General features: G+C 63.6%; 105 protein-coding genes, 1 tRNA gene, 1 other RNA gene and 1 riboswitch (1 of these 108 running past the window's edge). Of the genes, 71 read left to right on the top strand and 36 right to left on the bottom strand.

All coding sequences use genetic code 11. The annotated features are described in order from the left end of the window. The first annotated feature begins 398 nt into the window (after positions 1-398). Complete coding sequence (locus ACFPQ5_RS20325) at positions 399-1,121, top strand: hypothetical protein (RefSeq protein ID WP_379760197.1); 723 nt, start codon at positions 399-401, stop codon at positions 1,119-1,121. A 56-nt stretch (positions 1,122-1,177) separates the two neighbouring features. Here ACFPQ5_RS20325 and ACFPQ5_RS20330 read toward each other — a convergent pair whose 3' ends face one another. From ACFPQ5_RS20330 to ACFPQ5_RS20350, 5 genes are read right to left on the bottom strand one after another with little or no spacing between them, the layout of a single operon-like run. Continuing rightward, a complete protein-coding gene (locus ACFPQ5_RS20330) occupies positions 1,178-2,233 on the bottom strand; it encodes a hypothetical protein (protein WP_379760199.1) in 1,056 nt (351 codons plus the stop codon). 48 nt (positions 2,234-2,281) lie between these two features. Next, positions 2,282-2,650, bottom strand: coding sequence for an FmdB family zinc ribbon protein (locus ACFPQ5_RS20335; RefSeq protein ID WP_379760201.1), 369 nt, complete (start codon positions 2,648-2,650; stop codon positions 2,282-2,284). A gap of 1 nt (position 2,651) precedes the next feature. Then, positions 2,652-4,763 (bottom strand): hypothetical protein, encoded by a 2,112-nt coding sequence (locus ACFPQ5_RS20340; protein WP_379760203.1) that lies wholly within the window; start codon positions 4,761-4,763, stop codon positions 2,652-2,654. Positions 4,764-4,807: 44 nt separating this feature from the next. After that, complete coding sequence (locus ACFPQ5_RS20345; RefSeq protein WP_379760205.1) at positions 4,808-6,259, bottom strand: terminase large subunit domain-containing protein; 1,452 nt, start codon at positions 6,257-6,259, stop codon at positions 4,808-4,810. Beyond that, positions 6,240-6,644, bottom strand: a complete 405-nt coding sequence (locus ACFPQ5_RS20350) for a hypothetical protein (protein WP_379760207.1) — start codon at positions 6,642-6,644, stop codon at positions 6,240-6,242. Before ACFPQ5_RS20350 ends, ACFPQ5_RS20345 begins: the two co-directional genes overlap by 20 nt. A 59-nt stretch (positions 6,645-6,703) precedes the next feature. On the opposite strand from ACFPQ5_RS20350, the gene ACFPQ5_RS20355 reads away from it, so the two are divergent. The 5 genes from ACFPQ5_RS20355 (at position 6,704) to ACFPQ5_RS20375 (ending at position 9,940) form a co-directional block, all read left to right on the top strand. Beyond that, positions 6,704-7,129, top strand: a complete 426-nt coding sequence (locus tag ACFPQ5_RS20355; RefSeq protein ID WP_379760209.1) for a hypothetical protein — start codon at positions 6,704-6,706, stop codon at positions 7,127-7,129. A gap of 63 nt (positions 7,130-7,192) precedes the next feature. Beyond that, positions 7,193-8,065 (top strand): hypothetical protein, encoded by an 873-nt coding sequence (locus ACFPQ5_RS20360; protein ID WP_379760211.1) that lies wholly within the window; start codon positions 7,193-7,195, stop codon positions 8,063-8,065. 11 nt (positions 8,066-8,076) lie between these two features. Continuing rightward, the gene (locus tag ACFPQ5_RS20365) at positions 8,077-8,688 is read left to right on the top strand and encodes a hypothetical protein (RefSeq protein ID WP_379760213.1); all 612 of its coding nucleotides are present in this window, start codon (positions 8,077-8,079) and stop codon (positions 8,686-8,688) included. A gap of 67 nt (positions 8,689-8,755) precedes the next feature. Beyond that, entirely contained in the window at positions 8,756-9,250 is a 495-nt protein-coding gene (locus ACFPQ5_RS20370) for a hypothetical protein (protein ID WP_379760215.1), read from the top strand. Positions 9,251-9,466: 216 nt separating this feature from the next. Next, complete coding sequence (locus ACFPQ5_RS20375) at positions 9,467-9,940, top strand: hypothetical protein (RefSeq protein ID WP_379760217.1); 474 nt, start codon at positions 9,467-9,469, stop codon at positions 9,938-9,940. Positions 9,941-10,460: 520 nt separating this feature from the next. Here the strand turns inward: ACFPQ5_RS20375 and ACFPQ5_RS20380 are convergent. Further along, positions 10,461-11,246: a hypothetical protein gene (locus ACFPQ5_RS20380; RefSeq protein ID WP_379760219.1), complete on the bottom strand. Its 786-nt coding sequence runs from the start codon at positions 11,244-11,246 to the stop codon at positions 10,461-10,463. Positions 11,247-11,287: 41 nt separating this feature from the next. Further along, on the bottom strand, positions 11,288-11,554 hold the full coding sequence (locus ACFPQ5_RS20385; RefSeq protein WP_379760221.1) for a hypothetical protein: 267 nt from the start codon (positions 11,552-11,554) through the stop codon (positions 11,288-11,290). Positions 11,555-11,718: 164 nt separating this feature from the next. Here ACFPQ5_RS20385 and ACFPQ5_RS20390 point away from each other — a divergent pair, with 164 nt between their 5' ends. Continuing rightward, positions 11,719-12,780, top strand: coding sequence for an HNH endonuclease (locus ACFPQ5_RS20390; protein ID WP_379760223.1), 1,062 nt, complete (start codon positions 11,719-11,721; stop codon positions 12,778-12,780). Positions 12,781-12,794: 14 nt separating this feature from the next. Here ACFPQ5_RS20390 and ACFPQ5_RS20395 read toward each other — a convergent pair whose 3' ends face one another. The 7 genes from ACFPQ5_RS20395 to ACFPQ5_RS20425 form a co-directional block, all read right to left on the bottom strand. After that, entirely contained in the window at positions 12,795-12,965 is a 171-nt protein-coding gene (locus ACFPQ5_RS20395; protein ID WP_379760225.1) for a hypothetical protein, read from the bottom strand. 67 nt (positions 12,966-13,032) lie between these two features. After that, positions 13,033-13,704 (bottom strand): hypothetical protein, encoded by a 672-nt coding sequence (locus ACFPQ5_RS20400; RefSeq protein ID WP_379760227.1) that lies wholly within the window; start codon positions 13,702-13,704, stop codon positions 13,033-13,035. A 121-nt stretch (positions 13,705-13,825) separates the two neighbouring features. Continuing rightward, positions 13,826-14,263 (bottom strand): hypothetical protein, encoded by a 438-nt coding sequence (locus ACFPQ5_RS20405; RefSeq protein ID WP_379760229.1) that lies wholly within the window; start codon positions 14,261-14,263, stop codon positions 13,826-13,828. Between the two features lie 145 nt (positions 14,264-14,408). Further along, positions 14,409-14,741 (bottom strand): HNH endonuclease, encoded by a 333-nt coding sequence (locus ACFPQ5_RS20410; RefSeq protein ID WP_379760231.1) that lies wholly within the window; start codon positions 14,739-14,741, stop codon positions 14,409-14,411. Between the two features lie 1,086 nt (positions 14,742-15,827). Next, the gene (locus ACFPQ5_RS20415) at positions 15,828-16,136 is read right to left on the bottom strand and encodes a hypothetical protein (protein ID WP_379760233.1); all 309 of its coding nucleotides are present in this window, start codon (positions 16,134-16,136) and stop codon (positions 15,828-15,830) included. Positions 16,137-16,237: 101 nt separating this feature from the next. After that, entirely contained in the window at positions 16,238-17,146 is a 909-nt protein-coding gene (locus tag ACFPQ5_RS20420) for a hypothetical protein (protein ID WP_379760235.1), read from the bottom strand. A gap of 225 nt (positions 17,147-17,371) precedes the next feature. After that, positions 17,372-18,406: a tyrosine-type recombinase/integrase gene (locus ACFPQ5_RS20425; protein WP_379760237.1), complete on the bottom strand. Its 1,035-nt coding sequence runs from the start codon at positions 18,404-18,406 to the stop codon at positions 17,372-17,374. A 336-nt stretch (positions 18,407-18,742) separates the two neighbouring features. Between ACFPQ5_RS20425 and ACFPQ5_RS20430 the strand changes: the two genes are divergently transcribed. The 3 genes from ACFPQ5_RS20430 (at position 18,743) to ACFPQ5_RS20440 (ending at position 20,681) form a co-directional block, all read left to right on the top strand. Further along, positions 18,743-19,651, top strand: a complete 909-nt coding sequence (locus ACFPQ5_RS20430; protein ID WP_379760239.1) for a DnaJ C-terminal domain-containing protein — start codon at positions 18,743-18,745, stop codon at positions 19,649-19,651. A gap of 13 nt (positions 19,652-19,664) precedes the next feature. Beyond that, the gene (locus tag ACFPQ5_RS20435; protein ID WP_379760241.1) at positions 19,665-19,979 is read left to right on the top strand and encodes a MerR family transcriptional regulator; all 315 of its coding nucleotides are present in this window, start codon (positions 19,665-19,667) and stop codon (positions 19,977-19,979) included. A gap of 87 nt (positions 19,980-20,066) precedes the next feature. Beyond that, positions 20,067-20,681, top strand: a complete 615-nt coding sequence (locus tag ACFPQ5_RS20440) for a type 1 glutamine amidotransferase domain-containing protein (protein ID WP_379760243.1) — start codon at positions 20,067-20,069, stop codon at positions 20,679-20,681. A gap of 122 nt (positions 20,682-20,803) precedes the next feature. Here ACFPQ5_RS20440 and ACFPQ5_RS20445 read toward each other — a convergent pair whose 3' ends face one another. After that, entirely contained in the window at positions 20,804-21,151 is a 348-nt protein-coding gene (locus ACFPQ5_RS20445) for an MmcQ/YjbR family DNA-binding protein (RefSeq protein ID WP_379760245.1), read from the bottom strand. Between the two features lie 256 nt (positions 21,152-21,407). On the opposite strand from ACFPQ5_RS20445, the gene ACFPQ5_RS20450 reads away from it, so the two are divergent. The 3 genes from ACFPQ5_RS20450 to ACFPQ5_RS20460 are packed head-to-tail and all read left to right on the top strand — an operon-like array spanning position 21,408 to position 23,371. Then, positions 21,408-22,526, top strand: coding sequence for a C1 family peptidase (locus tag ACFPQ5_RS20450; RefSeq protein WP_379760247.1), 1,119 nt, complete (start codon positions 21,408-21,410; stop codon positions 22,524-22,526). Positions 22,527-22,571: 45 nt separating this feature from the next. After that, entirely contained in the window at positions 22,572-23,021 is a 450-nt protein-coding gene (locus tag ACFPQ5_RS20455) for a hypothetical protein (protein WP_379760249.1), read from the top strand. Positions 23,022-23,068: 47 nt separating this feature from the next. Beyond that, on the top strand, positions 23,069-23,371 hold the full coding sequence (locus ACFPQ5_RS20460) for a protease inhibitor I42 family protein (RefSeq protein ID WP_379760251.1): 303 nt from the start codon (positions 23,069-23,071) through the stop codon (positions 23,369-23,371). Positions 23,372-23,664: 293 nt separating this feature from the next. On the opposite strand, the gene ssrA is transcribed toward ACFPQ5_RS20460, so the two are convergent. From ssrA to ompA, 5 genes are all read right to left on the bottom strand, one after another. Then, positions 23,665-24,023, bottom strand: a transfer-messenger RNA (tmRNA) gene (gene ssrA, locus ACFPQ5_RS20465). 170 nt (positions 24,024-24,193) lie between these two features. Then, a complete protein-coding gene (locus ACFPQ5_RS20470) occupies positions 24,194-24,838 on the bottom strand; it encodes a hypothetical protein (RefSeq protein WP_379760253.1) in 645 nt (214 codons plus the stop codon). A 115-nt stretch (positions 24,839-24,953) separates the two neighbouring features. After that, complete coding sequence (locus tag ACFPQ5_RS20475) at positions 24,954-25,649, bottom strand: HAD family hydrolase (RefSeq protein WP_379760255.1); 696 nt, start codon at positions 25,647-25,649, stop codon at positions 24,954-24,956. A gap of 25 nt (positions 25,650-25,674) precedes the next feature. Further along, entirely contained in the window at positions 25,675-26,376 is a 702-nt protein-coding gene (gene ubiG / locus ACFPQ5_RS20480; protein WP_379760257.1) for a bifunctional 2-polyprenyl-6-hydroxyphenol methylase/3-demethylubiquinol 3-O-methyltransferase UbiG, read from the bottom strand. Between the two features lie 129 nt (positions 26,377-26,505). After that, positions 26,506-27,219 (bottom strand): outer membrane protein OmpA, encoded by a 714-nt coding sequence (gene ompA / locus ACFPQ5_RS20485; protein ID WP_136219527.1) that lies wholly within the window; start codon positions 27,217-27,219, stop codon positions 26,506-26,508. A gap of 400 nt (positions 27,220-27,619) precedes the next feature. On the opposite strand from ompA, the gene gyrA reads away from it, so the two are divergent. The 15 genes from gyrA (at position 27,620) to cysM (ending at position 44,767) form a co-directional block, all read left to right on the top strand. Next, on the top strand, positions 27,620-30,235 hold the full coding sequence (gene gyrA, locus ACFPQ5_RS20490; RefSeq protein WP_379760259.1) for a DNA gyrase subunit A: 2,616 nt from the start codon (positions 27,620-27,622) through the stop codon (positions 30,233-30,235). Positions 30,236-30,310: 75 nt separating this feature from the next. Next, entirely contained in the window at positions 30,311-31,411 is a 1,101-nt protein-coding gene (gene serC / locus ACFPQ5_RS20495) for a 3-phosphoserine/phosphohydroxythreonine transaminase (protein WP_379760261.1), read from the top strand. A gap of 206 nt (positions 31,412-31,617) precedes the next feature. Further along, positions 31,618-32,688 carry a prephenate dehydratase gene (pheA, locus tag ACFPQ5_RS20500; RefSeq protein WP_379760263.1) on the top strand — a complete coding sequence of 357 codons (1,071 nt, stop codon included), beginning with the start codon at positions 31,618-31,620 and terminating at the stop codon, positions 32,686-32,688. A gap of 24 nt (positions 32,689-32,712) precedes the next feature. Next, entirely contained in the window at positions 32,713-33,816 is a 1,104-nt protein-coding gene (hisC, locus tag ACFPQ5_RS20505) for a histidinol-phosphate transaminase (RefSeq protein WP_379760265.1), read from the top strand. Further along, complete coding sequence (locus tag ACFPQ5_RS20510; protein ID WP_379760267.1) at positions 33,817-34,722, top strand: prephenate dehydrogenase; 906 nt, start codon at positions 33,817-33,819, stop codon at positions 34,720-34,722. Beyond that, positions 34,719-36,050 (top strand): 3-phosphoshikimate 1-carboxyvinyltransferase, encoded by a 1,332-nt coding sequence (aroA, locus tag ACFPQ5_RS20515; protein WP_379760269.1) that lies wholly within the window; start codon positions 34,719-34,721, stop codon positions 36,048-36,050. Before ACFPQ5_RS20510 ends, aroA begins: the two co-directional genes overlap by 4 nt. 43 nt (positions 36,051-36,093) lie before the next feature. Beyond that, positions 36,094-36,756: a (d)CMP kinase gene (cmk, locus tag ACFPQ5_RS20520; protein ID WP_379760271.1), complete on the top strand. Its 663-nt coding sequence runs from the start codon at positions 36,094-36,096 to the stop codon at positions 36,754-36,756. Positions 36,757-36,868: 112 nt separating this feature from the next. Next, positions 36,869-38,575 (top strand): 30S ribosomal protein S1, encoded by a 1,707-nt coding sequence (gene rpsA, locus ACFPQ5_RS20525; RefSeq protein ID WP_136219519.1) that lies wholly within the window; start codon positions 36,869-36,871, stop codon positions 38,573-38,575. Positions 38,576-38,598: 23 nt separating this feature from the next. Continuing rightward, positions 38,599-38,904, top strand: coding sequence for an integration host factor subunit beta (locus tag ACFPQ5_RS20530; protein ID WP_056344442.1), 306 nt, complete (start codon positions 38,599-38,601; stop codon positions 38,902-38,904). 263 nt (positions 38,905-39,167) lie between these two features. Beyond that, a complete protein-coding gene (locus ACFPQ5_RS20535) occupies positions 39,168-39,470 on the top strand; it encodes a LapA family protein (protein WP_379760273.1) in 303 nt (100 codons plus the stop codon). Positions 39,471-39,508: 38 nt separating this feature from the next. After that, entirely contained in the window at positions 39,509-40,684 is a 1,176-nt protein-coding gene (gene lapB / locus ACFPQ5_RS20540; protein ID WP_379760275.1) for a lipopolysaccharide assembly protein LapB, read from the top strand. A 65-nt stretch (positions 40,685-40,749) separates the two neighbouring features. Continuing rightward, positions 40,750-41,727, top strand: coding sequence for a D-glycero-beta-D-manno-heptose-7-phosphate kinase (gene rfaE1, locus ACFPQ5_RS20545; protein ID WP_379760277.1), 978 nt, complete (start codon positions 40,750-40,752; stop codon positions 41,725-41,727). Positions 41,728-41,859: 132 nt separating this feature from the next. Next, positions 41,860-42,207, top strand: a complete 348-nt coding sequence (locus ACFPQ5_RS20550) for a ComEA family DNA-binding protein (protein ID WP_379760279.1) — start codon at positions 41,860-41,862, stop codon at positions 42,205-42,207. Between the two features lie 86 nt (positions 42,208-42,293). Beyond that, a complete protein-coding gene (locus ACFPQ5_RS20555; RefSeq protein WP_379760281.1) occupies positions 42,294-43,667 on the top strand; it encodes a M20/M25/M40 family metallo-hydrolase in 1,374 nt (457 codons plus the stop codon). 197 nt (positions 43,668-43,864) lie between these two features. Then, a complete protein-coding gene (gene cysM / locus ACFPQ5_RS20560) occupies positions 43,865-44,767 on the top strand; it encodes a cysteine synthase CysM (protein ID WP_379760283.1) in 903 nt (300 codons plus the stop codon). A 97-nt stretch (positions 44,768-44,864) separates the two neighbouring features. On the opposite strand, the gene ACFPQ5_RS20565 is transcribed toward cysM, so the two are convergent. From ACFPQ5_RS20565 to ACFPQ5_RS20585, 5 genes are all read right to left on the bottom strand, one after another. Beyond that, on the bottom strand, positions 44,865-45,209 hold the full coding sequence (locus ACFPQ5_RS20565; protein ID WP_136219512.1) for a hypothetical protein: 345 nt from the start codon (positions 45,207-45,209) through the stop codon (positions 44,865-44,867). Positions 45,210-45,645: 436 nt separating this feature from the next. Next, positions 45,646-46,836 carry a lytic murein transglycosylase B gene (gene mltB, locus ACFPQ5_RS20570; protein ID WP_379760285.1) on the bottom strand — a complete coding sequence of 397 codons (1,191 nt, stop codon included), beginning with the start codon at positions 46,834-46,836 and terminating at the stop codon, positions 45,646-45,648. Further along, the gene (locus ACFPQ5_RS20575; RefSeq protein WP_379760287.1) at positions 46,833-48,860 is read right to left on the bottom strand and encodes a transglutaminase TgpA family protein; all 2,028 of its coding nucleotides are present in this window, start codon (positions 48,858-48,860) and stop codon (positions 46,833-46,835) included. Before ACFPQ5_RS20575 ends, mltB begins: the two co-directional genes overlap by 4 nt. Then, on the bottom strand, positions 48,857-49,861 hold the full coding sequence (locus ACFPQ5_RS20580) for a DUF58 domain-containing protein (protein WP_379760289.1): 1,005 nt from the start codon (positions 49,859-49,861) through the stop codon (positions 48,857-48,859). The genes ACFPQ5_RS20575 and ACFPQ5_RS20580 overlap by 4 nt, the downstream gene beginning before the upstream one ends. A 4-nt stretch (positions 49,862-49,865) precedes the next feature. Continuing rightward, positions 49,866-50,786, bottom strand: a complete 921-nt coding sequence (locus tag ACFPQ5_RS20585) for an AAA family ATPase (protein ID WP_379760291.1) — start codon at positions 50,784-50,786, stop codon at positions 49,866-49,868. Between the two features lie 151 nt (positions 50,787-50,937). Here ACFPQ5_RS20585 and ACFPQ5_RS20590 point away from each other — a divergent pair, with 151 nt between their 5' ends. The 4 genes from ACFPQ5_RS20590 to ACFPQ5_RS20605 all read left to right on the top strand — a co-directional run bounded on the left by ACFPQ5_RS20590 (position 50,938) and on the right by ACFPQ5_RS20605 (position 55,195). Continuing rightward, complete coding sequence (locus ACFPQ5_RS20590; protein ID WP_379760293.1) at positions 50,938-51,870, top strand: histone deacetylase family protein; 933 nt, start codon at positions 50,938-50,940, stop codon at positions 51,868-51,870. Between the two features lie 181 nt (positions 51,871-52,051). Next, positions 52,052-52,930, top strand: coding sequence for a hypothetical protein (locus ACFPQ5_RS20595; RefSeq protein WP_379760295.1), 879 nt, complete (start codon positions 52,052-52,054; stop codon positions 52,928-52,930). 7 nt (positions 52,931-52,937) lie between these two features. After that, the gene (locus ACFPQ5_RS20600; RefSeq protein WP_379760297.1) at positions 52,938-54,134 is read left to right on the top strand and encodes a hypothetical protein; all 1,197 of its coding nucleotides are present in this window, start codon (positions 52,938-52,940) and stop codon (positions 54,132-54,134) included. A gap of 167 nt (positions 54,135-54,301) precedes the next feature. Then, positions 54,302-55,195: a hypothetical protein gene (locus ACFPQ5_RS20605; RefSeq protein ID WP_379760299.1), complete on the top strand. Its 894-nt coding sequence runs from the start codon at positions 54,302-54,304 to the stop codon at positions 55,193-55,195. Positions 55,196-55,253: 58 nt separating this feature from the next. On the opposite strand, the gene ACFPQ5_RS20610 is transcribed toward ACFPQ5_RS20605, so the two are convergent. Next, positions 55,254-55,511: a hypothetical protein gene (locus tag ACFPQ5_RS20610; RefSeq protein ID WP_379760301.1), complete on the bottom strand. Its 258-nt coding sequence runs from the start codon at positions 55,509-55,511 to the stop codon at positions 55,254-55,256. Between the two features lie 194 nt (positions 55,512-55,705). On the opposite strand from ACFPQ5_RS20610, the gene ylqF reads away from it, so the two are divergent. From ylqF to ACFPQ5_RS20645, 7 genes are all read left to right on the top strand, one after another. Continuing rightward, entirely contained in the window at positions 55,706-56,653 is a 948-nt protein-coding gene (gene ylqF, locus ACFPQ5_RS20615; RefSeq protein WP_379760303.1) for a ribosome biogenesis GTPase YlqF, read from the top strand. Positions 56,654-56,801: 148 nt separating this feature from the next. Continuing rightward, a riboswitch (cobalamin riboswitch) is annotated at positions 56,802-57,030 on the top strand. A gap of 47 nt (positions 57,031-57,077) precedes the next feature. Beyond that, positions 57,078-59,096 (top strand): TonB-dependent receptor, encoded by a 2,019-nt coding sequence (locus ACFPQ5_RS20620; RefSeq protein WP_379760305.1) that lies wholly within the window; start codon positions 57,078-57,080, stop codon positions 59,094-59,096. A 4-nt stretch (positions 59,097-59,100) separates the two neighbouring features. After that, positions 59,101-60,138 carry a FecCD family ABC transporter permease gene (locus tag ACFPQ5_RS20625; protein ID WP_379760307.1) on the top strand — a complete coding sequence of 346 codons (1,038 nt, stop codon included), beginning with the start codon at positions 59,101-59,103 and terminating at the stop codon, positions 60,136-60,138. After that, the gene (locus tag ACFPQ5_RS20630; RefSeq protein WP_379760309.1) at positions 60,135-60,932 is read left to right on the top strand and encodes an ABC transporter ATP-binding protein; all 798 of its coding nucleotides are present in this window, start codon (positions 60,135-60,137) and stop codon (positions 60,930-60,932) included. The genes ACFPQ5_RS20625 and ACFPQ5_RS20630 overlap by 4 nt, the downstream gene beginning before the upstream one ends. Further along, positions 60,929-61,801: a cobalamin-binding protein gene (locus ACFPQ5_RS20635; protein WP_379760311.1), complete on the top strand. Its 873-nt coding sequence runs from the start codon at positions 60,929-60,931 to the stop codon at positions 61,799-61,801. Before ACFPQ5_RS20630 ends, ACFPQ5_RS20635 begins: the two co-directional genes overlap by 4 nt. A 116-nt stretch (positions 61,802-61,917) precedes the next feature. Next, complete coding sequence (locus tag ACFPQ5_RS20640; protein ID WP_379760313.1) at positions 61,918-62,583, top strand: thiol:disulfide interchange protein DsbA/DsbL; 666 nt, start codon at positions 61,918-61,920, stop codon at positions 62,581-62,583. Between the two features lie 59 nt (positions 62,584-62,642). Further along, positions 62,643-62,894 (top strand): hypothetical protein, encoded by a 252-nt coding sequence (locus tag ACFPQ5_RS20645; protein ID WP_379760315.1) that lies wholly within the window; start codon positions 62,643-62,645, stop codon positions 62,892-62,894. Between the two features lie 138 nt (positions 62,895-63,032). Here the strand turns inward: ACFPQ5_RS20645 and ACFPQ5_RS20650 are convergent, their stop codons facing one another. Next, positions 63,033-64,328: an ATP-binding protein gene (locus ACFPQ5_RS20650; RefSeq protein WP_379760317.1), complete on the bottom strand. Its 1,296-nt coding sequence runs from the start codon at positions 64,326-64,328 to the stop codon at positions 63,033-63,035. A gap of 464 nt (positions 64,329-64,792) precedes the next feature. Between ACFPQ5_RS20650 and ACFPQ5_RS20655 the strand changes: the two genes are divergently transcribed. Together ACFPQ5_RS20655 and ACFPQ5_RS20660 are read left to right on the top strand one after the other, a co-directional pair. Continuing rightward, complete coding sequence (locus tag ACFPQ5_RS20655) at positions 64,793-65,605, top strand: MipA/OmpV family protein (RefSeq protein ID WP_379760319.1); 813 nt, start codon at positions 64,793-64,795, stop codon at positions 65,603-65,605. A 2-nt stretch (positions 65,606-65,607) separates the two neighbouring features. Continuing rightward, the gene (locus ACFPQ5_RS20660; RefSeq protein ID WP_379760321.1) at positions 65,608-66,300 is read left to right on the top strand and encodes a hypothetical protein; all 693 of its coding nucleotides are present in this window, start codon (positions 65,608-65,610) and stop codon (positions 66,298-66,300) included. Positions 66,301-66,420: 120 nt separating this feature from the next. Here ACFPQ5_RS20660 and ACFPQ5_RS20665 read toward each other — a convergent pair whose 3' ends face one another. The 5 genes from ACFPQ5_RS20665 to xseA form a co-directional block, all read right to left on the bottom strand. Beyond that, positions 66,421-67,107, bottom strand: coding sequence for a response regulator (locus ACFPQ5_RS20665; RefSeq protein ID WP_379760323.1), 687 nt, complete (start codon positions 67,105-67,107; stop codon positions 66,421-66,423). Between the two features lie 156 nt (positions 67,108-67,263). After that, entirely contained in the window at positions 67,264-68,718 is a 1,455-nt protein-coding gene (locus tag ACFPQ5_RS20670) for an aminotransferase class V-fold PLP-dependent enzyme (protein ID WP_379760325.1), read from the bottom strand. A 25-nt stretch (positions 68,719-68,743) separates the two neighbouring features. Continuing rightward, positions 68,744-69,211: a Rid family detoxifying hydrolase gene (locus ACFPQ5_RS20675; RefSeq protein WP_379760327.1), complete on the bottom strand. Its 468-nt coding sequence runs from the start codon at positions 69,209-69,211 to the stop codon at positions 68,744-68,746. A 249-nt stretch (positions 69,212-69,460) separates the two neighbouring features. Beyond that, positions 69,461-70,039, bottom strand: a complete 579-nt coding sequence (locus ACFPQ5_RS20680) for a superoxide dismutase (RefSeq protein ID WP_379760329.1) — start codon at positions 70,037-70,039, stop codon at positions 69,461-69,463. A gap of 122 nt (positions 70,040-70,161) precedes the next feature. After that, the gene (gene xseA, locus ACFPQ5_RS20685) at positions 70,162-71,523 is read right to left on the bottom strand and encodes an exodeoxyribonuclease VII large subunit (protein WP_379760331.1); all 1,362 of its coding nucleotides are present in this window, start codon (positions 71,521-71,523) and stop codon (positions 70,162-70,164) included. Positions 71,524-72,721: 1,198 nt separating this feature from the next. Here xseA and ACFPQ5_RS20690 point away from each other — a divergent pair. The 7 genes from ACFPQ5_RS20690 to ACFPQ5_RS20720 all read left to right on the top strand — a co-directional run bounded on the left by ACFPQ5_RS20690 (position 72,722) and on the right by ACFPQ5_RS20720 (position 78,952). Next, a complete protein-coding gene (locus ACFPQ5_RS20690) occupies positions 72,722-73,327 on the top strand; it encodes a MotA/TolQ/ExbB proton channel family protein (protein WP_379760333.1) in 606 nt (201 codons plus the stop codon). Beyond that, the gene (locus tag ACFPQ5_RS20695; RefSeq protein WP_136219646.1) at positions 73,327-73,767 is read left to right on the top strand and encodes an ExbD/TolR family protein; all 441 of its coding nucleotides are present in this window, start codon (positions 73,327-73,329) and stop codon (positions 73,765-73,767) included. Before ACFPQ5_RS20690 ends, ACFPQ5_RS20695 begins: the two co-directional genes overlap by 1 nt. 52 nt (positions 73,768-73,819) lie before the next feature. Continuing rightward, positions 73,820-74,854 (top strand): tetraacyldisaccharide 4'-kinase, encoded by a 1,035-nt coding sequence (gene lpxK, locus ACFPQ5_RS20700; protein WP_379760335.1) that lies wholly within the window; start codon positions 73,820-73,822, stop codon positions 74,852-74,854. Then, positions 74,835-75,005 (top strand): Trm112 family protein, encoded by a 171-nt coding sequence (locus tag ACFPQ5_RS20705; RefSeq protein ID WP_020652555.1) that lies wholly within the window; start codon positions 74,835-74,837, stop codon positions 75,003-75,005. Before lpxK ends, ACFPQ5_RS20705 begins: the two co-directional genes overlap by 20 nt. Then, positions 75,002-75,754 (top strand): 3-deoxy-manno-octulosonate cytidylyltransferase, encoded by a 753-nt coding sequence (gene kdsB / locus ACFPQ5_RS20710; RefSeq protein ID WP_379760337.1) that lies wholly within the window; start codon positions 75,002-75,004, stop codon positions 75,752-75,754. Before ACFPQ5_RS20705 ends, kdsB begins: the two co-directional genes overlap by 4 nt. A gap of 196 nt (positions 75,755-75,950) precedes the next feature. Beyond that, positions 75,951-76,607, top strand: a complete 657-nt coding sequence (adk, locus tag ACFPQ5_RS20715) for an adenylate kinase (RefSeq protein ID WP_379760339.1) — start codon at positions 75,951-75,953, stop codon at positions 76,605-76,607. A gap of 176 nt (positions 76,608-76,783) precedes the next feature. Continuing rightward, positions 76,784-78,952 (top strand): sodium-translocating pyrophosphatase, encoded by a 2,169-nt coding sequence (locus ACFPQ5_RS20720; RefSeq protein WP_379760341.1) that lies wholly within the window; start codon positions 76,784-76,786, stop codon positions 78,950-78,952. Between the two features lie 27 nt (positions 78,953-78,979). Here ACFPQ5_RS20720 and ACFPQ5_RS20725 read toward each other — a convergent pair whose 3' ends face one another. Continuing rightward, entirely contained in the window at positions 78,980-79,507 is a 528-nt protein-coding gene (locus tag ACFPQ5_RS20725; protein ID WP_379760343.1) for a DsbA family protein, read from the bottom strand. Positions 79,508-79,590: 83 nt separating this feature from the next. Between ACFPQ5_RS20725 and ACFPQ5_RS20730 the strand changes: the two genes are divergently transcribed. Next, positions 79,591-79,785 (top strand): DUF1059 domain-containing protein, encoded by a 195-nt coding sequence (locus ACFPQ5_RS20730; RefSeq protein ID WP_379760345.1) that lies wholly within the window; start codon positions 79,591-79,593, stop codon positions 79,783-79,785. A 10-nt stretch (positions 79,786-79,795) separates the two neighbouring features. Here ACFPQ5_RS20730 and ACFPQ5_RS20735 read toward each other — a convergent pair whose 3' ends face one another. Next, on the bottom strand, positions 79,796-81,094 hold the full coding sequence (locus ACFPQ5_RS20735; RefSeq protein ID WP_379760347.1) for an acetyl-CoA hydrolase/transferase family protein: 1,299 nt from the start codon (positions 81,092-81,094) through the stop codon (positions 79,796-79,798). Positions 81,095-81,265: 171 nt separating this feature from the next. Here ACFPQ5_RS20735 and ACFPQ5_RS20740 point away from each other — a divergent pair, with 171 nt between their 5' ends. The 5 genes from ACFPQ5_RS20740 to ACFPQ5_RS20760 all read left to right on the top strand — a co-directional run bounded on the left by ACFPQ5_RS20740 (position 81,266) and on the right by ACFPQ5_RS20760 (position 89,807). Then, positions 81,266-81,892 carry a hypothetical protein gene (locus ACFPQ5_RS20740; RefSeq protein WP_379760349.1) on the top strand — a complete coding sequence of 209 codons (627 nt, stop codon included), beginning with the start codon at positions 81,266-81,268 and terminating at the stop codon, positions 81,890-81,892. A gap of 110 nt (positions 81,893-82,002) precedes the next feature. Next, positions 82,003-82,761, top strand: a complete 759-nt coding sequence (locus ACFPQ5_RS20745; protein ID WP_379760351.1) for a 3-hydroxyacyl-CoA dehydrogenase — start codon at positions 82,003-82,005, stop codon at positions 82,759-82,761. A gap of 100 nt (positions 82,762-82,861) precedes the next feature. Then, entirely contained in the window at positions 82,862-84,640 is a 1,779-nt protein-coding gene (ggt, locus tag ACFPQ5_RS20750) for a gamma-glutamyltransferase (RefSeq protein WP_379760353.1), read from the top strand. A 175-nt stretch (positions 84,641-84,815) separates the two neighbouring features. Further along, positions 84,816-89,060 carry a hybrid sensor histidine kinase/response regulator gene (locus tag ACFPQ5_RS20755; RefSeq protein WP_379760355.1) on the top strand — a complete coding sequence of 1,415 codons (4,245 nt, stop codon included), beginning with the start codon at positions 84,816-84,818 and terminating at the stop codon, positions 89,058-89,060. A 60-nt stretch (positions 89,061-89,120) separates the two neighbouring features. Then, positions 89,121-89,807 (top strand): response regulator, encoded by a 687-nt coding sequence (locus tag ACFPQ5_RS20760; protein WP_379760357.1) that lies wholly within the window; start codon positions 89,121-89,123, stop codon positions 89,805-89,807. 6 nt (positions 89,808-89,813) lie between these two features. Here the strand turns inward: ACFPQ5_RS20760 and ACFPQ5_RS20765 are convergent, their stop codons facing one another. Further along, positions 89,814-90,449, bottom strand: a complete 636-nt coding sequence (locus ACFPQ5_RS20765) for a DedA family protein (RefSeq protein ID WP_379760359.1) — start codon at positions 90,447-90,449, stop codon at positions 89,814-89,816. A gap of 94 nt (positions 90,450-90,543) precedes the next feature. Further along, positions 90,544-90,618 (bottom strand) — tRNA-Arg (locus ACFPQ5_RS20770). A 219-nt stretch (positions 90,619-90,837) separates the two neighbouring features. On the opposite strand from ACFPQ5_RS20770, the gene ACFPQ5_RS20775 reads away from it, so the two are divergent. The 17 genes from ACFPQ5_RS20775 to ACFPQ5_RS20855 all read left to right on the top strand — a co-directional run. Further along, the gene (locus tag ACFPQ5_RS20775; protein WP_379760361.1) at positions 90,838-92,757 is read left to right on the top strand and encodes an ATP-binding cassette domain-containing protein; all 1,920 of its coding nucleotides are present in this window, start codon (positions 90,838-90,840) and stop codon (positions 92,755-92,757) included. Between the two features lie 307 nt (positions 92,758-93,064). Further along, positions 93,065-94,273: an XrtB/PEP-CTERM-associated polysaccharide biosynthesis outer membrane protein EpsL gene (gene epsL / locus ACFPQ5_RS20780; protein WP_379760364.1), complete on the top strand. Its 1,209-nt coding sequence runs from the start codon at positions 93,065-93,067 to the stop codon at positions 94,271-94,273. Between the two features lie 10 nt (positions 94,274-94,283). After that, on the top strand, positions 94,284-95,666 hold the full coding sequence (locus tag ACFPQ5_RS20785; RefSeq protein WP_379760366.1) for an undecaprenyl-phosphate glucose phosphotransferase: 1,383 nt from the start codon (positions 94,284-94,286) through the stop codon (positions 95,664-95,666). A 245-nt stretch (positions 95,667-95,911) separates the two neighbouring features. Continuing rightward, positions 95,912-96,886, top strand: a complete 975-nt coding sequence (gene fcl, locus ACFPQ5_RS20790) for a GDP-L-fucose synthase (RefSeq protein ID WP_379760368.1) — start codon at positions 95,912-95,914, stop codon at positions 96,884-96,886. 120 nt (positions 96,887-97,006) lie between these two features. Beyond that, positions 97,007-97,951, top strand: coding sequence for an EpsD family peptidyl-prolyl cis-trans isomerase (locus ACFPQ5_RS20795; RefSeq protein WP_379760370.1), 945 nt, complete (start codon positions 97,007-97,009; stop codon positions 97,949-97,951). 35 nt (positions 97,952-97,986) lie between these two features. Continuing rightward, a complete protein-coding gene (epsE, locus tag ACFPQ5_RS20800) occupies positions 97,987-98,787 on the top strand; it encodes a polysaccharide export protein EpsE (RefSeq protein ID WP_379760372.1) in 801 nt (266 codons plus the stop codon). Positions 98,788-98,805: 18 nt separating this feature from the next. Beyond that, positions 98,806-100,212, top strand: a complete 1,407-nt coding sequence (gene epsF / locus ACFPQ5_RS20805) for a chain length determinant protein EpsF (protein WP_379760374.1) — start codon at positions 98,806-98,808, stop codon at positions 100,210-100,212. 12 nt (positions 100,213-100,224) lie between these two features. Then, the gene (epsG, locus tag ACFPQ5_RS20810) at positions 100,225-101,091 is read left to right on the top strand and encodes a chain length determinant protein tyrosine kinase EpsG (RefSeq protein ID WP_379760376.1); all 867 of its coding nucleotides are present in this window, start codon (positions 100,225-100,227) and stop codon (positions 101,089-101,091) included. Then, positions 101,092-102,138, top strand: a complete 1,047-nt coding sequence (gene xrtB / locus ACFPQ5_RS20815; protein WP_379760378.1) for an exosortase B — start codon at positions 101,092-101,094, stop codon at positions 102,136-102,138. After that, the gene (gene epsI, locus ACFPQ5_RS20820; protein ID WP_379760380.1) at positions 102,138-102,833 is read left to right on the top strand and encodes an exosortase-associated protein EpsI, B-type; all 696 of its coding nucleotides are present in this window, start codon (positions 102,138-102,140) and stop codon (positions 102,831-102,833) included. Before xrtB ends, epsI begins: the two co-directional genes overlap by 1 nt. A gap of 7 nt (positions 102,834-102,840) precedes the next feature. After that, on the top strand, positions 102,841-104,346 hold the full coding sequence (locus ACFPQ5_RS20825) for an O-antigen ligase family protein (protein WP_379760382.1): 1,506 nt from the start codon (positions 102,841-102,843) through the stop codon (positions 104,344-104,346). A gap of 82 nt (positions 104,347-104,428) precedes the next feature. Continuing rightward, complete coding sequence (locus ACFPQ5_RS20830; RefSeq protein ID WP_379760384.1) at positions 104,429-105,934, top strand: oligosaccharide flippase family protein; 1,506 nt, start codon at positions 104,429-104,431, stop codon at positions 105,932-105,934. Beyond that, positions 105,935-107,146, top strand: coding sequence for a glycosyltransferase family 4 protein (locus tag ACFPQ5_RS20835; protein WP_379760386.1), 1,212 nt, complete (start codon positions 105,935-105,937; stop codon positions 107,144-107,146). Continuing rightward, positions 107,136-107,924: a glycosyltransferase family 2 protein gene (locus ACFPQ5_RS20840; RefSeq protein ID WP_379760388.1), complete on the top strand. Its 789-nt coding sequence runs from the start codon at positions 107,136-107,138 to the stop codon at positions 107,922-107,924. The genes ACFPQ5_RS20835 and ACFPQ5_RS20840 overlap by 11 nt, the downstream gene beginning before the upstream one ends. A 275-nt stretch (positions 107,925-108,199) precedes the next feature. Beyond that, the gene (locus ACFPQ5_RS20845) at positions 108,200-110,437 is read left to right on the top strand and encodes a DUF4962 domain-containing protein (protein ID WP_379760390.1); all 2,238 of its coding nucleotides are present in this window, start codon (positions 108,200-108,202) and stop codon (positions 110,435-110,437) included. A 117-nt stretch (positions 110,438-110,554) separates the two neighbouring features. Continuing rightward, a complete protein-coding gene (locus ACFPQ5_RS20850; RefSeq protein WP_379760392.1) occupies positions 110,555-111,418 on the top strand; it encodes a beta-1,6-N-acetylglucosaminyltransferase in 864 nt (287 codons plus the stop codon). 126 nt (positions 111,419-111,544) lie between these two features. Beyond that, positions 111,545-112,700 carry the 5' portion of a glycosyltransferase gene (locus ACFPQ5_RS20855; protein WP_379760394.1) on the top strand. Its footprint extends 152 nt past the window's final position, so only the first 1,156 of its 1,308 coding nucleotides appear in the window; its start codon is at positions 111,545-111,547; the stop codon falls past the right edge of the window.

A 112,700-nucleotide genomic window follows, 5' to 3' on the forward strand; every position in this document is an offset into this window, starting at 1 on the left:
TGGGTTGTTTCTTCATGACTCCATTCTCTCAAACAATGGAGCCTCTACAAAACCCGGGGCGGTTCACTGCCGGGTGCTACCGCATCTGTTGTTCCGCTGCCGCTCGTGTCTGCCGGTTGCGCTGCCGGAGTACTTGCATCAGTAGTTGAATCAGCTTGCGTTGCTGGTCCTTGGCCTTGTGTATCGACACCCGTTGCAAACTCGATGTGTGAAGTCAATCTGGGATCGACAACTGGCACTTCGGCGCCTCGGGCCACGATCAAGGAGAAAAGCGAAACGGTCATTTGGTCAAGTCTCCTGTCGTGGATTTGTATTGTTTCTATTTAGCTAACCCGACAACACATTTGGGCGTGCGGTAAACTTGATCACCCCAGTTATTCATTTCGGTAGGAGCTTCAATGACGCCGCTAAACATTGCCAATCGAGACATGCTTTATTCGTTGTCTTGGTACATGTCCGCAAGGAAGACAGCACTTCGCGCTGCGCTCTCATTCCGGTTGCCCCTTTCCGGCACCGGTCTTACGGATTTGAGGGTTCACTATTCCAGCTACTTTTTGAATCTTCTGGCGGCAGTCGACCTCTTTCCTGACACGAAAACGCTACAGCCAAACGACTTTGAAGACCGGTTACGTTCGCATCTGGTTTTTGATGGATTTCAGGACGGGGCAGCGAATTACTCTTACATTCGTGAACTGCGTAATGCGGTCGTTCACCGTGGTTTAGACATCACGACTTCTATGCACTTCGATGGTCAATTCCCGATGCTTCTTGCTCCGCCACAGATTCAAAACACGCCAGCGGCAAGAAACTCGAAAACGTACCCCGCCTTCGACAAGTACCTGCTAGACATCATTGCGAAGTGTGAAGCGGTTGTTGGCCCACAAATGCTCGAATGTTTAAAGGACAAAGGCGTGTGGGATGCCCCTATAGATTCAGCCGCTGCGGCTGCTGAGTACCGTAAGAATGTTGAGCAATCGTATGCAATGCCTGAGAACGTGAAAGCGATGGCGCTAGCGATGGACTTCAAATCTGAATGGGCGTTGGCCGTTCACAGCTCTGCAATGACAGAGCTGCTTGAAGCCTTAACTCCGTGTGATACCAGTATGCTGACCAGCCAGTAAATCCGTGTTTTTGCCGATGGCCGAAAGCGGGCCGGCCCGCTTTCGACATGCGTGGTTCAGTCTTTGGTGTGCTTGTCGTAGGCCATGTTCACTGCATCGCGCAGGCTTTTAGGCCTCGCTTGCGATTGCGTGCTACGGCCACCGCTTGCTAGCGATGGCTTCACGCTTTGGATTGGCTTCGCGGTCTGCGTTGCTGCTTGAACTGGTGCGGTAGCTGCTGCGCGGCCCGCCAGAATCTGTTTTATTTCCTGGTGCTGGTCGGCAGCGAAGTCATACGCTTTGCGGAACACTTCGTTAAGCGGACCATCTGGGATGAAACCAGCCTGGATCGCTTGCAGCATGATTGGCTTTAGGTCATCGAAGAATTCGTTCTTTGGATCAGCCTGGAACGCCGCCATTTCGCGTTGAGCAGCGGCGACTTGCTCCGCTTCTTCGCGAGCTGCGAATTCTTGACGCACTACTTCTTGAACGTTCGGCGCTTGTTGGGCCGGTTGTGCTGCTTGCATTGGCGCACCCTTAGCGAGCGCGACTAGCGTTTGCACATCAGGGTTGAAATGTGTGATCAGGCTGTGGATGATCTGCGCTTTTTCTGCTGGTGTACCTGAACGCAGTTGGTGGTCGAGGTTCAGCAGTTCCTTCGTGTGTGCGACAGCGTTCGTGTTGTGCTGCTTGAACATCGCTTCGTATGGCGCAACGGCTTGCTGGAATTCCTTCGCCAGCTTGCGTTCTTCGGCTGTGTCTTGCATCTTGATCTGCATGTTGCGCTCGCGATCAACCCAGAACTTTTGCATTTCGCGTGGCACGTTGCCCCATTTCTCGCGAAGCAGCGGAGTCATTGTGCTGGGTGCGCGGATCGGCTCCAGTTCGCGGCCAGTGATAGGGTCAACCTCTTTGGCAGGTTCAGTCGTTGGTGCGACTACCGGCGCAGCTTCCGCTTCGGTGCCTGATGTCTTTTCAAACGCCTTCAAAACTGCGTCGCGCAGCGTCGATTTTGTTTCGGTTGCAGTTGACTCAACGGCTTCGGTTGCAGGGGCTTCTTGTTCTGCTACTTCGGCAACGTTGGTCGTGGTTCCATTTTCCAGCTCTTCGCTGTGGTTAATGGTGTCGTCCATGGTGTCTACCTCGTGTTAAGGCTCACACTGTGTGAGCCAGTGGTTCATCTACTTAGCTAACTTCTCAACCGCTTTGATCACGGCTTCGCGTCGTTTCTTGTTGTCTGCGACTTCGGCGTTCTTTCTCTGGAGCGCTGCTTCCGATGCGGCTTCGCTACTCGGAATCTTGTTGTTGTCGCGCAGGTACTTCTTGTAGTCCTGGCCAGATTCGATCCAGCTTCCGCGACCGCCGTTTTTACCGTCCGGCATGTAGAAGCCTTTGTGGCCCGTGAAGGCCATCGCGCTAATCGCGGGTGTGGTCAGCCCTTTGATAGTTGGGGCGCCACAGCACTCAGGTGTCTGGTCGCGGTCTGCGATCCTGCGAATGTAGTCGTAGCTCGTATCGCAAGAGGGGCAGTGTGAGACGTAGGTCGGCATGTTATTGGCCTCCTGCTGGACGGTTGCCGTTCATCAGATCGACTGACGCGTTGTGAATCTGTATGGCCTTCTGGTGCGCGGCGTTCGTTACCAGTTCGCCTTGACGAAGCTGCACTTCCATTGCGTTCAAGCGGTTGTCGAACTCCTGCTGTTGCTGGCGTTGTGCCATTTCAGCTTGCTTGACCTGGGCTTGCATCTGCGCGATTTGAAGCTTCGTGCTTTCTTGCATCTGCACGGCTTGGTAGTCGAGCTGCGCCTTCTGTGCGGTTGCCTGGGCCTTGAATTGGTCAGGCGATGGCAATTTCGGCGTGCCTTGGCTGTGCTGCTTGGCTTCCATGATCTGTTGAAGGCCGTTGTCGATGACGCCTTCGATTGCTTGCGCGCCCTTGAATCCGCTGACGCCCAACTTAATCAGTTCCAGACCCAACGGCGCGAGTTCTGGCGTCTGCTGCAAGCCAGGCAGGATCACGCTCATCATTTTTGTGATCGCTTGAATGGCTTCGCTCCGCTCCGCTTTTTCGGTGTTCCAGTTCGGCAGTTGCAGGCTGTCTACGCTTACGCTCAAGCGGAAGCTGCTCATCTGCTCGTCTTTCAGCAGTTGCAGGGCAGGGCCGATGAACTGCTGATCGTGCGTAGCCAGTGGCATCGCACGCTGAACGATCAAGTCGGGCTGGTAGAACTTGCAGATAACGTGGGCTTTAAGTCGCAGCAGTTTTTCGACGTACTTGGCAACGTCATGCTGGCGTGACGCGAAGCGGCCACCGGACTGCTGGCTTTTTGCTGCGGTTGCTGTCGCGGTCTCGTACGGCATAGACTCGCCACGCATGATGTCGCTGATACCCTCGACTTCGTAAATCTGGGCCTTGATGCGTTCAAGCTGTGCGGCCGCGATGTTGAATGTGTTCGCAACCTGGTCAAGGGGCGCAAACTGAATGCTGCCCTGCAGTCCGCCGCGTTCGCCCATGAAACTCGCCCAGTTCTTCACACCCACGCCCTGATTTTCCGAAACGGTCGTGTACAGTTCTTTGATCTCTGGGCTTTGTGCGTCGTAGACGTAACGAACACCGAGCGCATCGATCAATGACGAACAGCGCTGGTTCAGCTTGTCCAGTTCTTCATACTTGCCCTTCACGAGCTGGTAATCGCTGATCGGCTGCGTGTTCGACGTATCGAAGCGACCCAGTGGTGGCATTGGGGTGGGGAAGAAGCCTTCAAAGTCCATCGTGTCTTCTTGAACGTCGAGCGGGATCGAGGCCGTTTCAGTCACCCAGAGGACAAGCTGGCGTTCCTTGTCCCAGATTTCGTAAATGTCGGCGGTTGGTTCCGTCTGGTTTTGCGGCGCAAGCTTGGCTTTGCCCGCGCTCTGCGAATCCGGCTTTGTGCTGTATGAGAGTTCGGCCAGGACGTCCGCGGGAGCAGTGTTGCTGAAGCGTGCCTTGATGGCGTCCTTGGTCATCGGAATGCGGCGCGCAACCCAACTGCACAGGGTCCATACCTTGCACGGCGACCAGTAGAAGTCGTCCCAAGCCACGTAGTCAGTACAAGCTTCCTGCTCGGTGATTACAGTCAGCGGTTCTTGCGGCATCAGTTCGCCGGTAAGCGGGTGTAGTACGTCTGGCTGCGGTTGCTGCAGTTCGTCCTGATCCAGTCGAACCCAGCTAATACCCATTCCAGGCACAGCGTTGTCGAACAGGACTTGCTTGAACTCGCCTTCAAAATTGCCGTTGTCCATTTCGTAGTCGAGATTGCGTTGCAGGAGCAGACTCGCGACACGGCTAACGTCGTCTTGAATGTCATCGAAGCGGCGCTTGATGTCGGCCTTTGGCGTGCGCGCATACAGAGCGGCCAGCTTCTGTTCGGTGTTCAGGAAGTAAATGTTGTAGAAGCGCGAGTCCTTGTATGCATCGCTGCGCTCGTCGCGGTATCGCTTCAAGGCCTTGACCGCGACATCCGTCCAGTTCTTGCGCTCCTTGCGGCTGGCTTCAAGTTCTCGTTGCCACTTGTCCTGTTCGGCTTCCGTCTGGAATTGATGGAGTGCCGGGGTGTTCTCAAACGCGTCGTCACTTACGCCTCTTTCGACTCCTTCGTTCTGCTCGTTGTTATCGGTAATCATGTATGCTCCGTGCGCTCTTAGTGGCGCACTTAAAATTGAACGGGTCAGTCGTAAGCTCGACCCGGGTTCCTCGCACGCGCTATCAGCTCGCGATCACGCGCTGCAAACAGTTCGTCCAATGTGTTTCGGCTGGTATTTATCTGTCCCCTTGCCTGCGTCTGGGAGCGATGCTTGGTGCGTGCTCGTTCAACAGAACGCCCAAGGTCTTCGTCCTTGATCGACAGGACGGCGTAGCGGAACGCGTCAGCGCCGTGCGACCATTCGTTGTGGTCGGCTTCGCTGGTGAAGCTGCTCGATGCGCGGTTGAACTTGCGGCTGTAGTTCTTCAACGCCTCGATACCTCGATGGCATCGGTCGCTGTCGATCGCGAAAGGCCACAGGCGCAGGAACTTACGAACGGCGTCAATACCATGCATGACGCGATTGCCGGCGTCCGGGTTAGGAGCTTTGCGTGCTGGCAGTTCGTGCTCGATAAACGTGTCCATAACCGACTTCTTAGACGCGAACGTTTGGTGCATCGCATCGTGTGGCAACCAGACTGTCTCGTAGCTGTAGGGCTTCAACGCAAGCATTTCGCAGACTTCTTCGGCGTCGTAACCTGATTGCTCCCAGTAGTCGAAGAAGCGAATCTCGCCGTCGATGACCTGCCAGAACCAGATTACGGCCGCATCGCTGCGGCCTAAGTCCATGGCAAGGCTGACTTTCTCAGTTGGGTCGTAATCCAGCGGTCGGAACTTGTACTGGCTTTCCGCGACTGCGATTTGCTTGCCGTAGAAGGAACCACGGAACGCAGCGTCGAACGAACACTCAAGCTCCTGCTGCCATTCCTCGACCTCCATCTCAGACTTCATGTCCTCGATCTCGGCGTCATCCAAGATGCCGCTTTCACTGGCCTTCAACTTGATCGCGAAATACTTGTCGGGCTGTTCGAGTGCCGTTTGCCAGCGCTTGTAAAAGTCGTTCTTGCCTTTCGGCGTACCCATGAACACGACCCAGCCTTTGCGGTCGGCCAGCGCAGGACGGAGAACCAGGCTGTATGCGTCGGGCTTCATGTCACCGTACTCATCGAGCACGACGCCGTCATAGTACGAACCGCGCAAATTGTCAGGGTTGTCCGCACCGCCGAGGGTGATGCGTGCCATGTCGCCCGTAACGGTCGGCACCTCGACCCACAGTTCGGTCTCGTTCTTCTTGACGCCTGGGATGGTCTTCGTGAAGTCGATCAGGTACTGCCACGCCACCAACTTAGCCTGACCCTTGCACGGACACAGGTAAGCAAAACGCGGGCGGCTGTATAGCTTGCCGTTGCGGTCCTTCTTCTGGAAGTTGAGTGCTCGCGCAATCAGGTCTTGAATAACGCTGAACGTCTTGCCTGCGCGGCGATGCGCAACAATGACCGTACGGCGCTTAGTGCGCTGGTGAAACGGTAGGAAGGCTGCGCGGGGTTGGTAATCCAGATGGACGGTCTGAACCCGATTACTCATCGTCCAGATCATCCATGTCCACGATGTCGCCTACATCGAGCGGTGACTGCGGTACGTTGTGGAAGACCTGAACAACTGCTGGCCCGGTTTCCTGCTTTTGCGCTTCTGGAAGCAATCGCGCCCACAGCTTGATGAACTCGGCGTAGTTCTCGTGGCCGTACTTGATCAAGCGAGGAACGCCGCCGGTCAGATCGAACGCGACATTAAGCGCGTCCTCAACGAACTTGCGTTCCTTGGGCTTGAAAACGTAGTCCTTGGGGATTTGGGGAAGGTGCTGTTCAAAGATGTCAATCAATCCGCTTTCGCGAATGTCGGCATCGCGGCTGGCAAGCTTGGTCAACGTGCTTTCGCTGACTTCCGCGACCTGAATAGCCGGTTTATTATTTTCTTCACTCACTGTAAATACCTCTGCTCCGTAGTGGAGCGACGAGCTATTTATTAAGCGGTGAGGGATTTATGAAGGAAGGGAAAGGGAACAGTCCAAAGAGCCTGCAAGCAGAGAACAAGCGTCGTTTGCGTGACCTTGGCTTACCAGTTGACTTGTTCAGCGAAGGATTCTGGGAACGAGAAGCGGAAGCGAAGGCAAGAGAGCTGCGGTTGCTTGCGGTGTTTGAAGCGGCCTGGCTGTCAGGCGAGTGGGACCATTTGTCTTTGCCGTTTGAGCAGATCATCGAACGGTGGAAGGACGAGATTGCAAGTCCACTGCACTTTGCAAGCGTCGGTGACAGACCTCGATGGATTCGTGCGTTGACGTACTCAGCGAGTGAGTGGCGCAGACGCGAAAACGGCAGCTACCGGAAGAGTTGGCGAGAGTCGCGCAGAAAGTGGATTGCCAAGAAGCGTGAAGCGCAAGGTAAGCCACCGTCGAAGTGGAGGGTCTGATGTTGCAAAATCGCAAAGAAGGCGGGAAAATAGTCTTCTTCAAACTCCCGCTATTGGTCAACCATGTTAGTCAACGTCACTTTCGATTGCTCATGCGGCGGCTTTGTCGATGAAAACTTCGGTATTGAGCTTTGGTACGTTGCAGCGAGCACTGCCAATCGTGACGATTACCACCAAGCGCACTGTGATGGGTGCGGCAAGGATTATGAAGTTCACATTTCACGCAGAGACGGTGAGCTAAATGTCGACGTTGACGGCGCTTTTAATCTTGGATGGGATACGGTAGAGGGAGACGACATAGAACAACTTGACTCAGCGATCAGGTATCTAGAGCAACAACTTGACGAATCTGAGCGCGAGTTGGCTTGGGTGATCCGGTCGACGAAGCAACTCGATACTTTTCAGACGGTTATGACTGATGTTGTGGCGCTCTTAAATGCTGAGGTTAGAATCCCCAACATGTCGACACTGTATAACATGATGCACGCGCAGGTCGTAACTGGTGTCGAAGCTTATCTATCCGGTGTCTTCATCCACAAGGTAGTTAATTCCAACGACCTTATGCGAAAACTTGTGGAGACGGACCCAGAACTTGCAAAGCGACAGTTTTCGCTGAAAGAGATTTTCTCTCGATGGGAAGGCTTGCAGTTAGAGGTAGCACGCTACTTACAAGATCTAATTTTCCACGACCTCAAGAAGATCAAGCCAATGTATAAGGATGTGCTGGGCATTGATTTGGGCGACATACCCTGGCTCTTCAAAGCAGTACTCTTGCGTCATGATTGCGTCCACCGTAATGGCGTAGACAAAAACGGTAAGCCCACAGGCATTGACAAATCAAGCATAGACGCGTTGATCAGGAGTTGCGTTGGACTTATCGCGCGCATTGATGAAGAAGTGGCGGCGACCCCCACTCTATTTGACGCACCTGGTTAAAAGGAAAATGGATGATTGAAGCAAATTGGTTGTGGCAAGTGTTATTTTCGTTCGGCTTTGGTGGGCTTATCTCTGGCGGAATCGTCTATCTGATCTGTACTCGATGGCTTAGCAGCTACCTGAACAAGAAAGGTGAGAATCTAGCAACTAAGGAAGACATCCAGGCAATCACTCATCTCGTGAAAGGCGTTGAGCATCAGTACAACGTCATGGTAGAAGAAATGAAGGGTAAGCAACAGTTGCGCATGGCCGCGATGGACAAGCGTCTGCAAGCCCACCAAGCAACGTTGCCACTGTGGCGAAAGGTCATGCTCGCATCAGCTGATAATTCAAAGATTGTACGGGCGTATTACGATTGCAGGACTTGGTACTACGAAAATTGCTTGTATCTGGAACCAGAAGTCAGAGTCGCATTTTGTCTCGCCTTTAGTCACGCGCTCCAAGTGAACGTTCTGAGAGAGGAGGAAGGGGACAATGAGGAAGAAATCGAACGCTTATGGAAAGATGTTATCGACTTCCCTGATGTGTTAGTTAAGGCTGTACAGCTTCCCGCACTAAATCCTGAGGAACGTGAACAGATAACGCGAGAACCGAAGTTACCCGACATGCCAATCCCTTTTTAATGGTTTCCCTTAATGTTACCTACTGCTAGTCAGCGCTCGCTCGCATAGTAACTTAACTGAAAAGTCAATGGAAATTAACGACGCCCTCCACCTTCCAGACCCGCCACCAACGCCCGACTTGGTAGTTGTTATTGATCGTAGCGCGAACATCGAAAAATTGATGACGCGCATCATCTTCTCGTACTGCTCGCCTCGACGCGACGCTCGGCCCTTCATGTGGAACATTGTTCTCGACAGTTCAGTAATGACACTCGGCGCCAAGGCCAAGGTTGTGATGGCTATCGCACAAGAGCTGAATTTTAAGCTTGAAAAAGACGCTCTGCATCGAGTGTTGGACTTGAGAAACGCATACGCGCACCATGCAACCGACGCAAATTTAAACATGGGTATGGGGCCGGCCGGAGAGACGGAATTCTTTTACGAGTTTTGGATTTTAAGAAGCTCTGGGAAGCTTGAGAAAAAGAAGCGGCAGCAAGCATTCGAAGAATTCAACAAGGCTTACGCCAGTGCCCAACAGTCGCTAGTACGGCTAGCAAACCTGACTGGAGACTTCCTGTCCTGACAGTAGTGCTACACTTTTTGATTGATGCCACCTACTAAGAAGCTTCCTGCACAACTTCAGTTTTGCCTTCTCTCTTCACCCCAAAAAAATTACTGACGGTCGCTATTGAAATTAGAATTTTGATCTCAACATGCACGCATTGATGGAACGAAATCTTTCGCGCCATCAATGCACCGAGAGTTGTATCGTCTCTGGTAACCACACATTGGAGCCATCATGTTCGAAGAGTCAAATTACCTGCGCCTTGCCGCACTAGACCGGCAAGCGGCGGCTTTACGGAATCACTTTGCTGCACTTCTCAAGGTTAAGGATTTCATCGCTCAGTTCTACCCGACTGGAACGCTTACAACAATGGAGATTACCAAAGTAGACGACTACAATGTTGAGGCGACTTACATGAACACCACTGTTCGCTTCCAACTCTTGATTACGTACAACAAGCACGATCGTGCGACCGGTCGGGTAGTTTGCTTGAATAAGAATGCCACCTTTGAAAAGGTGCAATACGACTATTTAGGCGAATTTAGCGTCGATACCAATGGCTACACCAATCTACCTGAGCACCCGCAGCGCGGCGCTCGAACCATTAGTCAGAATGGCGATGAGATTGTTATCGCGTATTTGGACAAGGCAGTTAAGCAAGGGCCGAAATGGCTCACTGAAGCTGTAAAGGCCTCTGCTTCGGAGTAATCATTTAACCGGTTTCTGGACGGTCTCGCCTACCAAGCAGCAGCCACGCACAAGTGGATGTCAGTTTCCGGGTCGGGAATTGGGGGGCAATTCACAGCCTGTTCACAGTTTGCGCAAAAATAGCAGCGAAGCCTGTGAATAGGTACAAACCTGTAGAAGAAACAAGAGCTTACGTGAGCATGTGCTGTCGATCAGCGACGTGCGGAGTACACTGTGTATTGCTGAGGTCTGGAAACGCGTAGAAGAAACAAGAGCCTACGTGGCTGTTGGGCAGCATGTACAAACGGTGTACAAACAGAGTGCTTGGAGCTTGTCGGTTCAACGAACAACTGCTGCTCGGTAGAGCTTACTGCAAGCCTGCCCAGGTCTGCAACATGCTCCAAACGTCACTAGAGACGTCATGGCTGCGTCAAACGGCGGCGTTCGACACTGGGTAGCTGAGTGAGCGTTGACAGCGTGGCTCGTCATTGCTCTGCTGTAACTGTGAACAGGTAAGAGTTGTTCACAATCGGCCGTAGCATCATTTGGTGAAGACTGGCAACGGTGATGACCCGTCAGGCGTCTCCTGCTGCGCCCACGCCCTCATCATTGCATCCAGTTCGGACAGCACATCGTGAGCCTCGTTGTACGCCAGTTTTGCCGGCTCGTGACCAGTCATCACATAAGACATCACTGCGATCATGTATCCGCCTGCTGCAATCGTGCTTGCTAAGGTGTCTACTACTGCTTGAGAATCACTCGAATGGATAGTCCGAATCATCGCAAGCCAATGGGTACCTTTGTCCTCTACGCCAAAGTGCGGAAGCATTGCAGACACGTTAGGGTGAGCCCCAAAATCGATTGATGAGTCGTAGTAGGCGCCCAAAGTTTTACTCAGCTCCGGGTCACGCTTCGATAACTCGCTTAGACCAATCTTTCCTGTAAATGCGTCCCGACATTTTTGTTTAGATGACTTGCTGTCGCCTCTCTTTAACCAGACATCGATTTTCTTCGGCTCAGCAACCATCAACAAGGCAAATAGTACCCCCTCTATGCCAGCTCGCAATAACGGAAACACAGGGGGCATTTGTCCACTTACTGCAAGTCTTACCGCTGACATAAAATAACCGTAAGCTGTCATTACGAGGAAGCCTGGAACTTGCGGTCCCAAATACTGTACGGCGAAAATCTTTTCGAAGCTTCGGTTTAGACGCTCCAATAACTCGAAAAGCTCTGAATGTCGTATCAGCACTTGTTTCTCGTTGCGTTGCGCGATGTCGAGGAAATCAATCAGACTGCGAGGCGGCGTCGTTCTATCACGGGACATAAACTAAGTTCCTTCGGCTGTGATCATAGATCGATCATACATCATTTGCAAACATCGACGATTGCTTCCAATCGTTGCTGATACGGTAGACTCTTTGCGAAGTCTCGTGTGATGTGCAGCACAACGGTTCCATCTGGAGTGTTGTCGTTGTCTTTTAGGCTCTCGTAGTCGGGCTTTGCGGGCAACTGTTCAGGCTTGATGCAGCTTACCGCGACAGGTACTTTCACTTCGACGGGTAACGGCTGTAGCTCGATGCTTGATAAGTCATTCAACTCGCCAAGCGATTGGTCGGTTGCCGCTAGATTCATTTACGATCCATAGGAGTTGTTGTCAGAGTATGCCGGTCTCGGCGGCTGCGTGCCAAACAAGAATGACAGATTGTTGGTTGGGGGAAAATCGCTTATTGATAGTTGATCGGCGGTCTTGGAAACAGTTATAGTTTGGCAATCTCCACGCTCTTCCCACGTTCGCCATGGCAAAAAACATCAACGATTTGACTTCACGCGACGCGGTTAAAGCAGCGATCGCGGAATGCGATGAACTCGGGCGGGAGCAGTTCCTCGCCAAGTATGGCTACAGGTACGCGCGGACCTATGCGTTGATGTACAAGGGACGAGAGTACGACTCAAAGGCGATTGCTGGCGTTGCGTACGGGAAGCAATTTGGCGCTGCAATGAGGCCACGTGAACATTCGGGCGGAGTCAACTATTGCGTTCCAGTGCTGCAAAAGCTTGGCTTCAAAGTTCGCGGCGCGCTTGCAACAGACACAGCACCGAAGGCTAAGAGCACGAAGAACCCTATCTGGAACCGCGACGAGCTGATGCTTGCGCTGCATCTGTATCTCCACAATCGGAAGTCTCCACCTGGCAAAACAAGTGCAAAGGTTATCGAACTGTCTGAACTGCTGGGGAGGATGTCAAAACATTCTAAGACCACCGATACCTACAGGAACCCGACGGGCGTCTCCATGAAACTGATGAACTTCAGGAGCCTCGATCCACTGTATACGAGTGCTGGCAAGGTAGGCCTTAGCAAGAGAAACAAAGATGAGTTGGTTGTCTGGAAGCTCTACGCGGACAAACTCGACTACCTGGACAGCTTGGTTGCGCAGATTACGGCCGCGGTTGATCACGATGTAGGAGAGACTGGCATCCATGAGGACGACGAGGTCGAGATCGAGGATTGTGAGGAGGGACGAGTTCTAACTCGCATGCACCGATTCCGTGAACGCAATCGAAAGCTTGCCGCAGACTTCAAGAAGAAGTACCGCAAGCTGCACGGTAAGCTTGACTGCGCTGGTTGCGATGACGACTTCGCTGACAAGTACGGTAGCCTGGCAGACAGCCTCGTTGACGTTCACCATACGAAGCCGATTCACACCCTGAAGCCTGGTGATAAGACGAGCGCTAAAGACCTTGTTTTGCTATGCGCCAGCTGTCATCGTGCCGTCCACGCACAGAAATACTGGTTGAGCATCGCAGAGCTGCGTCAGAAGCTGGGTAAGTCTGCACCGCGTGAGCAACTTCCAAATTGAGTAGAGGTGCTCGTTCAATCAGCACAAGGCGTTGACCTCTTCAGCATCTTTTCGATACCGTTAAGACCAGCAACCATGATGGTGTTATAGCTGTCCTTAACTAAACCTGCATCGCGCAGTTCCTTGATGATCTTGCGCGCTTCAATCGCTAAAGCCACGCACTTGTTAATTTGTTCTTGGGTCACTTTGTTCTCCAGCTACGTTGACCCATTATTTATTAACCGCTATGTGGCTCTAAAAATCTGCCCTTGCTTACTCCACCGCGACGATGGTAGCACCTGCAGATGCAGTACATTGCTCAGACAAAATTTTCTGGTTTTGCGCTAACTCCTTACGCGCGTTAGCAAGCACTTTGTCGCCCTCCTGCGCCGCAGCTATTTGCGCGCTCAATCCAGCCGAACGCCCGACTTTCATCAGCTCGTCCATACGAGCGTTAGCTCGCGCAACTTCGTCGCCCTCTGTGTACGCCACTGGCTGTCCAGGCGTACCGTCGCTCCATAGCACGTAGAATTTTTTAGCACCAACATAGCCACCGTACGAGTTCTTTGCATTGATAGAGCCACACAACAGCTTCTGCCCTTGGCCCTGCGCGATGACCATGTTGGTGAACTTTGCCGAATCTGGATCTTTCAGGTCCTGAGTAATCAGCTGTTTCGACTTGTTCACGAAATCGTCCATCGCTTTCTTTGCTTCAGCTGCCGCCAACTGTTCTTTTTCGCGTTCTGCCGCTTGCTCTTTCTCAGCGGCAGCTTTGCGCGAATTTTCTGCATTTTTCGCCTGTTCTTGTGCCCGCTCCTTAACGCATGCCTCTCGCACGCCTTTCTCTTTGATGCGTTCGCACGAGAATCCTCCAGGCGCAGCAATCGAGACAGTAGAGAGGACCATAAGGGCGGTAAAAAGCGGGAGTGCAGTAGTTTTTTTCATGTCGTTGCTGTTTGGTTGTAGGGGATCAGGCGTCTAGGCTTAGAATTGATGCAGATACGACAATTGTATTTCAAAATTGCAACTTCGTTAAGATTTATTGCTGTCTGTTGTCTAAAGCAGACTATTTTTCTTCTCCGCGTTGGCACTCAATGGTTATCGCGTCAAACGTCAGCTTAAACATTGCAGCATCGGCCTTGCTTGCGAACGCCCGTGGGTACTTGGTATCGATCTGCCAGACGTCGCAGTGCGGTAAGCTACTCTCAACGCAATGCTCATCGCACCACTTCTGGTGCTCAACATAGTCATTGCTGTTGCAGCACAGGAAGTAGCCATAGCCGCACATACGCAGCTTTGGAATGACCTTTTCGCGGTAGCTTGAAAAGCGGTCTATCGTTCTGTGCGCAGATAACGCAAGCAGAACAGTCTGGTGTTTGGCGGCCAGGGTTGGTGTAACCGTTGGCGGAATGGCGTCAGCGTTCGCTTCGCGTTTAACACGCTCTTCTGTAAGCTTACCATCGAGCCATTTGCGCATTTGTTTAAGTCGGGTGATCGTTGTCATGTTGTTCTCCTATTGTCGTGACAACGTATTTATTAAAAGATCGGACGCGTTAACACAGCAGACAATGGTGAAAGGCCCCGGAGGAATCCCTTTCTCTGTGGCCTTTCGTTTAGGAGTCATACAGCGATCAACCGTATACCGTTATTTAGTATTGAGTCAGTCGCGCCCGTCGCGCTTCACGGTAAAGTTGTTGTTGTCGATGGTTCAGTAGTCGTCTAACCCATCTGGGCAACCCTTTCTTCATGCGCCGAGCAATCAGCTCGACGGCAAATACTTGGTCGATGTGGCCTTGCTTGACCAGGATCAGGTGCAGCAGATAGTGAACCTCGATTGGTACGTAGCACCAGTTGGACGGAACGTCTCTGCCGCCTAACGACAACGGGACAATGTGATGGAGTTCCAGAACGGAGCTTGTATAGCCCCAATAGCCGCTTCTGGCTTTCTCCAAAAGCTCGTCATGTAAATTTAGGTAGTTCATAGAGATTCCTGTACTCTGGTTACTTATCGGAACCCCTTGGCGCGATTTCTGACGTTATGTGCAGCGATTTGTCACCGGGAACTAAATAGAAGTATGCAGCGGACAAGGTTGCGACGGTTTACAGATTTCAGGTGTTGGTCATTCGACGAACACATCAAAACCCCACATACTTGTCCTATGTGGGGTTTTCCTTATTTCCCGTCCGCTGCATACACAACAGATTCAAGAAGTATTGATCGCTACCTGGCAAGAACGTCGTAAACGAGCTAACTGCTCTTGCAAGACGACGTAAAGAGGCCCTGGTATTAACCAAAAGCTTGCTGTGAGAACTAAGCGCTCACAGGTTTAGAAAACAAGCAGCACGGACATACGAACAGGTATGTAAAGACTTAGCGCAACAACAGAAGCATTGAACGTAATGTGGATGGCGATAGCAGAGGAGTGTGTTTGGGGTGGCTAATGATTAGAAACTCCCGCAGAGGAGTTTACGACTTCTTCAATCTTTTGATTCACTGCTTCCACACCAACTACTAGATAACGCAACTAACGCAGCAAAGAGATCTGGATGAAAGACAGATCGAATGCAAGTAAGTTGCCCCTGACGCCGCAGGTGTCAGGCGTAATCGAGTAGCAGCAACAAACCAAATTTCAGGAATTTACCCAGAAAAGATGCCAAGAACTACTTGATGGCAGACTCGTTCTTTGACTTCACGAAGTCGACTTCTTGGACCTGCTGCACAGGTCTCGTGTCTATCAACACCTGACGTCTTCGCTTTGCTCCAGACGTCAGGGGCCTTCGGCGCTTCGCCGTACCTGGCGGTACTGCTACGTCGCTAAGGCGGGCTTTGCTTGCAGAATGTCGCAAGTCAGAAGAACCTGCGGTGCCAGATAGACCTGCGGTAACCAGAACGCTCGCCGCGAGGCAAAAACTAAAATGGCGGCTTGACGCGTGTTCTACATGTGGGCAGCTTATTGCTCGCGGCGTCACTAGAAGACGCACTACGCGACGTAACGGCATCAGTTGACTACAGGTGTCGAAATGACGAAAGGCCTTGCATTGCGAGGCCTTTGTTCAACTATAACGGATCAGCTTTGGTTCCAGCCAGTGTACTTGCGTGCAGCGATTGGTGGTTCGGGTTGGGCCTTGCTTTGTTGCTTTACCTTTCCCCGAATCGCGTTCAGAACCGCTTGTGTGTCAACACGTTGCCGATCTAACAGTTTCTTGGCAGGCAGGTTGGCCTTCTTGGGAAAGCGGACTTCTTTCTTACGAACTTCACTGACTTGCTTCCGAACGGGGGACGGCACTTCATCGGTAACGTCATCAGCAAATGCTTCTGGGCAAGCACGATACTGTTCTAGCACCCGCGCAGTAATCATTCGCTTTGTACGATCCATCGCTGCTAGAGTGCCACTTGAACTTACTTGTTCAAGTGCTTCCCGGTACAGCTTGTCGATCCGTCTAGAGATACCGACCTGCAAATTACTCGGCAGGCCTCTTACTGCTTTGGGACTCGGGGCGCCTTACCAGCTTGCTTGGCATTGAAGTCGTCGAGCGCTTTCTGCATCTTTGCCGTTTCGATCTCATCAGCTTTACGGAAGAAAGCAGTATCAGGCTTTTTGTTGATCTTGTGATGCCATGGCTGCGGCGCACCCATGAAGCTGCCATTGTGTCCCTTCTTCAGGTCAACGACACCGTCGTTATGCTTTTCGTCGAGCAGGTACTCGTAGACCTTCGGCGCGTTGTTACGGCTACGAGAAGCCGATTTTTCGGGAACAGGATGCATGGCGTCGATAGCTTCGCGCAGCTTTGCCGGGTCAGTTACGCCGCTTTCCAACAGTTCTTTCAGCTTGTCGGCCGCTTGCTTTTCCTTGGCTTTGGCCGACAGTTCGTCTTGGCGAGCTTTGATTGCTTCGCTCAGCTTCTTGACGGTTGCCATCAGGTCATCGAGTCTGCTGATTTCGACACTTTCCGTGTCAGCGGTCGCGGCTGCAACCCACTGTTCGGAAAACGCATCCGACAAGTCAGAGAACTGCTCTGCTTGATAGGCCGGTGCTTGCAACGTGTTTGCCGGGGACAAATGGATGACTTTTTCTTGGTGTGCGGGTGCTGCTGCTTCGTTCTGGAACATGGTGTTGCCTTTCATGGAATTGTTGTTGTTTAAGGGCAATGGCCAATCGCTGAAACGAATCTTACCTGTCCGAAACGTCGAAGAAAAGGGCGGTACGCCGTGCAAAGTTTTTCTGTGCAAACATGATTTACCGCTTTTCCACGGTAATTTAGGGTTTGCACCAAAGAAAAATTGAGTGTGTGTAATGTGTGTCGAAAGTTCGCTTTTATGAATGGCGAATAACCGTGGAATACCGCCGAAAACCCGCGCAATAGATTTTCTTTCGTTTGCAATCAACGAGTTATGAGCCTTTAGCTACTCCTGAATGTCCTTAACATGCAACAAACGGAGTTGTAACAGATTGTTTCAGTGAACAAAAACGTCTGGTTGAGCAGCCGAGGCACAAGTGTTCAAGGCCGAACGCCTAAGAAAAGCCCTTAGCTTATGGCGGAGCTAAAGGCTTTTTTCACAACTGAGAAGGAAAATTATGGCTGCGGGTTTAGCACGTCCGCATGCACTTATTTAGCTTCCGTCGAAAACCGATACAGCATGTGCAGCAACTTCGCTGGGCATCGCATGCAGGTAGACAAGTGTACTGCTGATGTTTTTGTGGCCGAGGAACTGCTGTACCTTGCGAATGTCCATACCTGCCCGCAGAAGGCGAGTTGCAGCCGAATGGCGAAACGTATGGCTTGTGACTTTACCCGCTTCGAAGTCAACACCTGCACGTTTCGCCACCGTAGTCACCCACTGCGCGTGCGCTTTGTACGTCTCCGACTTCGTAGGGAATACCCAGTTGTCGATCTTGGTTGCGTAACGGCGTTCCAGAACGGCGCGCAGCGCCTTGGTCATCATTAGCAGTGTGTCATCCCCGTTTTTGAGGCGGCGAACAAGCACCGTGTTGTTCGCAAAATCGACATCTGACCAGCGCAAATTTTGAGCCTCGTTGATACGTGCTCCCAGGTGCAACAAGCACACAAGTACGTCTTGATTGTCCTGCCTCTGGGCATCGCTTGTTGCGGTCTTACCGGGGTACTTGGCGTTAGGGCAGGTTGCAGCAAGCATCGCAGCTTCTTCTTGCTCTGTGATGATGCGGAACCGGGTGCGCTTTGACTGCACACGGTCGAGTAGGGGACCGGGCGAAAGCTTGTTTGCCTTGCAGTGGTTGACTAGCGCATTCCAGTACGTGACAAACACCGAGACAGTGTTTTGCGCAGCGCCCTCAGCAAGGCGCCTGGTTACGACTGCTTGTACCTTATGCTTTTGCAGGGACTTCATTTTCTCGTTTGGCAGGGCGTTCTTCCAGTGTTGCATGTGCTGACTCGCCGAAGTGTAGCTGGGTAAGTGTTTGCGTTCACCCAGAAAGCTGTCGATTGCTTCGTACAGGGTTACGGGCCTTTCACCGTCGTAGACGACCGTCTTAACAGCTTCGTGTTCCCATTTCTTTGCCATGGTTTCGGCAAGCTTTTTGTCTTCGGTCTTTGTCGAACGGTTGAATAGCACCCCGTCTACCATCTTGCGCCAGTACCAAATTCCGTTCCGTTGATGCAGTGACATTTTGCTCCCTCCGCTAGTTGAAGCAGGACTGTTCGCGTACAAAATTTGTACAAAAAATTTGTACAAAACGCGCACAAAAACAGTATTGCTGAGGCCCGGAGGATGCAGTCAGGCAACAGTGGGATCAACAGTTTTGTGAGCGCCGCACAGCTTTTTTCAACGTAGGCGAGAGGAGACGCACCAGCACCTAAGCAGCCTCTTGCCATAGGAGGAAGCGCCCCTGTCGACGCCAAGGGTCTGGTAGTATCGAGTCAGTCGAACACCGTCGAAAGCGCTTTATTTTCCGGGCCGGTGACCCCATGTGAGGGCCAACGAGCAACCATCCGGGAGTGCACTGTGGAATACAAGGATTACTACGCGACCCTTGGCATCGACAGGGGCGCGAGCGCGGACGACATCAAGAAGGCGTACCGGAAAATGGTGCGCAAGTACCACCCCGATGTCAGCAAGCACAAGGACGCGGACGCGAAGACCAAAGAGATCAACGAAGCCTACGACGTTCTGGGCGACGCCGAAAAGCGCGCCGCCTACGACGCGCTCGGGCGTGGCCACCATGCCGGCGAGCAGTTCCATCCCCCGCCGGACTGGAGCGAGCACTTCGATTTCGGCGGCGCCGGCGCCGACGATTTCTTCGCTGACCTGTTCGCCCAGGCGGGCCGTTCGCGCCGCGGCGGCGGCTTCCAGATGCGCGGCGACGACATCCATGCCGCCATCACCATCGACCTGGCCGATGCATACCGCGGCGCCACGCGCACGGTCAGCCTGCGCGTGCCGAAGGCCGAGGGGCCGGGCCGCGCCAGCATGCAGGAAAAGACGCTCAGCGTGAACATCCCGCGCGGCGTGACGCCGGGCCAGCAATTGCGCCTGGCGGGGCAGGGCCACGAGGGCCATGGCGGCGCCGGGCCGGGCGACCTGTATCTCGAGATCCAGTTGGCACCCGATCCGCGCTATCGCATCGAAGGCGCGCACGTCTACGAGAACGTGCCGGTCACCCCTTGGGAAGCGGCGCTCGGCGGCAGCGTGGCCGTGCCGACGCCCTCGGGCACGGTCGAGGTGACGATCCCGGCCGGCTCGCAGAGCGGGCGCAAGCTGCGGCTCAAAGGCAAGGGCATTCCGGCCGGGACGCCAGGCGACCTGTACCTGATCCTGGACGTCGTTCTGCCGCCGGCCAACAGCGAGAAGGCGCGCGCGCTCTACCAGGCGATGGCGCGCGACCTCGCCTTCAATCCACGCACGACTGCTTGAGGAGGAGCGATCGATGTTTGCGAACCAGATTGTGACCGGCGTCCTGATCGACGACGTCGCCCTGGACATGGACGAGCTGGCCCGGGCCTGCCGGGTCGAGCCGGACTGGGTGGTGCGCCACGTGCAGGCGGGCGTGCTCGGCGAGGCGGCCTTGCAAACCGCTGCGCTGCGCTTTCGCAGCAGCGACCTGGCGCGGGCGCGCCGCCTGCTCGAACTGGAGCGGCATTTCGATGCCGACGAGGAGCTGGCGGCGCTCGTGATCGACCTCGCCGACGAGGTACGGCGCCTGCGCGCCCGCCTGCACGCGCTAGGCATTCGGGATACCTGAGAGGACACCTGAAGCGCGCGCCGTGCCCTGAGGCCTGCTCCTAGAATTGGTGTCAGATGAATCACTGACACACATCGAGGAGGTTATATGGATCAGGTAGAAGTACAAGAACCCGAAAAGGCGAACCGCCCGGCGCTTAGCGGCAAGCGCGTCGCCGTGCTGATGACGGATGGCGTCGAACAGGTCGAATACACGGGCCCGCGCAGCTTTCTCGAGCAGCAGGGCGCGCAGGTGATCCTGATTTCGCCGAAGGGCGTGGGCGAAGCGGTGCAGGGCATGAACCACGACGCCAAGGGCGATACCTTCGCGGTCGAGATGAATGTGAAGGATGCGCGTCCCGCCGACTTCGACGCGCTCGTGCTGCCGGGCGGCGAACAGAATCCGCTGGCACTGCGCAAGAGCGCCGAATCGATCGCCTTCATCCGCGATTTCTACGAGACCGACAAGCCGCTCGCCGCGATCTGCCACGCGCCCTGGGTGCTGATCGACGCGGGGATTGCGGAATCGAAGAACCTGACCAGCTGGCCGGAGATTCAGGACGATATGAAAAAGGCCGGTGCGGAATGGGTGGATCAGGAAGTCGTGATCGACGAGAAGCTGATTACGAGCCGCAAGCCGGATGATATTCCGGCGTTTAACGATGCGCTGCTGAAGGCGATGATGATTTCGCCGGATATGGCGGATATGGGGGCGTCGTCGTAATCTTGAGAACGCTGCACGGGACCGGACGTACTGACGTTCCGGCTCCCGTAGCGTGGGCACTCCGTGCCCACGCGGATTCAACGTACGAACCGCCACACGCGTAACGGCGCAACGCGGCTGCCTTACGCCCCGCTAATCTCCCGCTGCAACTTCTTCGTCAACTTCCCGAACACCAGCTCATACGACCTGCGCAACAACTGCGCGGCCTCCTCGTCGCCCAGCGCATTCGCATCTTCCACATATACCCACTTCGCCCGCGCCAGATACGGTGCCGGGATGATGCCCGGCCGGTCCGTCAGCTCGAGGAAGCGCTCGTCGTCGACCTTGAAGCTCATGCCGGTGGCTTCGCCCAGGTTGGTGACGGCGAACATCTTGTCGCCGACGGAGAACACCAGGTCGTTGTCCCATTTGGTGTCTTCGGTGGTGCCGGGGAAGGTGCGGCACAGGGATTTGGCGCGGTCAAAATTCATTTTCTTCTTTCACGTCAGGAATGGTGGTGCAGGTAAGGAATTTTATCCCGATCTCGCCAGCCACCCTCGGCATTGGGCTTGCCTGACAGGCTGTCGCCGGATTTTCGACTTCGGTCCCGTACATTCGTTCCGTCGATTCGGACGGCAGAAGGACTGCATCAAATGCAGCAGAAGTCGATTCGTGCGCCGCCCGGCTGAGCTCCTAGGATGCTTCGACCGGGGTATTTCGCTCCGGGTGAACGAACAGGAGGCTGTGATGGCGACAAATAATCATATTTCCCTGAAGGAGATCGAGGAGGCGCTCAGCCAGCAGCATGATCCATGGCAGGCAGGCGTGACCAGCATGTCGGCCTTGATGCCCGACGAGCAGCGTCAGCGCCTGGGCGTGAAGCCGCCGCCGGGCGAACTGACCAGCGAGCAAGTCGAGCAGCAGGCTCTGCAGCAACGCGACCAGATCAGGGCGAGCGCCCTGGCCCGCGGCATCAAGGCGCCGGCGGCTTACGACCTGCGCAATGTGGACGGCGCAAATTTCATCACCCCGATTACCGATCAACTCGACTGCGGCTCCTGCGTGGCCTTCGGCACCGTCGCCGCGGTCGAAGGGCGGCTGCGCAAGCAGCGCAACGACCCTGCGCTCGACGTCAACCTGAGCGAGGCTCACCTGTTTTTCGTGCATGCGCGCGCGCGCGGCTACAACTGCGATACCGGCTGGTGGCCGGCCGAAGCCTTCGAGGATTTCAAGACCAAGGGCGTCGTCGACGAGGCTTGCTATCCCTACGACCTGTCCAAGCGCGATGGCAGCGGGCTGTGCTCGGACGCCGCCCAGCGCCTGACCAGGATCAGCGGCTTCACGACCCTGACCGGCAAGCCGGCGGACATCAAGGAATGGCTGGTCAGCCGCGGCCCCGTGTCCGCGTGTTTCAACGTGTACGCCGACTTCTTCAGTTATCGCAGCGGCATCTACAAGCACGTGGCCGGCGAACTGCGTGGCGGCCATTGTGTTTCGATCATCGGCTATAACGACAATCCGGGCTACTGGATCTGCAAGAACAGCTGGGGCAAGAGCTGGGGCGACCAGGGCTTTTTCAATATCGCCTATGGCGAGTGCGCGATCGAAAGCTGGCAAAACCATGGTGCCGACGAGATCGTCAACACGGGCTGGCAGAACAATTCCCGGGTACTTGGCTTGTGGAGCATCGACCAGGACCGCAATGCCTGGGCCTACTTCCAGGCGCTGGGCTGGCGCAAGATTTCGACGGAGACGGACGCCGTTTTCTATCAGTTGCTGACGGACCTGATCTCGGCCAAGGCGGCAGCACGTCCCGTCAATTTTTACGAAGAGAACAGCGTGATCAAGCAGGTCTACGTCTTCTGACGTCCGTTGCTTGCATTCACCTGTTCAATGAAAGGAGACATGATCATGGCAGATGCACAACCAACCCTGATGCCTGAGCGTATCGACAGCGACAGCATCCAGTCACCGGGCGGTTCCACCAGCGCGCCGACCCAGTCACCGCCGGCGTTTGCCGGCGGTGGCGCATATGACACCTCAGCGGCAACCGGGGCACGCCTGATGTCGCCCCCGCCGGCGCTGCAGTCGGCGCCGACGCTGCCGACGAGCGGCAGCAGTATCGGCAGCGGCGTCTCGGCCTGGCAGAACAACAAGCAGATCGACGCGCTGTGGACCATCAACGAAGACCGCAATTCGTGGATAGGCGTCACCGGAGTCGGCTGGCGCAAGCTCGCTCCGGGTACCGAAACCTCGGTCATCGCGCTGAGTATGCTCGCAGCCCATGCGCGCAGCGTGAACGCTCCTGTTAATTACCGCGACGAAAGCGATAACCTCGTACATGAAATCTACGTGTGGTAAACCCGAAACGCGCCCGAAAGGGCGCTATTCGGAGGCAGGAGGGGACGATGATCGTCATCGATGAATCCGGGTGCGGCACCAGCATCGACCTGCCGGCGGGAGATACGCTGGTGGTCCGTCTTGCCGGTCAGGCGGCCACTGGCTACGTATGGGTTGTCGAGGAGGCGGGCGGGCTGGTGTTAAGCGATAAGCGCTACGTGAGCGGCGGGGATCGGCCTGGTGCTGCTGGCTATCATGAGTTTCGCTTCGAGGCAGGCGAAGCGGGAACGCATGTCCTGCGGTTCAAGCGTGGGCGTGAGTGGGAGGAGACGGCCGCTGGGCGGTGCGAGGTGGTGGTGAGGGTGAGGTGAGTCTAAGTGGCAGGGGCAAGTCTGATGTTCGGTACCTTGGTAGAAGCATGGCTGAGCGACGGAGCTGCGGAAAGCTGAAAATCGCTGCGCGATTTTCTATAGTCAGGCGAATCGGAGAGCCGTTGCGCCCGGAGGCGCAACGTCGCTCGCAGGCTCGTCGCTCGCGCGACTCGAAACCCCCGCTCGCCCCGCGTCCGTGCCGTCCGCGTGTCCGATTCCCGGCGCCGAAACGACACCGCACAAAGAACAATGCCCCGCCGGCTTTCGCCGGCGGGGCATTGTTCTTTGTGCGGTGGTGGAGGCGGCGGGAATCGAACCCGCGTCCGCAAGCACTCTACAGACAGTTCTACATACTTAGCACTATCATTTAATTTGACCGGCACGACGGGGATGTGCACCCTGCGTACCAGCGAGTTACCTTAAGTTTCGGAAGCAACCAAGTAACCCGGTTGAGTCCTAGCCTCTGTAAATGACTCTACTTGCCTTGCGGCCCACCCCAGAGGCGAGGTAGTGTAGAGCTAGCAGCAATTAAGCTGCGAGTGCGTACGAGTTATCGTTTGCAGTTATTGATTTCTGGATGTATTTACGAGGTAACCAGTCCTCGGTATGCCCTGCGCTGCTTTGCAACCCACGTCGAAACCAGGTCGCCCCCAACGAAATTACATTGTACTCCAAACGTGAGGCGTTTGCAGGGGCTCAGGACGGCTCGCCCCGTGGCGTTACGATCTGTTTCAAAGTGGTGTGCCATAGCCGCCACAACCAAAGATGGTCGGGTGTTTCACGGCACGTAAACCGGCGTGGGCACGGAGTGCCCACCCTACGTTATTGCCCGTTGCGCTTGGCGACTTCGTTGCCGATGTAGCCGCCGCCGATGATGCCGGCGAGCGTGGCGAGCTTCTTGCCGTTGCCGCCGCCGACCTGGTTGCCGATCAGGCCGCCGATGACGGCGCCGGTGCCGATGCCGACGTAGTTCGGCTGGGCGGGTGCCGGGGCCGGGGCCTGGCGGTAGGTCGGCTCGGCGTAGCGGACCGGCTGCGGAGCAGGGCGGTGCTCGACGACGCGGCGTTCGACCACGCGCTCCACGACTTTCGGCTTCTGGACCACGGTCTTCACCGGCGCGGCTCCCTGCTTGACGATCACCGTCGGGGCGTTCGGCGTTTGCACGTAGGTCGTGGTGCCGGGGGCGGCGCTGACGACCATCGGAGCCGCTTGAGCAAACTGAGCCGGCGCGGCGCCATACTGGGCCTGGACCTGGGTGGCGGCTTGCAATTGGTTCGCGGCAACCGGTGCGGCCAACGGCAGGGCGGCGGTCGGGGCCAGCACGGCTTGCTGCGGCTCCGGGGCGCTGCGCGAGGAAGGCAGCATGCCGGTGATGGCGGCGGCGCCGGTCAGGCTGACGATGACCACCGATACGGCTGCGGCGGCCATCAGGGGATGAATGCGGGTGGCGGTTGCGGTGGTGTTCATGTTCTGCTCCATCGTTGTTGCGTTGTCGATGGATGCAGAATACGGAAGTGGACAGTTACACGGTAGACAGAAACCCGTATCAGTCGTAAGAAGATGTAAAGGCGAGATGTAAGTATCACGCCCCGGCTGCAACAGGCGCCACGCTGCGCAGCAACTCGAGCAGGTCGAGCGGGGTGCCGCACAGGTAGTCGGCGCCCCAGGTCTGCGGTTCGATCGCGCCGCAATAGCCCCAGGCGCAGGCCACCGTCGGCATGCCGGCCGCGCGGCCGGCTTCGATGTCGCGCAGGTCGTCGCCGACGTACCAGCATTCCTCCGGCGCCAGGCCGAGGCGGCGCGCGCCTTCCAGCAGCGGCGCCGGATGGGGTTTCGCATGCGGCATGGTGTCGCCCGAGACGATGCAGCCGGCGTGCGCCAGGCCGATCTGCGGGATCAGCGGGTCGGTGAAGCGCGCCGGCTTGTTGGTGACGACGCCCCAGCTCATGCCGGCATCCTCGATGCCCTGCAAGAGTGCGGCGATGCCCTCGAATAGCCCGCTCTCGACCGCCATGAATTGCTGGTAGCGGTCGAACCAGGCCAGGCGCAATTCCTCGTAGCCCTCGTCGCCCGGCGCCAGGCCGAAGGCGGCGCCGATCATGCCGCGGGCGCCGGCCGAGGCGGTCGGGCGCAGCACGCTGTAGGGAGTGGGCGCCAGGCCGCGCTCGGTGCGCAGCCAGTTGACGGCGGCGGCGAGGTCGGGCGCGGTGTCGGCCAGCGTGCCGTCGAGGTCGAACAGGACGGCACGCGGTGCCTGGATCAGGGCAGGGGAAGTCATCGAATCGAGAGGCTAAAAGGCTTGATTACAGAGGCTTGGTGCAGGCCACCATGTAGTTCACATCGGTGTCGTTGTTGAGCGAGTAGATCTTGGTCAGCGGGTTGTAGCTCAGGCCCTTCATGCCGTCGACCTGCAGGCCGGCCTGGCGCATGAATTGCGACAGTTCGGCCGGCGTCAGGAACTTGCCGTAGTCGTGGGTGCCGCGCGGCAGCATGCGCAGCACGTACTCGGCGCCGATCACGGCCAGCAGATAGGCCTTCGGGTTGCGGTTGATGGTCGAAAAGAACAGCTTGCCGCCCGGTTTGCACAGTGCGGCGGCTGCGCGCACGATCGAGGCCGGGTCCGGCACGTGTTCCAGCATTTCCATGCAGGTCACGACGTCGTACTGGCCGGCTTCCTCGGCCGCCATGTCTTCGGCCGCGATCAGTTTATAACGGACCTCGACGCCCGATTCCAGGCCGTGCAGGTCAGCGACCTTCAGGGCCTTTTTCGACAGGTCGATACCGGTCACTTTGGCGCCCTTTTTCGCCATCGATTCGGACAGCACGCCGCCGCCGCAACCGATGTCGATGACCTTCTTGCCGGCCAGGGGCGCGCGGGCGTTGATCCATTCCAGGCGCAAGGGGTTGATTTCGTGCAGCGGGCGGAATTCGGAGGTGGGGTCCCACCAGCGGTGGGCCAGCTCGCTGAACTTGCTAATTTCGAGGGGATCGGCGTTCGTAGTCATAGGTCGGAATAATAGCGGGAAAGTTTGCGCCGTGACGGACGCACGGCGAAAAAGTTGCTGTAGGGGGATGTACGACTCAGGGCGAAAAAAAACCCCGCCGCAGCGGGGTTCTTCCTTACCGCTGGCAGATTACTGCTGGCGGGTACGGGTACCGACGACTTCGATCTCGACGCGGCGGTTCTTCGCGCGGCCAGCCGAGCTCTTGTTGTCGGCGACAGGCTGCTTCTCGCCCTTGCCTTCGGTGTAGACGCGGTTGGCGTCGATGCCCTTGCCCTGCAGGTAGGCCTTGACGGCTTCGGCGCGGCGGATCGACAGCTTGTCGTTGTAGGCATCGGTGCCGATCGAGTCGGTGTGGCCGACGGCGATGATGACTTCCAGGTTCATGTCGCCCAGCTTCGAGGTCAGCTCGTCGAGCGAAGCCTTGCCTTCAGGCTTGAGGACGGCCTTGTCGAAATCGAAGAAGGCATCAGCCGAGTAGCTGACTTTCTCCGAGGTCGGGACCGGAGCTGGTGCAGGTGCCGGGGCTGGCGCAGGTGCCGGAGCGGCTTCGACCGGTGGCGGCGGTGGAGCGACGCACTTGCCGTTTTCCAGTTTTTCAGGCGGGACGCACAGAGGCGCGTCGCAGCCTGGGACCGCGTCGGCCGGGGTCCAGTAGCCGGTACGCCAGCACAGACCGAAAGGATCGCGCGCGATCACGCCGCGGCTGTCCTGGACGTACGCGCTGTACGGCTTGTTCGCCTGGATGTCGGTCGTCAGCGGCGCGTATGGCGGCGCGCTCTGTGCGAACGCGCTGCCAGCCATCGCTGCGGAAGCTGCGAGCATGAGGGTTGCAATCTTCTTCATCTTATTTGTTCCTTTCGGTTTTATATCTTTTCGTTGCGAAACTTTTTCTATTCACGACAACGTAGGCAGAATATTAACACCATGTGCCGCCGTGTTCGTTTCACATTGCGAAACATGCAATTAACTTCTCGGCCATTTTGCCACATTCGCTACACATCCGCACGACAGTGCTCTGCGCAATGATGGTGCATGTATTTTGTTGCGTTGTTTCTGTACCACAACCTTGCAGTCGGGTCCGCTAGCTTGACGAAGTTTTATGACATGCATGTGTCAAAACAACAATTCGACAAGAACAAGCGATGGATTGCCTCTTCGGCAAATGTCGCCCACTGTATAGGTGCATGGTAGAATCATCCGTTGGAACTCATAACCATTAGCCTGAAAGCAGTCGACCCGCCCAATGGATCAATTCGCAAAAGAAACAGTCCCTATTTCCCTCGAAGAAGAGATGCGCAAGAGCTACCTCGATTACGCCATGAGCGTGATCGTGGGCCGTGCGCTGCCGGATGTGCGCGATGGCCTGAAGCCGGTGCACCGCCGCGTCCTTTACTCGATGCATGAGAGTAACTACGCGCACAACCGCCCGTACGTGAAGTGCGCGCGCGTGGTCGGCGACACCATGGGTAAGTACCACCCGCACGGCGACTCGTCGATCTACGACACGCTGGTGCGCATGGCCCAGGATTTCTCGCTGCGCTACACGCTGGTCGATGGCCAGGGCAACTTCGGCTCGATCGACGGCGACAGCGCCGCGGCAATGCGTTATACCGAGTGCCGCCTGGACAAGATCGCCAGCGAACTGCTGGCCGACATCGACAAGGACACGGTCGACTACCAGCCGAACTATGACGGCAAGGAAAAAGAGCCGACCGTCCTGCCGACCAAGATCCCGAACCTGCTGATCAACGGTTCGTCCGGTATCGCGGTCGGCATGGCGACGAATATCCCGCCGCACAACCTGGCCGAAGTCATCAACGGCGCCCAATTCCTGCTGCGCAATCCGGAGTGCAGCATCGACGAGCTGATCGAGCTGATCCCGGCGCCGGACTTCCCGACCGCCGGCATCATCTACGGCGTCTCGGGCGTGCGCGACGGTTACCGCACCGGCCGCGGCCGCGTCGTGATGCGCGCCAAGACCCACTTCGAAGAGTATGGCAAGGATGGCGGCCGCATCGCGATCATCATCGACGAGCTGCCGTACCAGGTGAACAAGAAGTCGCTGCTCGAGCGTATCGCCGAGAACGTGCGCGACAAGAAGCTCGAAGGCATCAGCGACATCCGCGACGAGTCCGACAAGTCGGGCATGCGCGTGGTTATCGAACTGAAGCGCGGCGAAGTGCCGGAAGTGGTGCTGAACAACCTGTACAAGCAGACCCAGCTGCAAGACACTTTCGGCATGAACATGGTGGCGCTGGTCAACGGCCAGCCGAAGCTGCTGAACCTGAAGCAGATGCTGGAATGCTTCCTGTCGCACCGCCGCGAAGTCGTCACGCGCCGTACCGTGTTCGAACTGCGCAAGGCGCGCGAACGCGGCCACATGCTGGAAGGCCTGGCTGTTGCACTGGCGAATATCGACGATTTCATCGCCATCATCAAGGCCGCACCGACCCCGCCGGTCGCGAAAGTGGAACTGATGCAGCGCGCCTGGGACTCGTCCCTGGTGCGCGAGATGCTGAACCGTACCGAAACCGCCGGCGCCGGCGGCATCGAGGCCTTCCGTCCCGAGCACCTGCCGAAGCACTACGGCATGCAGGTCGACGGCCTGTATAAGCTGTCGGACGAGCAGGCCCAGGAAATCCTGCAGATGCGCCTGCAGCGCCTGACGGGTCTCGAGCAGGACAAGATCGTCAACGAGTACAAGGAAGTGATGGCCCACATCGCCGACCTGCTCGACATCCTGGCCCGCCCTGAGCGCGTCACGACCATCATCAGCGACGAGATGGTCCAGATCAAGAACGACTACACGGAGAACGGCAAGGACGCGCGCCGCTCGGCCATCGAGCACAACGCCAACGAGCTGGAAACCGAAGACCTGATCACGCCGCAGGACATGGTGGTCACGCTCTCGCACACCGGCTACATGAAGTCGCAGCCGATCGCCGAATACCGCGCCCAGAAGCGCGGCGGCCGCGGCAAGCAGGCGATGGCGACGAAGGACGAGGACTGGATCGACCAGCTGTTCATCGCCAACACCCACGACTACATGCTGTGCTTCTCGAACCGCGGCCGCATGTACTGGCTGAAGGTGTGGGAAGTGCCGCAGGGTTCGCGCAACTCGCGCGGCAAGCCGATCGTGAACATGTTCCCGCTGCAGGACAACGAGAAGATCACCGTCATCCTGCCGCTGTCGGGCGAGAACCGGACCTTCCCGGAAGACCATTACGTCTTCATGTCGACCTCGCTCGGTACCGTGAAGAAGACGCCTTTGCGCGACTTCAGCAATCCACGCAAGGCCGGCATCATCGCGGTCGACCTGGACGAGGGCGACTTCCTGATCGGCGCCGCGCTGACCGACGGCCAGCACGACGTGATGCTGTTCTCGGACGGCGGCAAGGCCGTGCGCTTCGACGAGAACGACGTGCGTCCGATGGGCCGTACCGCGCGCGGCGTGCGCGGCATGAACCTGGAAGAGGGCCAGAACGTGATCGCGCTGCTGGTGGCCGAGAACGAGCAGCAGTCGGTGCTCACGGCAACCGAGAACGGCTTCGGCAAGCGTACCCCGATTACCGAGTACACCCGCCACGGCCGCGGCACCAAGGGCATGATCGCGATCCAGCAGTCCGAGCGTAACGGCAAAGTCGTGGCTGCGACCCTGGTCGACGCCAACGACGAGATCATGCTGATCACGACCGGCGGCGTCTTGATCCGCACCCGCGTGGCCGAGATCCGCGAAATGGGCCGCGCCACGCAAGGCGTCACGCTCATCGCGGTCGAGGACGGCACCAAGCTCTCGGGCCTGCAACGCGTCGTCGAGACGGACCTCGAAGAGGTCGAGCTCGAAGCGGCGCCGGAATAAGCCGAAAAAACGCCACTCCTGCGGGGGTGGCGTTTTTTTTCGTACAATGGAACACTTCCGCCTACTCTTCCTCGCATGACCCAGGTATTCAATTTTTCAGCAGGACCCGCCGTCCTCCCCAAGGAAGTGCTGCAGCAGGCCGCCAGCGAGATGCTCGACTGGAACGGCAGCGGCATGTCGGTGATGGAGATGAGCCATCGCGGACCGGAATTCATCTCGATTTATAAACAGGCCGAAGCCGACCTGCGCGAGCTGCTGGCGGTCCCGCCGAACTATAAAATCCTGTTCATGCAGGGCGGGGGACTGGGGCAGAATGCCATCATCCCGATGAACCTCGTCGGCCGTGTACAAGGTCGTGCCAATGCGCCGGCCGTGATCGACTTCGTGCACACTGGGTCGTGGTCCGGCAAGTCGATCAAGGAAGCGGCGCGCTATGCGCAAGTCAAGGTCGCGGCATCGAGCCAGGCCGAGCGCTTTACGCGCGTGCCTGCGCCCGATACCTGGAAGCTGACCGAAGGCGCGGCTTACCTGCACGTCTGCACCAACGAAACCATCGACGGCGTCGAATACAACTTCGTGCCGCGCGCATTGGGCGACGTGCCGGTGGTGGCGGACATGTCCTCGCACATCCTTTCGCGCCCGATCGACGTCTCGCAGTACGGCGTGATCTTCGCCGGCGCCCAAAAAAATATCGGTCCGGCCGGGCTGACCCTGGTGATCGTGCGCGAGGACCTGCTGGACCACGCGCTGGCGATCTGCCCGTCCGCCTTCCACTGGAAAAACGTGGCCGAGCACGAATCGATGTTCAATACGCCGCCGACCTATGCGATCTACATCGCCGGGCTGGTGTTCGCGCACCTGAAACGGCAGGGTGGCGTGGCGGCGATGGAAGCGCGTAATATCGAGAAGGCGCGCCTGCTGTACGAGGCGCTCGACCGTGACGACTTCTACAGTAACCGCGTCGAGCATTCATGCCGCTCACGCATGAATATCCCGTTCTATTTACGCGACGAATCACTGAATGAGCAATTCCTGGCCGGCGCGAAGGCGCGCGGGCTGCTGCAGCTGAAGGGCCACAAGTCCGTCGGGGGCATGCGGGCATCCATCTACAATGCGATGCCGATCGAAGGGGTGCAGGCCCTGGTCGATTATTTGAACGAGTTTGCGGGGCGGTAATGCCTAGCCACGGCCTTCGCAGGCCAAGGACCGTAGGGTGGACTCCCGAGTCCACGCGTGATACGGATCGGCTCCGCTCTCGTGCGCGATGAGCTCGCCAGCGCGTATCACCGCGTGGACTCGGGAGTCCACCCTACGGTCGCGAATGATCGCATGTCGCCGCCAACGCAAACGACGATAAAACAAGCAGCCATTTATCAGCAACCATGACAGACAAACTCCTCCCCCTGCGCCAGCAGATCGACGCCATCGACGCGCAAATCCTCGACCTGCTCAGCCAGCGCGGCCGCATCGCCCAGGAAGTCGGCCACGTGAAGGCCGAAACCAACGCCCCCGTGTTCCGTCCCGAGCGCGAAGCGCAAGTGCTGCGCGGCGTCGCCGACCGCAATCCCGGTCCGCTGAAGGACCAGGACGTGCAGACCATCTTCCGCGAAGTGATGTCCGCCTGCCGCGCGCTGGAAAAGCGCGTCACCGTCGCCTACCTGGGCCCGGCCGGCACCTTCAGCGAACAGGCCGTCTACCAGCACTTCGGCCGCGCCGTCGAAGGCCTGCCATGCGCCTCGATCGACGAGGTGTTCCGTGCGACGGAGGCGGGCACCGCCGACTTCGGCGTGGTCCCGGTTGAGAACTCGTCTGAAGGCGCGATCAACCGCACCCTCGACCTGATGCTGGCGACCACCACCGTCATCAGCGGCGAAGTCTCGATCCCCGTGCACCACAGCCTGATGAGCAAGACCGGCAGCATGGACGGCGTGACGGTTGTCTGCGCCCACTCGCAGGCCCTGGCCCAGTGCCAGGTCTGGCTCAACCTGCACCACCCGAAGGTCGAGCGCCGCGCCGTGGCCTCGAATGCGGAAGCGGCCGTGATGGCCAGCCAGGATCCGTCGGTGGCCGCGATCGCCAGCGAGATGGCGGGGCAGCAGTATGGCCTCGGCGTGGTGCAGGCCCACATCCAGGACGATCCGCACAACCGTACGCGCTTCGCCGTCATCGGTTCGCTCGAGACGAACCGTTCCGGCCGCGACCGCACCTCGCTGGTGCTGGCCGTGCCGAACCGCGCCGGCGCCGTCTATAAACTGCTGGCGCCGCTGGCGACGCACGGCGTGTCGATGACGCGCTTCGAATCGCGCCCGGCGCGCATCGGCACCTGGGAGTACTACTTCTATGTCGACGTCGAGGGCCATCGCCAGGACGAATCCGTCACCCGCGCGCTCGCCGAGCTGCACGACAACGCCGCCTTTTTCAAGCTGCTGGGTTCCTACCCGGTCGGCCTCTAATTTTTTACTTATCGAGTCCAGTCCATGTCGAAATTCGGTCCAGAATACGTCCGCGCCATCGCCCCTTACCAGGCCGGCAAACCCATCGCTGAAGTCGCCCGCGAGTTCGGTCTCGACGAGGCCAGCATCGTCAAGCTCGCCTCCAACGAGAATCCCTTCGGCGTGCCCGAGTCGAGCAAGGCCGCGATGGCGCAGGCCGCCGCCGATCTGGGCCGCTACCCGGATGCCAACGGCTTCGAATTGAAAGCCGCGCTGGCCAAGCGCTACGACGTGCCGGCCGAGTGGATCACGCTCGGCAACGGCAGCAACGACATCCTGGAAATCGCGGCCCACGCCTTCGTGCAAAAGGGCGAGTCGGTCGTGTTCGCGCAGTACTCGTTCGCGGTGTACGCGCTGGCCACGCAGGGCGTGGGCGGGCGCGCGATCGTCGTCCCGGCCGTGAACTACGGCCACGATCTGCCGGCGATGGCCGCCGCGATCGAAGCCGACACCAAGCTGGTCTATGTCGCCAATCCGAACAACCCGACCGGCACCTTCATCGGCGCCGAAGAGATCGAGGCCTTCCTGGAAAAGGTGCCGAGCAACGTCGTCGTCGTGCTGGACGAGGCCTATAACGAATACCTGGCGCCGCAGTATCAGTTCGAATCCGCGAACTGGGTGCGCAAGTACCCGAACCTGATCGTCTCGCGCACCTTCTCGAAGGCCTACGGCCTGGCCGGCCTGCGCGTCGGTTTCGCGATCGCGCAGCCGGAAGTGACCGACCTGATGAACCGCATCCGCCAGCCTTTCAACGTCAATTCGCTGGCCCAGGCGGCGGCGATCGCGGCGCTGAACGACAAGGAATTCCTGGAGAAGGGCGCGCGTAACAATGCCGAAGGCTACAAGCAGATGACCGCCGCTTTCGAGGAACTGGCCCTGGAATACGTGCCGTCCTTCGGCAACTTCGTGCTGGTGCGCGTGGGCGACGATGAGCAGGCCGGCGCGCGCGTCAACCTGGCGCTCCTGAAGCTCGGCGTGATCGTGCGTCCGGTCGGCGCCTACGGCCTGCCGCAGTGGCTGCGCGTCTCGATCGGCCTGCCGCAGGAGAACGCGGCCTTCATCGAGGCCCTCAAGAAGGTCTTGGTTTAAATGCTGGGCAAGGTCGTCGTCGTCGGCGTCGGGCTGATCGGCGGCTCGTTTGCGCTGGCCCTGAAAAAGGCCGGCGCGGCGCGCCAGATCGTCGGCATGGGACGCTCGCAGGAAGCGATGGCGCGCGCGCTGGAGCTGGGCATCGTCGACAGCGTCACCGACTCGCCGGAAGAGGCGATGGCGGGCGCCGACCTGGTGCTGCTGGCCGCGCCGGTGGCGCAGACGGGGCCGATCCTGGCTTCGCTCGCGCCCTTCCTGGACATCGGCACCGTGGTCACCGACGCCGGCAGCACCAAGTCGGACGTCGTCGCCTCGGCCCGCGCCGCGCTGGGCGGCAAGGTCAGACAGTTCGTGCCGGCGCATCCGATTGCCGGGCGCGAATCGAACGGTCCCGATGCCGCGCTGGCCGAGCTTTACCAGGGCAAGAAGACGGTGATTACGCCGCTGCCGGAAAACGATGCCGGCGACGTCGGCCTGGTCGCCGCCGCCTGGCGCCTGTGCGGCGCGATCATCCACACGCTGACGCCGCAAGAGCACGACCGCGTGTTCGCGGCCGTGAGCCATCTGCCGCACCTGCTCGCCTTCGGCCTGGTCGACGACATCGCCAACAAGCCGCACGCCGACCTGCTGTTCCAGTATGCCGCCAGCGGCTTTCGCGACTTCACGCGCATTGCCGGCTCCTCGCCCGAAATGTGGCGCGACATCAGCCTGGCGAACCGCGATGCGCTGCTCACCGAGCTCGATGCATATCTGGCACAATTGACCATATTGCGCGCACACCTGGCCGCGAGCGACGGACCGGGACTGGAAGCCATCTATACGAATGCGCAGCGCGCCCGCCGCGCGTGGAGCGAGGCCATCGAGACAGCCGAGCCTCCACCGCCGACACTTCAGGAACCCGAATGACGCAGTCCAAACACTACCCCCAGCACATCGACCTCGAGCCTGTCATGCACGCCGAGGGCACGGTGCGCCTGCCGGGCTCGAAAAGCATCTCGAACCGCACGCTGCTGCTGGCCGCGCTGAGCGAAGGCACGACCACGATCCACGACCTGCTCGCTTCCGACGACACCATGGTCATGCTGGGCGCGCTGCGCTCGCTGGGCATCGTCTGGGACGAGGTCGACGAACGCACCATCGTGGTGCATGGGCAGGGCGGCGTGTTGCCGAACGGTGAAGCGGACCTCTTCATGGGTAATGCCGGCACCGCGATCCGTCCGCTGACGGCGGCCCTGGCCGTGATCGGCGGCGACTACACCCTGCACGGCGTTTCGCGCATGCACGAGCGTCCGATCGGCGACCTGGTCGACGCCCTGAACGAGATCGGCGCCCAGATCGAGTACACCGGGGAGCAGGGCTTCCCGCCGCTGCGCATTCGCCGTGGCCACATTCATGCGAATCGCATGTCGGTGCGCGGCAATGTGTCGAGCCAGTTCCTGACTGCTTTGTTGATGAGCGCGCCGCTGATGGCGCGCGGCCATGCGGTGACGATCGACGTCGTCGGCGAGCTGATCTCGAAACCCTACATCGAGATCACCCTGAACCTGATGCGCCGCTTCGGCGTGACGGTCGAGCAGAACGGCTGGGCATCGTTCACGGTGCAGCCGGGCCAGAAATACGTTTCGCCGGGCAGCATCCACGTCGAGGGCGACGCGTCCTCGGCGTCCTACTTCCTGGCGGCCGGCGCGATCGGCGGCGGGCCGGTGCGGGTCGAGGGCGTGGGCCAGGACAGCATCCAGGGCGACGTGCGCTTCGCCGATGCGCTCGAGCGCATGGGCGCGACCGTCACCCGCGGCGACAACTGGATCGAGGCGCGCGGCAATGGCGTCTTAAAAGCCATCGACGCCGACTTCAATCACATTCCCGATGCGGCGATGACGATCGCTGTGGCCGCGCTGTACGCCGACGGCACGAGTACCCTGCGCAACATCGCCAGCTGGCGCGTGAAGGAAACCGACCGCCTGGCGGCGATGGCGACGGAGTTGCGCAAGGTCGGCGCCACGGTGGAGGAGGGTGCCGACTACATCCGCATCACCCCGCCCGAGGAGCTGCTGCCGGCCACGATCGATACCTACGACGACCACCGGATGGCGATGTGCTTCTCGCTGGCCGCCCTGGACGGCAAGGCGCGGCGCGGCAACGCGATGCGCATCAACGATCCGAAATGCGTCGCCAAGACTTTCCCCGATTACTTCGAAGCGTTCGCATCGATTGCGCGCAACGAATTGTTCTAAGCGCGTATCGTCTACGCGTCTGCAACTCTAGAGATAACAACAAATGCCCAATTCTCACATCCCCGTGATCACCATCGACGGCCCGACCGCTTCCGGCAAGGGCACGGTCGCGGCCAGGGTCGCCGACCGGCTCGGCTACCACCTGCTCGATTCTGGCGCCCTGTACCGCCTGACGGCCCTGTCCGCCATGCGCGCCGGCGTGGCGCTGGACGACGAGCAGGGCGTGGCCGCACTGGCGCAGGAACTGCCGGCTTCCTTCTCGAATGGCGACATTTTCCTCGCCGGCGAAGAGGTGGGGGCGCTGATCCGGGCCGAGGAAGTGGGCAACAATGCCTCGAAAATCGCCGCCATCCCGAGCGTGCGCCAAGCCCTCTACGCCCTGCAACTGGGCTTTCGCAAGGCGCCGGGACTGGTGGCCGACGGGCGCGATATGGGCACCGTCATTTTCCCGAATGCACGCCTAAAAGTGTTTCTGACGGCCAGCGTCGAAGCCCGTGCCGAACGCCGATATAAGCAATTGATTGGCAAAGGAATTTCTGCTAATATGGAAGGTCTGCTGGCGGATTTGCAGGCGCGCGACGAACGCGATACCCATCGCACCGTCGCCCCGCTGGTCCCGGCAGAGGGCGCGTACATCCTCGATACGTCGGATATGACGGTCGATGAAGCGGTGGAGCAAGTGCTCCATTGGCATACGCTGCTTTAAGTTGTTTGTTTTGGTGCTCGTGATGGTGAATTGGCCCGCGAGCGTTGTTTTAACCTGACCCAGTTCAGAACCGCACTTTCGCCGGTCCTGCTGGCTAACCTGTAAATAACTCATGTCTACTGCAACCAATCAAGATTCCGGTATGGAAAGCTTCGCAGCCCTCTTCGAGGAATCGCTGTCGCGTCAAGATATGCGCTCGGGCGAAGTCATTTCCGCTGAAGTCGTGCGCCTGGATCACAACTTCGTGATCGTCAACGCCGGCCTGAAGTCGGAAGCCTTCATTCCGGTCGAAGAATTCAAGAATGACCAGGGCGAACTGGAAGTCCAGATCGGCGACTTCGTTTCCGTGGCCATCGAATCGCTCGAAAACGGTTTCGGCGATACCATCCTGTCGCGCGACAAGGCCAAGCGCCTGGCATCGTGGCTGGCTCTGGAAAAAGCAATGGAGTCGGGCGAGATCGTCACCGGCACCGTCAACGGCAAGGTCAAGGGCGGCCTGACCGTCCTGACCAACGGCATCCGCGCATTCCTGCCGGGTTCGCTGGTCGACACCCGTCCGGTCAAGGACACCACCCCGTTCGAAGGCAAGACCCTCGAATTCAAGGTCATCAAGCTGGACCGCAAGCGTAACAACGTCGTGCTGTCGCGCCGCGCCGTCATCGAAGCATCGATGGGCGAAGAGCGCCAGAAGCTGATGGAAACCCTGAAAGAAGGCACCGTGGTTACCGGCGTCGTCAAGAACATCACCGACTACGGCGCGTTCGTGGATCTGGGTGGCATCGACGGCCTGCTGCACATCACCGACCTGGCATGGCGTCGCGTGCGTCACCCGTCGGAAGTGCTGTCGGTTGGCCAGGAAATCACCGCCAAGGTCCTCAAGTACGATCAGGAAAAGAACCGCGTCTCGCTGGGCGTCAAGCAGCTGGGCGACGATCCATGGACCGGCCTGTCGCGTCGTTACCCGCAAGGCACCCGCCTGTTCGGTAAAGTCACGAACCTCACCGACTACGGCGCGTTCGTCGAAGTCGAGCAGGGCATCGAAGGCCTGGTGCACGTGTCGGAGATGGACTGGACCAACAAGAACGTGGCCCCGAACAAAGTCGTGCAGCTGGGCGACGAAGTCGAAGTCATGGTCCTGGAAATCGACGAAGAGCGTCGCCGTATCTCGCTGGGCATGAAGCAGTGCAAGGCGAACCCATGGGACGACTTCGGCATGACCCACAAGAAGGGCGACAAGGTCAAGGGTTCGATCAAGTCGATCACCGACTTCGGCGTCTTCATCGGCCTGCCAGGCAACATCGATGGCCTGGTCCACCTGTCGGACCTGTCGTGGACCGAAGCCGGCGAAGAGGCAGTGCGCCGCTTCAAGAAGGGCGACGAGCTGGAAGCCGTCGTTCTGGCGATCGACGTCGAGCGCGAGCGTGTCTCGCTGGGCGTCAAGCAGCTGGAAGGCGACCCGTTCAACAACTTCGCCGCACTGAACGACAAGGGTTCCCTGGTCACCGGTACGGTCAAGTCGGTTGAGCCGAAAGGCGCCGTCATCGCCCTGAACGAAGAAGTCGAAGGCTACCTGCGCGCTTCGGAAATCTCGCGTGACCGCGTGGAAGACGCCGGCACCCACCTGAAAGTGGGCGACAAGGTCGAAGCTCTGGTCATCAACATCGATCGCAAGGCTCGCAGCATCCAGCTGTCGATCAAGGCGAAAGACAGCGCTGACACCCAGGAAGCGATGAGCAAGCTGGCTTCGGACAGCAACGCCGCTTCGGGCACGACCAGCCTGGGCGCTCTGCTCAAGGCCAAGTTCGACAACAAGGGCTGATTTAGTCCGCTTGAGGCGACCAGATGACCAAGTCCGAGCTGATTGCACGACTGGCTGAGCGATATTCTCAGCTGGTCGCCAAGGATGCGGAGTACGCAGTCAAGACCATCCTCGATGCGATGACCAACGCCCTGGCGACCGGGCAGCGCATCGAGATCCGTGGTTTCGGCAGCTTTGCTCTGAACAGCCGTCCACCCCGTATCGGCCGCAATCCGAAGTCGGGCGACAAGGTGATGGTGCCCGAAAAACGGGTACCCCACTTCAAGCCCGGCAAGCAGTTGCGCGAGCGGGTCGACGCGATGGTCGGGCAGCCGATCATCGAAGACTGAAGTCGTCTGCGACGTGCAGGCAACAGAGAACGGCATCCGCGAGGGTGCCGTTTTTTTATGTCGGTGTGCGTGGAATGGTGGGCACGGGGCGCCCTCCCTACGAATACTTGCATGTCGATGGGGGCGGCGCTCATGCCCCGCACGGTCCAGCCGTAGGGTGGGCGCCCCGTGCCCACCATTCCCGCAAACACCCATCAATTTTGAAATAAACGGGCAGATATGCGACACTGCGCCTTTGCACATCCCACCGTCAGGCCCACCCGATGAAATTCGTCTCCACCCTCGCAGGATTCATCCTGTTCGTCCTGTTTTTCGGCTTCGCGCTGAAGAACACGCAGGAAGTCGATCTGAACTTTTTCCTCGGTTACGAACTGCGCGGTCCGCTGGTGCTGATGCTGCTCGCCTTCTTCATCGCCGGCGCGGCGCTCGGCATCCTGGCCATGTCGCCGACCGTGTTCCGCCACCGCCGCGAAGCCTCGCAGCACAAGAACACCGTGCAGGCCCTGCAAAGCGCCGCCGGCACCGGCAGCGCCCAGCCGGCCGCGGATGCCGTGGTACCCCGGTAACTACCCGATCATCAATAAGCAATCAAGAATAACAATCCATGGAATTTGAAACCTGGTGGCTGCTCGCCGTCCCCGTCTTCTTTGGCCTCGGCTGGATCGCCGCCCGGGTCGACATCAAACAGATCCTGTCCGAATCGCGCACCCTGCCGCGGGCCTATTTCAAGGGCCTGAACCTGCTGCTGAACGACCAGCCGGATAAAGCGATCGACGCCTTCATCGAGATCGTCACCCTCGATCCCGAAACGGCCGACATGCACTTCGCACTCGGCAACCTGTTCCGCCGCCGCGGCGAGATCGAGCGCGCGATCCGCGTCCACCAGAACCTGCTGGCGCGGCCCGACCTGCCGCAAGCGCAGCGCACGCAAGCCCAGTACGAACTCGGCATGGACTACCTGAAGGCCGGCCTGCTGGACCGCTCCGAGGAAACCTTCAACGGCCTGGTCGAAGGCAGTTACAGCGTGCAGGCAAGCAAGGCCCTGCTGGAGATCTACCAGCGCGAAAAGGAGTGGGGCCGTGCGATCGATGCCGCGACTGGCCTGCAAGCCTCGGGCGCCGGCGCGCGCCAGAAGGAAATCGCCCAGTTCTATTGCGAGCTGGCCCAGGATGCCCTGGTGCGCAGCGACCTGCTTGACGCCACGTCCCTGCTGGACAAGGCCCTGCATGCCGACCGCAACAGCGTGCGCGCGACCATGCTGCTGGGCGACGTGCTGCTGGGCCAGGGCGACGTCGAAGGGGCGATCGCCACCTGGAAACGCGTCGAACAGCAGAGCGTGCCGCACGTGGCGCTGGTCGCCGGCCGCCTGATGGACGGCTACCGCCGCGTCGGCCGTCCGCAGGAAGGCGTCAACCTGCTGCGCTCGTATCTTGCCGAAGCCTCGTCGATCGACCTGATCGACGTCGTCTTCAAGGCCGTCATTGAACTCGACGGCGTCGAGGCGGCCAAACAGCTGGTGGTCGACGAATTGCGCCGCAATCCGACTTTGCTCGGCCTCGATAAACTGCTGGAAGCGCGCCTGATGGACGCGCCGGCGCATATCTGGGAAGAGCTGTCGATGGTGAAGAACCTGATCCACGGCTACACCACCAAGCTGGCGCGCTACCAGTGCAGCCATTGCGGCTTCAAGGCGCGCCAGTATTATTGGCAATGTCCGGGCTGCAGCCGCTGGGAGACTTATCCGCCGCGCCGTACAGAAGAACTCAATGTCATGAATTAACATGGCCAACGAGACGCTACCTTCCCGCGTGGGCATGCCCACCCTACATGTCATGAATTAAGAAGATGACGAACACGATTCCAAGCCGCCTGCTCGACGGCGCAGACTACCTGCACACCGCCGCACCGAAACTCGACACCGTCCGCATGCTCGTCGTCGGCGACGTCATGCTCGACCGCTACTGGTTCGGCGACGTCTCGCGTATTTCGCCGGAAGCGCCGGTGCCGGTGGTGCGTATCGAGCGCCGCGAAGAGCGCCTGGGCGGCGCCGCCAACGTGGCGCGCAATGCGGCCGCCCTGGGCGCCCACAGCGGCCTGCTGGGCGTGGTCGGCGCGGACGAGGCGGGCACGCAGGTCGAGAGCCTGCTGCGCGATTCCAACATCCACAGCTACCTCAAGCGCGACGAAGCCATCTCCACCATCATCAAGCTGCGCGTCATTGGCCGCCAGCAGCAGATGGTGCGCATCGACTTCGAGGACGCCCCGACCGAGACCGTGCTGCGCGACAAGCTCACGCAATTCAAGGCGCTGCTGCCGGACTACGACGTGCTGATCTTCTCCGACTACAACAAGGGCAGCCTGGTCAACGTCGCCGAGATGATCCGCGCGGCGCGTGCGGCCGGCAAGATCGTGATGGTCGATCCGAAGGGCGACGATTTTTCGCCGTATGCGGGCGCCAGCATGCTGACGCCGAACAAGTCGGAGCTGAAGCGGATCGTCGGCAGCTGGAAGGACGAGGAGCAGCTGACTGCCAAGGCCCAGGCCCTGCGTACCGAGCTGGGGCTCGAAGCCTTGCTGCTGACGCGCTCGGAAGAGGGCATGAGCCTGTACACGGACAAGGAAGTGCTGCACGTGCATGCGGATGCGCGGGAGGTGTTCGACGTTTCCGGTGCGGGCGACACGGTGATTGCGACCATGGCCGCGATGCTCGGCGCAGGCGCGCCGCTCGACGTGGCCCTGGCCACCGCGAACCGGGCCGGCGGCATCGTCGTCGGCAAGCTCGGTACCGCCACGGTCACACGCGACGAGCTCTTCCCCGGGTGATTTTTTGGGTTGGGAATGAACACCCAACCCACAATGATCTACCTCAACCAAACCCGGTCAACACTCTCCATCCCGCCGCGTTAATGGCCACGGGCGGCACCCGCCGTCCGCTACCTGAACGGAGAGACACTGATGATCAAGAAACTGATGCTTGCCATTGCCGCGCTGGCCGCTTCGACCAGCTTCGCGTTTGCCCAGGTCGACGTCAACAAGGCCGATGCCGCCGCCCTCGACGGCGTGAAGGGCGTGGGGCCGAGCATGTCGAAGGCGATCCTGGAAGAGCGCAGCAAGGGCGAGTTCAAGGACTGGGCCGATTTCCAGAAGCGCGTGAAGGGCGTGGGCGACAAGAAGGCGGCCAAGCTGTCCGAAGCCGGCCTGCAGGTCAACGGCAAGGGCAAGGAAGGCGTCGCCGCGAAACCTGCTTCGGCCGGTGCCAGGGAAACGAAAGCCAAGCCGGCCGATACCAAGGCCAGCACCTGAGCCCGAAACATCGCATGTAAAGACTGCAACAAGCAGGGAGGCATGAGAAGATAGGGAAATCGATTGCAACGTTTCCAGGGAACCTCATGCCTCGTCTTCGTATCGCCGCCGGCCTCGTGGCCGGCCTGTTCGCCGCCTCCTCGCACGCAGCTTCGTCTGCACCCGCCGCACCCGACGTCACCCGCCACCAGGCCCAGATCGACAAGATCGTCGCCGAGATCTCGCCCAAGCGCATCGACGCCTACATCCGCAAACTGGTGAGCTTCGAAACGCGCCACACGATGTCGGACACGACATCCGAGACCACCGGCATCGGCGCCGCGCGGCGCTGGATCCGCTCGGAACTGGAACGCTGCGGCGCCGGGACTAGCCTGCAGGTCAGCTTCGACAGCCACATCGCCCCGGTCTCGGCGCGCATCTCGCGTCCCACCGAGATCGTCAACGTCGTCGCCACGCTGCCCGGCACCCAGGATGCCTCGAAGGACCGCCTCTACGTGGTCAGCGGCCACTACGATTCGCGCAATACCGACGTGATGGATGCGAGCGGCAAGGCGCCGGGAGCGAACGACGACGCCTCGGGCACGGCGGCCGTGATGGAAATGGCCTGCGTGATGGCCAAGTACAAGTTCGACGCGACCCTGGTCTTCATGGCGGTGGCAGCCGAGGAGCAGGGCCTGCTCGGCGCCGGCCACTGGGCGAAGACGGCGCGCGAAAAAAACCTGAACGTGGCCGGCATGTTCACCAACGACATCATCGGCAGCTCGCGCGCCGACGATGGCCGCGTCGACAACAAGCAGGTGCGCCTGTTCGCCCAGGGCGTGCCGGCGACCAAGGAAATGAGCGACACCGTGCGCCAGCTGGTGGCGACCGGCGGCGAGAACGATTCGATCTCGCGCCAGCTCGCGCGCCACGTGAAGGAGCAGGGCGAGCGCTACGTGAAGGGCTTCAAGGTCAACGTCATCCAACGCCACGACCGCTACCTGCGCGGCGGCGACCACATGCCTTTCCTCGAGCAGGGCTACGCCGCGCTGCGCTTCACCGAGCCGAACGAGGACTTCTCGCACCAGCACCAGAACCTGCGTACCGAGAACGGTAAAGTCTACGGCGACCTGATCGAGTTCGTGGACGTCGACTACACGGCCAAGGTGGCCAAGGTCAACGCCGCGGCGCTGGCCTCGCTGGCCCTGGCGCCGAGCGCGCCGCAGGGCGCGAAGGTGCGTACCGACAAGCTGGTGAACGATTCGACGCTGGTGTGGCAGGCGAATCCGGAGCCGGATGTCGCCGGTTACCGGATCGTGTGGCGCGATACGACCGCGGCGGGGTGGCAGGGTTCGAAGTTCGTCGGCAACGTGACGGAGACGACCATCAACATGTCGAAGGACAATTACTTCTTCGGCGTGCAGGCGGTCGATAAGGACGGCAACGTCAGCGTCGCCAGCTACCCGGCGCCATTACGTTGATGTAGGGTGGGCACTCCGTGCCCACGCGGTATGGGACGGTTGCCGATCGAAACGTTTGTTCGACCCGCACGCGTTGCACTGCGTGGGCACGGAGTGCCCACCCTACGTTACCTCGACGTTTCGAACTAATCCCACTCCATACGCGCTCTTGCGTCCCGGTTTAGAATGGCGTTTTGAAGACAAGCAAGAGAGCAAGCATGGCCTATAAAACCATCGAAGATACGATCGGCAATACCCCGCTGGTGCAGCTGGTGCGCATCGGCGGCGCGGACGCGGCGGCGCGCAACAATATCATTCTCGGCAAGCTCGAAGGCAACAACCCGGCCGGCTCCGTAAAGGACCGCGCGGCCATGTCGATGCTGAAGAACGCCGAGGAACGCGGCCAGATCAAGCCGGGCGATACCATCATCGAGGCCACCTCCGGCAATACCGGCATCGCGCTGGCCATGGCGGCGGCGATCCGCGGCTATAAAATGATCCTCCTGATGCCGGACAACCTGTCGATCGAGCGGCGCCAGAGCATGGCCGCCTATGGCGCGCAGATCGTGCTGACCCCGAAGACCGGCGGCATGGAATACGCGCGCGACATGGCCGACCAGATGCAAAAAGACGGCAAGGGCATCATCCTCGACCAGTTCGCCAACCAGGACAATCCGCGCGCCCACTACGAAACCACGGGTCCGGAAATCTGGCGCGACACCGAAGGCCGCATCACCCATTTCGTCAGCGCCATGGGCACCACCGGCACCATCATGGGCGTGTCGCGCTACCTGAAGGAGCAGAACGAGGCGGTGCGCATCATCGGCGCCCAGCCGGAAGAGGGTTCCTCGATCCCGGGCATCCGCAAGTGGCCGCAGGCTTACCTGCCGAAGATCTTCGACAGGTCGCGCGTGGACCAGGTGGAAAACGTCAGCCAGGCCGCGGCCGAACAGATGGCGCGCCGGCTGGCGGCGGAAGAGGGGATTTTCTGCGGCATCTCGGCCGCCGGCGCCTGCGAAGTGGCGCTGCGCATTTCGCAGACCGTCGAGAACGCAACCATCGTGTTCATCGTCTGCGACCGCGGCGATCGCTATCTGTCCACGGGCGTGTTCCCGGCGTAAGCAGGAAGCGCGCATGACAAAAGGGGCGATCGCATCGCCCCTTTTTTTCGCCCGCCGTTTCCTTCAAGGCCAGCGGCCCTGAAAGAATGTGTGGGAATTACTCGCCGCTCGATGCGCTTGGTGCCGCGCCTTCTTTTGGCTTGAACTGCTTGTCGCTGATGCGGAACTTGTTGCGGCGGTCGCCCATCAGGTAGCGCAGGTCGCGGATCGACAGGTCGCTGACTTCGTGCATGCGGATCAGGAGCGATGCGCCGACCGGCAGGCGGTGGTGGCGGATCTTCGAGATGACCGGCGGCGCCACTTCCAGGGCGCGCGACAGGGCTGCGTCGTTCTTCAAGCGCAGGTTCTCGATCAGGGTGTCCAGCAGACGGTTCGGGTTGTACTGCAACAGCTCATCCGACTCCGCGTCGCTGCTCATATCAATGCCGACTTGGTTTGTCATGATCTCAAATATTCCTATGTGGGTTACGGAAAGTCTTGCGGTTTCGTTTCCGAAAGTTCTTTCTCAAAAATCTACTCAATTGTACAACTAAATCAGGCTCTAGTACTTATGAGCAATAGAATTCGGTGTGAAGCCTCGGCTCTGTTGTCTAATCGCAACAATAGCCGCAATGCAATTCTCTCACAAACTCACGGAAAAAATAATTGTTTTTTGATTAAATTTAAGTGTAGAGGAAACAGAAGTTGCGCCGCGCACGTTTCAAAATGATATGCACGAATAACAACATTGGAGGGAGTATGCCGCGCCTGTGAATGTTTCCATAGAGTACAGAAACCGGCGGGAGGGGATACACCGGGGGAGTACCCGGCAAATAGAGGCGCTGTGGTTGAGCAATAACTGCCGCAGCGCTCTTACAACCTGTTACAACTTTCCAACACTACAATGCTTGTGCCATGCGCGCCTCGCGCACGGCCCGGCCCAGGTCGATTACCGACATGGCGTAGAAATAACTGCGGTTGTACTTGGTGATGGCAAAGAAGTTATCGTTGGCCACCCAGTACTCGGTCGCCTCGGCGCCATTCTGCAGGTCGACCAGTCCGTACAGGCGATGCGCGGGCAGGGCCGCCGGGGTGATGACGCCCGCCGCTTCCAGCTCGTCCGGACGCAGGGTGGCTTCCAGGCCGCGGCCGAGCAGCGGTTCCCAGGCGCGGGTGGCGGACACATCCACCGGCATCACGTTCGGGCCGGTGTCGCTCGGCTTCCAGCCGTGCTCGATCAGGAAGTTGGCGACGCTGCCGATCGCATCCGAACTCGAGTTGCGCAGGTCGATGTGGCCGTCGCCGTCGAAGTCCACGCCGTATTTCAGGATATTGCCCGGCATGAACTGCGGCATGCCGACGGCGCCTGCAAAGGAGCCAAGCAGCGTAAACGGGTCGATCTTCTCGTGGCGCGCCAGCAGCAGGGTGTTTTCGAGTTCGCTGCGGAAGAATTCGGCGCGCGCGGCCTTGTTCGGCGCATCCGGATAGGCAAACGCGAGCGTGGTCAGCGTATCCAGCACGCGGAAGCGCCCGGTGTCGCGGCCATAGATGGTTTCGACGCCGATAATGCCGACGATGATCTCCGCCGGCACGCCATAGGTCGCTTCGGCGCGCGCCAGCGCGGCTTCGTTTTCGTTCCAGAAGCGCAGGCCGGCATTGATGCGGATCGGCTCGATGAAGCGTGCGCTATAGGCTTGCCAGTTCTTTGGTTTACCCGGCGGCGCCGGCTTCACCAGCTGCACCGCGGAGTCGACGAAGCGCACCTGGCGCATCTGCGCTTCCAGTTCGGCGCGGTCGAAGCCGTGCTTGACGACCATCTCGTCGACAAAGGTGCTGACGGCCTGCCATTCGCCGAAGTTGATCGGCTCGCCGGTGTAGTCGATGGCGGAGACGGCCGCTACGGCGGCGGCCGCGGCCATCGCCTTGCGCGCCTTGGGCGCGGTCTTCTTCGACGGCGCGGCCTTGGTCTTGGCGGCCTTGGCCTTCACGACCTTGGCTTTGGAGGGCGGATGCTTCGCCGCTGCGTCGGCATCGATGTGGGGAGCTGCTGCAAAAATGAGTGCTGCGAGTGCTGATACGAAAGATTTCATCGAACTTGCGAAAGTAAGCGCTTCAGGGTCGCGGCCAGATGGGCGTCTTTGGCCGCGACTGCATGCGGCGCATAGCGCCAGGCGCTGTAACGGCCGAGGAACTCGGCGGCCGCCGCTTCCGCGGGCGGTGCGAGTCTCGCTTCAGCACGAATGCGCGCACTGTAGGCACTCGGGCTCTCATCTGCCGCCCGCGCCAGACCCAGGCGGGCAAGGCGCGAACACAAGGCCGAGTATAGCGCATCGATCGGGTCGATTCCCCGGCGGCGCAGGAAGATTCTCCATAGGAACAACACAGTTATCAGGGTGGCTAGCAAGACTGGCATGCGCCAGTCGAACACCGACGCGCGCACGCTGTCGACCACGCTTTGCTGGCGCTGCGGCGTGTAGTTCAGTACCCACTGGTTCCAGCCGTTGTTGACGGCGCCGGCCGCGTAGCGCATCTGCGCCAGCCAGGAGTTGGCGCCGCCTTGCTGCATGAAGCGGCCCAGGCCCTCGATGCCGAAGGGCGGACGCGGCGGGATCGCGCCTTCCAGGCCGCGCCGCACCCGTTCCGGCGCCACCGCCGCGGTCGGATCCACGCGCACCCAGCCTTGGCCGGCCAGCCAGACCTCGGCCCAGGCGTGGGCGTCGGACTGGCGCACGGTGACGTAGCCGTCCAGGGGATTCAGTTCGCCGCCCTGGTAGCCGGTGACGACCCGCGCCGGCACTCCGGCGGCGCGCATCAGGAAGACGAAGGCGCCGGAGTAATGTTCGCAGAAACCGGCGCGGCTGCCGTAGAGGAAATCGTCGACGGCGTCGCGTCCCAGCAGGGGCGGGTTCAGCGTGTACACATAGTTTTCGCGCCGGAAGCCCTGTAGCACAGCCTCCACGCGGCGCCGCGGATCGCGCTCGGCGCGCAGGCCCAGGCCGGCCAGCAGCGCGCGCGGATTGCTGTTGGCCGGCAGTTGCAGCCAGTGATCCGCATCCGGCGGCAACGCATCCTTCTGCAGCCGGTAGTCGAGGAAGGACAGCATCCGGTAGCGCAGGCGCGATTCGAGCGGCGAGGCGGCCATGAGTTCGAATTCGCCCGAGACGTCCACGCGCTTGCCCTCCAGCTCGGGCAAGCTTTGCGGCATTTCGAGCGCGAACAGCCAGCGCGAGGAGGAGGAGGAGGAGGGCTCCAGCGTGATGTCATACGCGACCGGATTGCCGGCCACGGTGAGTGCCAGCGGCTCCTGCGCGGTGCGCTGGCGCGTGCGTGCATCCAGCCGGGTCCAGGTGCGGCCGTCGTAGGCGCCCAGCACCGGGCCGCGCCAGTACAGCTGTTCCTGGCGCGGCACGCGGCCCTCGAAGCGCACGCGGAAAGCCGTCTCGCCCGATTGCGCCAGGTTCGCCATCGTCCCGGGCGCCATCGTTTCCGACAGCCCCGAGCGCGCACCAAGGGCGTCGCCCGGCACGCCCCACAGCGGCCCTTCGATGCGCGGGAACAGGAAGAACAGGGCAAGTGCCAGCGGCGCGGCCAGGCCGAGCAGTTTCGCGCTCATCAGGAAGCGCCGGCGCAGCGGCGGCACGGCTCCCGTGAACTGGAAGCTCAATTGGGCCGTGAGCAGGGCCAGCACCGACAGCGCCATCAGCAGCGCCGTGCCGATGCCCTGTTCGTAGAAGAAGTTGGTCAATACCAGGAACAGGCACAGGAACACGACCACGAACAGGTCGCGCCGCGCATGCATCTCGAGCATTTTAAAAGCGACCAGCAGCACCAGCATCGCGACCCCGGCATCGCGCCCAAGCAGGGTCTGGTAGCTGTGGGCGACGCCGAGCATGGCGCCGGCCGCCAGCGGCAGCAGCAGCAGGCTGGGCGGCATGCGCTTGCCCTGCAGCGTGATGACGCCACGCCACAGCAGGGTGAGCGCGCACAGTCCCGACACCCACAGCGGCAGGTGCGCCACGTGAGGCGCCAGCACCAGCAGGGCGCTGCAGAGCAGCAGCAGGGTGTCGGCCTTGTCGCGCGACAGGCCCTGGAAGCGTGCGAACAGTGTGTTCAACGCGGCGCTCCCAGGCCGTGCAGCGCCAGCGCGCGCAGGCAGGCGGCCGCGTGGGCGGGACCGCTGGACGCTTCGAAGGAGGTGGCGCCCAGGCGGAAGGCATAGGGCAGGGCGCGGCTTTCCGCTTCCAGCACCCAGCGCGTCATGCGCGACAGGCGCAGTTCGAGGTCGAGCTGCGGCGGCAGGGCGGCCAGGTCGAGCACCAGTTCGTCGCGCGCGCCGCCCTCGAAATGCTTGGTGGCGAGCTGGCCGCCGTCGAGCGGATCGAGACGGGCGATCTGGCGCCAGGCCAGGCGGCGCAGCGAATCGCCCGGCTGGTAGGGACGCACGCCGGCGAAATCGTCCTCGCCTCCCGCGCCGATGCCCACCGCACGCGTGCCGCTGCTGCCGCGCGGCAGGGCCGGCGCGTCTTCCTCGGGGAAGGGATAGACCAGGGCGCGCAGGTCCGGCTGCCAGTAGCTCCAGGCGCGAAACAGGCCCAGCGGAAAGCGCGTGCTCAGCACCAGGCGCGGCGCGGCCAGCCAGCCGCGCCTGTCGGTCGGGACGGACAGGCGCAGCGTGGTCTCGCCGCCGGCGGCAACGTCGGCCGCGTGGCGCGGCGCGCCCTTTCCCTCGCTGTCGACCCGGATGGCGTAGCGCGGGCGCTTGCCGGCGTCGATCAGCTGCAGCTCGAAGCTGGCTTCCTGTCCGGCGAAGACCGCCGGCGTGCGCCCGGCCTTCAGGCGCAGGTGGGCCAGGTTGCGCCAGGTGAGCACCATGTCGACCAGGGCGCAGGACAGGGCGAGAAAAGTCAGGGCATAACCGAGGCCCAGGTTGTAGTTGATCGACCCGATCAGGAGCACCAGCAGCAGGGCGCCGAAACCCAGGCCCGGCCCCGTGGGCAGGATGTAGATGCGGCGCTGGCCGAGGAACAGTTCGCTGGTGGCGCGGGCTTCGCGCCGCATGCGCCACGCACCGCCTTCGGCGTGAGCTTCGGCATGCAGCGGGCCGGTACGGTCCATGCTCTTACACCGGCACCGATTTTTGCAGCTGCAGCACCAGGTCGCGGCTCGCTTGCGCCATGCCCTGGGCCGATTTCAGCGGCCGCAGGCGGTGCGCGCAGACCGGCACCAGCACCGCCTGGATGTCTTCCGGCAGCACGTGGTCGCGTCCTTCGAGGGCGGCCCAGGCGCGTCCGGCCTGCAGCAGGGCCAGGGCGGCGCGCGGCGACAGGCCTTCGGCGAACAGGGTGCCGGCGCGCGAGGACTGGGCCAGCGCCTGCACGTAGTCGATCAGGGCGCTGGAGGCGTGGATCGAACGCAGCGCAAGTTGGGCCTCGATCAGTTCTTCCGGATTCATCGCCGCCTCGATCGAGCGCAGCATCACGCGCCGGTCCTCGCCCATCAGCAGGGCGCGTTCGGCGGCGGCGTCCGGATAGCCCAGCGACAGGCACATCAGGAAGCGGTCGAGCTGCGATTCGGGCAGCGGGAAGGTGCCGACCTGGTGCGCCGGGTTTTGCGTGGCGATGACGAAGAAGGGTTCCGGCAGCGGGCGGGTCATGCCGTCGATGCTGACCTGGCGCTCTTCCATCGCTTCCAGCAGGCCCGATTGCGTCTTCGGGGTGGCGCGGTTGATCTCGTCGGCCAGCAGCACCTGGGTGAAGATCGGACCGGGGTGGAAGGCGAAGCCGTTCTTCTCGCGCTCGTAGACGGAGATGCCGGCGACGTCGGCCGGCAGCAGGTCGCTGGTGAACTGGACGCGGTTGAATTGCAAACCCAGCGACAGCGCCAGCGCGTGCGCCAGGGTGGTCTTGCCGACGCCCGGCACGTCCTCGATCAGCAGGTGGCCACCGGCCAGCAGGCAGGTAAAGGCGAGGCGCACCTGCTGGTCCTTGCCGACCACGATCTGGCCGACCTGGCGGGCGGCGGCGTGCAATTTGTTGAACATGCTTTGGGTTCCAATGGTCGAAAATGCGGAGCAGGGGGCGACATGGTAGATTAGCGACATTGGCAACTTTTCTTTCCACGCAGCGGCACCGTCCGGATGATTCTATGCGAGAACGGATCATCCCGGTGTATGGCTGAGCAGCAGGACGATCATGAGCACAGCAATCTTCAGCCATCCCGACTGTTTAAAACACGACATGGGCGCCTGGCATCCCGAGTGTCCGGGCCGCCTGCAGGCGATCGAAGACCAGTTGATCCTGGCCCGGCTCGACGGCCTGCTCGAGCGCCGCCTGGCGCCGCTGGCCGAGATTCCCGCCATCCTGCGCAACCACACCGAAGGCGCGCTGGCGCTGGTGCGCGACCACGTGCCGGCCAACCCGGGCGAGACCTATCCGCTGGATGGCGACACCCTGCTGTGCCACGCCAGCTATGACGCGGCCCTGCGCGCGGCCGGCGCCGCCCTGGCCGCGACCGACGCCGTGCTCGCGGGCGACATCGACAACGCCTTCTGCGCGATCCGCCCGCCCGGCCACCATGCGACGCCGAAAGAGCCGATGGGCTTCTGCCTCTTCAACAACGTCGCCATCGCGGCGCGCCACGCGCTCGATGGGCACGGCCTGGAGCGGGTCGCCATCGTCGACTTCGACGTCCACCACGGCAACGGCACGGCGGACGCCTTCCGCGACGATCCGCGGGTGCTGATGGCAAGCTTCTTCCAGCATCCCTTCTATCCGTTCTCCGAACCCGAACCGATCACGGCGACCAGCGTCAACGTGCCGGTGCCGGCGCGCAGCGGCGGCGATGTGGTGCGCCAGGTGGTGCAGGAGTACTGGCTGCCGGCTTTGCACGCCTTCAAGCCGCAGATGATTTTCGTGTCGGCCGGCTTCGACGCCCACCGCGACGACGACATGGGTGGTATGGCGCTGGTGGAATCGGACTACGCCTGGATCACGCAACAGATCATGCAGGTGGCGCGCGAGCACGCGCAGGGCCGCATCGTCAGCTGCCTGGAAGGCGGCTACGAATTATCGGCCCTCGGCCGCAGCGTCGTTGCACACCTAAAAGTTCTAGCGGAACTTGATTAAAGGCAAATATTCTTTGCATTGGCAGTAAAACAACGAAATATTCTTCTCTCCCGAGTTCAATTGACTCGCATCTAGCTCAGGCATACAGTCGGCTAGCCGCAGGACGCGGCAACGCCTGGCTCAGCCGGCAGTGATGGCCCGATACAGGCGTCCACATAAGAAATGGAGAACGGAGATCATCGTGAAGAAAGCATTACAACTCGTAATGGCGGTCTGTCTCATGGCCGCTTCAAGCTTCGCAGCCGCAACGAACTACACGCTCTGGATCAACGGCCGCACCGGCGGCGGCGTCATCGGCAACTACAACAGCTGGACCTACTGGGGCCCGGGCACCACGGCCGCCGGCATCAACAAGAAATCCGTCAACTGGGACGGCCGCAACAGCATCGCTTCCCAAAGTGGCTACGTCCGCAACGCCCTCGACTGCTTCTGCACCGGTAACAACTGGTGCTATGTCGTGACCCACAGCGCCGGCGACCTGATGATGGGCTACGTCATGGCCAACTACGGCGGCTCGGCGCGCGTCAAGAAGAACGCGGTCGCCAATTCCTCCGGCGTGTGCGGCAACAGCGACGGCAGCTCGCAGACCGGCTGGAACATCAAATGGGTGCGCGCCGCGTCCGGCGCGGGCGGCGGCTCGGAACTGTCCGACGCCGGTTCCTGGACCACCTCCGAACCCCTGGTGCAGGACCTGAAAACCAGCACCGCGCGCGCGATGTACAACCACAACACCACGCGCAACGTCTGGTTCTACATGTACGCCGGCGCCAAGGGCACGGCCTATTCGGGCATCCTGCCGGGCCAGGACGACGAGGCCGTGGCCTACCACAGCACCGGCGGTGTCGCCGGCAGTTCGGGCGGGTCCTACTGCAATCCGAGCGACTGGCTGTGCAACGACCTGACGCTCGGCACGGCGGCCAACGAGGGCGGCTCGCTGAAGTGGAGCTACCACTCGGTGAGCTTCCGCGACGACAACGAGGCCTATAACCACTACGCGAACGGCAACTGGGGCGGCATCGTCGGGGTCGTCCGTAGCGCCGTGGTGAACAGTGCCCTCTGAGCGTCCCATGAAACGCTGGCTGCCCGCTGTCCTGATCGTAGCGCTGCTGGGGCTGATTGCCTGGCTGGCGCTGCGCGGCGACGGGCAGCCGGCCGCCGCCGTGGCCGCCGCGCCCGGCGGCGCGCCGTCAGGTCCGCAGTTCTTCGGCCAGGTGGCCAGCCAGCCTCAGTCCGCGCCCCCCGGCGAACGCGCGCGGCAGCGCCAGCAGCTGGTCGAATACGTCGAGCTGACCGACCACACCTATTGCAGCTACCGCGAGGGCAGCGCCTATCCGCCGGGCTCGCAGCCGATGTCGCGCAATCCCGACCAGGCCTATCCGAACCGGCCCGTGCTCGAATCGAACCCGATGCGCGGCGATGACCGCCGCAGCAATCCGGACATCCTGCTCCAGACTTCGCAGTCGCGCGTGTATCTCGCGGCCGGCGAATCCGTCGCCTTTTCGCTGCGCGCGGTCGACCGTACCGGCGCCGCGGTGCCGCTGGTCGTCACGCGCTCGCTCGCCGCCGGCATCGTGAACACGGGCGCGCGCGGCACGCCGCAGGTGCCGCTGGCGTTTGCCGAGGACGGCGCGGGCGCCTACGCCGGCGTGCTGACCCCAAGCCAGACGGGCCTGGCCAGTTTTGACGGCACCATCCGCACCGAGGTGCGCTACACGGCGGGAGGCAAGAACGGCGTGCTGATCTTCGACGTCATCCATTCGCCGCGGGTGCCGGCCGTCTGGGCCGGTCCGCCGCGCGAAGCGATGGAAGAGGGCGCCCTGGTATTCGTGCTGCGCGCCGACGTCAGGAAGCCGGGCCGCTACATCGTCACCGGCCGCATCGACGATGCCCAGGGCCGGCCCTTCGCGCTGGCGACCTTCAACGAGGTGCTCGGGCCGGGTCCGAACGACATCAAGTTAACCGTGTTCGGCAAGCTCATGCACGATGGCAAAGCGGCGCTGCCCCTGCGCCTGCGCGACGTCGACGGCTACCTGCTCAAGGAAAACACCGACCCGGACCGCGAACTGATGCCGCGCCTGGAAGGCAATGTGCTGACCAGCCGCAAGCGTTCGCTCGAGGGCGTGTCGGAAGCGGAATGGGAAAGCGAGGAGCGCCAGCGCCACCTGACGGAATTTGCGAAAGACCGCAAGGGCGCGTTCGAAGCGCTGGCGAAGTTCGACCCGGCCCAGCCGCTGCCGCCGAGCGCCTGCGGGCCGGTGCAATAGGTTTCGGCGCCGCGCTTGCGGGCGGCGCCGGCTTCAATCCACTGTTCAGTATCCTTCCCCCAACGCCGCCGCGCGCACGGTTGACGCCGTGGTGCGCTCGTCCCAAGAATGGCCGTTAGCGGTCGGCCGTCGCCACGTCCCACTGCAACCAGAAGATGGAGGATGACATGGGACGACCAGCACGCCTTGCGCTTTCACTTTGCCTGCCCGGCCTGCTTTTTGCGGGCACTGCCGGCGTGGCCGGCGCCACCAACTACACCTTGTGGATCCACGGCCGCACCGGCGGCGGTGCGATCGGCAACTACAACGACTTCGCCTATTTCGGCCCGAATACCGTGGCGGCCGGCGTCAACAAGAAGTCGGTCAACTGGGACGGCCGCAGCGGGGTCGCCTCGCAAAGCGGCTATGTCCGCAATGCGCTCGACTGCTTCTGCACCGGCGAGAACTGGTGTTATATCGGCGTCCACAGCGCAGGCGACATGCTGATCGGCTATACGCTGGCCAACTACGGCGGCTCGGCGCGGCCCGTGACGACGGCCCAGCCGAACGCGGCCGGCGTGTGCACGGCCAGCGCGGGGCGCACGCAGACCGGCTGGAACATCCGCTGGGTGCTCGTCGCGGCGGGCTCGGCGGGCGGCAGCGAACTGGCCGACATCGGCGCCTGGACCACCAGCGAGCCCATGGTCCAGCAGCACAAGGTCGCCACCGCGCGCGCCCTGTACAACCACAACGATACGCGCGGGGTCTGGTTCTACAACTACGCCGGCGCGAACGGCACCCTGTATTCGTTCACGCTGCCGGGCCAGGACGACGAAGTGGTGGCCTACCACAGTTCCGGCGGCGTCTCGGGCACGGGCGGCAGCTCCTACTGCAACCGGGGCGACTGGTTCTGCGACGACCTGACGCTCGGCTCCGGTCCCAACCAGGGCGGACGCCCCAAGTGGGCCTACCACTCGGTGATGTTCCGCGACGACGGTGAAGACTACGGGCACTATACGGGGCGCAACTGGGGCGGGATCACGTCGCTGGTGCGGCGCGATATGGACGCGTGGGCACGCTAGAGACGGGAACGGGAGGGGCAGCGGCTGTCCCTCCCGGGGAAGACGGCGCCGGCCCGGATCATCCGGCGCCTGCGTGCTTGTTGGCACGCTTTTCCGCGGCGCTCGGCCGCTTGCCGACCACGTAGACCACGTACATTGGCTGGGCGGCGCCGGCCTGCGGCTGCGCCAGCTCGGTTTCGCGCACCACGCTGACCGGGCTGGCCGGCCTGGCCGTGCGCTCGGCCGGCCGGTCCAGGCAGGCCACCACGGCCAGCCCGGCAAAGGCCCCGAAGATCCATACCTCGACGTTGCGCGCAAGGTGCATGAACTGCCTCATCTGCTTCTCCTTCACGGTGGATGCGAGCGGCCGGGAACGGCCGTCTTCCCATCGTGCCCGTCCAGCCTGACTCGATATTGCAACGAATCAAGCCGAAATCATTCCTATTGGAAACAGAACCACATCCGGGCGGGACGCTGGAAGCATGGGCAGCGTAAAATACCGCCTCGTTCGCAGAAATTTGAAAGCACAGCATGTCGATACAATGGTTCCCAGGCCACATGAACTCCGCCAAGAAGCAGGCGGAAGAGCAGATGGAGTTCGTCGATCTCGTCATCGAGGTCCTCGACGCGCGCCTGCCCGAGGCGAGCTGCAACCCGCTGGTCGACCGCATGCGCAAGTTTCGCCAGCGTCCGGTACTGAAAATCCTGAACAAGATCGACCTGGCCGACCCGGCTGCGACGGCAGCCTGGAAGGCCTATTACGATGCCCAGCCCGGCGTCACCGCCTATCCGATGACGACCAAGAAGCCGGCCGACGTCGCGCGCATCCCGGCGCTGGCGCTGTCGCTCGCCCCGCACCGCGGCGTGCCGACCAAGCCGCTGCGCATCATGATCATGGGCATCCCGAACGTCGGCAAGTCGACGCTGATGAACGCGCTGCTGAAAAAGCGCGTGGCGAAAGTCGGCGACGAACCGGCCGTCACCAAGACCCAGCAAAAGCTGTATCTCGACAAGCACACGGTGCTGGTCGATACCCCGGGCCTGATGTGGCCGAAGATCGAGATGGCCAGCGACGGCCTGATGCTGGCCGCCAGCCATGCGATCGGCACCAATGCGCTGATCGAGGAGGAGGTCGCCTTCTTCCTGGGCGACGTCCTGCTCGAGCGCTATCCGCAGCTGCTCACCGCCCGTTACGGCTTCAAGACCGAGGGCCTGGACGGCATCGGCGTGGTCGAGAACGTGGCCGCGCGCCGCGGTTTCCGCGTGCGCGGCGGCGAGTTCGACGTCGAGAAGGCGGCGCACGTGCTGCTGCACGATTACCGCAGCGGGGCGATTGGGCGCATCAGTCTCGAAACCCCCGAGACGCGTGCGGCCCGTCTGGAGGCGCACCGGATCGAGATGGAAGAGAAGGCGCGTATCGCGGCCGAGAAGGCGGCGTTGAAGGCCGAAGAGGCGATGCGCGGGAAGCGCGGGACGTAACAGCGTTTCGATCGTTCATCGGCCGCGTGACGCGTGGGCTCGGAGAGCCCACGCTACGCTGCGCAGCCGTTGTAGGGTGGGCTCTCCGAGCCCACGCGGTTCACCGTGTGAATCGCCCGCACCTTCGACCTCATTGCGTTGACAGGTATATAATGCACCCCGTTCTGGTGCCCGCGCACGCAATCCGCATGCGCAGTTAAACGGGAAACACGACGCCACGGCGCCTCCGGCGCCCGGCCAACGTGTGCTGCCCCCGCAACGGTCAACAAGCGTCGCTCCGGCGACAGGCCGCCTCGAAAACCACTGTGCCACAGGTGCAGGAAGGTGAGGCGGTCCCGCTTGCCAGCCCGGATACCGGCCAGGACAGGTGGACCTCGTCGCATGGCGACGTCCGTTGAATCCGACTTGCGGGGACGCAGGCCGGATGCACACCCTATCGAAGAACTACAACATGACTTTTGCTGCTGTTTCGAACAGCGCGCCGGCCCTCAAGCCGCTCGCGCTGGCCTGCGCCGTTTCCCTTTCCCTGTTCGCCGCGGCGGCCCACGCCGACGAGCAAGCCCTCACCACCGTCCACGTGACCGGCGCCCGTTTTCCGAGCGACGCCGCCTTGCCGCCCGTCGGCGCGACCGTCATCACGGCCGAGGAAATCCGTACTGCCGGCGTCAACGACGTCAACGCCGCGATTCGCAAGATCGGCGGCGTGTACGGCCGCCAGAGCCTGACCGGCTCGCCCGACTTCGGCCTCGACCTGCGCGGCTTCGGCACCAACAGCGCCCAGAACCTGGTGGTCCTGGTCGACGGCGTGCGCATGAACGAAAACGAACTGACCGACGCCGTGCTGTCCACCATCCCCGTCGACACCGTCGAGCGCATCGAGATCACGCGCGGCGGCAGCAGCGTGCTGTACGGCGAAGGCGCGACCGGCGGCGTGATCAACATCATCACCAAACGCGGCGCAGAAGCCGGCTACCACGGTACCGTCGTGATGGAGGCCGGCCAGCGCCACCAGTTCGACACCCGCGCCTCGCTGCGCCATGGCGAGGGTCCCTTGTCCTTCGATATCGCGGCCGACCGCCAGGGCACCCACAACGACCGCGAGAATGCCCAGTTCCGCCAGAAGAGCATCAGCGGCGGCGTCCAGTGGGCGCAGGACGCGACCCGCGTCGGCCTGCGCGTCGAGAGCGCGCGCCAGGACCAGCGCTTCCCCGGTTCGCTGACGATCGAACAGTTCGAGCAGAATCCGCACCAGACCAATACCCCGACCGACTTCGGCACGCTGTCCACCGACCGCGTTACCGCCTTTGCCGAACAGCGCATCGGCAGCGTCGAACTGGCCGCCGAGCTGTCGCACCGCGAACGCAAAGTCAGCTCGAACTATGATTTCGGCGGCTTCATTTCGGAGTCGGCCTACCGCAGCCGCCAGACCCAGTTCTCGCCGCGCCTGCGCCAGATCACCCGTTCCGGCGGCCTGCTGAACGAGGCCGTCGCCGGCGTCGACCTGATCCGCTGGGAGCGCGGCGACGACCTGGGCTTCGGCACCTGGGTCCGCCAGCGTTCGAACGCACTCTACCTGCGCGACGAGATGCGCTGGGACAGTGCCTGGAATGCGCGCCTCGCCGTGGGCGGGCGTCACGAAAAGTTCAAGAAGGACAGCAGCGCCCCCTTCGAGGCCGGCAATCCCTTCTCCGGTCCGCCGAACGGCAGCCGCTCGCTGAACGCCTGGACGCTCGAAGGCAGCATCGATCCGCTGGCCGGCGTCACCGTACACGCGAAGGCAGGGCAGAGCTACCGCATCGCCAATGCCGATGAAAACGCTTTCCGTTCCAGCACCGGCCTGCTCGAACCGCAAACCTCGCGCGACCTGGAACTGGGCGTGACGGTCGGCGACAAGGCGCGCCAGGTATCGGCACGCGTGTTCCGCCACCGCCTGCGCAACGAGATCTTCTTCGATCCGACCGTGACCGCGCTCACTCCCTTCGGCGCCAACACCAACCTCGACCCGACCCGCCGCCAGGGCATCGAACTCGACGCCGCCGCCGACCTGCCGGCCAACCTGCGCCTGAGCGGCCACGTCCAGCACGTGCAGGCCGAATTCACCGACGGTCCGAATGCCGGCCGCGAGATGGTGCTGGTGCCGAAGAACGTGCTGACCGCGCGCCTGGCCTGGCTGCCGGGGAATGGCCAGACGGCCGACCTGGGTGTCCAGTACGTCTCGAACCAGCGCTACGGCAGCGACTTCGCCAACGACTGCGGCGCGCGCATTCCCTCGTACACGACTGTCGACGCGCGCTATGCGGTCAAGGTCGGCGCCTGGGAATTCGCCGTCAATGGCCTGAACCTGGCGGACCGCCAGTACTACAGCCAGGCCTTCGGCTGCCGCAGCGGCATCTATCCGAGCGACGGACGCCAGCTCAAGCTGTCGGCGCGCTACGACTTCTGATGTCGTGAACGTGCTCGCCGCCGCCTCGCCCGCACGCAGGCGCGCCACGCTGGCGCTGCTGGGCGCGTGCGCGCTGGCGGCGCTGCTGGGCGCGGGCCTGGCCGGCTCGGTGCCGGTGTCCCTCGCCGACATGCCGCGCGCGCTGGCCAGCCTGCTGGCCGGCACGCCCGACGGCATGGCGGCGACCCTGCTCGACCTGAGATTGGGCCGCGCCAGCAGCGCCTTCGTCACCGGCGCGGCGCTGGCCTTGGCTGGGGTCATGATGCAGGCGCTGGTGCGCAATCCGCTGGCCGATCCTTATGTGCTCGGCGTCTCTGCCGGCGCGGCGGTGGGCGCGCTGGCGGCACTGCTGTTCGGCGCGGCGCTGTGGCTGGTCGACGCCGGCGCCTTGCTTGGCGCGGTGGCGATCTCGCTGCTGCTCTACCTGCTCGCCCGTCGTGATCTGGGCGGCGGCAGGGGAGGCGTGCGCACCGGAGAATCCGGCGTGCTGCTGCTGACCGGCGTCGTACTGGCCTCGGCCTGCATGGCCCTGGTCACCCTGATGCTGTCGGTGGCGCCCGAGTCGCGCCTGCGCGGCATGGTGTTCTGGATGATCGGCGACCTGGCCGGCGCTAACTGGCGCTTGCTGCCCTGGGTCGTGCTGGCCGGCGCGCTGCTGCTGGCCCTGCGCCAGGCGCGCGCGCTGAACGTGATGGCGCTGCATGCGGATGCCGCAGTCACTTTGGGCGTGAACGTGGCAGGGCTGCGCCGCTTTCTGTTCATCTGTTCCGGCCTGCTGACGGCCTGCGCGGTCACCACCGGCGGCAGCATCGGCTTCGTCGGCCTGGTGGTGCCGCACGCCTGCCGCCACGCCTTCGGACCGGACCACCGCATCCTGCTGCCGGCCGCCGCACTGGCCGGCGGCGGCTTCCTGGTGCTGGCCGATACGCTGGCGCGCACGGTGCTGGCGCCGCAGCAGCTGCCGGTGGGCGTGCTGACCTCGCTGATCGGCGTGCCCGTGTTCCTGTTCCAGCTTCATCAACTTCATTTACGTTCGCGATGATCGCCACCCATGACCTGACCCTGCGCGTGGGTACGCGCCTGCTGGTGGAACGCCTGGACTGGCGCGTCGAGGCCGGCCAGAGCTGGTGCGTGATCGGCCCCAACGGCGCGGGAAAAAGCACGCTGCTGCGCACGATCGCCGGCCTGCGTCCGCTTGATGCCGGCAGCGTCAGCTTGAAAGGCAAGCCGCTGCCTGAGTGGCCGCTGCCGGCGCTGGCGCGCGAGCGCGCCTATCTTGCCCAGTCGCGCGGCGACGCCTTTGCCTACCGCGTGATCGAGACCGTGCTGATGGCGCGCCATCCGTATCACGCCGACCGCTACTGGGAAGGCAGCGACGACCATGCCGCCGCCGAACTGGCGCTTCGTACTCTGGATGTGCTGCACCTGGCCCAGCGCGACGTGCGCACGCTCTCCGGCGGCGAGCGCCAGCGCGTGGCGATCGCCGCGCTGCTGGCCCAGGACACGCCGCTGCTGCTGCTCGACGAGCCGGCCAACGCGCTCGACCTCGCGCACCAGGTGGCGATGACGGAACTGCTGGCCGGCCTGTGCCGCGAGCAGGGACGCGCCATCGTCAGCATCGGCCACGACCTGAACCTGGCCTGGAGCGGCGCCACCCACGCGCTGCTGCTGCACGGCGACGGCCAGTGGCGCGCCGGCCCGGTGGAGGAGGTGATGCGCGCCGAGCTGCTCGGCGCCTGCCTCGGCCACCCGATCGCCGTCATCGAACATGGCGGTCGCACCATCTTCCTGCCCGCGGCGCAAGAGAGCGCCGCCCCCATGCGGAGAGTCCAATGAAAACCTTGTTCCTGGCGCTGCTCGCCTTGGGCGCGCCGCTGGCCCAGGCGGCCGTCAGCGTGGTCGACGACAGCGGCAAGCAGGTCGTGCTGGCCCGACCGGCCCAGCGCGTGATCTCGATGGCGCCGCACGTGACCGAACTGCTGTTCGCGGCCGGCGGCGGCGCGCGCATCGTCGGCGCCATGAACTACAGCGACTATCCCGAAGCGGCGCGCAAGATTCCCCTGATCGGTTCGAACAGCCAGATCGACCTCGAGCGCGTGATCGCCCTCAAGCCGGACCTGCTGATCGTCTGGCAGAGCGGGAACACGGCGCGCCAGATCGAGCAGCTGCAGAGTCTCGGCATCCCCGTATTCCACAGCGAGCCGCACAGCTTCGCGCAGGTGGAGACGAATTTGCTGCGCTTCGGCCGCCTGCTGGGCACGGACAAGGACGCGCAGGCGGCGGCCGCGCAGTTCCGTGCCAAGGTCGAGGCCCTGCGCACGCGCTACGCGAGCCGGCCGCCCGTCACCGTGTTCTACCAGGCCTGGGACAATCCGCTGTTCACGCTCAACGGCGAGCAGATCGCCAGCGACGCCATCCGCGTCTGCGGCGGCCGCAACATTTTCGCCAACCTGAAGACGATCGCGCCCCAGGTCAGCATGGAGGCGGTGGTGCAGGCCGATCCGGACGCCATCGTCGGCGGCAAGCTGTACACGCCGCAGGACCGCGGCCTGTCGATCTGGCAGCCCTGGCGCGGCATGAAAGCCGTACGCCACAACAACCTGTTCACGCTCGACGAGGAATTGCTGACCCGGCCGGGCCCGCGCATCGTCGACGGCGCCGCGACCTTGTGCCTGCGCCTGGACGAGGCGCGCCGGCGAAGGTAAGCAGGCGTTTCACCGGTAAGCAAATGCAAAAAACGGCGCGGCTCTCCTTGGGCAGGGCAAAAAAGTGGTAATCTCGCGTCGTTTTCTTCAATTTCATACAGAAGGATCTCGACCCTATGCGCCGTACCCTGCGTTTTGCCCTCATCGCCGCCAGCCTGGTCGCCGGCACTGCTTTCGCTTCGCCTACCAACCCGCAGAATGGTGTCGAATACGTGACGCTGGCTTCGCCCCAGCCGGTGCAAACCGTCGGCAAGAAAGTCGAAGTCGTCGAATTCTTCGCTTACCACTGCCCGGCCTGCTACGCGCTGGAAGCGCCGCTGAACGAGTGGGCGAAAAAGAACGCCGACAAGGTCAGCTTCCGCCGCATCCACCTGCCGTTCCAGGGCGCGAACGATCCGGAAGCGCACCTGTTCCTGACGCTGGAAGCCATGGGCAAGGAAGCGGAAATGCATCCGAAGATCCTCAATGCCGTCCACGTGCAGCGCGTGCGCCTGATGAAGGATGACCAGATCATCGACTGGGTGGCCAAGAACGGCATCGACAAGGCCAAGTTCCTGGAAACCTGGAACTCCTTCGGCGTCGTGACCAAGCTGCGCCGCCAGCTGCAGGTGATGAACAACTACCAGGTCAGCGGCACCCCGACCCTGATCGTCGACGGCAAGTACCAGACCTCGCCGGGCCAGGTGGCCGAGAAGCTCAAGATCAATGACCGCAACCAGATCGTGCAGGCGCACCTGCAGGTGCTCGACGCGCTGGTCGCAAAGGCAGCCGCCACGAAATGAGTGAAGGTGAACGCAAAGTCCTGGAAATGTACGAGGGCGCCCGCCCTCGTGAAGAGGACTTGTTTGAAACCAGCCATGTGAACCACTATGCGTGGTCGCTGGCCGTGATCCTGCTCGGCCTCGTCGTCTGGCTCTGCATTGCCCTCGTCAATGCGGAGAACCAGCGCTATGCCCTGATGACCAACAAGTGTCCAGACCCGGTCTTCAAGACCGGCATCGACAAGGCCTGCCTCTACACCGTGCGCTCGCGCGACCATTGGTGGGAACACCTGTGGTATGCGTTCATACACGTCAAGCCCGAACACAAATAACCGCGTTTCGATCCGCTTGCGCCGTACCGCGTGGGCACAGAGTGCCCACGCTACGAACCCGCTGTTGTAGGGTGGGCGTAAATCAGTCCACTGGACTGATTTACTGCCCACGCGGTGCTGACTCAGCAGATCGACACGCTACAGCACCACCACAAACCTCGCCCCACCCAATTCCGACGCCTCCACCCTGAGCGTTCCGCCATGCGCCAGCACCGCCTTGCGCGCAATCGACAAGCCCAGCCCGAAGCCGCCCGTCGCCCGGTCCCGGCTCCGGTCCAGCCGATAAAACGGCTCGAATACCCGTTCGCGCTCTTCGTGCGGAATCCCCGGCCCATCGTCTTCCACGGTCACAAGCAAGCGCCCAGACTCGCGCCGCGCCGTCAGCCTGATCCGCGCCAGCGCATACTTCTGCGCATTACGTAGCAGATTCGACAGCGCCCGCCCCAGCAGCCGCGCATCGCCCTCGATCGTGCCCGCATCGGGCGCGCACACGAGCTCCAGCACCGGCTCCCCGGGCGGCAGGGCCGCTTCGGCCGTGCGCAGCAGCGCGGCCACTTCCAGCGTTTCCTTCTGCAGCGGCTGCCCGCTGTCGAGCCTTGCCATGCCCAGCAGTTCGTTGACCAGGGAGTTCAGTTCCAGCACGTCGCCTTCCATCGCCGCGATGCGCTTCTTGAGGCTTGGGTCGAGCGCCTTGGCTTCCAGCAGCTCGAGCGCGAATTCGAGGCGCGCGATCGGCGTGCGCAATTCGTGCGAGACGGAGTGGAGCAGGGTCTTCTGCGCCGTCAGCAGTTCCTCGATGCGGTCGGCCATGTGGTCGATCCGTTCGGCCAGCGGATAGATGCTGGCGGAGGGCTGCATGCGCGCGCGCGCCGACAGCTTGCCGGCGCCGAATTCGTCGGCCACGCGCGACAGCGACTGCAAGCCCTGCCAATGCGAACGCGACCACAGGGCGATCGGCACCAGCAGGGCCAGGGCCACGATCACATAGCGCACCGCTTCCATCTGCAGCGCCAGGCTGACGTCGATTGGCAAGTCCTGCACGTGGATCACGTCTTCCTCGCTGCCGATGTAGCGCTCGCCCTTCAGGTCGACGCGGCGATAAAAGGATTTGCCTTCGACGTCGAGCACGACCTCGCCGCGGTCGAGGGCGCCGAGGCTGGCGGCGGGCAGGAAGGAGCGCGCCCTGGGCAGCGGGATCAGGTCGAAGCGGGTGCCGGAGACTTCGCGCACCCGGTTCAGGCGCGCCAGCCATTCGTCGGCGGGGGCGGCGTCGACATATTGTTCGATCAGGAAGATTTGGGCCGAGGCCTGGCGCCGCGCGATGTCTTCCAGCGGATCGCCGAACAGCCGGCTCATGGCGAAATAGATGACGAAGGTGGCGGCCGTGATCGACAGCATCACCAGCATGAAGAAACGGAAGAAGATCCGGTTCACCCGGCCGCTCCTCTTGCTCGTTTCACTAAGCGGTGCAGAAACATTGTTTTCTCCTGGCGGCATTGTATCGGAGCAAACATAACCTTGCCAGCTTACAAATTCGCGACAATTCGGCGACATCTGATAAAAGTTTGGAAAGTTTTTACGCGTTAAGATGCTCCGTATCAGGTTTTCCGTTTGCCCACTCGACATGCGAGTGTCGGTGGGCTTTTTTATTCGGGCTGCCGCCGTTCCGGCGCGTGGCCAGACGGACGGGGCCGGCGCGGATCGCACGCCGCACGCCGCCCCGCGTCGCCTTCGCCTCATCCAGGGAAGGCTGCTTGTAACTATTTGCCCACAGGCAAACACGACATTTGGGAGCTAGGCTTGCCTCAACGTAAAATACTGGCACCCGAGCTTTCGCAACCCCGATGATGACCAAGCTTTCTGTCCTGGCCCCCCTTGCTGCCTTGGCATGCGCCGCTGTGTCGAGCGCTGCCTGCGCGCAGACGCCGGCGACCAATCCGATGCCCGACGGCAGCCGCGACATGTATGTCGGGATCGGCATCGTCTCGTCGGCGCGCTACCAGGGTGCAGCAAGCACGGAGCGCTCGGCGCTGCCGGTGCTGCAGGTCCAGCTGAGCAATGGCTTGTTCGTCTCCGGCATGCGTGCCGGCATCCACCTCGGGCGCACGCCGCAAGTCGAGTTCGGTCCACTGCTGGAATGGCAGCCCCGGCGCGACGCGGCCGGCGAGGGCGACGAGCTGGGCGGCGTCGGCGACATGCGCTTCAGCCTGGTCGCGATGCCGCTGGCCGCGTACAGCGACAACCGCCTGGCCGGCATGCCGGTCATCCACGGCCGCCTGCAGGGCGGCGGCTTCCTCAACTACTACCTGACGCCCGACTGGCGCCTGACCAGCAGCCTGCTGTACGGCGCCGGCAATGCGCGCAATGGCATGAAGCTCGAACTTGGCGTGCAGCGCCTGGCCTTGTCGCTGGGAGCGCATCACCGGCTCGCGCTGGACGCGGGCGTGAGCTTCGCCAGCCGCCGCTACAACAGCGCTTTCTTCGGCGTCAGCGAAAGCGATTCCCTGCTCAGCGGCCTGCCCGTGTTCGATGCCGGCGGCGGCTTGAAGGATGCGCGCATCGGTGCGCGCTGGAACTGGGCCTGGTCGCCGTCCTGGATGCTGACCTCGAGCGTGCAAGCCACGCGCCTGCTGGGCAGTGCCCGCCTGAGCCCGCTCGTTGAGCGGCCGACCAACCTGACGGTTTCGACCGCCATCGCCTACCGTTTCTGACGATGCCACTGGCCAGCCACATCCCTGCTTGCACCCTGGCGCTGGTCGCTTTGGCTGCCGGACCCGCCTGCGCCGGCGACTGGGTCAGCTACCGCGACGCCTACCGCGCCATGGTGGTGTTCGAAAAATACGGGGGACCGAAAAACTTCCTGCAAAGCCAGTTGCAGGTTGCACCCCAGGACCGCGGCGCCTCCGTCGAGGGCTTGCAGCTGACGTTGGCCGGCAAGACCAACCAGGTCAACCTGCCGCTCGATCCGCTCGGCCGCACGCCTTTCCCCTTGTTAAAAGGGGCCTACGACGAGAACGTCGCCTTGCTGCTGAGCCGCAAGATCGGCAGCTTCGCCATTCGTCCGCGCGTGTCGATCGCGCTCCAGCCCGACGGCGTCTATGAGGATGGCGAATTGCGCGCGGCCTGCGAACAGGCGCTGGGATTCGCGCGCTACGGCGACGGTTCGCTGCGCACGCGCCAGTGCGCCGGCGTGCGCTTCGTGTTCGCGAAGCGCACGCTTGACGCCGGCGTGCGCGTGCACCGCGCCGACGGGTCCGATGCCGCGCTTTCGGTCGCGTCCGGCACTCCCTTCCCGGGCGATGCCGACGACAGCTTCCCGACCGTGCTGTACCGATTCGCCGGCAGCGAGCGCGTGCAGCTCGTCACCGCGTATCCGCCGCTGGCGATCGTACCGCTGTTTGAGTAGGGACGTAGGGGCGTAGGGTGGAGTCCTGACTCCACGCGTGATACGCGTCGGCTCCGCTCTCGTTTACGATGATCTCGCTGCTACGTATCACCGCGTGGAGTCAGGACTCCACCCTACGGATCAGGCCCAGGCCGAAGGCGAGAACAGGTAGCCCTCGCCCCACACCGTCTTGATCTTCTCCGACTTGGCGTCGTCGAACTTGCGGCGCAGTTTCGAGATGCAGTTGTCGATGCTGCGGTCGAGGCCGTCGAACTCGATGCCGCGCATTTTTTTCAGCAGTTCGTCGCGCGAGAGCACGCGTCCGGCCGCTTCGGCCAGCACCAGCAGCAGCTTGTATTCGGTATTGCTCAGCACGCACAGTTCGTCGCGCCAGTAGACGGTGCGGTCGGCGCCGACGATGCGCAGGCCGCCGAAGACGAGTTCGCCGCTGTCGGGGCTGCTTTTCGGCTGGGTACGGCGCAGCAGGGCACGCAGGCGCGCCAGCAGCACACGCGGCTGCACCGGCTTGTTGACGAAGTCGTCCGCGCCTTGCTCGAGGCCCGAGACCTCATCGTAGGAGTCTTCGCGCGCGGTCAGGATCAGGATCGGCACCTCGGACAGTTCGCGGATCTGGCGGCACACGACCATGCCGTCGAGGCCAGGCAGCATCAGGTCGAGCACGACCACGTCGGGCGCACAGGCCTGGAAGCGCGCCAGCGCCTCGTCGCCGCGCGTGACCAGTTCGACCGCGAACTCGTAGCCGGACAGGTATTCCGTGACGAGCTCGGCCAGGCGCGCATCGTCTTCCACCAATAACACTCGGTACATGCTGTTCTCCTCCAGCCGGCATTGTATAGAAGCAATCGGAGTGAAGCACACAGCCACGACATTCTGGCGACAGTCGAATACATTTTCCGGACAAATGGATGCGCCTGCAAATGAAAAAAGCCGCACGCGGCGGCTCTTGCGGGCAGCTGGATACGATCAGCCCATTTTGCGGCGCAGGTCGTCCATGGCCGCAACGAGCTTGTCGATATCGTCTACGCTGGTCCACAGGTGGGTCGAGATCCGGATCACGTAGTGGTCGCTCGGCGCGCCGATCACGGGCACGTTGACGTTGCGGATCACGAAGCCCGGGCTGTAGTCGCTCAGCATGCGCGTCACGAATTCGCCCGACTTGGCGCTGTTCAGGACGTCGTTCGCATTGTTGAAGGGATTGAAGGAGGTGACCGCCGAGACCAGCTTCGGATCGTCCTTCGGCGAGTACAGGCGGTCCACACCCCAGATCTCGGCGATGCGTTCCTTCAGGTAGGCCGACAGGGCCAGGTCGTAGGTCTCGATCTTCTTGCGGCCGATCTGGTCCCACACGCCGCAGCTTGATACCAGGCCATGGAACATCGGTGTGTGCAGGCTGCCGCAGGAGGTGATGGTGGCGGCGACGTCCCAGGTGGCGGTGCCGTTGGTCGTGCGTGCGCGCGGCGTCCAGCTGCTGGTGTGGATCGGGTACCAGGCCGGCAACGGCAGCGGGTTCGATGCGCGGATCTTGTTGCGCACGATCAGGATGCCGGTCGAACCGGGGCCGCACTGCCACTTGTGGCCGGCGCCCGACATGAAGTCCATGCCGAGGTCGGCATAGTTATACGCCATCATCCCCGGCAGGTGGGCGCCGTCGACGATGCTGATCAGTTCGTGGGCCTTGGCTACTTCCATCAGCTCCGCGATCGGCAGCATGGTGCCGGTCTTGTAGGTTGGCGCCGAGAACATCATCGCGCGCACGCGCTTGCCCTGCGTGCGCAGTTCGCGGATGCGCTGGTCGAACAGCGACACGTACAATTGCGCGCTCTGGGCATTGCCGACCGGAAGAGGGATGCGCGAGACTTCGATGCCGTAGCGCGCCACCGCGATCGCCAGCGGCGTCTCGCCGCCGCCGTGCTCGTGGTTGGTGGTGACGACGACGTCGCCCGGATTCCATTGCAGGCCGAGGATCGCATGGCACATGCCGGACGAGGTGTTGGCCGAAAAGGCCAGTTCGTCGGGATCGACGCCGAAGCCGGGCGCGACCTGCGTGCGTTCGGCCAGCAGGTTGCCGTAGCCGCTCATGCTCTCGATGGCCCTGGCGCGGTTCTCGCTGTCGAACAGGTCGAGCGCTACCTTCGGCATCGAACCGGCGGTGCCGATGTTCATGAAGCGCTTGGCCGGATTCAGCGTGAACATCGCATTCACGTCGCGCCAGAAGCCTTCGTCGGCCAGCAACAGGTTGCGCAGTTCCTCGGTGCGGCTGGCCGCATGGCCGTCGCTGCAGCCGGCAAGCGGCCCCAGCGTTGCGGCCAGCGCGCCGGAGCCGAGGATGCGCAGGAAGTCGCGCCGGTTCCGGCTCCAGTGGGCCGGCGCGCTGCCTGCGGTGTTCGTGTCGATCAGTGCTGTCGTGTCCTTCTGCATGCGGGTCTCCTGTCGAAAGGGGAAATCAGCGGCGCGCCGCGACGATGGCGATCTCGATCTTGGCGTCGCGCGGCAGGCGTGCGACCTGCAGCGTGGCGCGCGAGGGCGGATCTTTCTTGAAGTACTGGCCGTAGACGGCATTCATGGCGGCGAACTCGTTCAGGTCCTGCATGTAGACCGTGCTCGTCAACACGTCCTCGAAACCCAGGCCCTGCGAAGCCAGTTCGGCGCCGATATAGCCCAGCACTTTATTGGTCTGCTCCTCGATGGTCGTGCCCTCGATCGCCGTGCCGGCCTTGTTCAGCGCGATCACGCCGGAGAAATAGATCAGCTTGCCGTGGCCGACCATCTGCGAATAGGGCCCGATGGCGGGGTAGATCTGGTCTGTCGTCAGTACCACCTTGCCGCCGCCGGCGCCCGGTACGGCGCAGCCGCTTGCCGCCACTGCGACGGCTGCGAAACATGAGGCTGTGATCAGTTTTTGGATGTTCACGCGTTCTCCCTGGTCAAATGGAATGGGCACATTGCTGTCTGTCAGGAAATGTACTGGGACCATTAAACGTGGGAATACGCACACCTATTGGTGCGGCAGCATCAGGGCTTGGCGTGCATCAAGTAGAGCGGGACGGAAGCGTTGCGGGCGCGCCGCGCTTCATGCGGGCGGCATGGCGAGGGACAAAAAAAAGGCCCGCTCGAAGCGGGCCGCGGTCTTTGCTCCGGCTGGGCCGGAAGACGAAAGCAATTACGCCATGTTCTGGTTCACGAATTCCCAGTTGACCAGGTTCCAGAACGCTTCCACGAACTTGGCGCGGGCGTTGCGGTAGTCGATGTAGTAGGCGTGTTCCCAGACGTCGCAGGTCAGCAGGGCCTTGTCGTCCGATGCCAGCGGGGTGTGGGCGTTCGAGGTGTTGACGATGTCGACGCCGCCGTCGGCCTTTTGCACCAGCCAGGTCCAGCCCGAACCGAAGTTGCCGATGGCCGACTTCGAGAACTCTTCCTTGAACTTGTCGAACGAACCCCACTTGGCGTTGATCGCGTCGGCGACCTTGCCGGTCGGCGCGCCGCCGCCGTTTGGCGACATGCAGTTCCAGAAGAAGGTGTGGTTCCAGACCTGGGCCGAATTGTTGAAGATGCCGCCCGAGGACTTCTTGACGATTTCTTCCAGCGACATGTTTTCGAACTCAGTGCCCTTGATCAGGTTGTTCAGGTTCGTCACATAGGTGGCGTGGTGCTTGCCGTAGTGGTATTCCAGGGTCTCGGCCGAGATGTGCGGCTGGAGGGCGTCTTTCGCGTACGGCAGCGGTGGCAGAGTGTGTTCCATGTCTTATTCCTCTATTTGGTTGGAAACGAAGTAATTCTTCCGAAACGGCGCATATTTTAAACCGGATGGGGTGACCTTGCTTGTTTGCTGCGTATCAGGATGTCAAGCGAGCTTGCCAAGACCTATTCCAGCCGGGCCTGTACGCTCGATACCTTGACCTCCGCGCTGCCGTCGGCGAGGCGAACCGTCAGCACCTGGCGCGCCTTGATCTCGCCCGGTGCGCGCAGCGCATGGCCCTCGGCATTGCTGACGATCGCATAGCCGCGCTCGAGCGTGCGCTGCGGGTTCAGCAGTTCGAGCTGAGCGGCCAGGCCCTCGAGCGCGTCGCGCCGCTGTTTGACCGCGCTGCACAGGCTTGCGTTCAGGTGCCGGCCTTCGGACATCAATTGAGCGCGCAGCGATCGCACTTCCGGACGATGGCGGGCCCAGCGCTGCTGCAGCTGGGCCAGCAGCACGCCGCCGCGGTTCAGGGGCGTGCGCACCGCGTGGCTCAGGCTGGAGGCCGCAGCGCGCAGTTTCAGGCGCTGGTGCGCGATCTGGGCCGTCGGGCTGAGCAGGCGGCGGCTCAGATTGTCCAGGCCCTGGTTCGCTTCCGACAGCTGGCGCCGCATGGCGCGGCGCAGGTCGGTGGCGTCCGCCGCCAGCGAGCCCATCCAGTCCTCGCGCGGCGTGGCCGCCAGTTCGGCCGCGGCCGTCGGCGTGGCGGCGCGCATGTCGGCGGCGAAGTCGGCGATGGTGACGTCGGTCTCGTGGCCGACGCCGGAAATGACGGGCACGCTGCAGGCGGCGATGGCCCGCGCCACGACTTCCTCGTTAAAGCTCCACAAGTCTTCGATCGAGCCGCCGCCGCGGCAGACCAGCAGCACGTCGACCTCTGCACGGTGCGAGGCGGTCATGATCGCTTCGGCGATCTTCTGCGCCGCGAACTGGCCCTGCACCGGCGCCGGATACAGCACGATGTTGACGTGCGGCGCGCGCCGCTTCAGGGCGGTGAGGATGTCGCGCAGGGCGGCCGCCTGCGGGCTGGTGACGATGCCGATGCTGCGCGTGAACAGGGGCAGGGCGCGCTTGCGCTCCTGGTCGAACAGGCCCTGGGCCGTCAACTTGTCCTTCAGGCGCAGGAAGGCTTCGTACAGCTGGCCGACGCCGGCGCGGCGGATCGCCTCGACATTGATCTGGTAATCGCCGCGCGCGCCGTACAGGGTGACCAAGGCGCGCACCTCGACCTTGTCGCCTTCGCGCGGCACGAAGCCGGCGTACTGGGCGCGGCCGCGGAACATCACCGCGCGCACCTGGGCCGCGTCGTCCTTCAGCGTGAAATACCAGTGGCCGGAACTGGCGCGGGTGAAGTTCGAGATTTCCCCGCCGATCCAGGTCAGGGGAAAGGAACGCTCGAGCAGGCGCGCGACCTGCGCATTCAGGGCGGAGACGGTGAGGACGGGCGGCGCGGCGTAGGTGGCGTCGGAGTCGGGTTGGTTCAGCATGGCGTGTTCGCAAACGGAGGAAGCGGACAGCTTATGGCATATGCCGGGCTCCGCGACAAGGGGTTTTTGTAGCGAAGCGCAGGGATATGCATGCCGCCTTTTTTGCTGGCAGCCCAGGTTGATTTGTTTTAAATCAATGACTTAAGGGGTGCGAAGTGCACTTGGACACAATGTTATCCACAAAAAATGTGGGGAACTCATCCATAAGACTTGTCCCCTGCTCAAGAAGCGGGCATGCAAGGGTTTCCTGTTTCGAATCAAGTACTTAATGTATAGACGCTGAGCTTGCGCACATTCTTTTCCACAGTTTGTGTGCAAAGCCGCTCAGTTGCAGATGGATTTCAGACATCGAGATCGGATGACAGGAATAAGCTGTGCCCGCATTTGCCGCTGCGAAGATTTTGTGCAGCGATATTTTGTCCTTTAAAAACAAGGAGCTTGTGCCAGCTTAAGGTGCTTCCTCACAATTTTGTCCACAGAAAATGTGTAGAACGGTGGTGCGGCTGAACGTGCACACGACCCACAGTGCATACTGCCGGGCCTGCCACAAAAACGGGCATGCACTTTAATCTGCATCGAATCAAGTACTTAAGCGAGCGCAAGAAGGCTTGCGCACATTCTTTTCCACAGAAAGTGTGCAAAGTCCGGCCCTGCCGGGAAAAGCGCAGGCTGCTTCTACAAGCTTGCCTGCACCGGGGGAGCCCAATGTGGACAACAGCCCTTGCCTAATTTTGTGCCACCGCATCTTTTCCTTATAAAATCAATTGCTTAAGTCGCGAGAGAGGCCATTGCTCACAATTTTGTCCACAAAAAATGTGGGAAACATCTGACATGGCTGAGCGGTCAATCGGCCTGTCTCAAGCTGCCATATTTTTGTTCGTGAAGAAGATATTGATTAGAATCAATGGCTTAGTGTTCAGAGGCGGCCATTGCACACAATTTTATCCACAGAAAATGTTTACAAGTCAGCGCTATGCGAGCACGCAGTCGAGCTGGCAACAGGATCTGAAAACGTCTGTTTCCTCAAGTGCTACATAATTGCGCAGAGGAAAAATTCCCTTAAGAATCAATGTTCTTTGATGTGGAGCAGGGCCTTGCGCACAATTTTATCCACAGAACTTGTGCAGAACTGTACTTGCCGCATTGCTGCCAACTTGCTACATTGCCGCATTCGTATCTCATCATCTCAGGAGTTCTCTTGTTCGCCATTCTTCAAGCTGCCGGCTGGCCCATCTGGCCCTTACTGATCGCTTCCATCGTCGCCCTGGCCTTGATCATCGAACGCCTGATTTACCTGCGCCGTGAAAAAATCTTGCCGAAGCAATTGCTCGGTGAAGTCATCCAGGTCTACCGCAACAAGAAGGCCACGCCCGAGATCATCGGCACGCTGGAACAGAATTCCCCGCTCGGCACCGTGCTGGCCGCCGCACTGCGCAACGTCGACGCCCCGCGCGACGTGATGAAGGAATCGATCGAGGAGGCCGGCCGCGGCGTCGCCCACGTTCTGGAACGCTTCCTGACCACGCTGGGTACGATCGCCTCGCTCGCGCCGCTGATGGGCCTGTTCGGCACGGTGGTCGGCATGATCGAGATCTTCGGTTCGCAAAACGCCAGCGGCGCCAACCCGGCCCAGCTGGCGCACGGCATCTCGGTGGCGCTGTATAACACCGGCTTCGGTCTCGCCATCGCGATGCCGGCCCTGGTGGCGTACCGCCACTTCCGCGCCCTGGTCGACAGCTTCATCATCGACATGGAACTGCAAGCCGTGAAATTCGTCGACGTCGTCCACGGGGCGCGCAAATGATGGATTTCCGCCGCGGCCGCAAGCGCGAGGATCCGGAGATCAACCTGATCCCCTTCATCGACGTGCTGCTGGTCGTGCTCATCTTCCTGATGGTCTCGACCACCTACAGTAAATTTACCGAGCTGCAGATCACGCTGCCGACGGCAGACGCCGACAAGGTGGCCGAGAAGCCCTTCGAGATCAACGTGACGATCGACGCCAAGGGCAATTACACGGTGAACAACACGCCGGTCTCCTTCAACGGCGTCGCCGGCCTGGCCGACGACCTGAAAACGGCCGCGCGCCAGGGCCCGAACGGCCAGCCGGTGGCGGACCCCGTCATCATCGTCAACGCCGACCAGTTCGCGATGCACCAGATGGTGATCAACGTGCTGGAAGCGGCGCGCCTGGCCGGCTACGACAAGCTGACCTTCGCGGCCCAGACCGGCGGCAAGAAGTAAGCGCACAAGCACCAGACGGGCGCAGTGCCTGCCTGGTGCTGCGCCTTTTTTTATGTCCAAGAACAATTCCCTCGAATCGACTTTGACGCGAGCCTGGCTGCGCCGCGGCCCGCTCGCCTGCGCGCTGTGGCCCGTCTCGCTGCTGTTTCGCGCCTTGAGCGGCCTGCGTGCCGGCCTCTATCGTGCCGGCATCCTGAAGGCGGGACGGCTGCCGGTGCCGGTCGTCGTGGTCGGTAATATCTTTATTGGCGGTACCGGCAAGACGCCGCTGACGATCTGGCTGGCGCAAGGGCTGATGGAGGCGGGCTTGCGTCCGGGCGTGATCTCGCGCGGCCACGGCGCCGAGGGCGAAGCGGCGCGCGAAGTCACGCTCGCCTCCGATACGCGCGAGGTCGGCGACGAACCGCTGCTGATCGCGCGCCGCGCGGGCGTCCCGGTCTTCGTCGGCAGGAAGCGCGTGGAGGCGGGCAGGGCGCTGCTGGCCGCGCACCCGGAGGTGAACGTGATCCTCACCGACGACGGCCTGCAGCATTACGCGCTGGCGCGCGACGTCGAGGTGCTGCTGTTCGACGGCCGCGGCGCCGGCAACGGCTGGCTGCTGCCGGCCGGACCCTTGCGCGAGCCGCCCTCGCGCCGGCGCGACGTCACGGTTGTCAACGCGCCGCAGATCACGCCTGCGCTGGCAGCCCAGGTCGGCGGTGCGCCATTCCAGATGCAGCTGGTGGGCGAGGTCGCCGAACGCCTGGCGAACGGCGCCGAGCGCCGGCCGCTGGCCTCGTTTGCCGGGCAGCGCGTGCTGGCGGCCGCCGGCATCGGCAACCCGGGCCGCTTCTTCACCCTGCTGCGCGGCGCCGGCCTCTCGTTTGCCGAGCTGCCTTTGGCCGACCACTACGATTTCCGCGACAACCCGTTTGCGTCCGTGGATGCCGATGTCATCCTGATCACCGAGAAGGATGCAGTAAAATGTGGGCAACTTGAAAACCTGAAGGACGATCCACGCTTGTGGGTGGTCCCGGTCACGGCGCGCATCGATGCCGCCGTGGCCGACCTCATTGTGGAGAAATGTCGTGGACGCTCGCCTGCTTGATATCCTGGTCTGCCCGTTGTGCAAGGGACCGCTCGAATACGATAAGAAGGCCCAGGAACTGACCTGCCGTCCGGACCGCCTTGCCTACCCGATCCGCGACGGCATCCCGATCATGTGGGCCGACCAGGCGCGCAAGATCGAAGCGGTATGAGCTTCACCGTCATCATCCCGGCGCGGCTCGCCTCGACCCGCCTGCCGAACAAGCCGCTCGCCGACCTGGGCGGCAAACCGATGGTCGTGCGCGTCGCCGAGCGTGCGCGCGAATCCGGCGCCGCGCGCATCGTGGTCGCGACCGACCATGCCGACATCCTGGCCGCCTGCGCGGCGCACGGCGTCGATGCGCGCATGACGCGTGCCGACCATCCGTCCGGCACCGACCGCATCGCCGAAGTGGCGCGCGAACTGGGCCTGGGCGAGGACGAGGTCGTCGTTAACCTGCAGGGCGACGAACCGCTGATCGACCCGGCGCTGCTGGCCGCCTGCGCCAGCCGCATCAATGTCGACGTGCCGATGGCCACCTGTGCCCATCCCCTGAGCGAAGTCGCTGACGTCTTCAATCCGAACGTCGTAAAAGTCGTGCTCGACAAGGCGGGCAGGGCGCTGTACTTTTCGCGCGCCACCATTCCCTGGGCACGCGACGCCTTTGTCGCCAGCCGCGAAACGCTGCCGGCCGGCTATGCACCGCTGCGCCACATCGGCCTGTATGCCTACCGCAACGCCTTCCTGCAGGCTTATCCGGGCCTGGAACCGGCGCCGCTGGAACAGGTCGAAGCACTCGAACAACTGCGCGTGCTCTGGCACGGCTACCCGATCGCCGTCCACGTCACCGACAGCGCGCCCGAGGCCGGTGTCGATACGCCGGAAGACCTGGCGCGGGTACGCCTTTACTATGAGTCTTGAGTAGTCGTCTTGATCTGTGTGGCAATTGATTCACGGACCGTCTGTTCTGCCTCAATAAACCATTGCTGCAGGCGCCGGGATTGGCGCTGGGGCTTGGTTTTGTGGTAAGTTTCGTACCAAGGTAGTCAGATATGCATCAATCCGCATTTGTTGCCAACACAATTACAAATTTCATTATCCGTCTTAGGAATTTTTCATGCGTCTCATTCTGTTAGGAGCGCCTGGCGCCGGTAAGGGCACCCAGGCTAACTTCATCAAGGAAAAATACAATATCCCCCAGATCTCCACCGGCGACATGCTGCGTGCGGCGATCAAGGCCGGCACCGAGCTGGGCCTGGCGGCGAAAAAAGTAATGGACGCAGGCGGCCTGGTGTCGGACGACATCATGATCGGCCTGGTGAAGAATCGCCTGCAGGAAGCCGATTGCGCCAACGGCTACCTGTTCGACGGCTTCCCGCGCACCGTGGCGCAAGCCGACGCCATGAAGGACAACGGCATCAACGTCGACTACGTGCTCGAGTTCGACGTGCCCGACGAACTGATCGTCGAACGCATGAGCGGCCGCCGCTCGCACCCGGGTTCGGGCCGCGTGTACCACACCACCTTCAACCCGCCGAAGGTCGCCGACATCGACGACGTCACCGGCGAGCCGCTGGTCCAGCGCGACGACGACAAGGAAGAAACCGTCAAGAAGCGCCTCGAGGTCTACCACAACCAGACCGAAGTGCTGCTCGGCTACTACAACAACTGGGCCCAGTCCGGCCTGCCGGGCGCACCGAAGTATCGCAAGATCTCGGGCGTGGGACCGGTCGAACAAGTACGCGACGCGGCATTCGCCGCGCTCTCGGAGTAAGACAATAAGCGGACGGCAACGTCCGCTTTTTTTTGACCGGATGACGCCCAGCCATCCGTCGCACCATAAGTTTTAATCAAAGTTGTGCAGTACGCAGTGAGTCAGACTGCTTCGCCGGTGAGGGAAGCATTCTTCGTTGTGTTGTTGTGACTTGATCGAAAAACTAAGGGGACGATATGGCTGCAAACTATCTCGCGTTTGCCGTGGCATGCGGCGTCATCGCGGTTGTCTACGGGCTCTGGGCCCGCACCTGGATCCTCCGGCAAGATGCCGGCAACGCCACCATGGGCGCCATCGCCCAGGCCATCCAGGAGGGCGCTTCGGCCTATCTCGGGCGCCAGTACCGCACCATCGGCATCGTCGGGCTGGTCTTGCTGATTGCCATCTACGCGCTGCTCGGTCCCTGGACCGCGCTCGGCTTCTTCGCCGGCGCCGTGCTCTCGGGCGCCTGCGGCTTCATCGGCATGAACGTCTCGGTGCGCGCCAACGTGCGCACGGCGCAGGCGGCCGCCACGGGCATGAAGGAAGCCCTGGCGGTGGCCTTCAAGGGCGGCGCCATCACCGGCATGCTGGTGGTGGGCCTGGGCCTGCTGGGCGTGACCCTGTTCTACTGGTTCCTCGCCAGCATGGGAGAAGGCAGCGGGCGCACCCGCCACGACATCATCGCGCCCCTGATCGGCCTGGCCTTCGGCGCCTCGCTGATCTCGATCTTCGCGCGCCTGGGCGGCGGCATCTTCACCAAGGGCGCCGACGTCGGCGCCGACCTGGTCGGCAAGGTCGAAGCCGGGATTCCCGAAGACGATCCGCGCAACCCGGCGGTGATCGCCGACAACGTGGGCGACAACGTCGGCGACTGCGCCGGCATGGCGGCCGACCTGTTCGAAACCTACGTCGTCACCCTGATCGCCACCATGCTGCTGGGCGCGCTGCTGGTAGGCGGAGAGAATGGCGCAGCCGTGATCTACCCGCTGCTGCTGGGCGCGGTGTCCATCCTCGGCTCGATCGTCGGCTGCTCGATGGTGCGCGCCCGCCCCAACGGCAAGATCATGTCGGCCTTGTACACGGGCCTGTGGTGGGCCGCCGGGCTGTCGCTGTTCGGCTTCATCGTCGTCACCTGGCTGGTATGGGAAGACGCGGCCATGCGCGGCAGCATGCTGGGCTGCGCCATCGTCGGCATCGTGCTCACCGGCCTGATGGTCTACATCACCGAGTACTACACGGGCACCGAATTCAAGCCGGTGCGCCACATCGCCGAAGCCTCGACCACCGGCCACGGCACCAACATCATCGCGGGCCTTGGCGTGTCGATGAAGTCGACCGCCTACCCGGTGCTGGTGGTCTGCATCGCGATCCTGGTCGCCTACCAGCTGGGCCAGCTGTACGGCATCGCGATTGCCGCCACCTCGATGCTGTCGATGGCCGGCATTATCGTCGCCCTGGATGCCTACGGCCCGATCACCGACAACGCCGGCGGCATCGCCGAAATGAGCGGCATGCCGGAATCGGTGCGCGCGATTACCGACCCGCTCGACGCGGTGGGCAACACCACCAAGGCCGTGACCAAGGGCTACGCGATCGGCTCGGCGGGCCTGGCCGCGCTGGTGCTGTTCGCCGACTACAGCCACGCGCTCGATACCGCGGGCATGTCGATGGCCTTCGAATTGTCGAACCCCATGGTGATCGTCGGCCTGTTCATCGGCGGCCTGATTCCCTACCTGTTCGGGGCGATGGCGATGGAAGCCGTCGGTCGCGCCGCCGGCGCCGTCGTGGTCGAGGTGCGGCGCCAGTTCCGCGAGATCAGCGGCATCATGGCCGGCACCGCGAAGCCCGAATACCACAAGGCGGTCGACATGCTGACGGCCTCGGCGATCAAGGAGATGATCCTGCCTTCGCTCTTGCCGGTGGTGGTGCCGATCGCGGTCGGCATGCTGCTGGGGCCGGCGGCGCTGGGCGGGCTGCTGATGGGCACCATCATCACCGGCCTGTTCGTCGCGATTTCGATGACGACCGGCGGCGGCGCCTGGGACAACGCCAAGAAATACATCGAGGACGGCAACTACGGCGGCAAGGGGTCGGACACGCACAAGGCGGCCGTGACCGGCGACACCGTCGGCGACCCCTACAAGGACACGGCCGGGCCGGCGGTGAATCCCCTCATCAAGATCATCAACATCGTCGCATTGCTGTTGGTGCCGCTACTGCCGGCGGCCGGTTGGGTAGCCGTCAGCGAGCCGGATGTCGCCCAGCTGAAATGGTCGGCCAAGCCGGCGGAGCGGGGCGGCGCGCAGCCCGTCGGCGGAACGGCGGCCGCGACCGTGGCCCAGGAGCCGCGTCTGCAGCAATAGGCGGATGCGCCTCGGCCGCGAGCTGGTTCAGGCGCGGCCGAGCGCTTCCTGCAGGGCCGCGGCCAGCGAGGCCTGGTCGGAATCGCCGTGGTAGCGCTCGCCGTTGATGAAAAAGGTCGGCGTGCCGCTGGCGCCGTGCGCGCGGGCCTGTTCGGCATGGGCGGCGACCCCGGCGCGGTGCTTGCCCTCGTCCAGCTCGCGCACGAAGCGCTGCGCGTCCAGGCCCAGGCTGGCGGCGATACCCGGCAGCGCATCCTCGCTCGCCATGGCCTGGTTCTCGAACAGGGCGTCGTGCATCTCCCAGAACTTGCCCTGGGCGCCGGCGGCTTCGGCCGCTTCCGCCGCGCGGGCGGCGAACGGATGCAGGTCGCTCAGCGGCAGGTGACGATACACAAGCGCCACGCGTCCCTGGTGCTGGTGCATCAGCTGGTCGAGCGCCGCATGCGCGCGGGCGCAGTATGGGCACTGGAAGTCGCCGTATTCGACCAGCGTCACCTCGGCGTCGCGCGGGCCGCGCAGGTGGTCGTTCTCTTCGATCCTGATGCTGTCACTCATCTTTCCTCCGATAGTCGAGCTCGCTTGAACTGGCGCCGGCGCCTCCTACACTGAAGTTGAACACACCGGCTGAGGAGGTCATCATGGCACGCAAGTTCATCGATTGCCGCGAGTTTCCGAGCGAAAAGAACTGCTCGGTCACCATCGCCGCCGACAGCGAGCAGGAATTGATGGAGGTCGCCGTCCAGCACGCCGTCAGCGTGCACGGACACCAGGACACGCCGGCCTTCCGCGAGCAGCTGCGCGCAAGCATCCACGAGGGAAGTCCGCCTCAATGAGGCAGCGCCCTCAGAACACGCACATCCTGTTCGCCTCTTCGCGCAGCCAGCCGCGAAAGTCCGGGTGCGCGATCGCAATCAGTTCCTGCGCCCGCTGCTTGGCCGACTTGCCGCGCAGCTGGGCCACACCGTATTCGGTGACAATATAGTTGACGTCGTTCTTGCTGGTGGTGGCATGGGTGCCCGGCGTCAGTGTCGGCACGATGCGCGAGACGGTACCGTCCTTCGCAGTCGAGGGCAGCACGATGAAAGACTGGCCGCCGCGCGAACGGTTGGCCGCGCGCACGAAGTCGACCTGGCCGCCGGTGCCGGAATAGGGCAGGTGGGCGATGCTTTCGCTGCCGCACTGGCCGAGCAGATCGACCTGCAGGCTGGCGTTGATCGACACCAGCTTGTCGTTTTGCCCGGCGACGTACGGGTCGTTCGTAAAATTCGACGGGTGCATCTCCAGCATCGGGTTGTGGTGCATGAAGTCGTACAGGCGGCGCGAGCCGAGGGCGAAGGTGGCGACCATCTTGCCCGGGAGCAGGGTCTTCTTGCGGTTGGTGACGGCGCCGCACTCGACCAGCTTGAGGATGCCGTCGCCAATCATCTCGGTGTGCACGCCAAGGTCGTGCTTGTGGGTCAGCTGCTGCACCACCGCATCCGGGATGCCGCCGTAACCGATCTGCAGGGTGGAGCCGTCCTCGATCATGTCGGCCACGTACTTGCCGATCGCCTCCTGCACCGGGCCGATGGCCGGCAGCCCGACTTCCAGGATCGGGTCTTCGCTTTCGACCAGGCTCGTTACCTGCGAAATGTGGATGTGGCAGTGGCCGTGCGCGAAGGGCACGTTCGGATTGACTTCCAGGATCACGGCGCGTGCCTTGGCCACGGCCGCCATCGTGTAATCGGTGCCCAGGCTGAGCGCGAACCAGCCCTGCGCGTTCATCGGGGAGGCCATGGCGAAGACGACGTCGGCCGGCATCAGGCCGCGCTCGATCAGGGTCGGGATCTCCGAAAAATAGTTCGGGATGAAGTCGCACCAGCCGCCCTGGCCGCTGGCGCGCGAGGCGCCGCCGAAGAACAGGGCGGCGTGGCGCACGTGGCGTGCCGTCTCCTGTTCGAAATAGCCGTACTTGCGCATCGCCAGGATTTGCGCGACGCGCACGCCGGTCCAGCGGCTGCGCTGTTCGGACAGGGCCGTCAGCAAGCTCGGCGGTTCGCCGACGCCGGTCGGCACGACGATCATGTCGTTGTCGCGCAAATGCGCCAGGGCATCCAGGGCGCTGCCGCGCCTGGCTTGGTAGAGCTCGTGTACCGTCTGCATGGGTGTCTCCATTGTCGATTGCCGCCTCGCCGGGCGCCTGCCTCCAGCCTAAGGCCTGAAGCTGACGTGGAGATGACAGCAACGCGGCGCGCCGCTTGCGCGCGCCGCCCGGCCTCATGGCGGCAGATAATTGATCCATTGGCGCATGCGCATTGATCATAGGGAGCGATCATGAAACACGCGAAACATTCGAAGCCGCTGCGCGCCGCGCAGATCGCGCTCGTCCTGCTGGCGGCGCTGGCGGCCGCATCGTTAGCCGGGCCGGCGGCCGCGCAAACAAGCGGACAAACCGGCGCGCAATCCCGCCCGGCGCAAGTGACCCCGGCGCCCGCCGGTCCCAGCTACGGCCCGGTGCTGCATCCCCAGCCCCTGAAATCCGAACCCGGCGCCCAGCCCGAACGGACGCCGCAGGCCCAGGAAGAAAAGTCCGGCGCCGCGCCGCCGGGAAGCGCGACGGAAGTGGACCCGTCGGCGCGGCCGGCGCCCCAGCCGAAGGACCCCGCCAAAACCGACGGCCGCAAGGACACTAAAAAGAACGCCAGGCGCAGCGCGCGCCGTTCCAGCCCACAGCGCGTCGACGTCGTGCCGCAGGCCGCCGCGAGCGGGCCATCCCTGGCCCCGCTGCCCCCTCCGCAGCCCGTGGCGCTGAAACCCGGCCCGGCCCAGATCACCACCTGCAACGGCGGCACCTGCACCGATACGAGCGGCGCAAGCTACAACACCGGCGTCGGCAATGCCGCCGTCAACAATCAGGGGCGCCTTTGCACCCGCACCGGCAACACCATGCAGTGCTTCTAAACGGAGACAAAGGTTTTAAGACAAACGTGGTTTTTCCCGGCAAAAGTTCGCTACAATCTTGTGGGTTGACGTTAACGTAAACGTCAAAAAGAACGCAAAAAGGGAAAACCATGCAAATTCAAGACAATGTGTTCATCGTCACCGGCGGCGCGTCGGGCCTGGGAGCGGCCACCGCGCGCATGATCACCGAAGCGGGCGGCAAGGTCGTCATCGCCGACGTGCAGGCGGAAGCGGGCGCGGCCCTGGCCGCCGAGCTGAACGGCAAGTTCGTCAAGTGCGACGTCACCTCGGAAGAAGACGGCAAGGCGGTCGTCGCTGCCGCTACCGCCCTGGGCACGCTGCGCGGCCTGGTCAACTGCGCCGGCGTGGCGCCGGCCGTGAAAACCGTCGGCAAGGATGGCCCGCACCCGCTGGACGTGTTCCAGCGCGCCGTCAACATCAACCTGGTCGGCACCTTCAACATGTCGCGCCTGGCTGCCGAAGCGATGGGCAATACCGAGGGCGCCGAATACGGCGAGCGCGGCATCATCATCAACACCGCCTCGGTCGCGGCCTTCGACGGCCAGATCGGCCAGGCGGCCTACGGCTCCTCGAAAGCGGCCGTGGCCGGCATGACCCTGCCGATGGCACGCGACCTGGCACGTAGCGGCATCCGCGTGATGACGATCGCCCCGGGCATCTTCGAAACCCCGATGCTGATGGGCATGCCGCAGGAAGTGCGTGACTCGCTGGGCAAGATGGTCCCGTTCCCGCCGCGCCTCGGCATGCCGAAGGAATACGCGCACCTGGCGAAAGCGATCATCGAAAACGTGATGCTGAACGGCGAGACGATCCGTCTCGACGGCGCGATCCGCATGCAGCCAAAATAAATGGTGGAATGAGCCGTTTGACAATTTGATGTAGGATGCCAACGATGTTGGGCGTGCACGGCCGCTGGCCGGTCACGCCCTTGCTTCATTTGGAGACCCGATGATCAAGTTGAAAACCGTCGCAAGCGCGGCCTTACTGCTGGCGCTTGCTGCGCCGTTCGCTGCACTGGCCCAGGACACCGCCCAGCGCGCCCCCGAAATCGCCACCGGCTACCAGGACAAGGCCGGCTGGGCCGCCCGCAAGTACATGGTGGCCGCCGCCAATCCGCTCGCGGTCGAGGCCGGCTACGAAATATTGAAAAAGGGCGGCACGGCCATCGACGCCGCGATCGCCACTCAGCTGGTGCTGACCCTGGTCGAGCCGCAAAGCTCGGGTATCGGCGGCGGCGCCTTCCTGATGCATTACGACGGCAAAAAGGTGCAAGCCTTCGACGGCCGCGAAACGGCGCCGAAAGCGGCCGACGAACACCTGTTCCAGAATCCCGACGGCACACCGCTGTCGCGCACGGCCGGCGTCGTCGGCGGCCGTTCGGTCGGCGCGCCGGGCGTGCTGCGCATGCTCGAGCTGGCGCACAAGCAGCACGGCAAGCTGCCCTGGAAAAGCCTGTTCGCACCGGCGATCCGTCTGTCCGAAAAAGGTTTCGCCGTCAGCCCGCGCCTGAACGGCCTCTTGATGTGGGACGCCCACATCCGCAAGGACCCGGCCGCGGCCGCCTATTTTTATGACCCGGCCGGCAAGCCCTGGCCGGTCGGCCACATCCTCAAGAATCCGGCGCTGGCCAGGACCCTGAAAGAAATCGCACAGGGCGGGGCCGACGTCTTCTATAACGGTCACATCGCGCGCGACATCGCGGCCAAGGTCAAGGGACACCCGACCAATCCAGGCCTGCTGACCGCCAAGGACATCGCCGACTACCGCCCGAAAGTGCGCGAGCCGGTCTGCAGCGACTACCGCGTCTACACCGTGTGCGGCATGCCGCCGCCATCCTCGGGCGGCATTGCCGTGGCGCAGATGCTGGGCATGTTCGAGACCCGCGACATGAGCAAACTGGCCCCAAGCGATGGCGTGCCCGGCCCGGATGCCGTGCACCTGTTCTCGGAAGTGGGGCGCCTGGCCTATGCCGACCGCAACCGCTATGCGGCCGACACCGATTTCGTGCCGCTGCCGGGCCGCGGCCTGCCGGCCCTGATCGACAAGGCCTATCTGACCAAGCGCGCGGGCCTGATCGGCGAACGCTCCATGGGTGAGGCGCCTGCCGGCAATCCGCTCGGCAACGACGTCGCCTGGGGCACGGACAACGCCATCGAAACGCCGTCGACCTCGCATCTGGTGGTGGTCGACAGCCACGGCGCCGGCCTGTCGATGACGACGACCGTCGAGGATGCCTTCGGTTCGCGTCAGATGGTCGACGGGTTCATCCTGAACAACCAGCTGACCGATTTTTCCTTCGATTCGCGCGACGCCAACGGCCCGATCGCCAACCGCGTCGAAGCCGGCAAGCGTCCGCGCAGCGCCATGTCGCCGACCGTCGTGTTCGACAAGCAGACCGGCAAGCTGGTGCTGGCGGTGGGCTCGCCGGGCGGTCCGGCCATCATCAACTACGTGGCCAAGGTGCTGGTCGGCACCCTCGACTGGGGCCTGAACGTGCAGCAGGCAATTGCGCTACCGAACTTCGGCAGCCGCAACGGGCCGACCGAGCTCGAAGCAGGGCGCTTCCCGCAGTCGACGGTCGACGCCCTGAAGGCACGCGGCCACGCGGTGCGTCAGATGGAACAGAATTCCGGCCTGCACGGCATCATGCGCATGTCCATCCATGGCGAACCCTGGTGGTTCGGTGGTGCGGATCCGCGACGCGAAGGTGTCGCAAAAGGAGACTAAAAAGAGAACTTGGTAGTGGCTTTTGGGCAATAAATTCCCTCTTGTTCGGGAATGTTTGCTAACCTTGCGTTGTGGACATACAACCAGACAAATCGCCCGCTTTTTCCTCTCCTCCTGCTTCCCGCCGCCGCCTCCAGGGCGCCGGCGGGGCAGCGCATTTCTTTCCGTTCGCAGCATGAAGGCCTGGCTAGTCGTTCTGCTGCTGGCACTGGCCGGCAGCTTCGGTACGCCGGCCGAGGCTGCACCCGCGCCGACGCTGCGCTTCGAGCACCTCAGCGTCGAGGATGGCCTGGCCCAGGAAACCGTGCTGGCCATGGCCCAGGACCGCGACGGCTTCATGTGGTTCGGCACGCAGAACGGCCTGTCGCGTTTCGACGGCTATCGCTTCCTGAATTTCCGCAACATCGCCGGCGACCCGACCAGCCTCGGCAGCAACTGGATCCGGGTGCTGCACATCGACCCCCAAGGGCGGCTCTGGATCGGCACCGATGGCGGCCTGGCGCTCTACGACCCGACCACACAGGGCTTCCGCCAGTACCTGCCCGACGAACCCAGCCGGCGCGGCAACGGCAACCTGCACGTGCGCGCCATCGTCGGCGACGGCAGGAACGGCCTCTGGCTCGGCACCGCCGACGGCCTGCAGCACTTCGACATCGCCAGCGGCCAGTTCACGGCCTGGCACCATCGCCCCGGCGACGCCGACAGCCTGGCCAACGACAACGTCGCCGCGCTGGCGCTCGACAAGCGCGGCCGCCTGTGGGTCGCCACCGGCGCCGGCCTCGACAGCCTGGACCGCGCACGCACGCGTTTCACGCATCACCCGCTGGCTTCGAACCGGGCTGAGGCGGTGCATGCGCTGCTGCTCGACAACCACGAGCAGCTGTGGATCGGCCTGGCAGACGGGCTGGAGCGCATGGAGCTGGGCGCGGCCGCCGGCGCGTCGCGCCACTTCGGTCCGAAGGATGGCATTCCGCAGGCCATCATTACGGCGATCTACGACGACGGCAAGGGACAGGTCTGGATCGGCACCCAGGAGCAGGGCGTGTACCGCTGGGATGCCCGGCGCGGCCGCTTCGAGGCCTACCGCAAGGTCGTGGCCGACAAGCACAGTCTCGGCGACGACCGTATCGCTTCCCTGTTCCGCGACCGTGTCGGCACGTTCTGGGTCGGCACCTGGTACGCCGGCACCTCGCGCGTGGACCTGAGCAGCGGCGGCTTCGCGCGCATCGTGCGCGAACACGACGGTCCGGGCCAGCCGGCCGACAACCGGGTGCGCGGCATGGACAACGACGGCAGCGGGCGCCTGTGGCTGGCCTCGGCCTCGACGCTGCAGCTGTACGATCCGGCGCAGGACGGTCCCGGGGCCTACCGCATCTGGCGCCACGAACCCGGAAATCCGAACAGCCTGATCGATTCGTCGGTGAACGCCGTCGTGCGCGACCGCGACGGCATCGTCTGGATCGGCGGGCGCACCGGCATCACCCGCTTCGACCCGAAGAGCGGACGCTTCACGCGCCGCGTGCTGGCGCCGGGCACGACAAACGCCAACATCGTGCGCGGGATGACGCTCGGGCGCGACGGCGCGCTCTGGATCGCAACCCGCGGCGGCCTGCACCGGCTCGATCCGCGCAGCGGCGCGCTCGAATCCTGGCGCCACGACCCGAACCGCCAGGCCAGCCTGGCCGACGACAACGTGCGCCCGGTGCTGGAAGACAGCCGCGGCCGGGTCTGGATCGGCACCTTCAACGGCCTCGACCTGCTCGACCGCGCCAACAAGCGCTTCCGTCACTTCCGCCACGAACAGTACGATCTGAGCAGCATCAGCCACGACGAAGTGCACGCCCTGCTCGAAGACCGCCATGGCAACGTCTGGGTCGGCACCGCGGGCGGCCTGAACAAGATGGTCACGGCCCCGGACGGCTCGGTCAGCTTCGTGCGCTACACGACGCGCGACGGCCTGGTCGACGATTCCGTGGCGACCATGCTGGAAGACCTCGACGGCGTGATCTGGGTCAGCACCACCAACGGCCTGTCGCGCTTCGACCCGGCCAAGAACGCCTGGCGCAGCTACACGGCGGCCGACGGCATCACCGACGGCGCCTATTTCGACGGCTCGGCGCTGCGCACGCCGGACGGCACCCTGTATTTCGGCGGCTTCAACGGCATCACTGCGTTTGACCCGCGCGCGCTGCGCTACAACGGCTTCGCCCCGACCGCGGTGATCACCGGCATGCAGATCTTCAACCGTCCGGTGCAGCAGGCCTATCCGTGGCTCCTGAAGGGGCCGGTCGAGAACACCCGCACGATCACGCTCTCGGCCCAGCACTCGGTGTTCTCGCTCGAATTCTCGGCCCTGCACTACGCCGCCCCCAAGCGCAACCGCTTCGCTTATAAACTCGAAGGCTTCGACCAGGGATGGGTGTACGCGGATGCCGAAAAACGCTTCGCGACCTATACCAACCTCGATCCGGGGCACTACGTGTTCCAGGTGCGCGCCGCCAACAAGGACGGCTTCTGGAGCGAGACTCCGGCCACCCTCAGCATCACGGTCGAACCGCCGGTGTGGGGCACCTGGTGGTTCCGCTCCAGCGCCGCCTTCCTGCTGCTGGGCGCCTGCTACGCCGGCTACTTCCTGCGCGTGCGCGGCCTCAGCCGCCAGAAGGAGCGGCTCGCCGACCTGGTCAGCGCCCGCACGCGCGAGATCGCGCAGCAGAACAGCCGCCTCGAACGCCAGACCGAGGAATTGCGCGAGCGCGAGCGCGAGGTGCGGCGCAACACGGGCGAACTGGCCGATGCCAACCGCGCGCTGTACGAGAACGAAAAGCGGCTGCAGCTGGCCAAGCAGCGCGCGGAGGATGCGGCGCGCCAGAAGTCGGAATTCCTCGCCAACATGAGTCACGAGATGCGCACGCCGCTGGCCGGCGTGATCGGCATGCTCGGCTTCGCGCTGCGCGACCATGGCTTGCGCGAGAGCACCCGCGAGCAGATCGAGCGCGGCCAGGCGAACGCCGAGTCGCTGCTGGCGATCATCAACGACCTGCTCGATTTCTCGAAGATCGAAGCGGGCAAACTCACCATCGAAAACATCGACTTCGCGCTCGACGCCGCGATCCACAACGTGGTGGGCTTGTTCGCCGAGCAGGCCGCGGCGCACAGCGTGGGCTTCGCGATCGAGCTGGCCGAGGACCTGCCGCGCTTCGTGGTGGGCGACCCGACGCGCCTGCGCCAGGTGCTGGTCAACCTGGTCGGCAACGCATTCAAGTTCACGCCCAGCGGCCAGGTCACGCTGCGGGTCGAGCGCCGGCCTGAGGACCAGCCGGACGGTCCCGAGCACGCGGACGGGCACATGATACGTTTTTCGGTGCAAGACACCGGAATCGGTATCGCTTCCCATGCCTTGCCACGCCTGTTCCAGAAATTCGAGCAGGCCGACACCACCACCACGCGCCGTTACGGCGGCACGGGCCTGGGCCTGGCGATCTGCCGCCAGCTGGTCGAACTGATGGGCGGCACGATCGGCGTGACCAGCACCCAGGGCCGGGGCAGCACCTTCAGTTTCGTGCTGCCGCTTGGCGTAGGCGTCGAGCCGCCGACGGTCGAACACGCGCCGCGCATGCCGCACACGCACCGCCTGCGCGTGCTGTGCGCCGAGGATTTCGCTACGAACCAGATCATCGCCCGCATGATGGTCGAGGAAATGGGCCACCAGATCGAGATCGTCGAGAACGGCGCGCTGGCGGTGGCGGCCTGCGCGCGCACGCGCTTCGACATCGTCCTGATGGACGGGCGCATGCCGGAAATCGACGGCGCCACCGCCACGCGCCTGATCCGCGCCGGCGGCACGCTCGACGCGCCCGTGCTCGACCAGCACCTGATGATCGTCGCCCTCACGGCGAACGCCAGCGACGAGGACCGCGACCGCTATCTCGCCTGCGGCATGGACGGCTTCCTGGCGAAACCGATCGACGAGGCGGCGCTGCACTACCAGCTGAGCCGGGCCATCGAGCGCCAGCTGCAGCGCGGCATCGCGCTGCCGGCGATGGAAGAAGCAAGTGGGAAGGGCGGGCCGAGCGTGGCCGAACTCGACGCGATGTTCGGCATCGCCGAACCGGATGCAAAGGCGCCGCCGCCTCAGGACCGCGCCGCGCAGCTGCAGGCGCGCATGCGCGCGGCCTTCGCCGCCGACCTGCCGCGCCGCCGGGCCGAGCTGCGCGTGGCCCTGGACGCGGGCGACGCCGAGGCCTGCGCGCGCGTCCTGCACGGCTTGCGCGGCAGTGCGGCCCACCTCGGCGCGACCGAGCTGGCGGCCCTGTGCGCGGCCCTGGAAGCGGCGGCCGACGCGGGACGCTACGCCGAGGTCGTCGCCGCACTGCCGGGACTCGACGCCTTGCTCGATCCGTTCGAACGTCTTCCCGCCTGATTCGTCGGCGTCGTATAATGCTTTAAGGCAACATTTCGTGATGAGTGATCGGGAGTGGTGATGAAGGTGCTGGTGGTGGACGACGACGTGGTGTCGCGCATGATGCTGATGCATCTGGTCGACAGCTGCGGCAGCTACGAGATCCTGGAGGCCGAAGACGGCGCCGATGCCTGGCGCCAGCTGGAAGCCGGTCTGCGTCCAGCCATCGTCTTCTGCGACCTGCGCATGCCGCACCTGTCGGGCACCGACCTGCTGGCGCGCGTGCGTGCCCATCCGGAGCTGGCGCAGTTACCCTTCGTGCTGGTGTCGGCGGCGAATGACGGCGCGACGATGGGCGAAGCGGAGGCGCTGGGCGCGACCGGCTACGTCGTCAAGCCGTTCCGGATCGAGGGCCTGCGGCCGCACCTGATGGCGCTCGAGCCCGATGAGGCACCGGCAGTCACTGCCCAGCGCCTGGGCATCGACGCGGCCCGCCTTGCGCTCTACCTGGGTGGCCTGGAGCGGCAACTGCTGGACGCGGCGGGTACGCTCGACGCCGCGCCGGCGGCGGGCGACACGGCTGCCGCCGGCGCACGCCTGCGCCGGCTGCGCGACGGCTGCGTCACGCTCGGCCTCCACAGTGCGGCCACCGCGCTGGCGCGCGCCGAAGCGGCGCCTCAAGGATCGCTCGTTCTTCATGCTTTGGACGCGGCGCGTGCGGCGGTCGCCGCCCAGGCGGCATTGCTGGGCCGTGGGAACGCTTCGTAGGCAAACTCAGCCGGCTTCGTGTTCCTTCTTGCGGCTGTCGGCATTCTCCGGCTTGCGCCAGGTGATCACGCGGTACAGGTACCAGGCCAGCATCGCACCCAGGATCGTCTTCGAGACCGGATCGACATACTTCGACACTTCCTGATATTTGTCTTCGAGCAGGAAACCGGCCGCCGTCAGCAATCCGGTCCAGGCCAGTGAACCGATGCTCGAATACAGCAGGAACTGCCCCAGTGACATATTGCACAAGCCCGCGGGAACGGAAATCAGGGTGCGCACGGCCGGAATCAGGCGCCCGAACAGCACCGCGCTCTTGCCGTGCTTGCGAAACGTGTCCATGGCGGTGTCGATATCCTCGGGCGAAACCGTCAGCCAGCGCGCATGCTTGCCCGCCAGCCGCTTGAGGCGCGCGCAGCCGTAATAGCGCGCCGCGTAATACCAGGGCAGGGCGCCGGCCACCGAACCGGCCGTGCCGGCGGCCAGCACCCCGACCACGTTCAGGTCGCCCCGCGCGGCGACGAAGCCAGCGAAGGGCATGATCATCTCCGATGGAATCGGCGGAAAGACGTTCTCGAGCGCCATCAGCGCGAACACGCCCAGGTAACCGCTCTTTTCCAGGAAATTGGTAATGAATTCGAACATCGCGTACTCCAAGGCAGGCTCGGGAGTAGGGATGATAGCGTGGATGGCGGGAAGGCCGGATTCGCTAGGGAAGGCTTGTGCCGCAAGGGCAGGGTGGTCCCCCCGACTGGAATCGAACCAGTATCCCACGCTTAGGAGGCATGTGCACTATCCATTGTGCTACGGGGAGGACACGCGTGCCGCCAGGGCGGCACCAGTGGTTCGGCGAGCGGACCCTGCCGACAGGCCGGTATCGTGAACCGGATGCAATTATAGCCGACGAAAGCAGCTTAATTGGAAGTGTCGGCGCTGCAATCGGTACAATAGGCGCTTCTTTTACCTTTCCCGCCGCGCAGCATCTCTCCGGACCTTGCTCGGAGACCATTGCGCGTGGCCTTTTCACAAGATTATGGCTGTCATTTCTCTCACGTCCGCGCAACTCGCGTTCGGCCACGTCGCGCTGCTCGACCATGCGGACTTTTCCCTCGAAACCGGCGAACGCGTCGGCCTGATCGGGCGTAACGGCACCGGCAAATCCTCGCTGCTGAAAACCATCGCCGGCCGCTTCAAGCTCGACGACGGCCTGCTCGTCATGCAGCAGGGCATCAAGATCGCCTACGTCGAGCAGGAGCCGACTTTCGATCCCGAGTCGACCGTGTTCGACGCCGTCGCCGCCGGCATGGGCGAACTGCAGGGCATGCTGGCCGAGTACGAAGCCCTGACCGGGCAGTTCGGCCAGGGCGACGACGAGGCGTTGATGGAGCGCATGCACGTTATTCAGGTCAAGCTCGACGCCACCGATGGCTGGAACCTCGGCAACAAGGTCGACACCACCCTCGACCGCCTCGGCCTGGCGCGCGATGCGAAGATGGGTACGCTCTCCGGCGGCATGCAAAAGCGCGTCGCCCTGGCCGTGGCCCTGGTCTCGGCGCCCGACGTGCTGCTGCTCGACGAACCGACCAACCACCTCGACTTCAAGTCGATCATGTGGCTGGAAGGCCTGCTGCGCGAATTCCGCGGCTCGATCCTGTTCATTACCCACGACCGCAGCTTCCTCGACAACGTCGCCACCCGCATCATTGAGCTCGACCGCGGCCGCCTGCTGTCCTTCCCCGGCAATTTCACCACCTATCAGGAACGCAAGCGCGAACTGCTGGCCAACGAGGAAGTCGAGAACGCCAAGTTCGACAAATTCCTGGCCCAGGAAGAAGTCTGGATCCGCAAGGGCGTGCAGGCCCGCCGCACGCGCGACGAAGGCCGCGTGCGCCGTTTGGAAGCACTGCGCCTGCAGCGCGCCGCGCGTCGCGAAACCCAGGGCCAGATCAAGCTCGACGTCGGCATGGGCGAGCGCTCCGGCAAGATCGTCGCCGAACTCGAGAACATCTCGAAATCCTACGGCGAGAAGGTGATCGTCTCGAACTTCACCGGCACCATCCTGCGCGGCGACAAGGTCGGCCTGATCGGCCCGAACGGCGCCGGCAAGACCACGCTGCTGAAAATAATCCTCGGCGAGGAAAGCGCCGACAGCGGCACCACGCGCCTCGGCACCAAGCTGAACGTCGCCTACTTCGACCAGATGCGCACCCAGCTCAACGAAGAGGCGAGCCTGGCCGACACCATCGCGCCGGGCAGCGACTGGGTCGAAGTCAACGGCCAGCGCAAGCACGTGATGACTTACCTGAGCGACTTCCTGTTCGCCCCGGAACGCGCCCGTTCGCCGGTCAAGTCGCTCTCGGGCGGCGAACGCAACCGCCTGCTGCTGGCGCGCCTGTTCGCCAAGCCGGCCAACTGCCTGGTGCTCGACGAACCGACCAACGACCTCGACATCGACACCCTGGAGCTGCTCGAAGAACTGCTCGAGGACTATCCCGGCACCGTCTTCCTCGTCAGCCACGACCGCACCTTCCTCGACAACGTCGTGACCCAGGTCATCGTCGCCGAAGGCAACGGCCTGTGGCGCGAATACGTGGGCGGCTACAGCGACTGGGAACGCGTCAAGGCGACCGCGCCCCAGGCTGCCGCTCCAGCCGCTAAGCCGGCGCCAGCGAAAGCCGCCGAAGCGGCCGCGCCTGCATCCGATGCCGCGCCGAAGAAGGTCAAGCTCAGCTACAAGGAGCAGCGCGAGCTGGAAGAGCTGCCGAAGCTCATCGCCTCGCTCGAGGACGAGCAATCGGCCATCACCCTCCAGCTCAACGCGCCGGACTTCTACAAGACGAACCCGGCCGACGCGCGCCGCATCAACGCCCGCTACGCCGAGATCGACGAGCTGCTGATGAATGCGCTCGAACGCTGGGAACAGATCGAAGCGCGCTCGCGCGGCGAAGCCTAAGTCGGCAGCAGGGCTGCGGCGCCCGCCGCAGCCGCATTCCAGCGCCGTCGGCGTCCTGCCGGTGGCGCACTCGCGACGGTGGACGCGTTCTGCGTCCCATCGTCGTGCCCGTCTCTCCATTTCTTCGTAGCCGTCCCGCCGAACAGTAGCATCGGCGGCACTGCGTTTGTCCGTTTGCGTCAAACGCGCGGCTGGAACTCATGCACGTTGGCGCCGGTCAGAATTGTGCAGACCCGGCGTGCGCCTGGGGCTGGCGCTGCGCTTCCGTCATGGCGCTTCCATCGATGTGTTTTGAAAGACAAACGCCATGCCGAGAATCCGCCTGCACCCGCTTGCGCGCCTGCCGATTTTCCTGTTCGGCGCGGCCCTTGCCGCACCAAGCTGGGCCGTCCCCGACAGTGCGCTCGACCTGGTCGCGCGGATCGGCTGGGCCCACGACGACAACCTGCTGCGCATCCCCGACGGCTTTCCCGCCTTCGACAACCAGAAAAGCGATTCCTGGACCACGCTTGAATTCGGCGCCGTCTACGACAAGGACATCGCGCGCCAGCGCCTGCTCGCCGTCGCCAAGGTATCGAAGGTCAAGTTCCAGCACTTCCGCCAGCTCGACTACGATGGCCGCGACCTGCAGGCCACCTGGTACTGGCAGCTCGGCAACCGCTTTTCCGGGCAGCTGGGCGGCAGCTACGCCCAGACGCTGGCCCCTTACACGGATTTTCCCAGCGACGAACGCAACCTGCGCAAGCAGCGCCGCGGCTTCTTCGAGGGCGCCTGGAAGCTGCATCCGCGCTGGGAGGCGCGCACCGCGTTCTCGCGCGACCGCTTCGATTATGAACTGGCTGCCCAGTCCTTCAACGACCGCACCGAAGACGTCGTCGAGCTCGAAGGGCGCTACCTGGCGCCCAGCGGCAGCGCCGTCGGCCTGGTCCTGCGGCGCATCGAGGGCAGCTATCCGAACCGGCGTCCCTTTTTCCTGGGTGGGCTGAACGACGATTTCACGCAGAACGAACTCAAGGCGCGCATCGACTGGAAGGCGGGCGGCTCGATGACGATCCAGGGCCTGCTGGGCTATGCGCGGCGCACCCAGCCCTCCTTCGGCGCCGGACGCACGAGCGGCGCCAACGGACGAATCACGGCGCTGCACGACCAGGGCGGCAAGCTCGCCTGGCGCGCCTCGCTGTGGCGCGACTTCGCGCCGCTCGAAAGCCGGGTCGTCAGCTACACGCTGAACAAGGGCGTCAGTGTCGGCGCCACCTGGCGCGCCAGCGCCAAGATCCAGCTCGATGCCGACGCGGTCTACGAGCGGCGCGACTACAACGCGCGCGCGAACTTCAATGCGTCGGGCGGACTCGACGACACGCTGCGCTCGGCCAGCCTCAAGGCAAGCTGGGCCGTCAGGCGCAAGCTGACGCTCTCGACCGCCTGGATCCACCAATCCCGCAGCGGCTCGCCCGTCCTCGGAATCGGCAACTTCAAGGCCAACACGGTCGCCCTCAACGCCAGCGCACAATTCTGAGCATCGAGCGATGACGGTCAACGACATCCCGATCATCTCCTTCTTCCAGCGCGTACTCGATCCCCTGATCATCATGGGATCGCTGTACGTGGCCTCGATCGCCTTCCGCGAACCGTTTTCGGGCTATTCGCTGGTGCTGATGATCCTGGCCTTCTTCATCTCCTCGGCCGTCTACCAGCACATCGATCCCTACCGCACCTGGCGCAGCGGCCGCATGCTGGCCTATGCGCGCGACGTCGTGTTCGGCTGGTGCGTGACGATCGGGGTGCTGTATTTCCTCGGCTCGGCAAGCGGCCTGAAGTATTTTTACGACGAGCGCGTGCTGCTGGCCTGGGCGATCGGCGCGCCGGCCACCCTGGTGGCCAGCCATGTCCTGGTGCGGCGCGCGGCCGGGCGGCCCGACGGCGGACGCGAAGTGCGCTCGGTCGTGGTCGTCGGGGCGAACGAGGTCGGTGCCAAGTTCGCCGGCATCTGCGAGCTGCATCCGAACCTGTTCATGCGCATGCACGGCTACTTCGACGACCGCGCTACGGTGCGCCATCCGCCGGGCCTGCGCCATCCGATTCTCGGCAAAATGAACGAGTTGAGCCAGTATGTGCGCACCCGGCACATCAAGCTGATCTTCATCAGCCAGCCGATCTCGGCGCAGCCACGCATCCGCGGGCTGATCGACGAACTGCAGGACACCACGGCCTCCGTCTATTTCCTGCCCGACGTCTACGTGTTCGACCTGATGCAGGCGCGCTTCGATAATGTCGGCGGCATGCCCGTGATCGCCATTCGCGAGACGCCCTTCATGGGGCTCAACAGCATGGTCAAGCGCGCCAGCGACATCGTTTTCGGCAGCATCATTCTGGTGCTGCTGGCGCCGCTGATGCTGACGATCGCGGTGGCCGTGAAATGCACCTCGCCCGGTCCTGTCATCTTCCGCCAGCGCCGCTACGGCCTGTATGGCGAGGAAATCATGGTCTATAAATTCCGCTCGATGTGGACGCTCGACGACGGCGCCCACATCGTGCAAGCGCGCCGCGACGACGGCCGGGTGACGCCGGTCGGACGCTTCCTGCGCCGCACCTCGCTCGACGAATTGCCGCAGTTCGTCAACGTCCTGCAGGGCAGCATGAGCATCGTCGGCCCGCGCCCGCATGCGGTCGCGCACAACGAGGAGTACCGGAAACTGATCAAGGGCTACATGCTGCGTCACAAGGTGAAGCCCGGCATCACCGGCTGGGCCCAGGTGAACGGCCTGCGCGGGGAAACCGCCACCCTCGACAAGATGGAGACGCGCATCCAGTACGACCTCGACTACCTGCGCAACTGGTCGGTGTGGCTGGATCTGTGGATCATTTTGAAGACAGTGCGCGTGATTTTGACGCGTGAGAACGCCTTCTGAAACAAAGCCCTTAACCGCGCCTTCAGTGCGCCGCATGAAACGGGTCGCCGCTTTCCGGACTTTCTCCGCATGCCCAGGATGAAGCGGTGAACCTGCGTATCGACCGCGTCTGTTGCGGCGGTTCGCGATCACATCGAACGGTTTTGGTTCCCCAAAAACCGCCCGTACACATCGATACCTGTCAATCGAAGCGCGCTACACGACAGGTACGCTGGCAACGGCATCGTGCTCGATGGGAGGACGCCTTGGATCATCCAGAACCCCGCATCTATGTCGCCGGACACCGTGGCCTCGTCGGATCGGCCATCGTACGCACATTGCGTGCCCGTGGCCACACGCACATCGTGACGCGCACGCACGACGAACTCGAACTGACCGACCAGGACGCAGTGCGGGCCTTCTTCCGCTCCGAGCGCATCGACCAGGTGTATCTCGCTGCCGCCAGGGTGGGGGGCATCCATGCGAACAACAGCTATCCGGCGCAATTCATTTACGACAACCTGATGGTCCAGACCAATGTCGTGCACGAAGCCTGGCGCGCGGGGGTAGGACGGCTGCTGTTCCTCGGCTCGTCCTGCATCTACCCGCGATTGGCGCCGCAGCCGATCCGCGAAGACTACCTGATGGAAGGCGGCCTGGAGCCGACCAACGAGCCTTACGCGGTGGCCAAGATTGCCGGCATCAAGCTGTGCGAAAGCTACAACCGCCAGTACGGCACCGATTTCCGCAGCGTCATGCCGACCAACCTGTATGGCCCCGGCGACAACTATCACCCTGAGAACAGTCACGTCATCCCGGCCCTGATGCGGCGCTTTCACGAGGCGAAAACGGAAGGGGCGAGCGAAGTGGTGATCTGGGGCAGCGGCAAGCCGATGCGTGAGTTCATGTACGTCGACGACATGGCGGCGGCCTGCGTGCACGTGATGAACCTGGCGCCCGAAGACTACGCGGCCAATACGGAGCCGATGCATTCGCACATCAACGTCGGTACCGGGACCGACGTCAGCATCCACGAGCTGGCACACCTGGTGGGCGAGGTCGTCGGCTTCGAGGGGCGCATCGTGTTCGACGCCAGCAAGCCCGATGGTACACCGCGCAAGCTGCTCGACGTCTCCAGGCTGCGCGCGCTCGGCTGGAGTGCCAGGACGCCGCTGCGCGAGGGATTGCGGCGTGCCTATGACGCCTATCTGGCCGCGCAGCTTGCCGATGTGGCGGCGTGAACCGCATGCCGTCACGCGGCGGATAGTGGTCCGGCGCTGCGTCGGGCCGCATTCTTTGATCGATGAGGACCTATGTTGACTATCGCATCCAGGAAAAGATGGGGAATTGGACGGTGGACGATGGCCGCCGCGGGCGCGGTGCTGCTTGTGCTGGCTGCTTGCGGCGACAAGGCACCTCCTGCCAAACGGGGGCAGGCGCTGGCGAACGTGAACGGCGAAGAGATCACGGTCCTGCAACTGAACGAGGAGATGCAGCGTGCGGGCGTGCCTGCAGCGCGCCAGCAGCAGGCCAGCAAGCAGCTGCTGCAGGCCCTGATCGACCGCGAACTGCTCGAACAGTCCGCCATCGGCGAAAAGCTCGACCGCGATCCCAAGGTCATGCAGGCGCTCGAGCGCACGCGTTCGCTGATCGTCGCCCAGGCCTACCTGCAAAAGCGCCTGGCCAAGGTGGCGCCGCCGACGCCGGGCGAAGTCGAGGCCTATTACAAGGAGCATCCCGAATTCTTCGACAAGCGCAAGCAGTTCAGCATGGAACAGCTGATGCTCGCGGCAAGCGACCTGACGCCCGAGGTGCGCGCTGCCGCCGACGGCGCCCGTTCGCTCGAAGAGGTGGCGGTCTGGCTCGACGCCCACGGCATCAAGTACGGACGCGCCCAGGTCACGCGCAGCACGGCGGACCTCACTCCGGCCCTGAGCAAGAAGCTGCTCGCCTTGCCGAAGGGGCAGCTGTTCAGCGTGCGCGAAGGCGAGCGCGCCATGCTGCTCTCGGTGGCCGAGGTGCGTGACGCGCCGGTGCCGCTGACGGTCGCCGCGCCCCAGATCGCCCAATTTCTCACGACCCGCAAGAACAAGGAGCTGGCTGCCGCCGAGGTCGAGCGCCTGCGCAAGGCCGCGAAGATCGAATACCTGAACAAGGACCTGGCGCAGGGCACGGCGCCGGCCGCGGCGACCGGGCCCGGCGCTGCCCCTGCGCAGGCGGGCGCGCCGACGGTGCCTGCCGCCCCGAAAGCCGAAGCCGGTCCGGACGATGCGGCGCTCAAGCGCGGCGTTGCCGGCCTGAAGTGACGCGGACCATCGAGGACCACACCGGAGGAGCTGACATGAAATCACTCGCACACTGGATTGTTGCCGCCATGCTGGCCGCCGTGACTGCCGGGGGCGCAAGCGTCGCGCTTGCCGCCGAAGTGCTGCTCGGACCGGGCGACGTCGTGCGCCTGTCCGTCTACGGCAGCCCCGATCTGTCGGTCGAGACGCGGGTCAGCGAAAGCGGCGCCATCACCTTCCCGCTGCTGGGCCAGGTCGCCGTCGGCGGCATGTCGGTCGCGGCCGCCGAGAAGAAGATCGGGGGCCTGCTGGAAAAGGGCGGCTATCTCAAGAAAGCCGAGGTCAACATGCTGGTCACGACCCTGGCCAGCCAGCAGGTGTCGGTGCTGGGCCAGGTCAACCGGCCCGGCCGCTATCCGGTCGAAGGGCGGCGCAAGGTGCTCGACCTGCTGGCCATGGCGGGCGGCGTCAGCGCCGAGGGAAGCGACCTCATCAGCCTGGTGCGCACGCGCGACGGCAAGACCACGCGCGAGACCATCGACATCGTCGACATGGTGCGCAAGGGCGAGCTGGACAAGGACGTCGAGGTGGCCGGCGGCGACATCATTTTTGTGGAGCGCGCGCCCCGTGCCTACGTCACCGGCGAAGTGCAGCGTCCGGGCGCCTTTCGCATCGAGCGCGGCATGACGGTCCAGCAGGCGATCTCGGCCGGTGGCGGCCTGACGCCGCGCGGCAGCGACAGCGGCATGCGCATCACGCGGCGCGACGCCGACGGCCGCGCCGTGACGATGGAGGCGCGCGCCAGCGATCCGGTGCAGGTGGACGACGTGATCACCGTGCGCGAGAGCTGGTTCTGACCGTTCCCGGGAGCCGCCATGAACCTGCGCCAATTCCTCAGAATGCTGCGTGCGCGGCGCCGGCTGATCCTCTCGACCCTGTTCGCCACCGTCCTGCTCGCGCTCGGCTGGAGCCTGATACAGAGCAAAACCTACACGGCCACCGCCTCGGTGCTGCTGAACTACAAGGGCGTCGATCCGCTGACCGGCCTGACGATGCCGGGTCAGCTGCTGCCGGGCTACATGGCGACCCAGATCGACATCATCAGCAGCAAGAACGTCGCCTTGCGCGTGGTGGACCGGCTGCGGCTGGCCACCAGCCCGGCCGTGATTGCCCAGTTCGAGGAGGCGACCGAAGGCAAGGGCACGGTGCGCGACTGGCTGGCCGACCTGCTGCTGCGGCGGATCGACATCAAGCCGGCGCGCGAGTCGAGCGTGGTCGAGATCAGCTTCAAGGGCGCCGATCCGGCCTTCTCGGCGGCGGTGGCGAACGCCTTCGCCGAGGAGTACCAGAACGCCAGCGTCCAGCTCAAGACCGAGCCGATGAAGAAGGCGGCCTCCTACTTCAACGAACAGACGAAGCAATTGCGCGACAACGTGGAGGCTGCCCAGGCGCGCCTGTCGAAGTACCAGCAGGAAAAGGGCATCGTCAGCCTCGACAACAACCGCGTCGACGTCGAGCTGTCGCGCCTGAACGATCTGTCGAGCCAGCTGGTGGCGGCCCAGGCCGCCGCGCTGGAAGCCACCTCGCGCGAGCGCATGGCCGGCGGCGGCATCAATTCGCCGGACGTGGGCAACAACCCGCTGATGCAGAACCTGCGCGTGGCCCTCGCCGCGGCCGAGGCGAAACTGGCGGAGAGCGCCGCCAGGTACGGCGGCAACCATCCGCAATACCAGGCGGCGCGCGCCGAAGTTGAGAAGATGCGCGCCGACCTGAACGCGGCGCTGGCCACGGTGTCGCGCAGCGTGGGCGGCAATGCCCAGGTGCTGCGCCAGCGCGAGGACCAGTTGCGTGAGGCGCTGGCCGCGCAAAAGACCCGCGTGCTCGAACTGAACCGCGCGCGCGACGAGCTCGGCGTGCTGCTGAAGGACCTCGACAGCGCCCAGCGCGCCTTCGACGCCGCTAGCGGGCGCTTCTCCCAGACCCGGATTGAGGCCCAGGCCGAACAGTCCGACATTGCCGTGCTGAACCCGGCGGTGGCCCCAGCCGAGCCCTCGGGGCCGCGCGTGCTGCTCAACACGCTCGTTGCCATCCTGCTCGGCACCGTGCTCGGACTGGGCCTGGCCGTGCTGCTCGAACTGCTGCAGCGTCCGGTGCGCGCGAGCGGCGACATGCAGGAACTGCTCGGCATCCCGGTGCTCGGCACCATCGAGTGGCAGGCGCCGCCGCGGCGTGGCGGCCTGCGCGCGCTGATCGGGCCACGGCGGCCCCTGCGCCTGAACTGAAAAGGAGCCGCAATGAATTCACCGATCCTGTCCGCGCTGCCGCTCGACGCCTCCGACTCGCGTATGGGCACGCTGCTGCTCGAGGCCGGGCGCTTGACGGCGGAGGACGCCGAACGCGTCCTGCGCATGCACCGCGAGCTCGGCATCCGCTACGGCGAAGCGGCGATGCGCCTGGGACTGGTCAGCGAAGACGATATCCGCCAGGCGCTGGCGCGCCAATTCGCCTATCCCTACGTGCTGCCGGGACAGGCCGGGTTCTCGGCGCGCCTGGTGGCGGCCTACGAGCCGTTCTCGCCCCAGGTCGAGGCGCTGCGCGCCATCCGCAGCCAGTTGATGCTGCGCTGGTTTGCGCGCGGGCGGCGCGCGCTGGCGGTCGTCGGCACCGATCCCGACGACGGAGCGGCCCTGTGCGCCGCCAACCTCGCGGTCGTGCTGTCCCAGCTCGGCGAGCAGACCCTGCTGGTGGACGCCAACCTGCGCGCGCCGCGCCAGCAGGACATCTTCGGACTGAAGCCGCGCCAGGGCCTGTCGGACCTGCTGGCCGGGCGCTGCGACCTCGACGTCGTCGTGCGCGTGCCCGGCTTCGTCGACCTGTCGGTGCTGCCGGCCGGGACCTTGCCGCCGAATCCGCAGGAACTGCTCAGCCGTGAAACCTTCCGCAGCCTGCACACCCTGCTCGAGAGCCGCTACGACGTGCTGCTGTACGACCTCGCGCCCTTCGGCAGCGGGGCGGACGCCCTGGCGGCGGCGCGCCAGGCCGGCGGCGTGCTGCTGGCCGCGCGCAAGGACCATACGCGGGTGGCGGACGTGGCGCGGATGGCCGAACACCTGGTCGAGGCGGGAGCCGAGGTGGTCGGCGCCGTCGTGATGGAGTTCTGAATGGCCGGGCAGGGACGAACCGGCGTGGCGGTGCCGGCGCCGCCAGGGGGCCGCAGCCGCGGGGCGGACAGTGCGGCGGCACCGGCGCGCGGCGCGATGGCGGACGGCCGCGCGGATGGCGGTGCGGAGAACACGCATTCGCGTTCCTCGCGTCCCGGCGAACGGACCGCCGGCCTGCTCGCCGGCTGGCGCGCGGCGATTCTGCAAGCCTGGCCCGAATGGTGGCCCGTCTGGCTTGGCCTGGCCGTGCTGTTCCTGCCTACTTTCTTCAGCCTGTTCACCGGCGCCTGGATCGGCGAGGAGCAGGGTCACGGTCCGATGATCTTCGGACTCGCCCTCTGGCTCATCTACCGCAAGTGGCCGCTGGTAGCGGCCTTGCCGCCGGCCTCGTCGGCGGCCGGCTGGCCGCTGCTGGCGCTCGGGCTGATGCTGCACCTGCTCGGGCGCACCCAGCACATTTTGATGTTCGAGATCGGCGCCATCCTGCTGGTGCTGGCGGCCGTCGTACTGGTCGAGTGCGGCGCGCGGGCCTTGCGCGTGCTCTGGTTTCCCTTCTTCTTCATGCTGTTCATGGTGCCCCTGCCGAGCGAGTTCGTCGCGGCCGTCACCATGCCGATGAAGATGGCGGTTTCCTGGGCCACCGAGCAGATCCTGTTCGCGGCCGGCTATCCGATCGGGCGCTCCGGCGTGGTCCTGCAGATCGGCCAGTACCAGCTGCTCGTGGCCGACGCCTGCGCCGGCCTGCAGACCCTGCTGACGCTCGAGGCGCTCGGCCTGTTCTACCTGAACCTGATGCGCCATCCATCGGCCTTCCGCAACGTCGGGCTGGCGCTCCTGATCGTCCCGATCTCGTTCTCGGCCAACGTCATCCGCGTGATCGTGCTGACGCTCATCACCTATCATTATGGCGACGCCGCCGGGCAGGGGTTCCTGCATGGTTTTGCGGGCATGGTGCTGTTCCTGACGGCGCTCGCCCTGATCCTGGCCGTCGATTCCAGCCTGCAGTGGACCGCGCGCAAACGCCTGGCGCGGCGCGGGGAGGGATGATGAAGGCCCGGTTCTTGACGAGCCTGGCGCTAGGCCTGGCGATGGCGGCCGCCTCGGCCCTGACCGGCGCCCTGAGCCCCTCGCCGAAAGCCGTGCAGGCCCAGGCGGCGTTCAGCCTGGAAGCGATGATCCCGGCGCGCTTCGGGTCCTGGCGCATCGATCCGCACATCGTGCCGCTAACGCCGAACCCGGAGCAGCAGGGCGTAATCGAGAGGATCTACGACCAGACCCTGTCGCGCACCTATGTCGACGGGGAGGGACGGCGCGTGATGCTGTCGATCGCCTATGGCGGCGACCAGAGCAAGGCCCTGCAGCTGCACCTGCCCGAAGTCTGCTACGTGGCCCAGGGTTTCCAGCTGGTGCGCGACGGCAGCGACCGCCTGGGCACGGCGTATGGCGTATTGCCGGTGCAGCGCCTGGTCGCCCGCCAGCAGGAGCGCAACGAGCCGATCACCTACTGGATCACGATCGGCGAACACGCCACCCGTTCCGGCATCGAACAGAAGCTGCGGCGCCTGGCCTATGGCCTGTCCGGCGAGATTCCCGACGGCATGCTGGTGCGGGTATCGAGCATCGCCAGCGACGAAGCGGGGGCCTGGCGCCTGCAGGACCGCTTCATCGCCGACCTGCTCAACGCCGTGGGCGGGCCGGAGCGCGTGCGCCTGATCGGCACCAGCAGCAGCCGGGCGGACTGAGGCCGCCATGCCGGACATCGTGCTCCAGGGCCTGTTCGCCTCGCTGCCTTTCGTGGTCGTGGTGCTGCTGGCATTGGCCGCCGTGCTGGCTGCCGGACTCGGCCTCGTCTGGCCGCGCCTGCTCGTCTATCCCTACTTGTGCGCCTTCTTCTGGATCACCTCGACCAGCTACGGCAGCCTGGCCGTGTTCGTCACGCCCGGCTTTTACAGCCGCGGCTCCGGGCTGCTGCTGTTCCCGCTCGTGCTCTGGATCATGCTCGGCGCCTGGTGCTGCGCACGCGTGGCGGCGGCCTTCCGGCGCGGCCCGGCGCCCGCCTGCACGTTGATTCCCTGGTTCTGGGGCTGGGCGGCCCTGCTGGCGGCCCATACCGGCGCCGCCGTGCTGGCCGGCGTGCCGTTCAAGGACGCGCTGGCGCCTTCGGGTTTCTCGAACATCGTCTGGATGGGACCGCTCATCGCGCTGATGCTGCTGGCCTTCCGCGGCCGCGCGGAAGCCGTCGAGCTTGCCGGTTTCGTCATGCTGGCAGGGCTGGCGCGCGCACTGTTCGGCCTGGGACGCTGGGCGGCCTTTGGCGGCGATCCGAACAATGTGTATGCGAACATGAACGCGATCCGGATCCGCCTCACCTTTTTCGACATCAACGACAGCCTGCTGTGCATGATGGCCTGCGCGATCGCCGCCGTCGTGTTATTTGGCCCGGGTCGCGCCAGACCCGGTCTGGAGGGACCGCGTCCAGCATCCTCCACGCCGGCGGTCACGCAGCATCCACTCTGGCGCGCCCTCGCATGGCTGACCCTGCTGGCGACCTCGGCCTGCATCGTGCTGTCCTACCGGCGCAGCGCCTGGATCGGCTTCATGCTCGGCTGTGCCGTCGTGCTGCTGCGTTTTCCGCCGCGCCGCCGGGTGCAGCTGGCCCTGGCCGCGCTGCCCCTGGCCGGTGGCGCGCTCGGCTATGCGGCCCTGCGCCGCCTGGGACAGGCGCGCGGCGATGGCGGGCTGGCCAGCCTGCTGTACGACATGCAGTCGCGCCGCTTCGGACCCGAGAGCGAGCGCGTGCTCGAACTGAAACTGGTGCTGGCCGACATCCTCGCGCGGCCCTTCACGGGCATCGGCGCCTGGGGCCGCTACACGGGCTACCAGCAGATTTCCTGGCAGGCGAACCCGGATGGCGGCCTGTTCCTGCACAGCGGCATCCTGCACGTGGCCCTGAAAAGCGGTTTGCCCGGGATGGTGCTGCTGGGCGGGACGGTCTGGGCCTTCGTGCTCGCCGCCCGCCGCGCGCTGCGCACGCTGCCGCCGGAATTGCTGGGCCTGGGCACGGCCGGCGTCGCCGGCGTCGCCTTCATGATTCCGGACGTGCTGATCGGCACGCCGTTTCCCCAGGTGCGCACGACGCAGATGCTGGCCGTCGCGCTGGCCTTGCCCTACGTGGCGCTGGCCGCGAGCGCCGTTCCCGCCTTGCCCAGGCGCAGCGCCCACCTGCGCCTGCGTCCCGACGTGGCGCCCGCATGATGACCCCTCGTCCGCACCAGGCCGGCAGCGGGCCCGCCTTGCCGTCGCAGCAAGGGCAGGGCGCCACACGATGGAGCAGGCCATGAACCTGCGCCTGTTCCACAACGCCTGGTCCAACCTGCTCGGCGCCGCGGTGCCCGCGCTGGCGGCGCTGGCCACCGTCCCGCTCGTCGTCGCCGGCCTGGGCGAGGCCGGCTACGGCCTGTATGCGCTGGTCACGGCCATCGTCGGCTACTTCGCCGTCATCGACATCAACGTCACGGCCGGCTCGGTGAGAACCATCGCAGGCCAGCATGCGCGCGGCGAGCACGAAGGCGTCGCCGCGACCCTGTGCTTCGGCCTCGTCGTGTATGCCCTGATCGGCCTGGCCGGGGCGCTCGGCCTGGTGACCTGCGCGCGGCTGCTCGTCACCCGCGTGTTTGCCGTGCCCGATGCGCTGACGCTGGAAGCGGTCGCCTGCCTGCGGCTGGCGGCGCTCGGCTTCCTGTTCGGGCAGCTGCAGGGCTATCTGCAAAGCGTGCCCCAGGGCCTGATGCGCTTCGACGTCTCGGGACGCATCGAAATGGTGTTCGGCACCCTTGTGCCCCTGCTGACGGTGGCGGTCCTGCTGCTGGGGCAGGGCCTGTTCGAAGTGATCGCCTTGCGCGTCCTTGCCAGCGCCGTGCACTGCATGGTGCTCTGGCGCAGCGTCCGCCACCTGCTGCCGGCCCTGCGCTGGCGCTGGCCCGAACCGAAGCTGCGCGCCAGCATCCTCGGCTTCTCGGCCTGGTCTTTCCTGTCGCGCTTTGCCGCGCTCTCGTATGCCCACGCGGACAAGCTGGTCATCGGGGCCCTGGTCGGCGTGACCGGGCTGGCCTATTTCACGGTCGCGGCCACGCTCGCCAACCGCGTGCTCGGCCTCACCTTCCGGCTGTCCGGCGTGTTCTTTCCGGCGGCCAGCGCGCTGGCCGCGGGCGGGGAACTGGCCCGCCTCGACCGTGCTTACCTCAAGGCCACGCGCTACGTCGTCTACCTGAACGCGGCGATGCTGGTGCTGCTGGCCGTGTTCGCCTATCCCTTGCTGCACCTGTGGATGGGCGCCGAATTCGCGCGCAGCGGGGCTGCCGTGCTGGCCCTGATGGCGCTGGCGCAATTCATCGATTCGCTGACCAGCCTGCCGTCCTTGGTGAACGACGGCATGGGCCACCCGCGCGTGTCCGGCCTGTTCGCGGTGGCGCGCGCGATCGCCGGACTCGGCATCGTCTACCTCGGCGTGGCCGGCTGGGGCATCGTCGGCGCGGCCTGGGGCCACCTGATCGCGGCCAGCATATTCACGCTGGCCTTTCTCGTCGCCGTACACGGCCGCACGGTGCCCACCACGCTGGCGCGCCTGTGCCGGCAGGGCTACCTGCCGGGGATGGGGGCGGCCGCCTGCGTGGCGCTGGCGGCCGGCGTGGCCGAGCGCTGGTTCGACCGCGGCATGCCCGACTTCGTCCTGATCGCCTGCATGACGGCGGCCTTGCTGGCCTTGCTCGGCATGCTGGTGGTGGCCGAGCCGCCCGACCGGCAATGGGCCTGGGCGCGCGTCAAGGCGCTGGCGGGAGAATAGATGCGTATCCTGCTCGTTTCCGAAGACTTGCCCGGCAGTCAAGTCGGCGGGCTCGGCAAGCACGTGGTCACGCTCGGCAATGCGCTGCTCGCAGCCGGGCACACCGTGTGCATCCTCGGCCGCAAGGATTGCGGGCTGGATGCGCCGGCGCGGCTGGGCTTTCACGGGAGCTTCGAGCCCGGCTTCGACTATGCCCATCCGGGCTGGAAGGAAAGGCAACTGGGTGTCTTCAATCCCCTGAAGCGTCCCTGGTTTGCGCGCAAGATCGCCGCCGCCATCGCACGGCATGCCGGCGGCTTCGATGCCGTGCATTACCACGGTCACCTGCCGCTGGTCGGCATGTATGTCGATCCGTCCATCAATTTCGTGCAGACCCGGCACGACCAGGGCAGCGAATGCCTGGTCCAGCTGCGCTTTCGCGACAATGCCGTCTGCACGACCCGCGCCGCGCGCGACTGCGCGGGCTGTATCCGCAAGGATGCCGGCGCGCTGCGGCAGTCGGTCACGGCGCTGGCGGTGAACCGCTACCGCCAGGCCAGCGCCCAGGCCTTTGCGACCCGCAAGACCATCTTCGTGTCGGATTTCCTGAGACGTCAGTTCTTGCGCGCCGTACCCGGCGCCGACCTGGGGCGCTGCCGCGTGATCCCGAACGTCGTCGACTATGCGGCGCTACGCCAGGCTGCGTTTGACGCACCAGCGCCGCGGGCAGGGGAGGCCGTCCTGGTCGGCCGCATCGATGCCGGCAAGGGCTTCGCTGAATTCCTGGCCGCGGCGCAGGGCCGCCTGCCGCCGCAAGCACTGGTCACGATCGCCGGCGACGGCCCCGAACGGCCGCTGCTGGAGGCGCGCCATGCGGGGGAGCAGGTGCGCTTCCTCGGCTGGCAGGATTATCCGGCGGCGCTGGCCCTGGCCGCGCGCAGCCACCTGTGCGTGGTGCCCTCGGTGTGCGAGGAGGCCTGCAGCACCACGGGGCTGGAAGCGCTGGCGCTGGGCAAGCCTTGTCTCGCCCTGGCGCGCGGCGGCACGCCGGAACTGGCCAGCTACCAGCACTATCCCGGCCAGCTGCAATTGTTCGACACCATGCCCCAGCTGGTCGCGCGCATGGCGGAGCTGCTGGGGCAGCCTCCCACGCCGCCGCGCCCGCTGCCCCCACGTTTCGGCGCCGATGCCGCCGTCATCCTTCCGCGCCTGGTGGACCTGTATGCCGAATGAACCGCGCTTCTCGATCGTCACCTGCACCTGGAACAGTGCTGCCACCCTGGGCGATACGCTGGCCTCGCTGGCGAGCCAAACCTTTCGCGACTTCGAGCATATTGTCGTGGACGGCGGCTCGCGCGATGGCACCCTCGACATGCTTGCCGCGTATGCGCATGATGCACCCGGAAACAGGCGAATCCTGCACGACATCGGCGGCGGCATCAGCCGCGCCATGAACCGGGGCATCGAGGCGGCGCGCGGCGAGATCGTGGCCCACCTGCATGGGGACGATTATTACGCCGGTCCGGACGTGCTGGCCCGGGTGGCGCGCCATTTCGACGACACGGGCGCCGCCTGGGTGATCGGCAAGATCCAGGTCTTGCGCGATGGCGTGCTGGCGCAGCCCTACCCGATGCAGCCCTTCAGTTACCAGGCCTATGCGGCGGGACAGACGAGCATTCCCCACCCGGCGGTCTTCGTGCGGCGCGCCTGTTTCGACCAGGTCGGCGGCTTCGATCCGCGCCTGCGCTATGCGATGGACATCGACCTCTGGCTGCGCCTGGCGCGCCACGCGCCGCCGGCCCAGCTCGACGCGACGCTGGCGGTGTTCCGCGAACACGCAGGGAGCATCTCGTCGGCCAACAAGCTGCGCGCGCGCGAGGAGGAATTTCGGGTGCGGCGCCGGCACGCTAGCCAGGCGCCGCTGGCCTTTCTCGTGTATTGCCTGCGTTACGCCAGGCGCATGCGGATGCTGCGCGCGCAGCAGCACATCGCCGCCGGCAACAGCTCTTAGCGCTTTGACTTTGCGAACAAAACACAGCTGTTACATGCCTGGAATGCAGGTCCGACAAGTGTGTTGCTCTGGAGTCTGATTTCTGTGATGCAATCTAAAAAAAGGATGAGTTTGGGAAAAAAGTTGCCGCTGTTCAATTTCTTACTGCGGTAACATCATTTCTGTTTCGAACGGTGTGCGCTGCAGCACACGCCGCTCCCAGCAGATTGCGGCGGCCTCGCTCACCGATTGGCCGCTGCGCCAGACAGTCATCCATCGTTCTCGGAGCATCATTCATGAAATCCCAACTTCGGGGCCTGGTCCAGGCCCTCGCCCTGGCATCGCTGTGCGCGCTGTCCTTGAATGCGCGCGCGGACTGGGCGCAGGCCACCGATCCGCTGATCGTCCAGCCTGGCCCGGCCGGCGGCGCGATCCAGGCGCAGAATCCGCCGGGCTTCACCTGGGCGCGGCACCCGACCGGCCCGGCGTCCTACGACATCGAAATCACCTCGGCCGGCGGCGCGCCGACTGTCGCCGTGGTCGAGCGCAATTGGTACCTGCCGACCAAGGCGCTGCCGCTCGGTAACTACACCTGGCGCGTTCGCCCCAGCGGCAGCAACGACTGGTCGACCGCCCGCAGCTTCTCGCTGACCACACGCTCGACCGTGTTCGAAGTGCCGGACAACGCCGCCCTGCGTTCGCGCATCGCGTCCAAGGCGCGGCCGCGCGCGCTGCCGCCTTCGTTCACCCTGTACTCGACCTGGAACGCGTCCAAGAAGGCCGAGCTCGACCCGTACGTCAGCCGCATGACGAACGAGATCAAGCTGCAGATCAATGCGCTGCCGGTGCTGAACGACGCGCGCTGGCCGATCACGATCGCCACGCCCCTGACCGCCGCCATGGCATCGCAACAGACCGACATCCGCCAGCGCATCAACGAGGCGAGCCGCCAACTGGAAGCGGCCGCCGTGATGTGGCGCATGAAGCGCGATCCGCTGTTCCTGAGCGAAGCGCTGAGGAAGGGCGACCAGCTCGCCGCCCTCGATCCGAAAGGCCCGACCAGCTACGTCAACCAGGACCAGGCCACGCGCCAGATCTCGGTCTCGCTGATCAAGGCGATCGACTCGCTCGCGGGCGACCTCGACGCCACCCGCAAGGCCAAGTGGCTGGAAACGGTGCGCGTGCGCACCGAGGAAATCTACCGCAACCTGGCCGGCGACAACGGCCGTCTCGACCAGTATCCCTTCGACTCGCACGGCAACACCAGCCTGGTGTTCCTGGTGCTGATCTCCTCGCTGTCGCTGGGCGACATTCCGGAAGCGCAGAAGTGGTTCGACTTCTCCTTCCGCGCCTACGCCAACGCGCCGTCGCCCTGGGCCGGTCCCGAAGGCGGCTTCGCCAACGGTACCGCCTACGCCGAGTACGCGGCCGGCTACCTGGTGCAGCTGTGGGACCCGCTCACCCAGGCAACCGGCGTGAATTTCTACGCCAAGCCCTGGGCCCTGGGCTTCCTCGATTTCGCGACCCAGTTCACGCCGCCGGGCTCGAAGATCCACGCCTTCGGCGACGGTTCGGAAACCAAGCCCGACACCCGCGTCTTCCACGCCTTCGGTTCGCGCATGGTCTCGCCGCGCGCGGCCTGGTACGTGTCGAAGCTGGGCGGCACCGAAGACACGCTGTCGCTGCTGCAGGCGCCGTACCCGATGCCGGTGGCCGATACCAAGACCCTGTCGCCGCCATCCTCGAGCGCTTATTACCCGAGCATCGGCTGGGTCTCGATGCACAGCGACATCGGCCTGTCCTCGCGCAGCTCGCTGTACTTCAAGTCCAGCCCCTACGGTTCCTTCAACCACAGCCACGGCGACCAGAACGGCCTGCTGCTGTCGGTGGCCGGACAGCCTCTGCTGGTCAAGGCCGGCTGGTACGACTGGTACGGCTCGCCTTACTGGACCGACTGGTACCACCAGACCCGCTCGCAGAACGCCATCACTTTCGATGGCGGCAAGGGCCAGCTGGTGACCGGCTACCGCGAGCAGCTGCAGCGCAACGGCAAGATCATCGGCTTTGCCGCGCAGCCGAGCTATGACTTCGCCGAGGGCGACGCGACCGCCTCGTATGGCGGCCAGTTGACCATGGCCAAGCGCCAGGTCTGGCACCTGCGCAATGCGAGCAATGCGATCCTGGTGCGCGACCGCCTGTCGGCGACCGTGCCGCACACCTACGAGTTCAACCTGCACGCGCCGGTGGCGATGACGATCGAGAACCCGAACGCGGTCAAGATCGCGATCAACGGCCAGTCGGTCTGCGTGCGCTCGCTGAACGGCAACGCTCCCTTTGCCCAGTGGATCGGGCCGGGCGCCAAGACCAACGTCGTCGAGGACCATGGCGCCTTCTACCTGGCGAACGACGGCAAGTCGGTGGCCGAGTTCCTGATGCTGCTCGACGTCGGCTGCAAGCGGCCGGAAGTCAAGGTAGCGACGTCCGGCACGGTGCGTACCGTCACTGTTGCGGGGCAAAGTGTCACGCTGAACTGAACGCGGGTCGACCAAAACCACGCGCTATAGTCGGTGCGCCTGACCGGTGCACCGCGAACGTCCCTGCGGCCTGTGCTCCGGGGACGTTTTTTTTTGCGGCAGTCGGTGGAGGCGGCGATGAAGCAGGTCTTCCTGATCCATGCGCACAAGGACCTCGTCCAGCTCAACGCGCTGCTGGCGCGCCTGTCCGACCCGGATTTCGTCCTCTACGTCCACCTCGACCGCAAGTGGCGGCTCGATCCCGCGCAGGTCGACCCGCGCGCGCGCCAGATCCAGCCGCGCCGCGATGTGCGCTGGGGCAGCTTCAGCCAGGTGAGCGCCACGCTGGCCTCGCTGCGCCAGGTGCTCGCCGGCGAGTCCGTTTTCGACAAGCTGTTGTTCCTGTCGGCCCAGGACTATCCGGTGCTGTCGAATTCAGCGCTGAAAGACGCCCTGGCGATGCTCGCCGGCCGCGAGCTGATCGACACCGTGGCGATCGGCCCGCAGGGCTGGCCGGCCGAGTACCGCTACCAGTATTTTTATCGCGAGGGCAGTGCCTTGCTCGTGCGCGCCGCCTGCGCCCTGGCCAACCGCTGCCTGCGCGCTAGCGGCCGCACGCGCCGCTTTCCGTCCGGCCTGCAGCCCTATGGCGGCTCGACCTGGTGGGCGCTGTCGCGGCCCTGTCTCGTGCACCTGTTGGAGCGGGTAGACGCGCAGCCCGGGCTGGCGCGCTTCTTTCGCACGGTGCTCTGTCCCGACGAGTTGTTTTTCCAGACCCTGGTGATGGCGTCTCCCTTCGCGCCGCGCGTCCTGCCGCGCAACTACCGCTATGTGCAATGGCCGGCCGGCGCTGCCCGCAATCCGCAGGTGTTGGTCGAGGCCGATTGCGCGCGCATCCGTGCATCCGGCGCCCACTTTTGCCGCAAGCTCGAAGGGGTGAAAAGTGCCGGCTTGCGGGCGCGGCTCGATGCCTGCGCCGGCCTGGTCCGCGACGTGGGATAGCGCCGCCACGCGCCGCCATGCGTCCTTGATCGCCCTCAATCGGGCGCCCCGCGCGCTTGGGCTGGCAAAGGCCTTTTGCGCGAGCGCCTGGGCTAGTATCGACCTGACACCTCGACCGGGGCTTCCATGTCTTCCATGCCTTCGATTGCCATTTATACGCGGCCATTTTCGATTGCCTACATCGTGCGCGACCCGCTGCCGCCGCTGCGCGCCGACGTCGCGACCCTGTTCGGGGCGGAGATGCCACGCTATGGGGTGCTGACCGAACTGGTGGGGCAGGGGGGCGCGGCGCAAGCCGGCCGCGAGAACGGCTGGGGCGGAGGCGGCATGCACATCGTCGGCCATTTGCGCCACCGCTTCGCCAGCCTGCTCGCGCCGCTCTGGGATGCCTTCGGCCTGCTGCGCGCCTGGCTGCGGGCGCGGCCGGACTGCATCCAGGTGCGCGACAAGGTCGCCAGCGCGCTGCTGGGCCTGCTGGCCGCGCGCCTGCTGCGCATTCCTTTCATCTACTGGATGTCCTTTCCTATCGTCGAAGGCTACGAGGCCCGGCGCGACGCGCTGGCCGGGCGCCGGCCTCCGCCCGGCTGGTTCGTTCCGCGCTGGCTCGATACGCGCTGGCTGCGCCCGCACCTGATCGGGCATGCGCTGCGCGCCTTCGTGTCGCGCCGCGTCGTCTACCGGCTGGTGCTGCCCGCCGCCGACCACGTGTTCGTGCAGAGCGAGGCGATGCGCGACTGGCTGCGCTCGCTCGGCATCGCGCGCGAGCGCATGACGCCGGTGCCGATGGGCGTAGACGCCGCGGCTTTCGACCGCGCCGGCATCGTGCCCAGCGGCGACCGGCGCCTGGCCGGGCGCCGCGTCGTGCTCTACCTGGGGCACGTGGCGCAGTCGCGCCAGTCCGACTTCCTGCTCGACGTCGTCCTGCACCTGCGCCGGGAGGAGCCCGAGGTGCTGCTGGTGATCGTCGGCGACGCGCCCTCGCTCGACGAAAGGATGTGGATGCGTACCGCGATCGCGGCGCGCGGCCTCGGCCACCACGTGCTGCTGACCGGCTGGCTGCCGCAGGCGGCCGCGCTCGGCTACGCGGTGCGGGCCGAAGTCGGCCTGTCGCCGATCCCGCGCGGGAAGCTGTTCGACGTTTCGTCGCCGACCAAGCTGGTCGAATACCTGGCGCTGGGCATTCCCGGCGTCGCCAACGACATCCCGGACCAGGCGCGCGTGATCGAGGACAGCGGCGCCGGCCTGTGCGTGCCCATGCAGGCCGAGGCCTTTGCCGAGGCAA

This window comes from Massilia suwonensis (genome assembly GCF_042655665.1).
In the GTDB taxonomy this organism is placed as follows: domain Bacteria; phylum Pseudomonadota; class Gammaproteobacteria; order Burkholderiales; family Burkholderiaceae_D; genus Telluria; species Telluria suwonensis.

What these genes read in the sequence shown, in the direction of transcription:
- ACFPQ5_RS20325 (WP_379760197.1), top strand. Translation starts at nt 399, where the DNA reads ATGACGCCGCTAAACATTGCCAATCGAGACATGCTTTATTCGTTGTCT.
- ACFPQ5_RS20330 (WP_379760199.1), bottom strand. Translation starts at nt 2,233, where the DNA reads ATGGACGACACCATTAACCACAGCGAAGAGCTGGAAAATGGAACCACG.
- ACFPQ5_RS20335 (WP_379760201.1), bottom strand. Translation starts at nt 2,650, where the DNA reads ATGCCGACCTACGTCTCACACTGCCCCTCTTGCGATACGAGCTACGAC.
- ACFPQ5_RS20340 (WP_379760203.1), bottom strand. Translation starts at nt 4,763, where the DNA reads ATGATTACCGATAACAACGAGCAGAACGAAGGAGTCGAAAGAGGCGTA.
- ACFPQ5_RS20345 (WP_379760205.1), bottom strand. Translation starts at nt 6,259, where the DNA reads ATGATCTGGACGATGAGTAATCGGGTTCAGACCGTCCATCTGGATTAC.
- ACFPQ5_RS20355 (WP_379760209.1), top strand. Translation starts at nt 6,704, where the DNA reads ATGAAGGAAGGGAAAGGGAACAGTCCAAAGAGCCTGCAAGCAGAGAAC.
- ACFPQ5_RS20360 (WP_379760211.1), top strand. Translation starts at nt 7,193, where the DNA reads ATGTTAGTCAACGTCACTTTCGATTGCTCATGCGGCGGCTTTGTCGAT.
- ACFPQ5_RS20365 (WP_379760213.1), top strand. Translation starts at nt 8,077, where the DNA reads ATGATTGAAGCAAATTGGTTGTGGCAAGTGTTATTTTCGTTCGGCTTT.
- ACFPQ5_RS20370 (WP_379760215.1), top strand. Translation starts at nt 8,756, where the DNA reads ATGGAAATTAACGACGCCCTCCACCTTCCAGACCCGCCACCAACGCCC.
- ACFPQ5_RS20375 (WP_379760217.1), top strand. Translation starts at nt 9,467, where the DNA reads ATGTTCGAAGAGTCAAATTACCTGCGCCTTGCCGCACTAGACCGGCAA.
- ACFPQ5_RS20380 (WP_379760219.1), bottom strand. Translation starts at nt 11,246, where the DNA reads ATGTCCCGTGATAGAACGACGCCGCCTCGCAGTCTGATTGATTTCCTC.
- ACFPQ5_RS20385 (WP_379760221.1), bottom strand. Translation starts at nt 11,554, where the DNA reads ATGAATCTAGCGGCAACCGACCAATCGCTTGGCGAGTTGAATGACTTA.
- ACFPQ5_RS20390 (WP_379760223.1), top strand. Translation starts at nt 11,719, where the DNA reads ATGGCAAAAAACATCAACGATTTGACTTCACGCGACGCGGTTAAAGCA.
- ACFPQ5_RS20400 (WP_379760227.1), bottom strand. Translation starts at nt 13,704, where the DNA reads ATGAAAAAAACTACTGCACTCCCGCTTTTTACCGCCCTTATGGTCCTC.
- ACFPQ5_RS20405 (WP_379760229.1), bottom strand. Translation starts at nt 14,263, where the DNA reads ATGACAACGATCACCCGACTTAAACAAATGCGCAAATGGCTCGATGGT.
- ACFPQ5_RS20410 (WP_379760231.1), bottom strand. Translation starts at nt 14,741, where the DNA reads ATGAACTACCTAAATTTACATGACGAGCTTTTGGAGAAAGCCAGAAGC.
- ACFPQ5_RS20415 (WP_379760233.1), bottom strand. Translation starts at nt 16,136, where the DNA reads ATGGATCGTACAAAGCGAATGATTACTGCGCGGGTGCTAGAACAGTAT.
- ACFPQ5_RS20425 (WP_379760237.1), bottom strand. Translation starts at nt 18,406, where the DNA reads ATGTCACTGCATCAACGGAACGGAATTTGGTACTGGCGCAAGATGGTA.
- ACFPQ5_RS20435 (WP_379760241.1), top strand. Translation starts at nt 19,665, where the DNA reads ATGTTTGCGAACCAGATTGTGACCGGCGTCCTGATCGACGACGTCGCC.
- ACFPQ5_RS20440 (WP_379760243.1), top strand. Translation starts at nt 20,067, where the DNA reads ATGGATCAGGTAGAAGTACAAGAACCCGAAAAGGCGAACCGCCCGGCG.
- ACFPQ5_RS20445 (WP_379760245.1), bottom strand. Translation starts at nt 21,151, where the DNA reads ATGAATTTTGACCGCGCCAAATCCCTGTGCCGCACCTTCCCCGGCACC.
- ACFPQ5_RS20450 (WP_379760247.1), top strand. Translation starts at nt 21,408, where the DNA reads ATGGCGACAAATAATCATATTTCCCTGAAGGAGATCGAGGAGGCGCTC.
- ACFPQ5_RS20455 (WP_379760249.1), top strand. Translation starts at nt 22,572, where the DNA reads ATGGCAGATGCACAACCAACCCTGATGCCTGAGCGTATCGACAGCGAC.
- ACFPQ5_RS20460 (WP_379760251.1), top strand. Translation starts at nt 23,069, where the DNA reads ATGATCGTCATCGATGAATCCGGGTGCGGCACCAGCATCGACCTGCCG.
- ACFPQ5_RS20470 (WP_379760253.1), bottom strand. Translation starts at nt 24,838, where the DNA reads ATGAACACCACCGCAACCGCCACCCGCATTCATCCCCTGATGGCCGCC.
- ACFPQ5_RS20475 (WP_379760255.1), bottom strand. Translation starts at nt 25,649, where the DNA reads ATGACTTCCCCTGCCCTGATCCAGGCACCGCGTGCCGTCCTGTTCGAC.
- ubiG (WP_379760257.1), bottom strand. Translation starts at nt 26,376, where the DNA reads ATGACTACGAACGCCGATCCCCTCGAAATTAGCAAGTTCAGCGAGCTG.
- ompA (WP_136219527.1), bottom strand. Translation starts at nt 27,219, where the DNA reads ATGAAGAAGATTGCAACCCTCATGCTCGCAGCTTCCGCAGCGATGGCT.
- gyrA (WP_379760259.1), top strand. Translation starts at nt 27,620, where the DNA reads ATGGATCAATTCGCAAAAGAAACAGTCCCTATTTCCCTCGAAGAAGAG.
- serC (WP_379760261.1), top strand. Translation starts at nt 30,311, where the DNA reads ATGACCCAGGTATTCAATTTTTCAGCAGGACCCGCCGTCCTCCCCAAG.
- pheA (WP_379760263.1), top strand. Translation starts at nt 31,618, where the DNA reads ATGACAGACAAACTCCTCCCCCTGCGCCAGCAGATCGACGCCATCGAC.
- hisC (WP_379760265.1), top strand. Translation starts at nt 32,713, where the DNA reads ATGTCGAAATTCGGTCCAGAATACGTCCGCGCCATCGCCCCTTACCAG.
- ACFPQ5_RS20510 (WP_379760267.1), top strand. Translation starts at nt 33,817, where the DNA reads ATGCTGGGCAAGGTCGTCGTCGTCGGCGTCGGGCTGATCGGCGGCTCG.
- aroA (WP_379760269.1), top strand. Translation starts at nt 34,719, where the DNA reads ATGACGCAGTCCAAACACTACCCCCAGCACATCGACCTCGAGCCTGTC.
- cmk (WP_379760271.1), top strand. Translation starts at nt 36,094, where the DNA reads ATGCCCAATTCTCACATCCCCGTGATCACCATCGACGGCCCGACCGCT.
- rpsA (WP_136219519.1), top strand. Translation starts at nt 36,869, where the DNA reads ATGTCTACTGCAACCAATCAAGATTCCGGTATGGAAAGCTTCGCAGCC.
- ACFPQ5_RS20530 (WP_056344442.1), top strand. Translation starts at nt 38,599, where the DNA reads ATGACCAAGTCCGAGCTGATTGCACGACTGGCTGAGCGATATTCTCAG.
- ACFPQ5_RS20535 (WP_379760273.1), top strand. Translation starts at nt 39,168, where the DNA reads ATGAAATTCGTCTCCACCCTCGCAGGATTCATCCTGTTCGTCCTGTTT.
- lapB (WP_379760275.1), top strand. Translation starts at nt 39,509, where the DNA reads ATGGAATTTGAAACCTGGTGGCTGCTCGCCGTCCCCGTCTTCTTTGGC.
- rfaE1 (WP_379760277.1), top strand. Translation starts at nt 40,750, where the DNA reads ATGACGAACACGATTCCAAGCCGCCTGCTCGACGGCGCAGACTACCTG.
- ACFPQ5_RS20550 (WP_379760279.1), top strand. Translation starts at nt 41,860, where the DNA reads ATGATCAAGAAACTGATGCTTGCCATTGCCGCGCTGGCCGCTTCGACC.
- ACFPQ5_RS20555 (WP_379760281.1), top strand. Translation starts at nt 42,294, where the DNA reads ATGCCTCGTCTTCGTATCGCCGCCGGCCTCGTGGCCGGCCTGTTCGCC.
- cysM (WP_379760283.1), top strand. Translation starts at nt 43,865, where the DNA reads ATGGCCTATAAAACCATCGAAGATACGATCGGCAATACCCCGCTGGTG.
- ACFPQ5_RS20565 (WP_136219512.1), bottom strand. Translation starts at nt 45,209, where the DNA reads ATGACAAACCAAGTCGGCATTGATATGAGCAGCGACGCGGAGTCGGAT.
- mltB (WP_379760285.1), bottom strand. Translation starts at nt 46,836, where the DNA reads ATGAAATCTTTCGTATCAGCACTCGCAGCACTCATTTTTGCAGCAGCT.
- ACFPQ5_RS20580 (WP_379760289.1), bottom strand. Translation starts at nt 49,861, where the DNA reads ATGGACCGTACCGGCCCGCTGCATGCCGAAGCTCACGCCGAAGGCGGT.
- ACFPQ5_RS20585 (WP_379760291.1), bottom strand. Translation starts at nt 50,786, where the DNA reads ATGTTCAACAAATTGCACGCCGCCGCCCGCCAGGTCGGCCAGATCGTG.
- ACFPQ5_RS20590 (WP_379760293.1), top strand. Translation starts at nt 50,938, where the DNA reads ATGAGCACAGCAATCTTCAGCCATCCCGACTGTTTAAAACACGACATG.
- ACFPQ5_RS20600 (WP_379760297.1), top strand. Translation starts at nt 52,938, where the DNA reads ATGAAACGCTGGCTGCCCGCTGTCCTGATCGTAGCGCTGCTGGGGCTG.
- ACFPQ5_RS20605 (WP_379760299.1), top strand. Translation starts at nt 54,302, where the DNA reads ATGGGACGACCAGCACGCCTTGCGCTTTCACTTTGCCTGCCCGGCCTG.
- ACFPQ5_RS20610 (WP_379760301.1), bottom strand. Translation starts at nt 55,511, where the DNA reads ATGAGGCAGTTCATGCACCTTGCGCGCAACGTCGAGGTATGGATCTTC.
- ylqF (WP_379760303.1), top strand. Translation starts at nt 55,706, where the DNA reads ATGTCGATACAATGGTTCCCAGGCCACATGAACTCCGCCAAGAAGCAG.
- ACFPQ5_RS20620 (WP_379760305.1), top strand. Translation starts at nt 57,078, where the DNA reads ATGCACACCCTATCGAAGAACTACAACATGACTTTTGCTGCTGTTTCG.
- ACFPQ5_RS20630 (WP_379760309.1), top strand. Translation starts at nt 60,135, where the DNA reads ATGATCGCCACCCATGACCTGACCCTGCGCGTGGGTACGCGCCTGCTG.
- ACFPQ5_RS20635 (WP_379760311.1), top strand. Translation starts at nt 60,929, where the DNA reads ATGAAAACCTTGTTCCTGGCGCTGCTCGCCTTGGGCGCGCCGCTGGCC.
- ACFPQ5_RS20640 (WP_379760313.1), top strand. Translation starts at nt 61,918, where the DNA reads ATGCGCCGTACCCTGCGTTTTGCCCTCATCGCCGCCAGCCTGGTCGCC.
- ACFPQ5_RS20660 (WP_379760321.1), top strand. Translation starts at nt 65,608, where the DNA reads ATGCCACTGGCCAGCCACATCCCTGCTTGCACCCTGGCGCTGGTCGCT.
- ACFPQ5_RS20665 (WP_379760323.1), bottom strand. Translation starts at nt 67,107, where the DNA reads ATGTACCGAGTGTTATTGGTGGAAGACGATGCGCGCCTGGCCGAGCTC.
- ACFPQ5_RS20670 (WP_379760325.1), bottom strand. Translation starts at nt 68,718, where the DNA reads ATGCAGAAGGACACGACAGCACTGATCGACACGAACACCGCAGGCAGC.
- ACFPQ5_RS20680 (WP_379760329.1), bottom strand. Translation starts at nt 70,039, where the DNA reads ATGGAACACACTCTGCCACCGCTGCCGTACGCGAAAGACGCCCTCCAG.
- xseA (WP_379760331.1), bottom strand. Translation starts at nt 71,523, where the DNA reads ATGCTGAACCAACCCGACTCCGACGCCACCTACGCCGCGCCGCCCGTC.
- ACFPQ5_RS20695 (WP_136219646.1), top strand. Translation starts at nt 73,327, where the DNA reads ATGGATTTCCGCCGCGGCCGCAAGCGCGAGGATCCGGAGATCAACCTG.
- lpxK (WP_379760335.1), top strand. Translation starts at nt 73,820, where the DNA reads ATGTCCAAGAACAATTCCCTCGAATCGACTTTGACGCGAGCCTGGCTG.
- kdsB (WP_379760337.1), top strand. Translation starts at nt 75,002, where the DNA reads ATGAGCTTCACCGTCATCATCCCGGCGCGGCTCGCCTCGACCCGCCTG.
- adk (WP_379760339.1), top strand. Translation starts at nt 75,951, where the DNA reads ATGCGTCTCATTCTGTTAGGAGCGCCTGGCGCCGGTAAGGGCACCCAG.
- ACFPQ5_RS20720 (WP_379760341.1), top strand. Translation starts at nt 76,784, where the DNA reads ATGGCTGCAAACTATCTCGCGTTTGCCGTGGCATGCGGCGTCATCGCG.
- ACFPQ5_RS20725 (WP_379760343.1), bottom strand. Translation starts at nt 79,507, where the DNA reads ATGAGTGACAGCATCAGGATCGAAGAGAACGACCACCTGCGCGGCCCG.
- ACFPQ5_RS20730 (WP_379760345.1), top strand. Translation starts at nt 79,591, where the DNA reads ATGGCACGCAAGTTCATCGATTGCCGCGAGTTTCCGAGCGAAAAGAAC.
- ACFPQ5_RS20735 (WP_379760347.1), bottom strand. Translation starts at nt 81,094, where the DNA reads ATGCAGACGGTACACGAGCTCTACCAAGCCAGGCGCGGCAGCGCCCTG.
- ACFPQ5_RS20740 (WP_379760349.1), top strand. Translation starts at nt 81,266, where the DNA reads ATGAAACACGCGAAACATTCGAAGCCGCTGCGCGCCGCGCAGATCGCG.
- ACFPQ5_RS20745 (WP_379760351.1), top strand. Translation starts at nt 82,003, where the DNA reads ATGCAAATTCAAGACAATGTGTTCATCGTCACCGGCGGCGCGTCGGGC.
- ggt (WP_379760353.1), top strand. Translation starts at nt 82,862, where the DNA reads ATGATCAAGTTGAAAACCGTCGCAAGCGCGGCCTTACTGCTGGCGCTT.
- ACFPQ5_RS20755 (WP_379760355.1), top strand. Translation starts at nt 84,816, where the DNA reads ATGAAGGCCTGGCTAGTCGTTCTGCTGCTGGCACTGGCCGGCAGCTTC.
- ACFPQ5_RS20760 (WP_379760357.1), top strand. Translation starts at nt 89,121, where the DNA reads ATGAAGGTGCTGGTGGTGGACGACGACGTGGTGTCGCGCATGATGCTG.
- ACFPQ5_RS20765 (WP_379760359.1), bottom strand. Translation starts at nt 90,449, where the DNA reads ATGTTCGAATTCATTACCAATTTCCTGGAAAAGAGCGGTTACCTGGGC.
- ACFPQ5_RS20775 (WP_379760361.1), top strand. Translation starts at nt 90,838, where the DNA reads ATGGCTGTCATTTCTCTCACGTCCGCGCAACTCGCGTTCGGCCACGTC.
- epsL (WP_379760364.1), top strand. Translation starts at nt 93,065, where the DNA reads ATGCCGAGAATCCGCCTGCACCCGCTTGCGCGCCTGCCGATTTTCCTG.
- ACFPQ5_RS20785 (WP_379760366.1), top strand. Translation starts at nt 94,284, where the DNA reads ATGACGGTCAACGACATCCCGATCATCTCCTTCTTCCAGCGCGTACTC.
- ACFPQ5_RS20795 (WP_379760370.1), top strand. Translation starts at nt 97,007, where the DNA reads ATGGCCGCCGCGGGCGCGGTGCTGCTTGTGCTGGCTGCTTGCGGCGAC.
- epsE (WP_379760372.1), top strand. Translation starts at nt 97,987, where the DNA reads ATGAAATCACTCGCACACTGGATTGTTGCCGCCATGCTGGCCGCCGTG.
- epsF (WP_379760374.1), top strand. Translation starts at nt 98,806, where the DNA reads ATGAACCTGCGCCAATTCCTCAGAATGCTGCGTGCGCGGCGCCGGCTG.
- epsG (WP_379760376.1), top strand. Translation starts at nt 100,225, where the DNA reads ATGAATTCACCGATCCTGTCCGCGCTGCCGCTCGACGCCTCCGACTCG.
- xrtB (WP_379760378.1), top strand. Translation starts at nt 101,092, where the DNA reads ATGGCCGGGCAGGGACGAACCGGCGTGGCGGTGCCGGCGCCGCCAGGG.
- epsI (WP_379760380.1), top strand. Translation starts at nt 102,138, where the DNA reads ATGAAGGCCCGGTTCTTGACGAGCCTGGCGCTAGGCCTGGCGATGGCG.
- ACFPQ5_RS20825 (WP_379760382.1), top strand. Translation starts at nt 102,841, where the DNA reads ATGCCGGACATCGTGCTCCAGGGCCTGTTCGCCTCGCTGCCTTTCGTG.
- ACFPQ5_RS20830 (WP_379760384.1), top strand. Translation starts at nt 104,429, where the DNA reads ATGAACCTGCGCCTGTTCCACAACGCCTGGTCCAACCTGCTCGGCGCC.
- ACFPQ5_RS20835 (WP_379760386.1), top strand. Translation starts at nt 105,935, where the DNA reads ATGCGTATCCTGCTCGTTTCCGAAGACTTGCCCGGCAGTCAAGTCGGC.
- ACFPQ5_RS20840 (WP_379760388.1), top strand. Translation starts at nt 107,136, where the DNA reads ATGCCGAATGAACCGCGCTTCTCGATCGTCACCTGCACCTGGAACAGT.
- ACFPQ5_RS20845 (WP_379760390.1), top strand. Translation starts at nt 108,200, where the DNA reads ATGAAATCCCAACTTCGGGGCCTGGTCCAGGCCCTCGCCCTGGCATCG.
- ACFPQ5_RS20850 (WP_379760392.1), top strand. Translation starts at nt 110,555, where the DNA reads ATGAAGCAGGTCTTCCTGATCCATGCGCACAAGGACCTCGTCCAGCTC.